The organism is Mycolicibacterium parafortuitum (assembly GCF_010725485.1).
Classification (GTDB): domain Bacteria; phylum Actinomycetota; class Actinomycetes; order Mycobacteriales; family Mycobacteriaceae; genus Mycobacterium.
Genome location: NZ_AP022598.1, coordinates 1,892,466 through 2,003,849 on the forward strand (window position 1 = coordinate 1,892,466; position 111,384 = coordinate 2,003,849).

Sequence of the window (111,384 nt, forward strand, 5' to 3'; positions counted from 1 at the left end):
GCCGGTGCCACCGCGTCGATGGAGGCGATGAAGGGCAAGAAGTCCAGCGTCTCGTCGGCTCTGGTGGGCGCGGGAGCCGGCCACAGTGGGCCGATCAGGAACATCGTGTTCGCCTGCGACGCCGGCATGGGGTCCTCGGCGATGGGAGCGTCGGTGCTGCGCAGGAAGATTCAGCAGGCCGGCTTCGGCGACGTCAAGGTGACCAACTCGGCCATCTCGAACCTGACCGACAGCTACGACCTGGTGGTGTCGCACCGGGATCTGACGGCGCGGGCGTCGCAGAAGACGGGTTCGGCGATCCACGTGTCGGTCGACGATTTCATGAGCAGCCCCCGCTACGACGAGATCGTCGAACAGCTCAAGCAGGCCAACGGAGCAGGCGCGCAGACCGCGCCGGAGGCCGCACCGCAGGCCGAGCCGGAGGACGAACCCGCCGCCGACGTCGACGTGTTGCCGCTGTCGTCCATCGTGCTCGCCGGTTCGGCGTCCTCGGCGGCCGACGCGATCGACGAGGCGGGCCGTCTGCTGGTCGACGCGGGCGCGGTGGACCCGGCCTACGTCGCTGCGATGCACGACCGGGAGAACTCGATCTCGACCTATATGGGCAACGGGCTCGCGATCCCGCACGGCACCAACGAGGCCAAGGACGCGATCCGGCGCACCGGCTTGTCGTTCGTGCGCTATCCCGAGCCGATCGACTGGAACGGCAAGCCCGCCGAGTTCGTCGTCGGGATCGCGGGTGCGGGGAAGGACCACATGGCGCTGCTGACCAAGATCGCCCAGATCTTCCTCAACGCCGACGAGGTGGCCCGGCTGCGGCAGGCGACCACAGCTGAGGAAGTCAGGTCGATCTTGATGGGTGCGCAAAAGTAGCCTGTGTTGGTGGATTCCGACACCCGGCAGAGCAGGATCGTCGAATTCGCCCGCACCCGCGGGCGGGTGGAGGTCGCCGCGCTCGCGACGGAGCTCGACGTCGCGAGCGAGACGATCCGGCGTGACCTGAAGGTGCTGGCCGGCCGCCGCCTGCTCAAGCGGGTGCACGGCGGTGCGGTGCCGCTGGAGACCGCGGCGTTCGAGTCCGGCGTCGAGTACCGCAGCCGGGTCGACCTGGCGCAGAAACACCGGATCGCGAGTGCGGCAGCCGAATTGCTGCACGGGGCCGAGACGGTGTACCTCGACGAGGGCTTCACGCCGCGGCTGATCGCCGAACGCCTGGCCGACGAGGAGTTGACGGTGGTGACGTCGTCGCTGCTGGCGGCCGAGGCGCTGGCCCACAGTCGCACGGTGACCGTGCTGCTGCTCGGCGGGCGGATGCGCGGGCGCACGCTGGCCACCGTCGACCACTGGGCCACCGACATGCTGCGCAGCCTGGTGATCGACGTCGCTTTCCTTGGTACCAACGGGATCTCACTCGAACACGGGCTGACGACCCCCGACCCCGCGGTGGCGGCCGTCAAGAGCACGGCGGTGACGGTGGCGCGCCGGGCCGTGATGGTCGCCGCCCACTCGAAGTTCGGAGAGAGCAGCTTCTGCCGCTTCGCCGACGTGTCCGATTTCGAGGCGATCGTCACCGGCACCGAACTCGGCGCCGCCGAAGCGCTGCGCTACGAAGCCCAAGGGCCCGCCGTCGTGCGCGTTTAGTCGTGCGCGTCTAGTCGCCCGACGGCGCCGCGCCCAGGACCCCGCGGATCTGGTCGGCCATCGCCCGGCCGAGCTCGGCGTTGTTCTGCTCGGTGAAGTGGATCCCGTCGACACCGTCGGTCGAGATCACCGAGCCCGCGTCGAAGAACGGCACTTTCACGAACGACGCCATCGCGGAGTACACCTCGGCCAGCTTGGCGCTCTTGTCCTGGCTGCCGTCGAAGATCAACTGGAACCACGGGTGCGGTGTCGCCGCGACCGGCGGCGGCGAGACCACCAGCACCTGCGGGGCCGGGTAGGAGGTCCCGACGCCGCCGCCGCTGGTGAGTACCTGCGTCACCAGCACCGACATCCCCAAGGCGATCTCCAGCGGGGTGCGGCCGAAATACGCCTTGGTGTCGTTGGTGCCGAGCATCAGAACCACGAGGTCCAGCGGCAGGTGGCCGGCCAGGCAGGACGGCAGGTACGCCGAACCGTTGAGCCGCGGGTCGGTCGGATCGTCGAGGTTGGTGGTCCGCGCCGAGAGTCCTTCTTCGATGACCTCGTAGTCGGGCCCCAGTTCGGACGCCAGCACGCCCGTCCAGCGGACGTCCGGAGCGTAGCGTTCGGTCGGCATCCCGTCGGCCACCGGCACCCAACCCCAGGTCAGCGAATCACCAAAGCAGAGAATCCTTTTCGTGGACATGAGGTCACGCTAGTCCTCGATGATGGCGTCCGCCTCGTCATCGCCCGGAACGGCTTGGTGCTCGTCGTCGTCGACCACGGTGAAGAACGAGTCCCCGTCTTCGGGGGTGCCGTCGATCTGACCGCCCGTGTGACGGGTGGGCCGTTCATCGGGCGGGCTGCCCGCCGGCGCCATGTCGGGGACCTCGGCGGCGAGTTGCTCGTCGAGCGTCTCGTGCACTTCGGGCTCGATCCACTTGTCGGGCGGATCGACGACGATGTCGCCGTCGTCGTTGCGCACCTCGTCGGAGTCGAGTGATTCACTCGGGCTCAGCGTGTCGTCAGGTCCGCCTTCGTCGTAATCTCCGTCCATGCCCGTGAGTGTGCCCGCTCGGCGGGCCGGTCAATCGAGCCGGGCACGTGTGTCCTCGAACACTGCCATGATGCCGCCCCACGTCTGCCGGACGATGTCCGCGACGGGTGCCAGCCCGGTGATGCGCGACGACACCTGGCCGGTGTTCGCGACGCTGGCGTCCAGATCGCCGCCGAAGTACAGGTCGGTGATGCGGCCCAGCAGTTGCGCGGCCGGATCGTGTTCGCCGATCCGCGCGGCCAGGCCGGTGCGCAGCACCCGCATCGTCGGGTTGCCGGGCACGTCGAGCAGGATCGTCCCGGCGTCGTCGGCGGCGACGATCGCGTCCTTGAAGTTCGCGTGCACAAGGGCCTCGGCGCTGGCCAGCATCCGGGTGCCCATCTGGATGCCCTCGGCGCCGAGCACGACCGCCGCGGCGGCAGAGCGGGCATCGCAGATGCCGCCCGCGCAGATCAGCGGCGGGTCGACACGTTCGGCGACCAGCGGCAGCAGCACCATCGTCGACGCACCCAGCGCGGATTTGAAGCCGCCGCCCTCGACACCCTCGACGACGAGTGCGTCGACGCCGGCGTCGGCCGCCTTCAACGCACCCTTGAGCGAGCCGACCACATGCACCACCGTCATCCCGGCGTCGTGCAGCCGCTCGGTGAACAGCGCCGGATCCCCGGCGGAGGTGAACACGTGCCGCACCCCGGCTGAGGCGAGGACGTCGACGATGGACGGATCCCGCTTCCAGCCCTGGATCATCAGGTTCGCCGCGACCGGGCGATCGGTGAGGTCCCGCACCCGCAGCAGGTCGGCGCGTCCCTCCTCGGTCAGCGTCTCGATCATCCCGAGCCCGCCACCCTCGGACACCGCCGCGGCGAGTTCGGCGCGGGCGATGTAGGTCATCGGCGCCTGCACCACGGGGAACTCGACACCCAGCAGGTCCTGAACACGATTGGTCACGGGCGTAACCGTAATACTGCTACCGTCCGGCTGTGTATCGGGTGATTCAGTGGGGCACAGGCGCTGTCGGCTCGGAGATGATGACCGCGATCCTCGACGGTCGCCCCGAGCTGAAGCTCGTCGGTGCGAAGGTCTACTCCGATGCCAAAGACGGTGCGGACCTGGGGGAGCTGCTCGGCCGGGCGCCGATCGGGGTGCGGGCCACCACCGACGTCGAGGAGATCCTCGCGGCCGATGCCGACTGCGTGCTCTACACGCCACGCACCGCGTGCCTCGACGACGTCTGCGCGGTGCTCGCGAGCGGCAAGAACGTCGCCACCACCGCGTTTCTGTTCCATCCCCGCCGGATGAACCCGGCCGACCGCGAGCGGGTGCTTGAGGCGTGCGAGACGGGCGGCAGCTCGGTGCACGGCAGCGGGCTGAACCCCGGAAACCTGTCCGGCGTGCTGCCGCTGGCGCTGTCGGGGATGAGCCGGCGCATCGACAAGGTCACGCTGCAGGAGCGCGCCGACTGGTCGGTGTACGAGAGCACCGGGATCACGTTCGACAACATGGCTTTCGGCGCGCCGGTGGAGTCGATCAGCCCGACCGCGACGGACTTCCTGGCGTTCAACAGCTCGATCTTCACCGAGCAGGTGTGGTTTCTCGGCGACGCGCTGGGCGCCGACCTCGACGAGGTCACCGCGGCCGTCGAAGCCGTTGCCGCCCAACACGATCACCAGATCTTCGACCATCTGCTGGCGGCCGGCACGACCGCCGGTCAGCACTGGCGCTGGACCGGGCTGCGCGACGGTGAGCCGCTCGTCGAAATCGAGACGCTCTGGACGGTCGGCAACGAGTATCCGGGGCACTGGCCCAAACCCCGGCACGGCTGGACGCTGACGATCGAGGGTGATCCGTCGATGCAGACCCACTTCTTCTCGATGGCCAGCTTCACCCGCGCGGCGACGATGGAGGAACACGTGCGGTCGGCGAACGTCGCGACCGCGATGCAGGTGCTCAACGCCGTGGCGGCGGTGTGCGAAGCCGCGCCGGGGTTCGCGACGTCGGCGACGCTGCCGCTGATCTACAACCCCGGCGCGTTCTCCCGGTAGTACGGCAGCCCTAGAACGTCAGCCGTAGAACATCGTCCAGTAGTCGGCCGACCATGCGCCGTCCTTGCAGACGAGCGGGACGCCGTCGGGGCTCTGGGCCACACCGGTGGAGTCGCACGCCGAACGCAGGGTGCGCACCCCGATCAGCGGCGGCGATGAGATCCAGGTGCTCTTCGAGTTGCAGGCCAGCGTGTTGCCCGAACCGTCGAATCCGTAGTTGTAGCGGGTGTTCTGCTTGCAGAACTCACCGAGCTGCGCGTCGGTGCTGACGTACGGCACGCAGCCCGCGCCGTCGCAGACGTTCGGGATCGCCGACGCAGTGCCCGCGCCGACCATCGGCGCGGCAACGAGACCACCGGCGATCGCCGCCGCTGCCATCAACTTCATGCGCCCACCCTAAATCCCGCGGCCGCGCCACGGGTGCGCTTGCCCGCATTGCCACCGCACCCCGGCGCGCAGCGTAGATTCATCACCCATGAAGTCGCTGGTGAAGGTGCTGCTTTCGAGCGCGATCCCGGTGGCGGCGCTGCTCGCCGCGCCGTCCGCGCACGCCGACACGGTCGCGTATCTGGTCAACGTCCACGTCCGGCCCGGCTACAACTTCCCGAACGCCGAGGCCGCGATCGGCTACGGAAACACCGTCTGCGAGCGGGTGGCGGCGCAGATGAGCTATGCCGAACTGGTCGACCAGGTGAAGGCCGACTTCCACACCACCGACTACTACCAGGCGGGATACCTGATCAATCAGGCCGTCAACGAGCTCTGCCCCGCGCAGATCTGGCAGCTGCGGCAGTCGGCCGCCGGCTATACGGGGGCCTGACCGGCTGGGTCCGACAGCTAAGGGCAGGTCACCTCGATCTCGAACGGCTTGGTCACCGGCGCCATCGGGTTGGCCATGTCGACACCGGTGGCGGTGCCGGAGATCTTGTAGGTCTTGTCGTCCTTATCGACTTTGGCCTCGCCCTGGCCGGAGCCGCTGGCGTAGCCGAGGGTGACGCCGTTGACGTTGCCGAGACCGACCGACACCACGGTCGGCTCGTCGCCGGTGGTCACGACGGCTCCGATGCCTGCGGTGGCGTCGCCGATCGCGATGTTGGTGTTGCCGCCCATGTCGGAGCAGACGACGGTGCCTTTCACCTCCTGGTCGGCGCCGTCGATGGTGACGGTGCTCTTGCCCTCGGCGGCTGCCGCCGACGAGGTCTCTCCGGTGGTCTCGGATTTGTCTGAGCCGCCGCAGCCCGACAGGCCGGCGATGAGGAGGGCTGCGCCGCTGACTGCGACGACGAGTTGACGGTTCATCACGGAGCTCCTTTGCATCGTGTGATTCGCCGAGGTCGGCGGACCATCGAGTGCAGTATTACCGCTGAAACCGCCTCAGCAGGCGATCTTGATCTGAAAGGTTCCTGTTGTTCGAAAGCTCGGGTTGTCGGTCTCGAAGCCGTCGGCGGTGCCCTGGATGTCGTAGGTGCGGTCGGTCATCGTCACGGTCGCCTCGCCGCCGAGACCCTGGTTGTAGCTGCCCGTGAACCCGCCCAGGTCGCGGATACCGACCTGCCGGACCACGAGTTCGTCCTCGCTGGCGATCGTCGCCGAGATGCCGGGAGCTTCGGGATCCTCGGGATCGCGCGTCGTCATCATCAGCAGCGTCCCGGCCGGGTCGCACTGCACGGTGTCGGTGAGCCCCAGGTCGGTGCCGTTGACGCTCACCTGCGCGCTGCCGGCGACCAGCGCGCCGGGCGGCGGGTCGTAGTCGGGCGGCGGAGACGAGCACCCGGCGAGGGCCAGCGCGGTGGCTGCGGCGGCCAGAGTCCAGCGTGTGTGCACAGGGCAGAATCTACGGCGTGCCCGCCCCCTTTTTCACCGTGAACAGTCAACTGCCCGGACAACTCGGCCGCACCGGAACGATCCGAACCCCGCACGGCGACATCCAGACTCCGGCGTTCATCGCGGTGGGCACCCAGGCCACGGTCAAGGCCGTGCTGCCGGAGACGATGAAAGAGATTGGCGCGCAAGCGGTGCTGGCCAACGCCTATCACCTCTATCTGCAGCCCGGCCCGGACATCGTCGACGCGGCGGGCGGTCTCGGGGCGTTCATGAACTGGGACGGGCCGACGTTCACCGACAGCGGTGGGTTCCAGGTGATGTCGCTCGGCGTCGGGTTCAAGAAGGTCCTCGCGATGGACACCAAACGGGTGCAGGCCGACGACATCATCGCCGAGGGTAAGCAGCGCCTGGCCCATGTCGACGACGACGGGGTCACGTTCCGCTCCCACCTGGACGGGTCCAGCCACCGGTTCACCCCGGAGGTGTCGATCGGCATCCAGCACCAACTCGGCGCCGACATCATCTTCGCGTTCGACGAGTTGACCACCCTGGTCAACACTCGCGCCTACCAGGAGCAGTCCGTGCAGCGCACCCACGAGTGGGCGGTCCGGTGCCTGGCCGAGCACCGCCGGCTGTCGGTGGAGCGCTCGCACAAACCGCCGCAGGCGCTGTTCGGGGTGGTGCAGGGCGCCCAGTACGAGGATCTGCGCCGGCGGGCCGCGCGCGGCCTGACCGAGATCGTCGATGCGGACGGCCGGGGCTTCGACGGGTACGGCATCGGCGGGGCGCTGGAAAAGCAGAACCTGGCCACCATCGTCGGGTGGGTGAGCAGCGAACTGCCCGAGGACAAGCCGCGCCACCTGCTCGGGATCAGCGAACCCGACGACCTGTTCGCGGCCGTCGCCGCGGGCGCCGACACGTTCGACTGCGTCTCGCCGTCGCGGGTGGCCCGCAACGCGGCGGTGTATTCGCCGGACGGCCGCTTCAACATCACCGGGTCGCGGTATCGCCGCGACTTCACCCCCATCGACGCCGAATGTGACTGCTACACCTGCGCCAACTACACCCGCGCCTATGTGCATCACCTGTTCAAGGCCAAGGAGATCCTGTCCAAGACGCTGTGCACGATCCACAACGAGCGCTTCATCATCCGGCTGGTCGATCAGATCCGCGAGTCCATCCCGGCGGGCCGGTTCGACGAGCTGCGGGAGTACGTGTTGGGGCGGTACTACGCGAAGAAGTTCTGACGACTGTGGGCCTTGTGTACGCGAACCGGCCGATCCGCGTACACAAGGCCCACAATGGTGACCAGGCACTCTTTAGACGTGTGCACAATAAGAACATGACGACCGCCGCCGACCCGCAGTCGCTGCTGTTGACGATGCTCGACCCCGCCGTCCGCGCGGATCCGTACCCGCTGTACGCGCAGATCCGTGGGCAGGGTCCGCTACAGCTGCCGTCCAACAACCTGACGGTGTTCTCCACCTACGCCGCGTGCGACGAGGTGCTGCGTCACCCGGACGCGGCGAGCGACCGGCTCAAGTCCACCATCGCCCAGCGGGCGATCGCCGAGGGGGCGGAACCCCGGCCGTTCGGCCCGCCGGGATTCCTGTTCCTCGACCCGCCCGACCACACCCGGCTGCGCCGGCTGGTCAGCAAGGCGTTCGTGCCGAAGGTGGTCAAGGCGCTCGAACCGGAGATCGTCGCGCTGGTCGACGGTCTGCTGCGCGACGCCGACGGGACGTTCGACGCGATCGCCGGGCTGGCGTATCCGCTTCCGGTCGCGGTGATCTGCCGGCTGCTCGGGGTCCCGCTCGAGGACGAACCCGAGTTCAGCGCAGCCTCGGCGCTGCTCGCGCAGTCGCTGGACCCGTTCGCGACGGTGACCGGTTCGGCCGGGGACGGTTTCGAGGAGCGGATGCGGGCCGGCCGGTGGCTGCGCGGCTACCTGCGCGACCTGATCGCCCGGCGCCGTCGCGAGCCGGGGGAGGACCTGATGTCCGGGTTGATCCATGTCGAGGAGTCCGGCGACCAGCTCACCGAGGACGAGATCGTCGCGACCTGCAACCTGCTGCTGGTCGCCGGGCACGAGACGACGGTGAACCTGATCGCGAACGCGATCCTGGCCCTGCTGCGCCACGACGGGCAGTGGGCGGCGCTGGCCGCCGACCCGGACCGCGCCGCGCCGGTGATCGAGGAGACGTTGCGCTACGACCCACCCGTGCAGTTGGTGGGCCGGATCGCCGCCGAGGACATGACCATCACGGGGGTCACGGTTCCCAAGGGCGACAACATGATGCTGCTGACCGCGGCCGCACATCGTGACCCCGGCACCGTGCAGCGGCCCGACGAGTTCGACCCGGACCGGGAGACGATCCGCCACCTCGGGTTCGGGAAGGGCCCGCACTTCTGCATCGGCGCACCGCTGGCCCTGCTGGAGGCCGCCGTCGCGCTGACCGCGCTGACGTCGCGCTTCCCGAAGGCCGAGCTGGCCGGTGAACCCGGCTACAAGCCCAACGTCACGCTGCGCGGGATGACGGAGCTTCCGGTCACCCTGGCGTAGCAGCTGCGGTCAGGACGGCGGCCCGCACCGTCGAGCGCAGCCAGCGGTGCCGGCGGTCGTTGTCGTAGGCCGGATGCCACACCATGCGGTAGGTCAGGCGCCGGATCTCCGCGGGGGCATCCAGGACGCGCACGCGGTGGTCGCCCGGCCAGGTCCGGGCGAGGCTCCCGGGAATCGTCGCGACGAGATCGGTCCCGGCCAGGATCGGCGGAACGGCAGAGTGATAGGGCACGGTGACCGCCGCCGACCGGCGATAGCCGCGGCCGTGCAGCGGCAGATCGACGTCGGGCTGCAGACCGTCCGTCACATCGATGACGAGGTGCCGGCACTCGCAATACTCGGCCAGGGTCAGCGCCGGACCGGTCGACGGGTGATCGGCGTCGACCACACAGACGAACTGTTCGGTCACCACGTCGGCCATCGACAGGTCGCTGGGTGCGTACACGCCGAAGAGACCGAGTTCGACGCTGCCCCGGTGCATCTGTTCGGCCATCGAGTCGTAGCGCCAGCTGTGGAAACGCACACTCGACGCCGGGGAGTCGCGCATCAGCGCGGCGCAGATCGCCGGGCCGTAGCTCTGTACGACGAAGTCGGTGCCGGCGAGATGTATCGGCATCGTCGATGTGGACGGGTCGAAATCGTCTGGGGCGACCAGCGCTTCGAGGGCCGGTAGCACGAGGTCGAGTTGTTCGCGCAGCACCTGCGCGCGGGCGGTCAGTCGGTAGCCGTCACGCTCGCGGATGAGCAGGGGGTCGCCGAGCAGTGCCCGAAGTCGTTGCAGCGCACGGCTCGTCGCCGGCTGGCTGAGACCGAGCCGGGCCGCCGCGCGTGAGATGTGGCGCTCCTCGAGGATTACGGCCAACGCTGGGACGAGGTTGAGGTCTGCGCGCAGAGTATGCATCACATGCATACTCGCTAGCATAGGAATGCATGAGCTTTATGGACGGCATTATGCGACCGTCGTGTTGTGGAGCGTGAGGACACCGCCACAACAGGAGGGACGACCACGATGAACATCAGCGGCAACACCATCTTCATCCCGGGATCCACGAGTGGAATCGGTCTGGCGCTGGCCCATGCGCTCGCCGACAAAGGCAACACCGTCATCGTCGGAGGCCGCCGTGCCGAGCTCCTCGACCAGATCGCCGCGCAGCGGCCGGAATTCGGCGCCGTGGTGATCGACACCAGCAATCCGGACAGCATCCGCCGGGCTGCCGACGAAGTCCTCGCGAAGTACCCCGAACTCGACACCGTTGTCGCCATGGCCGGGATCATGAAGATCGAGGACTGGCACCACCCCGGGGGATTTCTCGAATCGGCCGAGTCGGTGGTCACCACCAATGTGCTGGGCCCGATCCGGTTGATCGGGGCGTTCATCGAACATCTGCAGAGCCGTCCGTCGGCCACTGTCATCACGGTGTCCTCGGGACTGGCGTTCGCGCCGCTGAAGGCCACGCCGAGCTACAACGCGTCCAAAGCCGCGATCCACATGCTCACCGAATCGGTCCGCATGCAGCTCGCCGACACCGGTGTGCAGTTCATCGAACTCGAACCGCCCTCGGTGGCCACGGATCTGCTTCCCGGTCAGCGCGAGAGCAGCTTCGCGATGCCGCTCCCCGATTTCGTCGCTGAGGTCATGCAGATCCTGGAATCGCAACCGGAGGCCAAGGAGATCCAGGTGGAGCGGGTGAAGTTCCTACGCTATGCCGAGGCGCGCGGAGAATACGACAAGGTCGTGGCCACGGTCAATTCCGCTGACCCACACGGGAATTGAGGGCAGCACCGTGCACGGATCGATCATCCTCGTCACCGGTGCGTCCAGCGGATTCGGCCGGCTCTGCGCTCAGGCGCTGGCCGCGGCCGGTCACACTGTCTACGCATCGATGCGGGGCACCACCGGGCACAATGCCGCACAGGTCGATTCGATGGCAGAGTACGCCGCCTCGAATAGGGTCGACCTGCGCGCGCTCGAACTCGACGTGCAGTCGGGCGAGTCCGTCGCCACCGCAGTAGGCCGGATCGTCGACGAGCACGGTCACCTCGACGTGGTGCTGCACAACGCCGGCCACATGGTGTACGGCCCGTCGGAGGCGTTCACCGCCGAGCAGCTCGCCGAGCTCTACGACGTCAACGTCCTCGGCGCGCAGCGGGTGAACCGCGCGGTGCTGCCGCACCTGCGCAGGCAGCGGCAGGGCCTGGTGGTGTGGATGTCGAGCAGCAGTGCCGCCGGTGGCACACCGCCGTACCTGGGACCGTACTTCGCCGCCAAGGCGGCGATGGACGCGCTGGCCGTGACCTACGCCCGCGAACTCGCGTTGTGGGGGATCGAGACGTCGATCGTCGTGCCGGGGGCCTTCACCTCGGGGACCAACCACTTCGCCCACGCTGGTCGCCCCGGCGACGCCGAGGTGGCCGACGCCTACGAGAACGGGCCATACTCCGGTTTCACGACCCGGGTGCAGGAGGCGTTCGACGCGATCGTGCCTGCGGACGCCGATCCGGCCACCGTCGCGCAGGCGGTGGTGTCGGTGGTCGACGCCCCCTACGGCGCGCGCCCGTTCCGGGTGCACGTCGACCCGGCACAGGACGGCGCCGACGTCGGGTTCGCGGTCACCGACCGGCTGCGCGCGGAGATGCTGCACCGGACCGGACTGGCGGAGCTGCTGACCGTGTCCCGGCCGGACTAGCGGGTCAGCGCCTCGATGACCTCACGCGCGGCCCGCTCACCGGCCTCGACCGCGCCCTCCATGTAGGCGCTCCACTCGACCGCGGTGTCGGTGGAGGCCCAGTGGATGACGCCGATCGGCTCGGCCAGCGCGTCGCCGTAGGTGGTCCACACCAGCGGGCCACAGTTGGCGTTGTAGCAGCCGCGAGTCCACTGCCGGTCGGCCCACTCGCCGTCGATGTAGTGCAGCGGACGGGCGGCCTTTTCGCCGAAATGGCGGACCAGCTCCGCGGTCAGCGCGGCCCGGCGGTCGGACTCGGTCCAGCGGCCGTGCGTGCGGGCCTGTTCACCTTCGAGGAACAGCAGGATCACGCCGTGGTCGTCGCCCAGGATGCAGGTGTCGTTGGACATCCGGGCCGGGCCGATGTCGGAGATCAGCTGGCCGTTGAGTCCGTCGGCGCGCCAGAACGGTTCGTCGTAGACGAAGAACGCCTTCATCGCCGCCGCGTTCGGCATCCGCTGGGTGAGCTGGTCGCGATGGCCAGGCAGCGGAGGGTCGTACATGATGCGACCGGCCAGGGTCGGCGAGACCGCGACGATCACCCGGCGCCCGCGGGCGGTCAGCCCGCCGCGGCAGTGGACCGTGACGCTGTCGGCGGTGTGCTCGATGAACTGGACGGGGGAGTCGAGCACGATGTGCTCGGACACCAACGCCGCCAACCGTTTCGGGATCTCGGCGGTGCCGCCGACGAACCGGGTGGTCTGTGCGCCACCCTCGGACTCGGCGAACAGCTCGGAGGTGACCCCGCACGTCTGGATCGTGAACAGCAGGTGCAGGAACGACACCTCGACGGTCGGCACGGCCAGGATCCCGACGGTGCAGATCTCCAGCAGGGTGCGCGCCACCGGCGAGAGCCCCTGGGCGTCGTACCAGGCGCCGGCGGTGACCGCGTCCCACTCGGCCGCGTGCGGCGCGCTCCACGGGGTGGCCGGGGGTACCTCGGCGGCCAGTTCGTCGAGGCGGCGCAGCACCTTCTCCAGCTCGACGAGCTCGTCGGCGAAGCGTTCGTGAAACTCGTTGCCGCGCAACACCCCGGTCCCAGCGATCTCGTAGCTGGTCTCGCCGTCGTCGAACTGCGGGTAGGTCTCGACGCCGAGTTCGTCGGCGAGTGCGAACATCCGGTGGTGGGTGTCCCCGATCCACTGCGCGCCGAGCTCCAGCGGCAGTCCGGCGACCTCCTCGGTCAGCACCCGGCCACCCACGCGGGTGTCGGCCTCGAGGAGCAGCGGCGTCAACCCGGCCGCCAGCACCGTACGGGCCGCGATCAGCCCGGAGATACCCGCACCGACGATCAGGACGTCCGCTTCACGAGTTGCCATGACCGACACCCTCTCACGGGTCCGTTACAGCGGGTTGAGGATGCGCTGCAAGAACTGCCGCGTCCGCTCTTCTTTCGGGTCGCCGATGACCTCGGCCGGGGAGCCCTGCTCCAGGATCACGCCGCGGTCGGTGAACAGCACCTGCTCGGAAACCTGTCTCGCGAACTGGATCTCGTGGGTCACCACCACGAGCGTCCAGCCCTGTACGGCCAGGTCCCTGATCACGCCGAGTACCTCGCCGACGAGTTCGGGGTCCAGCGCCGAGGTCGGCTCGTCGAACAGCACCACCTTGGGCTTCAGCGCGAGCGCGCGGGCGATGCCGACGCGCTGCTGCTGGCCCCCCGAGAGCTCGAACGGGTACCGGTCCCGTTTGTCCTTCAGCCCGACCTGGTCGAGCAGTTCGACAGCCTCGGCTTCGGCCTCGGCGCGGGGCCGCTTCTGCGCGACGATCGGCCCCTCGGTCACGTTCTGCAGCACGGTCTTGTGCGGGAACAGGTTGTGCGACTGGAACACGAACCCGCTTTGCGTGCGGTAGCGCTTCAGCTGGTCCTTGGCGACCGGTTGGGAGAAGTCGATCTCGGTGTCGCCGACCTTGATCACGCCGGAGTCGGCGACGTCGAGCGCGTTGAGGGTGCGCAGTAGGGTGGTCTTACCGGAGCCCGATGGCCCGATGATCGCGGTCGCGGTGCCGCGCGGCACGGTGAACGACACGCCCTTGAGAACCTCCAGCGGCCCGAACGATTTTCGGACGTCGGTGGCAACGACGCGGTTCTCGGGCTGGTCGGGAGAGCTCGTCATTTCGCCACATACCTTTCCAGTCGGCGTTCGAATCTCGCCTGCCCGAAGGACAGCACCAGGCAGATCACCCAGTAGTAGACGGCGGCGGTGCCGTACAGCGCGAAGAACTCGAACGTCGGCGCCGCGATGATCTGGGCCTGCCGCAGTAGTTCGGTGACGAGGATCGTCGAGGCCAGCGACGTGTCTTTGACCAGCGAGATCAAGGTGTTCGACAGCGGCGGCACCGCGACGCGGGTGGCCTGCGGCAGGATGATGCGCCGCAGCGTGCCGACGTAGTCAAGCCCTATCGTCTCGGCCGCCTCCCACTGGCCCTTCGGGATGCTCTGGATCGCCGAGCGGATGATCTCGGCCGCGTAGCCACCGACGTTGAGGCTGAACGCGATGACGGCCGCCGGGAACGGGTCGATCTTGACGCCGAACTCGGGCAGCGCGAAGAACACGATGAACAGCTGCACGAGCAGTGGGGTGCCGCGGATCAGCGAGATGTAGAACCGGGCCAGGTTGCTGGCCACGGGGTTCGACGACAGCCGCGCCAGGGCGACGCCGAGCGCGATGACCAGACCGATGACGAAGCTGATGACGGTCAGCGGGATCGTCATCGTCAGCGCCGCCTTGGCCAGCGGCCACAGGTTGTCGAGTACGAGCTTCAGCGCGGAGCGGGGCTGCGCCTGCGGGGTGTCCTGGCCTCCGGATGCGTTGGTCTTGAGGTATTTCTGCGAGATCTCCGCGAGCGTGCCGTCGGCCTTGAGTTCCTCGACGGCCGTGTTCAGGTCAGGCAGCAGACCGGAATCCTTCCGGGCGGCGAAACCCTGTTCGCTCTTCTCGCCGGTGGTGCCGGAGATCTTCACCGCGGTGTCGTTGGTCTCGGCGAGGTAGGCATAGATCGACAGGCTGTCGTTGACCACGACGTCGACGCGGCCCTGGCTCAGCAGCGCCATCGCCTGCGTCAGTCCTTCCACCGCCTCGATCTGTGCACCGGCGTCGCGGGCCACCTGCGCCCAGTTGCTGGTGGTGCTCTGGGCCGCCCGCTTGCCTTTCAGGTCGGCCAGCGAGGTGATCGAGTCGTCGTCGGCACGCGTGACGATGACGCCCTCACCGATCGAGTACGGCTCGGAGAGGTCGTATTTCTGTTGGCGTTCACCGGTGATGGTCACCTGGTTGGCGACGACGTCGAACCGGTTGGCCTCCAGCGCGGCGAAGATCGAATCCCACGGGGTTTCGACGAATTCGACGTTCACGCCCAGCTTCTCGCCGACCGCGCGGGCGACGTCGACGTCGTATCCGGTGAGCGCACCGGTGGCCGGGTCGTGGTAGCTGAACGGGGCGTAGACGCCCTCGGTGCCGACGCGCAGCACGCCGCTGTCCTTCACCGAGTTTCCGGACTCTGACGAGCCGCACGAGGTCAGCAGCACGGCGAGTGCGAGGAGCACCGCCGGCAGGAGTCTTCGGAAGTGGTGCATCGCCGGACGGTAACAAGCTCAGCGGTCCGGCCCAAGGGTTCTGCTCAACCCGGTTGGTAGATCCATGGGGTCCGGGGCAGCCGCGCCGGGTCGAACTCGGCGAGCATGCCCTCGACGGTGTGGGCCGCATATCCCAACGAATCGGCAATCTGGGCCAGCGCCTCGGGCACGCCGATCTCGGCGAGCGTGACCGCACCGTCGCGTTTGGCCAGCCGGACACCGTCGGCGTTGAGCACCAGCGGCACGTGCGCGTACACCGGCTCGGGGTGGCCCAGCAGGCGTGCCAGGTAGGCCTGGCGCGGCGACGACGACAGCAGGTCGTCGCCGCGCACCACCTGATCGACTCCCGAGGCGGCGTCGTCGACGACGACGGCCAGGTTGTACGCGGGCACCCCGTCCCCGCGCCGGACCACGAAGTCGTCGACCAGACCGGTGTAGTCGCCGTGCAGCACGTCGTGCACGGTGTAGGCGGTGACGTCGGTGCGCAGCCGCAGCGCCGGCGGGCGGCCGGTCTCCTCGCGGCGCCGGTCACGCTCGGCGTCGGTCAGGTTCCGGCACGTCCCCGGGTAGGCGCCCTCGGGTGCGTGTGGCGCCCGCGGAGCCTGTGCGATATCCCTTCTGGTGCAGAAGCATTCGAACAGCAGGCCGCGCTCGTTGAGGGTGTCGACGACGGCGTCGTAACGGTGCGGATGATCGGTCTGGCGGGTGGCGTCCTCGTCCCAGGTGAGGCCCAGCGCGGCCAGGTCGGCGAGCTGGCGCTCGGCGATGTCGGGGAATGTGCGGTCGTCGAGGTCCTCGACGCGCATCAGGAACCGCCTGCCCGTGGACCGGGCGAACAACCAGGCCAGCACGGCGGTGCGCAGATTGCCGATATGCAGATCCGCCGACGGGCTGGGCGCGAACCTGCCTGCGCCGGATGAGCTCGTCACGGGTTCTCCTGTGTCAGATCGCAGCCGTCACACGGCCTGGCTCTGCAGCGCGACCGATGCGGCGGCCACCGATGGCGCGACCCCGACACCGTGGCCCTGGGCGGTGACAGCCAGCCGTGTCCGGTCACCGCGGAACAGATCGCGGGAGAACTCGCAGGGCCGGTCGTGTTGGTCGAACGCGACCCGGGTGATCAGCAGCAGCGCCGAGTTCGGTTTGATACCGAGCAGATTGGCTTCTTCGGGCGTCGCGTTCACCGCCTCGATCCGCTCGTCGGCGCGCGAGGTGACCAGACCGTACTCGCTCTCCAGGATCTCGTAGAGCGAGCCACCGAGCTGTTGTTCGAGCAGATTGGGGAACGCGTCGGCCGGAAACTGCGCGAGCTCCAACGAGATCGGTGAGCCGTCGGCGAGGCGCAGCCGCTGGATCTCGATGACGAGGTCGTCCGCGGTGATCGACAGCGCCTGTTGGGTGGTGGCGTCGGGTGCGCAGATCTTGGTCGACAGCACCCGGGTGCCCGCGACGTAACCCTGGCTGGCCAGGAACGCCGGCACCCCGACGACGTCGGTCAGGCTGCGCTGCACCTGCGTGTGGCTGATGAAGATCCCGCCGGAGCGGCCGATCACCCGGTCGACGAGGCCGGCCTCCTCCAGTGCGGCGAGCACCTGGCGCAGGCTCGACCGGCTGGTCCGGTAGCGTTCCGCCAGCTCGCGCTCGCTGCCGAGCTTGGTGCCGGGTTTACCCGCGTTGATGTCGGCCACGATCCGGCGCCGCAGATCCTCGGTCTGTGTGGCCACCGGACCTCTCCTCGCCTGCAGAATTGGTTAGACCAAATCTAGGATACGGCCCGTCACAGGTCGGCCAGCGCATCCGGCGATTCGGGCAGGATCTGGCCGCCGTCGACCACCAGGGACTGTCCGGTGATGTAGGCGGCCTCGTCGGTGGCGAAGAACAGCGCGGCGTTGCCGATGTCGGCGACCTCGCCGAGCTTGCCCGCAGGAACCGACGCGGCCATCTGATCCATGTAGGTCTGGCCCATCTCGATCAGACCCTCGGTGACGATGTTGCCGGGCAGCACCGCGTTGACGGTGATCTTCTTCGGGGCCAGTTCGATCGCGGCCGTGCGCAGGAATCCGAGCTGGGCGGCCTTGCTCGCGCCGTAATGCGACCATCCGGGGAAACCGGTGACGGGTCCGGTGATCGACGACGTGATGATGACCCGGCCGTGGCCGCTCGCGGTCAGCGCATCCAGCGCCGCCTGCACGATGTAGACGGTGCCCTTGAAGTTCACGCCGAGGACCTGCTCGATGTCCTCGGGGGTCAGGTCGGCGAGCCGGCCGGACGGGAAGATCCCGGCGTTGGGGCACACGATGTCGAGACCGCCGTTGCGTTCCACCGCGGTGGCGACCACGCGACGGCAGTCCTCCGGGCTGGTCACGTCGGCGGCCACCCCGGTGACGGTGCCGGCGAGTCCGCCCAGATCCGCGACGGTGGCGTCGATGTCGGCCTGGGTGCGTGCGGTGATGACGACATTCACGCCGGCCTTGGCGAAGGTCTCGGCGATGCCGCGACCGATGCCCTTGCTTCCGCCGGTGACGATGGCCGAGCGGCCCTGCAACGAGTTGAACATAGCCATAAGCCCTTTCGGTACGGGATCAGAACAGCCGGTGGCCGTCGGAGGACAGGTACTGCTCGGCGAGCTTGCAGCTGCCCGCGGCATAGGTCACGGAGATCGCCTGGGATTCCTTGGAGTGGCTGTGTGTCCCCATCCAGGCCAGCAGCAGCAGGCGCCGCAGCAGGATGAACGAGGCCAGCATGTCCTCGTCGGAGCTGCTGATCGTGCGGCGGGTGCGGTATCCGGTGACCCAGGCGTCCTGCCACTCCGGCACCGACGGGTGGTCTTCGAAGAACGACACGGCGGTACCGAAATCGTAGAAGTACCAACCCAACCCGCAGTCGTCGAAGTCGATCACGGTGATCGTGTCGTCGTCCACCAGCAGGTTGGCCAGCCGCAGATCCGCATGCACCAGGCCGAAAGTGTCGGGCCCGGTACCGTATTCGGTCAGGCGGCGGTGCAGCAGCGCCTCGGCGCGCGAGAGGACCGCGGCCTCGTGTTCGCCGACCCCGACGGCGTCACGCCAGCGACCCCATCGCGGGTTGTCACCCAGGCTGTGCTCCCAGTCCCAGGCGAAGCGGCTGAACCCTGCCGGTCGCTGCCAGCTGCGGGCATGGTCGTGCAGCGCGGCGGTGATGCACCCCAGGGTGTGGAAATCGGTGGAGGTGACGGTGTCCTCGTCCGGTTCGGCACCGGGCACCATCTCGAAGTGCACGACGTAGCGTTCATCGCCGCCGTGCTGCACCGTGACCACGCGGCGCCCGTCGTGGGCGGGGATCACGGTCGGCACGGTGACGTCGCTGTCCCGGCGCAGCGCGTCGAGCCACATCAGCTCGGACTCGATCTGGTCGACGCGGTGGTAGTCCTTGCGGTGCACCCGCAGGATGGAGCGGTGCCCGCAGCCGGGTTCCTCGACGGCGTAGGTCGCGTTCTCCGACAGGTTGAGCAGCCGCAGCGCCGAGCCCTGCGGCAGATCGAACGCCGCCAGGGCCTTCTCGGCGACGATCTCGTCGTCAGTGAAGTCTGCCGTCAATGCTCCCGTCCTTCGATCGCACCGAGTACCTCGGTGATGCGGTCCCGCGCCACCACCACGTCCTTGGTGCTGCCGCTGATGTAGAGCCTGCCTGCCGCGCCGATCATCTGCACGTCGACGAGTGTCAGGCCCGGCGCGGCGCGCTCGGCCTCGTTGGCCGCCACCGCGGCGAACAGGGCGGGGGTCATCTCGTACACCAGCAGGGACTGGCCGGGCAGCACCATCGACGCCTGCCGGTTGCGGTTGAGGATCACCGCGTGCTGATCGGTGATGTCCTCGATGACGTCGTGGTAGAGCACCCGGGGCCGCAGCTGGTCGGACGCCGAGTTCTGGGTGCCTGCCAGGATCGCCTCGCCGGCACGCCGCACGTCGGCGAGGTTTCCGGAGTGGATTTCCAGCACACCGAACTGCCGTTCCACGTAGAGGATTCCGGGCTGGATGCCGGGAACCTCCCGCAGCGCGAGGTCGATGACCCGTTCGATCGCCAGCGCGGGCGACACCTCGACGATGAGCGCGTGCTCACCGGCGTAGGGCGGGTAACCGCGCGCTCGGGTCGGCGTGCCCAGGTAGGCGGCGAACTGCTGCTGGAGGTCCTCGACGAGCAGGTAGACACGGATGTCGGTCCTGGTCGGTGCGGAGGACCTGGCCTCGGATACAGCCACTGTCGGCAGACTACTGGGCGGCGACGGAGAAGTGCGCGCCGAGCTCGCTGTGCGGCCGCGGGATCACGTGCACGCTGACGAGTTCGCCGACCTGGGAGGCGGATTCGGCGCCGGCCTCGGTGGCGGCCTTGACGGCGCCGACCTCGCCGGTCACGATCACGGCCACCAGGCCGTCGCCGACCTGCTGACGGTCGGTGATCGTCACGTTGGCGGCCTTGACCATCGCGTCGGCGGCTGCGAGCGCGGCGACGTAGCCCTTGGTCTCGATCATTCCGATCGCGTTGCTGGCCATGGTGTTTCTCCTTTGTGTCGGATTATCTGACGTTGTCAGCCGGTAGCCGGGGCGGCTAGCCGGTGGGATCGATGGAACCGATGATCAGCGCGTCGACCGGGGGCGGTGTGCCGGTGAACCAGCTCGCCGCCACCGAGCCCTGGGTGACGAGCACATGCTCGCCGACGCCGCTGCCCAGTACGTCGAAGGCGACCAGCCGGGAGCCGGACCCGTCGACCTCGACTTCGAGGAAGGCGCCGGCCGGGATGCCGTCGATGCGGCGGGTCGACCAGACCTGACCGATGACCGTGCCACGAATCATATTCGCTCCTTGTGGATCGTCACGCCCAGCGCGCGGGCGCGCTCACGGGCCAGCGGGGTGAGCACAGCGCGGGGGCCGAGCACCAGGGATGCGCCGGAGGCGGCGATGTCGGTGATCTGCCGTTCGGTGACCGCGCCGCGCTCGATGCGTTTGGTGGCGCCCGGGCCGCTGCGCTCGGTTCCGGCGAGCCGGAACGACAGCCGGCCGTGCCGCAGATCGGCGCGTGTCTTCGGATTCTCGAACAGCCGCAGCAGGTTCCGCACGAACACGTCGAGGTCACGATCGTTGGTGATGCGCACGGTGTCGGTGCGGGACCGCTCGTCGGCGGCCAGCGGACCGGTGGCGACCGGGCCGTCGGGTGCAGATGGTGCTGGTGCTGGTGCCGGGGCACGGGTGGGCCGCGGTGCCGGAGCCGTCTGCGGCGACCTCGACGCCAGATCGCCCACGGCTTCGCGGACCACCTCGCGGACGAGCTGGCGTAGTACCTCGCGGTCGAGGCTCACCGCACGCTCCGGGCGAGGGCTTCTTCGGCCGCCGCGGCGGCCTGGCGGATATCGGATTCGCTGCCGGACAGATACACCCGGCCGGTGGCGCCGATCATCCGGAAGTCCACGACCTTCACGTCGGCGGCCTTCTCGGCTTCGTTGGTGGCCAGGATCGCGTACGACGCCGGGGACACCTCCAGCACGTAGAGGGTCTCGCCGGCCAGCACCATCGAGCCGATCTTGTTGCGGTTGATCAGGAATGCGTGCTGCTGGTCGATGCTGGAGATGATGCGTGACGCCAGGATCTTCGGCGGGGTCGCCGCGCCCGCGTCGCTGCCCAGTTCGGCGAGCGCGGCGTCGGCGGCGGCCTCCACATTGGCGGTGTCGCCGTGGAACTCCAGGTAGCCGAACTGCCGCTCGACGACGAGCACCCCGGCCTGCACCTCGGCGTGCTTGAGCGCGACGTCGGTGACGCCCTCGATGTCGAGGCCGGGAGCGACCTCGATGATCTGCGCGGCGACGCCGGCGCGCGGCAGGGCACCCTTGATCCAGGTACCCAGATACGACATCGTCTGCGGCTGGAGCCGATCGATGAAGATGAACGAACGCAGTTCAGCCACGGGTCACCTCTTGATCAGTTGTGCGAGTTCTTCGGCCACCAGGGCGCGCAGTTCGGCGCGCAGGGCCTCGATACCGGGATCGGCGCCGCGCCGGGCGGCGGGCCTGCGTACGGGTGCGGGTGCCGCGGCCGCCGCCGACGGGTCGTTGGAGGCCCGGGGATAGGCGGGCACGGGACCGGCGGGGGAGCGCCACGGCGAGAGTCCGGCGAAGTTCGGCATCGTCACCGCCGAGTCGGCGTTGTAGGCGATCCTGGCCCAGTTCAGCAGGTTCTCCGGCTGCAGGTTCTCACCGATGGAGCTGCGGCCGACGAATCCCGTGCCGATCGTCATCGACGGCGCGAGGTTGGTGTCCAGCCCGGAGCTGCCGGTGCTGTTGCCGACGTTCACCGATACCCGCAGCACCGGCACCTGGGCCGCGAATTCGGTGATGACAGCGGCATCTTCGCTGTGGATCGCGGCCGAATGCCCGGCGCCGGCGATACGTATCACGGCCCGGGCCGCGCGGATCCCGCGCTGGGCGTCGGCGACGGTCGTCATCCCCAGGACCGGGCACAACTTCTCGTGGGTGAGCACCTCTTCACCGATGACGTCGGTGAACGGCGCGATCAAGGCCCGGGTCTTCGGCGTGACCCGGACGCCGATGCGCTCGGCAATCCACGCCGCGTCGCGCCCGACCACCTCGGTGTTCAGCGCACCGCCGGGGAACATGTACTCGCGCAACCGGTTCGTGGCATCGGCGTCGAGGATGTGCGCGCCGTGGCGGGTCAGCGCCGCGCCGAGCTTGGCGGCCACGGCGTCCTCGACGATCAGTACCGACTCGTTGGTGCACAACACCGAGTTGTCGAAGGCCTTGCTGTCGACGATGCGGCGCGCGGCCGCGTCGATGTCGGCGGTCGCGTCGACGAACACCGGGACGTTGCCCGGCCCGACCCCGAGGGCCGGGTTTCCCGACGAGTACGCGGCGCGCACGACGCCGGTTCCACCGGTCGCGACGATGACGTCGGTGCGCTCGTCGGACATCAGCGCCTCCACCAGCGGCAGCGTCGGCTCGTCGATGACCTGCACGATGCCGTCCGGGGCGCCGGCCGCCTCGGCGGCCTCGGCCAGCAGACGGGCCGCGTCCGCCGAGCACTGCTTGGCGCGGGGATGCGGGGCGACGACCACCGCGTTGCGGGTCATCAACGCCAGGATCACCTTGAAGTACACGGTCGCAACGGGATTGGTGGTGGGCGTCAATGCCAGCACCACACCCGCCGGACGCGGGATCTCGACGATCTTGCGCGCACTGTCGATGCGCGGCGTCACGTAGTCCTGGCCGTGGTAGTACTCGACGATGCCGCGGGAGCAGGCGCGGTTCTTGGTCACCTTGTCGGCGACGACGCCCATCTGGGTCTCGGCGACGGCGGCGGCGGCGAAACGCTCGGCGTCGCGGTGGCCGGCCTCGGCGACCGCGTCGACGATCCGCGCCACCGCGGCCTGGTCGTACTCGGCGTAGGCGGCCGCGGCGAAGCGGGCGCGTTCGAGCAGTTGACCTGCGTGGGGTGCCAGGTTGTCACCGGTCACGGCTTCCTCCGTCCGGTCGCGGCCAGCTTCGCCCGTCCGACGGCGACCTCGACGCGGTCGAGCACGTCCTCGCAGAGGTCACGGTTGAGCAGCAGGCCCGGTTTGAATTGCAGGACACGGGGATCCAGCGTCGAGAAGATCGCCCACACCCCGTTCTGGTAGAGCTCGCGCATCACGTACTTCGCGCCCTCGGGATGGTCGAACTCCAGACCGATCACCACACCGTTCTGCCGGATACCGACGAACCAGTCCGGGTAGTCGGCCTGGATGCGGGCCAGGCCCGTCGCGAAGAGGTCGGCGATGTAGTGCACCGAGGAGCGCACCTCGGGCCGGCCGGTGATCTCCAGGGTCTTGATGGCGGCCACGCATCCGAGTTCGGCGCCGCCGAACGTCGAGATGTGCCCGAAGCCGTCCTGTTCGAGCCACTGTGCCGCCCGGTCACTGAGCAGCGCCGCGGTGATCGGGTACATGCCGCCCGAGAGCCCCTTGCCGGTGACCATGATGTCCGGGTCGATGCCGTGCTTGGTGATGCCCCACATCTCGCCGGTGCGCATCAGCCCGGTCTGGACCTCGTCGGCGATGTAGAGCGCGTCGTAGCGCACGCACAGGTCCTTGACCGCCTCCAGATATCCGATGGGCGGCAACGGGAATCCGTAGGTGGCCGGAATGGTCTCCATGATCACCGCCGCGACGTCGCGGCCCTTGAGCGCCTGCTCCATCGCGTCGGTGTCGCCGAACGGAACCTGGACGAACTCGTCGGGCCGGTCGGCGAGGAACAGTTTGGCGAAGCGGTCGTCGCCGGTGGCGACGGCAAGGCCGGTGTGTCCGTGGTAGGCCTTCACGATCGAGACGATCTTGCGGCGCTGGGTGGCGTGCCGGGCGCTCTTGAGGGCGATGTCGATGGCCTCGCCGCCACCTGATCCGAACGCCACCTTGCTCAGCGATGCGGGCGCGGACTCGATCAGCTTCTGGGCCAACGCGGTTCGGGCCACCGACGGGAAGTGGTGGTTGCCGACGTCGAAGTGCTCCATGCCCTCGGTGATCGCGGCCATCACCTCCGGGTTGCGGTGCCCGAGGTTGTAGGTGCCGCCGTTGAGGTGCATGTCGATCAGCCGACGACCGCTCATGTCCCACAGGAAGTAGTCCTGCCTGCGGTCGATCACGAGGTCGACACCGGAATCGGTCCAGAATTGCGTCTTGTCCGGGTTCCAGAACTCCTTGGCACGTTCCAGCACCTGGGCTTTGGAATCGAACGAGAACGTGCCGTAGTCGAACACGGGACTCCCTGTCGTGAGGTCAGCCGGGGATGTGACCAAAAACCTAAATGGGCCGACCATTTATGTCAATCCCTAGCTCACAGGGCTTGCACAGTTCAATTGGTAGTGCCAATATGTCTTCGGTTCACACTGTGGTCTGGACCACACTCGTGGGGCTCCCGCGGGTTGAACCTCTTCTATCCTTCGCCTCTGGAAGGTCTCTGTAGATGACAGAAGACGTCGTTTCCCCTGAAACACACAGCAAGGACTCGGTCCAACGCCTGAAACGAAACGCCGTGGGCACGTTCGGCGTGATCTTCATGGCGGTGGCCACCGCGGCGCCGATCACCGCGATGGTCGGCAACGTCCCGATCGCGGTGGGCTTCGGAAATGGTTCGCACGCTCCGGCCGGCTATCTGGTCGCCACCATCGTTCTCGGCCTGTTCGCGATCGGCTACGCCACGATGGCCAAGCACATCACCGCGACCGGCGCGTTCTACGGCTACATCTCGCACGGGCTCGGACGCGTGATGGGCATGGCCAGCGGCTTGATCATCACGCTGGCCTACATCGTGTTCGAAGCCTCGCTGATCGGCATCTTCGCGTTCTTCTTCCAGAACTTCCTGTCCTCTCAGCTCGGGATCACGATCCACTGGCTGGTCCCCGCGCTGCTGATGCTCGTGCTGAACAGCGTGCTGACCTATTTCGACGTGAACCTGACGGCCAAGGTGCTCGGCGTCTTCCTGATCACCGAGATCGTCATGCTCGGCCTTGGTGCGATCGCGGTGGCCGTCAAGGGCGGCGGACCCGACGGGTTCGCCGTCGGCGAGATCCTCAACCCGGTCGGCGCGTTCCAGCCCGCCGCGATCGCCGGTGCCAGCGCAGGCCTCGGCCTGTTCTTCGCATTCTGGTCGTGGGTGGGTTTCGAGTCCACCGCGATGTACGGCGAGGAGTCCAAGGACCCCAAGCGGATCATCCCGCGCGCCACCATGATCGCGGTCCTCGGCGTCGGCATCTTCTACATCTTCGTGTCGTGGATGGCGATCGCAGGCACGGGTCCGCAACAGGCCATCGAGTTGGCGCAGAACGCCGACACGTCGTCGGAGATCTTCTTCGCCCCGGTGCGCGACACCTACGGCGAATGGGCCATCACGCTGTTCAACATCCTGCTGGTGACCGGCTCGTTCGCGTGCGGCATGGCGTTCCACAACTGCGCCTCGCGGTACCTGTACGCGCTGGGACGCGAAGGTCTGTCCAGCGGGCTGCAGAAGACGCTGGGCGCCACCCACAAGACGCACGGCTCGCCCTACATCGCGTCCTTCGTGCAGAGCGGCATCGCCCTGGTGCTGGTGCTGGCGTTCTTCTTCGCGGGCATGGATCCGTACATCCACATGTACACACTGTTGGCGATCCTCGGCACGATGGCGATCCTGATCGTGCAGTCGCTGTGCGCGTTCTCGGTGGTGGCCTACTTCCACTTCCACAAGAACCACCCGTCGAGTGCGCACTGGTTCAAGACGTTCCTGGCGCCGCTGACCGGTGGCATCGGCATGCTCTACGTGGTCTACCTGCTCTGGGAACACAAGGAATCCGCCGCGGGCGCGGCGTCGGGCACCTTGCTGTTCAAGCTGACACCATGGATCGTGATCGGAGTCTTCGTGTTCGGCGCGGCGATGGCGTTGTACTTCAAGTTCAACGACAAGCGGCGCTATGAACTGATCGGCCGGATCGTCTACGACGACAGCGAAGTTCGCGACTAGAAGGGGCGCCTCAGTGGCTGACGAGTTGGGCAGGTTTCGGGTCCTGAACTCGAAACCTGTCAACCTCGACGGGTTCAGCGTCCCCGACGCCGCACTCGGGCTGATCGCGATGAGCAGCCCACACGACCCCGCCCCGTCGCTGGTCGTCCGCGGCGGGGAGGTGAAAGAACTCGACGGCAAGGAGGTCGCCGAGTTCGACGTCATCGACGAGTTCATCGCCCGGTACGGCATCGATCTGGCCGTCGCCGAGGAGGCGATGGCACTCGGCGACGAGGCGTTGGCGCGCATGGTGGTCGACATCAACGTGCCGCGGGCGGAGGTGGTGCGGCTGATCGGCGGCACCACCCCCGCCAAGCTCGCCCGTGTCGTCGCGCTGCTGTCGCCGGTCGAGATGCAGATGGCGATGGCCAAGATGCGTGCCCGCCGCACGCCGAGCAACCAGGCGCACGTCACCAACCAGCTCGACGATCCGCTGCTGATCGCCGCCGATGCGGCCAGCGCGGTCGCCTACGGCTTCCGTGAGGTGGAGACGACGGTGCCGGTGCTCGGCGATGCGCCGTCGAATGCGGTGGCGCTGCTGATCGGTTCGCAGGTCGGAGCACCCGGCGCGATGGCGCAGTGCTCGATCGAAGAGGCGCTCGAGCTGCGGCTCGGCTTGCGTGGGCTGACCAGCTACGCCGAGACCATCTCGATCTACGGCACCGAGCAGGTCTTCACCGACGGTGACGACACCCCGTTCAGCAAGGCGATCCTGACCTCGGCGTACGCGTCCCGCGGGCTGAAGATGCGGGTGACCAGCGGCGGCGGGGCCGAAGTCCTGATGGGTGCGGCCGAGAAGTGCTCCATCCTGTATCTGGAGTCCCGCTGCGTCTCGCTGGCGCGGGCGCTGGGATCCCAGGGGGTGCAGAACGGCGGCATCGACGGGGTGGGTGTGGTCGCGTCGGTGCCCGACGGCATGAAGGAACTGCTCGCGGAGAACCTGATGGTGATGCTGCGCGATCTGGAGTCGTGTGCGGGCAATGACAACCTGATCTCCGAGTCCGACGTTCGCCGCAGCGCTCACACACTGCCGGTGCTGCTCGCGGGCGCGGACTTCATCTTCTCCGGGTTCGGGTCGATCCCGCGCTACGACAACGCGTTCGCGCTGTCGAACTTCAACTCCGACGACATGGACGACTTCCTGGTGCTGCAACGGGACTGGGGTGCCGACGGCGGTCTGCGCACCGTGTCGCCAGAGCACCTGGAGAAGGTGCGGCGGCGGGCGGCCACCGCGGTTCAGGCCGTCTACCGCGATCTGGGCCTGGCCGATTACGACGATGCGCGTGTCGAGCAGGTGGTGGCCGCCAACGGTTCCCGCGACCTTCCCGCCGGCCATCCCAAGATGGTGGCGGAAGCGGCGGCGTCGATCGAGGCCAGGCAGCTGACGGTGTTCGACGTGATCGCCTCGCTGCACCGCACCGGCTTCACCGAGGAGGCCGAGGCGATCACCACGCTGACCCGGGAACGTCTACGCGGTGATCAGCTGCAGACCTCGGCGATCTTCGACGAGCAGTTCCGGGTGCTGTCCAAGATCACGGACCCGAACGACTACTGCGGCCCGGCAACGGGTTACGCCATAACCGATCAGCGGCGCGCCGAGATCGACGGGATCCGGCAGGCCCGCAGCGGGGCTGAACTGACCGTCGACCAGGAACAGCACCGCGGGCACGTGGTCGTCACCGAGGTCGAACCTGCGCAGCAGGGCAGCGATCCGCGGGAGGTCTGCGTCGGACTGTCGCCGGCCTGGGGCCGCAGCGTATGGCTCACGCTGTGCGGGCTGACCGTGGGTGAGGTGCTGCGGCAGATCTCGGCGGGGCTGGAAGAGGAGGGCTGTATCGCCCGCCCGGTGCGGATCCGATCCACCATCGACACCGGCCTGATCGGGTTGACCGCCGCACGGTTGTCGGGGTCCGGCATCGGAATCGGGTTGCAGGGCAAAGGGACTGCGCTGATCCATCGCCGCGATCTGGCGCCGCTGGCGAATCTGGAGCTGTTCAGCGTCGCGCCGCTGCTCACCGCGAAGATGTATCGCGAACTCGGTAAGAACGCCGCGCGCCACGCCAAGGGGATGGCCCCGGTGCCGATCTTGACCGGCGGCACCGACGAGTCCATCTCGGCGCGCTATCACGCCAGGGCGGTGGCGCTCGTCGCGCTGGAGCGGCAGGCGTGCGAGCCGGGCCGAGCACCGGTGACGGTGAAGGTGGGGTATCCATGAACGAGATAACCGTCCAGAATGCCGTCGACGGCAAGCTCGGTCTCGGGGATCTGCGGATGGATCCGGCCGTGCTGAAGCATCAGGCGGATGTCGCGCGTACGGGTGGGAACCCGCAACTCGCCGAGAACTTCTTGCGCGCAGCGGAATTGGCCACCATCGACGACGAACAGGTGATGGCGCTCTATGAGGCGCTGCGTCCCCATCGGTCGACCGCAGCCGAGCTCGCGCAGCTGCAGGAGTCGCTGAAAAGCCTGGGCGCATCGCGATGCGCCGCTCTCGTCGAGCAGGCCGCCGCCGTCTACGCGCGGCGGGGATTGCTGCGTTGACCGCTGCGCGTACGGTCGCCGGCATCGACATCGGCAATCACACGACCGAGATCGTGCTGGCCCGGGTGCGCGACGGGGCCGTGAGCACCATGGCGCACGGACAGGCCCCGACCCGGGGCCGCAAGGGAAGCGCCGAGTCCCTGCAGGGGGCGGCCGCGTTGCTGCACAAGGTGGAGGTCGACACCGGGTGCCGCGCCGACGAATTGCTGTTGTCGGCGTTACGGCCCGTCGACACCGCCACGGCGCCGATACCGCCCGCCTACTCACCATCGGCCCCCGTGCGCAGCCTGCGGCGTCCCGACGCGTCCACGCCGGCAGGAGCCGGACACGGGGTCGGAGCCCATGTTCGGCTCGCCGATCTGCTTTCCGATGTCTTCGACGGACCGGTGGTCGTCTCGGTGGACGACAGCACCGACTTCGAGGTGGCCGCGCGGGAGATCAACGCCGCCGTCGCGCGTGGCTGGCGGGTCTGCGGTGTGCTGGCCGCCCAGGACGACGCGGTTCTGATCAGCAACCGGATCACGGTGGACGTCCCCGTCGTCGACGAGGTGGACCTGACGGGGCTGGAACCGGGTGTGCTCGTCGCCGTCGAGGTGGTCGAGCAGGGCCGGTCCTACCGGGCGATGGCGGATCCGATCGCGCTGTCCTCGGCGCTTCGGCTACCGCCGGACAGGCTGGGAGACGTCGCCGAATTCTGTCGCGAGCTCGCCGATTCCGCGGCGATCGCGGTGACCCCGCGCACGGGTGCGCCCCCACCACCGGAACCCGACGACGACTATGTCGACGTCCATGTGGACGGGGTCGCGATGCGCTACACCCCCGCCGACGCGCACCCGGTGCTGCGCCGCTCGATCCCGGGGTGTGTGACCGGCCTCCGGTTGCGGGCGGTGCCCAGCGCAGCCGACGGCCTGGCCGTCCACGACGCGTTCTTCACCGACCTCTCGTCGATCGACAACGGGGCGTGGCTGCGCCGCGGCGTCGCGGATACCCAGGGGACCGTGGTGGCGCTGCTGGCAGCCGAGGAGGCCGCGGACGCAGCCCACACGCTCGGCGCGCTGACCGGTCGTCCGGCGCGCACGTTGAGCTCCGAACCCGAGGCGGCCGCCTGGGGCGCGCGCACCACGCCCGGCATTCCCGCGGATTCGGCAGTCTGCGATATCGGCGGCGGCACAGTCGATGTGATCGGCGCCGACGGCACGGTGGTCGCTGCCGGAGCGGGGGAGTCCATCACGGTCGCGGTCGCGCGGGTACTGGGCATCCCGCTCGCGCTGGCCGAGACCGTCAAGCGGAGCCCGGCGATCCGGGTGGAGGGGCCGCACGTCGCGCACGAGGAGGACGGGCGGCGCGTCTTCCTCGATGCCCCGGCGTCGTCGGATGCGATCGGCAGGCTGTGCACGCGCGGGAGCGCTGGGTTGGTGCCCTTCTCGAATCGGCTGGCGGCCGAGGAGTGGCGCAGCCTGCGGTTGGCGATCAAACAGGAGACGGTCGCGGCGAACATCGCCCGCTGCCTCGCCGCGTTCGAAACACCGCCCACGGCAATGGTTTTGGCCGGCGGAGGTGCGCTCGACGACGAGCTGATGCGGACCGTCGGCGAAGCGCTGCGCGGCATCCCGATCGTGGTGGGACGCGCCGATATCGACGGGGTGCACGGACCGCGGTTCGCGGTGGCGCGCGGGTTGGTCGCTATGTACGCACAGCGGTGAGCAGACCGTCGACCGCGTGCGCGATGTGTCCGCGCCAGGTGCCCGCGTCGATCCGGTGTACCGCCGAATCGCCCTGGAACGCACTGGAGATCACGTAGTCGGGGGTCAGCTCGGCGAGGGTGCGCAGACTTTCGGCGATCGTTTCGGCGTCGGCAGGCTGGTGGAATCCTGCGATGTAGCCGCCATGCCAGTGGCCGTTGGTGCCGCAGAACAGGGTGTCGCCGGTGAACAGGTACCGGCCGTCGGCGCCGTCGACCAGGTAGCAGACGCTGCCGGGGGAGTGGCCGGGTGTCGGGACGATCTCCACGCCGTTGTAGTCGACGTAGCGGCCGGTCACCGGCACGTCGACGCGCGCGTGCTTGCTGATGTCGGTCAGGTCGCCTTTGGGGGCGTGCAGTGTGGCGCCGAACCGCTCGGCGATCCGGGCCAGCATCGGACCCGCCTCGTCGCGGTGCGACAGGTACTGGTCGGCGACGCCGCCGAGGTCCGCGAGGTCGTCGAACTCCGCGTCGGTGGCGGGCGAGTAGAAGAGCACGTTCGACGGCCGCCACAGGTACGCGTGCGTCGTCAGGCCCGGAAACGGTGAGTCGGTGCGGGTTTCCCAGAGATCGGTGAGTACTTGTTTCATGGATCCAGGCTGCAACCTCAACAAATGTTCAGGTCAAGGCCTTCCGGCGAGCAGACACAAACTCGGGCGTGTCGGGTGGGACACGCCGGAGGTTGTGACTGCTCGCGGGAGAGGCTCGCGGAGGGAACTCAGGACAGACGGTGCCGCCGCTATGGCAAGGCTAGGTTTGCTGGCGGAGCACACCCATCCTCGTTACGGTGATGCCGTGGCAAGCCAGTCCCATCCTGCCGAGCCGCATCTGGGTTCAGTGGCATCCAAGCTGAACTGGTTGCGCGCCGGTGTACTCGGGGCGAACGACGGCATTGTGTCCACGGCGGGCATCGTCGTCGGCGTGGCCGCCGCGACCGCCGAGCGCGGCCCGATCCTGACTGCCGGAATTGCCGGCCTGGCTGCCGGAGCAGTTTCGATGGCCCTCGGAGAGTATGTGTCGGTCAGCACCCAGCGCGATACCGAGAAGGCGCTGCTCGGCAAGGAGCGGCAGGAGTTGCGTGACGACCCCGTCGCCGAACTGGAGGAACTGGTGGCGCTCTACGAGGCAAAGGGAATCTCCGCGGCCACCGCACGCACGGTCGCCGAAGAGCTTACCGAACACGACGCGTTCGCCGCGCACGCCGAGATCGAACTCGGTATCACCCCAGGCGAATTGACGAACCCTTGGCAGGCCGCGCTGTCTTCGGCGTTGTCCTTCACGGTGGGTGCGCTGCTGCCGCTAATCGCCATCCTCTTACCGCCGACGACCTGGCGCATCCCGGTGACCGTCGTCTCCGTGCTGATCGCCCTCGTCCTCACCGGTGCCGTGTCGGCCGGGCTGGGCGGGGCGCCGAAGCAACGCGCGGTCCTGCGCAATCTCATCGGTGGTGGACTCGCGTTGATGATCACCTACGGAATCGGACACGTCGTCGGCGCGGCGGTGGCCTGACGACTCAGCCCAGTTCGGCCAGCTGCTTCACGGCCGGGGCGGCGCTGTCGATCCACTTCGCCGGCGACCCGTCGTCGGGCATCACGATCGCGGTGTCGACGCCCAGCGCCGCGTAATCCGCCATGCTCCGGACGAAGTCGTCGCGGGTGGCCGGCACCGGCGACGGGCCGTGCACGGCGACGGTCTTGCGGATGGCGTCGTAGTCGCGCCCGAGCGCGTCACAGTGGCCCCGCAGCACGTCGAGCTTGTGGGCGACCTCGTCGGGCGTGGTCGCGAACAGATTGCACGCGTCGCCGTACTGCGCGACCAGTCGCAGTGTCTTGCGCTCTCCGCCGCCACCGATCAGCACCTTCGGTTTGTTGATCGGCTGGGGTGCGCACAGCGTCTCCCTGAGTTGGTAGTGCTTGCCGGTGAACGGTCCGTTGTTCGCCGGGTCCCACATCTGCTCACAGATCTGCAGCGCTTCCTCCAGGCGCTCGAAGCGTTCGGCGATCGGCGGGTAGGGCACGCCGAGACCGAGGTGCTCACGCTCGAACCACGCCGCGCCGATCCCCAGCGCCGCCCGTCCCTGCGAGAGCACGTCAAGTGTCGTCACGATCTTGGCCAACAGGCCCGGGTGGCGATACGTCACGCCGGTCACGAGCAGCCCGAGTTGCACGGTCGAGGTGTGTGCGGCCAGAAAGCCGAGGGTGGTGTAGCCCTCCAGCATGTTCGATTCCGCGGGACGGCCCGTCGGCTCGATCTGGAAGAAGTGGTCCATGAAGGACAGCCAGGTCACCCCCGCGTTCTCCGCGGCGGCGCCGACCCGGGCGAGTTCGGGCGCGATCGCGCCGGTGCCGCCGTCGATGTCGAAGATGGGCACGTGAATTCCGAGTTCCATGCCGGCTACAAGCCGCTCCCAGATGGCCGCAATTCCGGGTTGGCAGCAATTCAGACGTGCGGCGAAGAACCGCCAAGGCCGGCGACGATGTCGTCCAGGCTGAACCGCACGGGCTGATCAAGCTGCTCGTAGGTGCACGAGCGCGGATCCCGATCGGGCCGCCAGCGATTGAATTGCGCTGTGTGACGGAACCTTCGGCCTTCCATGTGGTCGTAGCGCACCTCGACGACCCGCTCGGGTCGCAACGGGACGAACGACAGATCCTTGCCGGCGTTCCACCTCGACCCGCCGCCGTAGCGGCGCACCACGTCCGGATCGACATGGGCGGCCCAGTTCCACGGATGGTCGTCGAACGTCGTCACCAGAGGCTGAAGCTCGGCGAACAGTTCCCGGCGGCGCGCCATCGGGAACGCCCCGATCACCCCGACCGACGCCAGCGAGCCGTCGGCGTCGTAGAGCCCCAGCAGCAGCGAACCGACCGCGTCGGCGCCGGATTTGTGCAGCCGGTAGCCCGCCACCACGCAGTCGGCCGTCCGCTGGTGCTTGATCTTGAACATCGTCCGCTTGTCCGGCAGATACAGTCCCTCGAGCGGCTTCGCGATCACGCCGTCGAGACCCGCGCCCTCGAACTCGTCGAACCACACCTCGGCGGTGCCGCGGTCCAGCGTCGCCGGCGTGACGTGGAACGTCGGTCCGGCGCCGGCCAGCGCGTCGACGAGTGCCGCGCGCCGCTGCGCGAACGGACGGGCGGTGAAATCGGAATCGCCGAGTGCCAGCAGATCGAAGGCGATGAACGACGCCGGTGTCCTGTCCGCCAGCATCGCGACCCGCGACGCAGCCGGGTGCAGCCGCAGCTGCAGGGCCTCGAAATCGAGCCGGCCGTCGGTGGCGATGACGATCTCGCCGTCGATGACGCAGCGCGGCGGCAGTTCTGCCCGTGCCGCGGCGACGAGTTCGGGGAAGTACCGGGTCATCGGCCGTTCGTTGCGGCTGCCGAGTTCCACCTCGTCGCCGTCGCGGAACACGATCGAACGGAACCCGTCCCACTTCGGCTCATAGGACGCACCCGTCGGAATCTCTCCCACCAATTTCGACAGCATCGGCGACACCGGCGGCATCACGGGCAGCTTCACCGCTTCATTGTGGACACACAGGTGGTGTCCGGGGTCACCCGCCGCGCGATCCGACGGTCACCTGCAACGTGACGCGTTGTCCGCCGCGCATCACCACCAGCGACTGCGGTGTCCCGGGTCGGCTGCGACGGAGCGCCCCGAGCAGATCCTCGACCGACTTCACCTGATCGTCGCCGAGGCCGACGATGACGTCGCCGGGGCGCACCCCCGCTGTAGACGCCGGGCTGTTGGGCTCGACTCCGCGCACGAGCGCGCCGCTGTCGACCGGGACGCCGAGTTCGCGCCGGATCGCCGGGGTCAGCCGGCTCGTCGAGACGCCGAGGAACGGATGTGTCGCGCGGCCGGTGCGCAGCAGCTGTTCGGTGACGTCGAGGACCGTCGAGGTCGGGATCGCGAAGCCGAGCGACACCGCGCCGGCTGTCGGCGGAATGTAGGCCTCGTTGACCCCGACGACCCGTCCGTCCGCGTCGAGCAGCGCGCCGCCGGAGTTGCCGGGTGAGATGGACGCGTCGGTCTGGATGAGGTCCACCAGGGACGCGCTCTCCAGGGCCGAGTCCGGAATGTTGCGGTTGAGCCCGGAGATGATGCCCAGCGTCGCGGTGTTCTCGAACCCGAGTGGGCTCCCGATGGCGATGGCGATGTCTCCCGGGCGAGGCAACTCGCTGCGGTACTCGGGCACTGGCAGGTTGCCACGCTCGGAGCGAACCACGGCCAGATCGGTCACCTCGTCGGTGGCCAGCACCTGCCCGGTGACGCTGGCGCCATCGGCGAACCCGATCGTGACCTGCCGGGAGCTCCCGACGACGTGGGCGTTGGTGACGATGATGTCGGGACGGAGCACCACCCCGCTGCCGACGCCGCCATCGATCTGGATGGTGACCACGCTGGGGCTGACCTGCTCCACCACGTCGGCGAAGCCGGGTGCGATCGGGTTGTCAGGCGGTGCCGCACCCGGAGGCGGGGCACTCGTGGGTGCGGCCTCCGTGGACGACGCGCCCTCCGGTTTCGCCGCCGACGTCTGAGCATCCTGGGGGGCGGGTGCGCCGCACGACGTCAACAACAGCACTGCCGCTCCCATTGCGGCCATCGGTGCCCGAGTCACCCAGACAAATTACCCGGCACCGGGGCGCGCCAAGCGTGTCGGCCGATCTGACTATCACAGCGCCCAATACCGCGTACTATACACTCGTACAGCGCCCGGGCACGGAGAAACGTGAGGTGGCAGTGACGCGCTACGACTACATCATCGCCGGGGCCGGCTCGGCCGGATGTGTGCTGGCCAACCGCCTGTCCGCGGACCCCAGGAACAGCGTGCTGCTGCTGGAGGCCGGCGGCGGCGACCGCAACCTGTGGCTGCACATTCCCAAGGGGGCCGGGAAGCTGTTCGAGAGCGAACGGCACATGTGGCACTACGAGACCACACCGTTCGGCCCGAAGCCCCATGTCGAACAGTGGATGCGCGGCAAGGTCCTCGGCGGGTCCAGCGCGATCAACGGCATGATCTACAACCGCGGCCAGCGCGCGGACTACGACGGCCTGGAGCAGCTGGGCAACAAGGGCTGGGGCTGGGACGACATCCTGCCGATCTTCAAGGCCTTCGAGAACCACGAGTTCGGCGCGTCGGCCACCCGCGGGTCCGGTGGTCCGTTGCACATCTCGGTGCCGCGCGACCCCGACCCGCTGTGCGAGGAGATGATCGACGCCGCGGCGGCCGCCGGCATCTCGCGGGTGCGTGACATCAACGAGTCCGATGACGAGCGAATCGGATACGCGACGTCGACGATCCGCGGCGGCCTGCGCGTCAGCGCGGCGACGGCGTTCCTGAAGCCCGCGCTGAACCGGCCGAACCTGACGGTGCGCACGGGTGCGTTGGTCCGGCGCGTGCTGTTCGAGGGTGGAAGAGCCGTCGGTGTCGAGGTCGGCGCCGGAAGCGGCGTCGAGCAGCTGCACGCTCGGGAGGTGGTGCTGTCGCTGGGCAGCCTGAACACCCCGAAAGTGTTGCAGCTCTCCGGTATCGGACCGCGCGACGTGCTGACCGCTGCCGGGGTCCCGGTGTTCGCCGACCGCGACAACGTCGGCAGGCGGATGCGGGAGCACCGCTGTGCCACTCTGCGCTTCCGGCTCAAGGAGGACCTGGGTTACAACAAACTGCTCGCGACCAGCCTCGGTCAGGCGATCACCGGCGTGAAGTATCTGGCCACCCGCAAGGGTCCGCTGGCCGCACCGTCGTTCGACATCGTGGGCTTCGTCAAGGACCGCCCCGACGACGAGCGGCCCTATGGCCAGGTGATGATGGGTCCGTGGACACTGCCGCCGTACAACACCGGCGAGCCGGTGGTCATCGAGCGTGAGCCCGGAATCTCCTGCCTCGGAATGGTTCTGCGCCCCACCTCGCAGGGATCGGTCGAGATCACGTCGGCCGATCCCGCGGGTGCGTTGCGGATCGACGCGAACTATCTGACCTCCGAGCACGACCGCACCGCGACGGCGAACCTGTTGCGCCGGATGCGGTCGATCTTCGAGCAGTCCCCGATCGCCGAGCGGATCCGCCACGAGACGTATCCCGGCCCCCGGGTGGACAGCGACGAGGAGCTGGTCGATGCCGCCCTCGACGGCGGGTACTGCGGCTATCACGCGGTGGGTACCTGCGCGATGGGGCCGAACGACGACGACGTGGTGGACAGCCAACTGCGGGTGCGGGGTGTCGAGCGGTTGCGGGTGGTGGACTGCTCGGTGCTTCCGACGATGGTGGCCGGGAATCTGAACGGCCCGATCATGGCGATGTCCTGGCGCGCTGCGGATTTCATGCTGAACGGACGCTGAAGCTACATCACGGCGAAGCCGGCGTCGACGGGTAGCGCGGTGCCGGTGATGTATCGGGCGCCGTCACTGACCAGATATAGCACCGCGGCGCTCACATCGCTGGGTTCGACGAACGGCACCGGCAGAAGGTTGCCCGACATCGCGCTACCCTCGGGGTTCGCCGCGAAAACCTCGGCCATGTGCTCGTTGAAGATCATCGGCGTCGCCACTCCGGTCGGATGGATCGAGTTGACCCGGATATTGTGCGGGGCATACGCGTTGGCGGCCGACCGCATCAAGCCGACGACACCGTGTTTGGCGGCGGCATAGGCGAAGGTCGCCGCGCTGCCGTCGCCGCCGCGGCCGACCAGGCCCTGCATCGAACTGATCAGCACCATGGACCCTCCGGTGCCGCGCCGGATCATCGACGGCGCCGTTGCGGCGATGGTGTGCCAGACCCCGAGCAGGTTCACATCGACGATGTCGCGGTACAGCTGATCGTCGGTGGGGTCCGGGCGTCCGATCGCCACCACTCCGGCGTTGGCGATGACGATGTCCACGTCACCGAATCGGGCGATGCCGCGATCGATCCCGGCCTGCAGAGCGTTCAGGTCACGCACGTCGGCGACCACGGTCTCGACGTCGGCGCCGGCCTCATGCACGAGTTTCGCGGTTTCGTCGAGATCCGCGGTGGTCGCCAGCGGGTACGGAACCGACTCGATATCGGCGCACCGGTCCACGGCGATGATGTCGATGCCCTGTTCGGCCAGTGTCACCGCGTGGCTACGGCCCTGCCCCCTTGCGGCGCCGGTGATCACCGCGACCCTGCGTTGTGCGTTCATCTCAACCCTTCGGATCTGTTGGTCCGAGCATAGAGCGTGTGCTATACATTCGTACAGCGGGCGTGAGGAGATGCGGTGAGTCGTGTAGCGGTGGTGACCGGCGGGGCGTCGGGACTGGGCGAGGCGATCTGCGCCGGCCTGGCCGCGCAAGGCCACCGGATCGCCGTCCTGGACCTCGACGCGGGCGCAGCGGACAAGGTCGCCGCCGACCTGCGAGGCCACGGTGCGCAGGCCATCGGAGTCGCGGTGGACGTCGCCGACGAGGCCGCGGTCGATCGCGCATTCAGCATGGTGCGAACCGAATTCGGGCCGACCGAGATCCTCGTGACCAGCGCCGCGATGGGTGGGTTCACCCGACTCGACAAGATCACCCTCGACGAGTGGAACCGCTATCTCGCGGTCAATCTCACCGGGACCTTCCTGACCCTGCGCGCCGCCCTGTCGGACATGGTCGCGGCGGGATGGGGCCGGATCGTGACGATCTCTTCGGCGGCGGGCCAGCAAGGCGGACCGCGGCAGGCGCACTATTCGGCCACCAAGGGCGGGGTGATCGCCCTGACGAAGACCGTCGCGCGGGATCATGCGAAGTACGGCATCACCGCGAACTCGGTGCCGCCGTTCGCGATCGAGACGCCGATGCTGCGCCGGCAGCAGGCTGAGGGCAAACTCCCGCCGGACGAGTATCTGACCCAGGCGATCCCGGCCGGCCGGGTCGGCGCACCCGAGGACGTCGCCGCCGTGTGTGCGTTCCTGTGCTCGGAGGCGGCCGGATATGTGACGGGTCAAGTCATCGGCGTCAACGGCGGCGCGGTCGTCTGACCGGCGATCACCGAACGACAGAACCAGGAAGGCAGTGCCGATGCGGGTCGAGGTCGAGTCCTCCCGGTGCCAGGGTCACACCCTGTGCGCCATGATCGCGCCGGAGTCGTTCGTGCTCGACGACGTCGACGGTCATGCACACGCCGTACCCGGGCGGGTCCCGGACGGCCACCACGCTTCGGTGGCCGAGGCTGCCCGCTCCTGCCCCGAGCAGGCGATCCTGCTGACCGACGGGGGCTCGCGATGACGAACTACCACTTCGACCGGCACGCCCCCGACTATCGCGACAAGTTTCTCGACATCACCCACGAGATGCACCAGAAGTGCCCGCTGGCCTGGACCGACACCTACGACGGGCACTGGGTGGCTGCGGGCAGCGACGCGGTGTTCGAACTGGCGCGTTGCCCGCACGTGTCCAACGACCACGACGTCAACAACGAACGCCGCGGCTATAAGGGCATCTCGATCCCGCGGATGGTCGAGGCCGAGGGCTTCCGCGGCGGCATGCTCGAGATGGACGACCCGGAGCACCGCTTCTACCGCACCGCGCTGAACCCGTATCTGTCACCGGCGGCGGTGAAGCGCTGGGAGCCGTTCGTCGACGAGATCGTCCGGGCCTGCCTCGACGACCACATCGAGACGGGCCGCATCGACTTCGTCGACGACCTGGCCAACGTGGTGCCTGCGGTGCTCACGCTCGCGATGCTCGGTGTGCCGCTGGCGAAGTGGGAGCTCTACAACGAACCTGCGCACGCGTCGGTGTACACACCGCCGGATTCCCCGGACGCCGACCGGGTGCGCGAGATGTACCTGGCGATGGGTGTGGACCTGTTCACCAACCTGATGGAGATCCGGGAGAACCCACGCCCTGGCATCATCGACGCGCTGGCGAAGTTGCGCATCGACGGCGAGGCGCCGCCGGACATCGAGCTGATCGGCATGCTGAACCTGTTGATCGGCGGTGGGTTCGACACCACCACGGCATTGACGGCACACGCCCTGGAATGGCTGTCCGACCATCCCGATGAGCGCACCCGGCTCAGCGCCGAACGCGACACGCTGCTCAACCCCGCCACCGAGGAGTTCCTGCGGTACTTCACGCCGGCACCCGGCGATGCCCGCACGGTCGCCGAGGACATGTCACTCGGCGACATCGAACTGCGCGAAGGCCAGCGACTGTGGCTGTCCTGGGCGATGGCCAACCGCGATCCCGCCGTGTTCGGCGACCCAGACCAGGTGATCCTGGACCGGAGGGGGAACCGGCACTTCAGCTTCGGCCTCGGCGTGCACCGCTGCATCGGATCGAACGTGGCCCGCACGGTCTTCAAGTCCATGCTCACCGCGGTGCTGGACCGGATGCCGGACTACCGCTGCCTGGCCGAGGGGACCGTGCACTACGACAGCATCGGCGTGATCCAGGGCATGCGGCACCTGCCCGCCGAGTTCACGCCGGGCCCTCGGCTGGGTGCGGGCGTCGCCGAAACGGTGGCCAAACTCCAGAAGATCTGCGATGAGCAAGGTTTGGCGCGTCCGATCACCGAACTCAAGGACGCCGCGCGCATCGAGGAGACGGTATGAGCCGTCCCGTCGCGGTGGTGACCGGAGCCAGTCGCGGCGCCGGTGCTGGGATCGCGCACGCGCTCGGGCGGCACGGCTGCACCGTCTACGTGACGGGCCGCACCGTCGACCCGGGTGGTTGCGCGACGGGGACCATCGGGGAGACGGCCGCCAAGGTCACCGCCGCGGGCGGCGAGGGTATCGCCGTACAGGTCGACCACGGCGACGACGAACAGGTCGCGGCCCTGTTCGCTCAGGTCGCCCGCGACCACGGCCGTATCGACATCCTGGTCAACAACGCGGCCGTCATCCGCGACGAGATGATGGGGCGCACCAAGTTCTGGGAAGAACCGATCAACGTCATCGACACCCTCGACGTCGGCCTGCGCAGCAGCTATGTCGCGACGGTGTACGCCGCCCCGCTGATGGTGCCCAACGGCAAGGGGCTGGTCGTGTTCACGTCGTCCTCGGGCGCGGTGCACTACGCGTTCGGACCCGCCTATGGCGTCCCGAAGGCCGGCACCGACAAGATGGCGGCCGATATGGCCTTCGACTTCCGTGACGTCGGCATCGCCGCGGTGTCGATCTGGATGGGATCGCTGCTCACCGACCGGGTGCGCGGCATCATCGCGAGCAACCCCGCGAAGTTCGGCCACATCCTCGACACCGCCGAAACCCCGGAGCTGACCGGACATGTGATCTGGGCGCTGCACACCGATCCGAATGTGATGTCAGTCAGTGGCCAGACCCTGATCGGGGCCGAACTGGCCGTCAAGTACGGGATCACCGACGAAGACGGTCGCCAACCTCCGTCGTACCGTGACCTTTTCGACGTGCACCCGCCCACGCAGTGCGCACATGTAATGCGATGAGGACATGCGGATCGGACTGACCGGAGGCGCTTCCTCCGTCGACAAGATCGTCGTGCAGGCCCAGCAGGCAGAATCCGAAGGATTCCGCGCGCTGTGGTACGCCAGCGCGGTCGCCGGCGATCCGCTGGTTGCGATGGCGATCGCCGGCCGGGCCACCACGTCGATCGAACTGGGTACCGCGGTGTTGCAGACCTATCCGTGTCATCCACTGCTGCAGGCGAACCGGGTTGCGGCGGCCGCCAATGCGATGGGGCGCCCCGGCCTGACGCTGGGTATCGGGCCGTCGCACGAACCGATCGTCCGTGACGTGCTCGGCCTGTCCTACGACCACCCGGTCCGCAACACCCGCGAGTACCTGCAGATCATCACCGCGTTGCTGGCCGGCGACGACGTGGACCTCGACGGCACGGACTGGAGCGTGCACAGCGCCGGGCGGATGGCGGAGCTCGACCATCCGGTGCCGGTGCTGCTGTCGGCGCTGTCGCCGCGGATGTTGGATGTCGCCGCCGAGTTCGCCGACGGCGTGGTGCTGTGGCTGGCGTCGGCGGCGGTGATCGCCGAGCGGATCGCCCCGGCCGTCGCCGGCGGCCGCATCGTCGCGGGCCTGCCTGTCGCGGTGCACGACGACGTCCGGGACGCGCGCGAGGCGATCGCCGCGACAGCCGGTGGGTACGAGCGGATGGCCAACTATCAGAGCATCATCCGCGCCGGAGGCGGCGCATCAGCCGCTGACGTCGGGATCGTCGGCGACGAAGCGGCGGTGACGCGCCAGCTCGACGAGCTCGTCGCCGCGGGTGCCACCGACGTCTGGGCACAGCCCGTGGCGGTGGGCTCCGATCGGGCGCAGCGCTCGGCGTCCGTGAAACGCACCAGGGCACTGCTCGCGGAGCTGGCCCGGGCGGGTTAGGTCACTTTCCGCGGGGCCGGGCGCCGCGCCCGTAGGTGATGTCGGCGCGTTCGGGGTCCCAGCGGTTGCGGAACACCACGTCCTCCAAGGGTCTACGCCGCACCGGGCCGTGCTTACCTCGCGGCCAACCCACCACCACATGGCCCGCCAGGAACCATTCGTCGGGCACTCCGGAAGCGTCCCGGAGTGCCTTCTCGCCGCCGTACGACGCCCAGCTGGTGATGCACGCGCCGAGCCCCTGCGCGCGAGCCGCGAGGTAGAAGTTCTGCAGCGCCGGGTAGATCGAACCGCCCTGCAGGAACTCCGACGAGAACTCGTTCTTGAACGCGACGAACAGCACCGACGTGAACTCGCCTGCCCGGTCGTGCAACTCGTAGGTGGCCCGGTTGTTGCGGGCTGCCCTGCTGTCGTCCTCCGCAGCGGGCCGGGTCATCCCGTAGATGGATTCGATGGACTCCAAAGCGATCTTGGCCGCCTGCGTGACCGCGGCGCGTTGTTCGGGTCCGTCGAGCACGATGAACCGCCACAGTTGGGCGTTGGCGCCGTTCGGCGCCCAGGTGGCCGCCTGCAGGCAACGATTCAGTGTTTCGTCGTCGACGGGTTCGTCGGTGAACCGCCGGATCGACCGTGCGGTGGACAGCACTTCCCAGACGTCGTCGGTCGGATGCGGCATGTCCATTGGTGTACTCGACTCGAGCCGGGGTGTCCAGCACCACACATGCTGTACAGTCGTACTGCACGATCGGCGGACGATGGGAGTGATGCTGTGAGCGGCAGGTTTTCGATGGAAGGCAAGGTTGCGGTCATCACCGGCGGCGGCACCGGCATCGGGCGCGCCTCGGCCTTGGTGCTCGCCGAGCACGGCGCCGACGTGGTGCTGGCCGGACGGCGCGCCGAGCCGCTGAAGGACACCGCAGCCGAGATCGAGGCACTGGGGCGGCGCGCGCTCGCGGTGCCGACCGATGTCACCGACGCCGACGCGTGCCAGGCGTTGGTCGACGCGACGCTGGCCGAGTTCGGCCGGCTCGACGTGCTGCTCAACAACGCAGGCGGCGGTGAGACCAAGTCGCTGATGAAGTGGACCGACGACGAGTGGCATCAGGTCCTCGACCTGAATCTGTCCAGCGCTTGGTACCTGTCGCGAGCCGCGGCCAAGCCGATGATCGATCAGAAGAAGGGCGCGATCATCAACATCTCGTCCGGTGCCGGCCTGCTGGCGATGCCGCAGGCGCCGATCTACGGTGCCGCCAAGGCCGGTCTGCAGAACCTGACTGGCTCGATGGCCGCGGCCTGGACGCGAAAAGGTGTGCGGGTCAACTGCATCGCGTGCGGAGCGGTCCGCACCCCCGGATTGGAGGCCGACGCGAAGCGTCAGGGCTTCGACATCGACATGATCGGTCAGACCAACGGGTCCGGCCGGATCGCCGAACCGGACGAGATCGGTTACGGCGTGCTGTTCTTCGCCTCGGACGCCTCGAGCTACTGCTCCGGTCAGACGCTGTACATGCACGGCGGCCCCGGACCGGCGGGGGTCTGAGCATGGACGTCAGCCACATCGGTGTCCGGGTGCGCGATCTGGACGCGTCCCTGGAGTTCTACAGCGCACTCGGTTTCGCCGAAGTGAAACGTCTGACCGTCCCCGATCAGATGGCCGAAGGTCTGCTGGGGCTGGCGCCACCGATCGGATTCGAGGCGGTGTACCTGCGCAACGGCGGTGTCGTCCTGCAACTGCTGACTTTCTCCGGGTATCCGGCCCCCGACGAGGCCGAGCGCGGCCTGGTTCAGGCCGGGCTGACCCATCTGTCCATCGCGGTCGCCGATCTCGCCGCGGCGCAGGGCGCGGTGACGGCGGCCGGGGGAGCCGTCGTCGCCGACCCAGGTGGCGGATTCGCGTGCATGGTCCGCGATCCCGACGGTCAGCTGATCGAACTGGTCAACGAGAAGGTGCGTCCGGTCACTTGAGTTCGGTGACCATCGCCGCGTAGCGGTCGAGGAACTCCCATGTGGTCGAGGGGTCGTCGCCGTCCCGTCGGCCACCGCCGACCACCACCCGGGTGAAACCGAGGTCGCGGTACCGAGCGAGACGTTTCTCCGACGGGTCGCCCCACGCCATCACGGTCAGGTCCAGCGTGGCCGGGTCCCGGCCGACGTCCTCGGCCCGTCTCCTGAAGTCCTGCGCCGCCGCGGGGAGATCGCGGTATGCGGCATCACCCGGCAGCCACCCGTCGGCCCACGGCAGGCACTCTCCGATCGCCTTCGGCCCGGTGGCGGCAGCCAGCAGCGGAGGGCCCGGCCGCTGGTGCGGCTTGGGATGGCACCATACCGGCTCGAAGTCGTAGAACTCGCCGTGATGCGACGCCTCATCCTGCGTCCACAACGTCCGCAACGCGGCGACCATGTCCGCCAGCGCCCGGTAGCGGTCCGCCCACGAGATCTCACTCGACACCGCGAGCTCGGCACGCACCCCCACGCCGATGCCGAGCAGTACCCGGCCGACACTGAACTGGTCCAGTGTCGCCACTTGCTTGGCGAACGTGAACAATTCGTGCTCCAGCGGCAGCGCGACCGCGGTGCCGAGCCGCAGCGTGGACGTGGTCTGCGCGGCGGCAAATAGGGACAGCAGGGGATCCCAGATCCGCTGCTGGGCGTGCAGCAGAGCCGGCGGCATGGATCCCGCGGCGGACACCGGGATCTGCGGGTGTTCGCCGACCCACAGCGATTCGAAGCCGCGCTGTTCGAGTTCGCGGGCCAGCAGGTCGGGGGCCATATCGGCCGGGGTGTTCATGCTGACGAATCCGATGTGCATCGACTCTCCCTCGATCGCTTCGCGGTGCTGTACGATCGTACAAGTGAGTGGCGTGTATTACGACCCCTACAACGTCGAGATCGACGTCGATCCGTACCCGGTGTACAGGCGGCTGCGCGACGAGGCGCCGTTGTACTACAACGACAAGTTCGACTTCTGGGCGCTGAGCCGGTTCGCCGAGGTCGACGCCGCGCTCAAGGACGTCGACAACCTCAGCAACGCCAAGGGGGACATCCTCGAGGTCGTCAAGGCCGAACCGGTGATGCCCGACGGGGTGTTCATCAACGAGGACCCGCCGCTGCACACCGTGCACCGGCTGCTGGTGTCGCGGGCGTTCACGCCGCGCAAGATGAACGTCATCGAGGAGCGGGTGAGGGCGTTCTGCCAGGCCTGCCTCGACCCGCTTGAGGGCGGTGATCGCTTCGACTTCACGCTCGACCTCGGCTCCGAGATGCCGATGCGGGTGATCGGCATGCTGGTCGGGATGCCAGACTCGCTGCAGCGCAGCGTCCGCAAGGTCGCCGGGGCGCGACTGCGCAACAAGCCCGGTGAGCCGCTCCCGGTGAAGAAGGACAACTATTTCAACGGCAACATGTTTCGCGATTACGTCGCATGGCGTAAGAGCAATCCGTCCGACGACCTCGTCACCGAACTGCTCAATGTCGAGTTCGAGGACGTCGACGGAAGCCGCCGGAAGCTGGGTGAGGAAGAGCTCTTGGTGTTCCTCGGCGTCATCGCGAATGCCGGCACCGAGACCGTGGGCCGACTGTTCGGCTGGCTGGGCAAGATGCTTGCTGATCATCCGGACGCCCGCCGCGAACTGGCGGCCGACCCTTCGCTGATCCCGTCGGCCATCGAAGAGATCCTGCGGATGGAGCCGCCGGTGCACAACATCGCCCGGTTTGTGGCCAAAGATGTGGAATACCAGGGGCAAACAGTGCCGGCAGGCAGTGCGCTGCTGCTGATGGCCGGCGCGGCGAACCGGGACGAACGCCGGTTCGCCGACCCCGACGTCTTCGACATCCGGCGCAACCCCAACCACCTGACGTTCGGGCGTGGGGCGCACTTCTGCCTCGGTACGTCGTTGGCCCGCATTGAGGGCCGGATCGCGTTGGAGGAGATCCTGAAGCGCTGGCCGGACTGGACGATCGACGAGGAGAAGGCCGTGCGCGCCCCGACAGCGACGGTGCGCGGCTGGGATTCGATGCCCGCGATCGTCGGCTAGCGGAGGCGCACCGGCACGTTGAGCCGGCTGTCGGGACCCGGCACGGGGGCGAACTCCATGGCCCACGCCGGTTTTCCGTGCTGAGCCACCCAGCACGTGCCGGTCGCCTCCGGGGGTGCGGCCAACGCGACCATCACCGCGTCGGCGATGGCCTGCGGTTCCATCACAGGAATCCCGATGCGTTCGACGAGCGGGCGCCGGTCACCGAGCACTCCGGTCTCGGTGATCCCTGGGCAGATCGTGTGTACCGCAATGCCTTCGGCGGCGAGGTTCGGGGCTATCGACCGCATCAACCCGACGACGCCGTGCTTGCCCAACGAGTAGACCGGGTCTGGGTGCCAGGGCATCAACCCCGCCAGAGACGCGGTGGCCAGAATCGCCCGATCCCCGCCGCCCAGCGAACGCATGGTGCGCACCGCCGCCCGGGCTCCGAATACCACGCCGTCGAGATTCACCCCGACCGAGCGTCGGTACTGGGCCAGGTCGAGGGAGCCGATGTCGCCCGACCACTCTATGGTGATGCCGGCATTCAGGAAGGCGAGATGCAGCCCGCCCAACCCTGCCACACACGACGCGAACGTCGCGTCGACCTGGTCGGGATCGGTGACGTCGCAGCGTAACCCGATTCCGCCGACTGGTTCGGCGACCGCCTCGGCTGCCGCGCCGTCGATATCGACGACACACACCCGCATGCCCTCGTCGGCCAGTCGCACGGCTGTCGCGCGGCCGATGCCCGACGCGCCGCCGGTCACCAGCGCGACACGTCCCGCGAGGTTCACACCATCACCACCGGTCGACGGGATCGTCCAGCTTCAGCGGGCGCAGGTAGGAGGCGTCGGTCTTGTCCCACTTGCCCTTGATGAACCCCTGCACCGCGCCCTTTCCGAGGATCGAGGAGTCGCCGCTGATCATCCATTCGATGGTGCAGCGGCGCAGCGCGATCTTCCAGACACCGTCGCGGCGTTCCAGTCGGTCGATATAGCGGCCGCCCATCAGCGACACGATCTTGCCGCCCTTGACCCGCATCGCGCCCATCACGTAGCTCTCGGCATGTGCGACGTCGCCGTCGATCTCGCAGGTGTGGGTGGTGACGTTGTGCAGGTGGTCCTCGAACACCGCGGTGTGCGCCGCATTGGCCCAATCGCCGTATTCGGGACCCGTTTTGACGGTCGGACCGTGCTCGTCGATGCCGTCGTCGAAGTACACGCTGCCCATCAGCTCGGCATCGTGGCGGTCGTGTCCACGGGCCTGGTTCATCACACAGTCGAGGATCGCGGTGCGATCCTCCAGGTACTGCACGCGCTTGCGCAGCTCCTCGAGCTCGTCGGTGTTCGTCAACGTCGTCCCTTCGCCGCAGTGCCCATGTTTGTACACTTGTATAGCACATGGTGGTATGCGCCTGCCCGGCTCGGCGAGCGTGCGTGTCCGCGGGCAACACGCCGTCGAGATCCCGACAACAGCGCACGCTCGCGCCGGTTGGTTAGGGCGAGATCTACCGGGACCGCTTGCGCGCGGGCGGTTTCCGCTTGGCGGCAGGCTCGATCGAGTCGAGATAACCCTCGAAGGCCTCGATCAGCTCGGCGTGTGCCATCTCGACACCGACGCCCTTCTCCAGGTTCAGGAACTTCGGCAGGCTCGACAGCAGCAGCTGCAGTGCGGGCAGCGACAGGTTGCCCCACGGCCGGGCGTCTTCGCCGAACTTCGCGGTAAGCGCGTCCAACTGGAGTTTGCGCACACTCTCGGTCACCGCCGCGATCTCGGTGCGGATGGACTTGCGGTGGTTACCCAGCGCCATGAACTCCGTCATCAGGGTTCCGGTGGCCTCGTCCCAGCTGTACTCCCACAGCGCGCGCAGCGGGTCCTCGACGCGCTTCTCCAGCACCTTGTTCAGGTGGGCCAGGTTGCGCTCGGAGTACCGCCGGATCGCGGCGATGAAGACGTCATCAAGGGTGGGGAAGTAGTACTGCACCAGGGAGGGGGTGACGCCGGCCTTGGCGGCCAGGGCGCGGTAGGTCACGCTTGCATAGCCCTCCTCGAGCATCATCGTCTCCACGCAGTCGAGCAGCGTGTCCCGGGTCTTGGAGGTTTCAGCGCCGACGCGCCGCGACGAGGTCGCCATGGTCGTATTCTGTCATTCCGTCGAGCCTCGGCTCACCGGTTGAGTGGCTTGTAGAACACCAATCCGTTGCCTTTGTTGTCGAAGACCACCGCACGGCGCTCGTGCGCGTCGTCATAGGGGCCCTTCACGATGCCCCCGCCGCTGGCCTCGATCGCCTTGGCCGCAGCATCCACATCGGAGGTCTTGATCCCGACCACCACCTGGCCCGGAATCGGATGGTCCACCGATGTCGCCAGCGCGAGCGTCACCGGCCCGCCGTCGAGGGCGGCGAAGTGGGCTCCGTCGCGGAACTTCAGCGACATCCCCAGCGTCTCGGTGTAGAAGTCGATCGATTCGTCCAGGTTGTCCGTGGACAGGATGATCATCTTGACTTCGTGGTCGCTCATGCGGGATCTCCTCGATGTCGAGCGTGCTTGTAGGCGGCTCATAGAATGTCACGTGAGTTCTTCTTGTATCTAGGGACTTTCGTCTCTTTACCCCGTCACCACCCGCAACGTGTCCAGCGTCGGATCGGCGGCGTAGGCGATACGGATACCCGCCGACCGGGCGCTGTGCAGCGCCTCGAGGACGGCGGCGGTGACCTGTTCGCCCGGGGAGAGCACCGGGATCCCCGGGGGATACGGCGCGACGAGCTCCGCGCTGACCCGGCCGATTGCGTCGCGCAGCGGGACCGTCTCGCGGGGTGCGAAAAACGCGGTCCGCGGCGCCATCTCGGTGACCGGGGTGACCGCGTAGGCCGCCCCGGTGACCACCGGGCGTGGCGACCCGCGGTGCCGCGCGATCGAGGTGACGAGCGTATCGACCAGCTGCGTCAGCGACTCCGCTGTATCCGCCAACGACACCTGCGCGACGATCGTGTCCCGCTCGGCGGCCTCCACCGGCAGACCCGCGGCCAACAGATCATGTTCGACGGCGATGCCGTCGGCGCCGGTGCCCGGCAGCACCAGCGTCAGCTTCAGTGGATCGACACCGGGACCGTCGAGAACCATCAGCCCGTCGACGTCGGACAACCTCTCCCGGGCCCCTCGCACCGCCGAGATCGCTTCGCCCAGCAGCGTTTCCCCGTCGCGTTCCAACAGCGCCCGGGCCGCGTCGATACTTGCCAGGATCGCACCCGCCGGGCTGGTCGTGTGCGTCGCGTCCACGCCCGCGTCCAGCCGCGCCGGATCAATTCGCTCACCGATGGCGAGCACCATCGCCGCCTGACTCCACGCGGGCAGGGTCTTGTGCGCACTGACGACCATCGCGTCGGCACCGAGTTGCAGAGCATGCCGGGGCAGTTCGGGATGGAATCCGAAGTGGGCGGCCCACGCCGCATCGACGACCAGCGGGACCCCGTGGGTGTGTGCGGTGTCCGCGAGCGCGGCGACGTCACCGACGGTCCCGACGTACGACGGGTCGCCGACGAGCACGGCCGTCGCCTCCGGGTGGGCACGCAACACGGCGTCGACGGACGCCGCGGCCACCCCCAGCGGGAGACCGGTCGCCGGGTCGATCTCGGGGTGCACCCACAGCGGCGTCAGCCCGGCCAGCACCAGTCCGAGCAGCATCGACCTGTGCAGGGTGCGACTGACCACCACCGAACCGCCGGAGGCGGAACCGAGCGTCAACGCCAGCGCCTGGTTCGCGTGCGTCGCGCCGCCGACGGAGAAGCGGCACACGTCGGCACCCCACAACCGTGCCGCACGCGCCTCGGCGTCGGCCAGCACGCCGGCGGTGAGCTTCATCGTGTCGAGTCCGGCGTAGAGCGGAACATCGCCGGCCACCACGTCACCGACCAGATCGTGGCGCTGTTTGTGGCCGGGGATCGTGAACGGTGTCGACGGGTTCTCGTGGAACCGCAGCCACGCGTCGAGCAGCGGCGCCTCGGCGCGCAGGCCACGGGGATCGGTGGGCACGCGGCCACGTTAGTGCCGATGACATTGTCCGGGTACCCGGGTCTACGTGAGTATGGATGCTATGGGTCTGCCCGTGTCACCCCCGCTGGAGCCTATGCTGGCCAAGGCGCAGGCCAAGGTACCCGACGAGCCCGGCGTGTGGTCCTACGAACCGAAATGGGACGGCTTCCGCGCGCTGGTGTTCCGGGACGACGATGACGTCGTGCTGCTGTCGCGCAGCGGGAAGGACCTGGCCCGCTACTTCCCCGAGGTGCTCGACGCGGTGCGCGACGAACTCGCCCGGCGCTGCGTCCTCGACGGAGAGATCGTCGTGCCCCGCGAGATCGGTTCGCGCACCCGGCTGGACTGGGAATCGCTGAGCCAGCGCATCCATCCCGCCGAGTCCCGTGTCCGGATGCTGGCCGAACAGACACCCGCGCATTTCATCGGTTTCGACGCGCTGGCCCTCGGGGACAGGTCGCTGATGAAGGAGGCGTTCCGCACCCGCCGTGGGGCGCTGATCGACGCGGTCCACGGCAAGACGTGGTGCCACGTCACCAGCACCACCGAAGACCCCGCGCTCGGTACGCAATGGCTCGACGAGTTCGAAGGCGCGGGTCTGGACGGGATCATCGCCAAACGACTCGACGGGCCCTACCTGCCCGGTAAACGGGAGATGGTCAAGGTCAAACACCACCGCGACGCCGACTGCGTGGCCATCGGTTACCGGATCCACAAGAGCGGTGAGGGTATCGGATCGATCCTGCTCGGTCTCTACCGCGACGACGGGGAGCTCCAGATGGTCGGCGGGGCAGCGTCGTTCACCGCCAAGGCCCGGCTGACACTGCTGGCCGACCTCGAACCGCTGCGCATCGGAGACGATATGCGCGACGGCGAACCGAGCCGCTGGAACTCCGCCGCCGACAAACGCTGGATCCCGGTGCGCCCGGAAAAGGTGTGCGAGGTGGCCTATGACCAGATGGAGGGCAACACCGCCGACGGCAGAAGGTTCCGCCACGCGGTGAAGTTCCTGCGCTGGCGTCCCGACCGCGATCCGGCCAGCTGCACCTTCGACCAGCTCGACGTGCCGCTGAACTACGACCTCAACGATGTTCTGGAGAGCTCCTGATGCCAAGCCCCGCAACCGAAATCGACGTCGACGGAGTGATGGTCCGGCTGACCAACCCGGACAAGCCCTACTTCCCGAAGCTCGGCAAGGACGGCACCAAGGGCAAGCTCGTCGACTACTACCTGTCGGTGGCCGACCGGATGGTGACACTGCTACGGGACCGGCCCGTGCACCTGCAGCGGTTCCCCGACGGCATCGACGGCGAGGAGATCTACCAGAAGCGGGTGCCGCAGAAGCACCCCGGCTACCTCGAAACCTGCACCGTCACCTTCCCGTCCGGGCGCACCGCCGACGCGCTGAAGATCACCCACCCGTCGGCGATCGCGTGGGCAGCCCAGATGGGCACCGTGACGCTGCATCCATGGCAGGTGCGCTGCCCCGACACCGAGCACCCCGACGAACTGCGCATCGACCTCGACCCGCAGCCCGGCACCGGCTTCACCGAGGCGGCGGGCGTCGCGGTCGACGTGCTCAAGCCGCTGCTCGACGAACTCGGCCTGGTCGGCTACCCGAAGACCTCCGGCGGCCGCGGCGTGCACGTGTTCCTGCGGATCGCGACCGACTGGGACTTCGTCGAGGTGCGCCGCGCGGGCATCGCGCTGGCCCGCGAAGTGGAACGCCGCGCCCCGGATGCGGTCACCACGTCCTGGTGGAAGGAGGAACGTGGGAAACGGCTGTTCATCGACTACAACCAGAACGCACGCGACCGCACGTTCGCGTCGCCGTACTCGGCGCGCAAGACCCCGATCGCGACCGTGTCGACACCGCTGACCTGGGACGAACTGCGCGACGCGGACCCCGACGACTACACCATCCTGACCGTGCCGGACTTTGTCGCCGGCCGCCCGGACCCGTGGGCGGGCATCGACGAGAAAGCCCAGTCGATCGAGAAACTGCTGGACATGGCCAAGGCTGACGAGGAACGCGGCGAGGGTGACCTGCCGTATCCGCCGAGTTATCCCAAGATGCCGGGCGAACCGCCGCGGGTGCAGCCGAGTAAGAAGGTCGCCGCGCACTGGGATCAGGACGGCAATCGCATCGCCGACTGACAACGCCCGTTACCCTGCTGTGCATGTCGTTGCCGATCAACACCCTGCGCAAGCTGCTCGCGGCCCTGGCGATCGTCGGGATGCTGGCCAGCGGTATCGGCATCGCGGGATTCATGATCTTCGGCAACCGCGACCTGCAGGAGTCGGCAGCCCCCCGGTACACCCCGCCGGCGCCGCCTCCGCCGTCGGTGCCGACGCCCAAAGAGTTCATGATCGGGGTCGGGGTCACCGCGCAGAACTGCGACCCGGCCGGGGCCTGCCTGTACACCTACACCATCGATCCGAAATATGTTGGGCTGCACCCGTTCCCGGAGACGCCGTTCACCGTCGAATACGAGGTGCTCGGCGGGCACGCACCCCAGCCGGGCAAGTTCACCGTCAGTGGTGACCAGGCGGAGATCCTCAAGGACGTGACCGTCGAGGGCCCGCCCGGGGCGACGTTGTCGGCCAACGTCGTGCGCGTCTTCGAGGCGCCCCCGCCCGAACCACCGGCCGAACCGCCACCGCCGCCTCCCGCCGGTGAACCCGTGCCCGCGCCCGGACCCGATTCGGCGCCCGCGCCGTGACGACGACTCAGCCGCCGCGCAGCCGCTGGCTCCGCAACTTCCACCCCGCACCGAACGCCCGGATCCGGTTGATCTGTTTCCCGCACGCGGGGGGATCGGCCAGCTACTACTTCCCGATGTCGGCCGCGCTCGCCCCCGAGTTCAACGTCTACGGCGTGCAGTACCCCGGCCGGCAGGACCGGCACAGCGAGCCGTTCGTCGAGACCATCGACGACCTCGCCGACCAGGTGTTCACCGCGCTCACCGCGCTCCCTGAGCAGCCCACCGCGTTCTTCGGGCACAGCATGGGCGCGGTGCTCGCGTTCGAGGTGACCCGCCGCTACGAATCGCTGTCCGGCCGTCGCCCGGTGGTCGTCTTCGCGTCGGGCTCGCGCGCACCGAGCCGCTACGGCGACGAATGGGAACGCAAGAGCGACAGCGACCTGATCGACGTGATGCGGGACCTGGGCGGCACCGATCCGCGGGTACTCAACGACCCCGACCTGTTGTCGACGTTCCTGCCCGCGTTCCGCAACGACTACCGCGCCCTGCAGGCGTATCACCGCGGCACCGACGTCGCCGTGCACGCGCCGGTCGTGGTGATGAGCGCCACCGACGACCCGAAGACCAGCGAGGACGACGCCAGGGCGTGGTTACAACACACCTCCGGCGGCGGCCAGGTGCATCTGTTCACCGGCGGGCACTTCTACCTGGAGAAGCAGCCGCAGAAGGTCATCGAGGTGGTCACCCAGACGCTGCGCGACGTCGGCTAGACCTCCAGGAACTCCCGGACCCGGTCCAGCCCGGTCGTCTCGATATCGTTGCGGCACACGGTTTCCCACGCCTGGCGGTCCATCGAGAACGACAGCATCGTGTCGAGCCGGTCGCGGCGCGGCTCCTGGCCGGAGCCGTCCTGTCGATACGGCAGTGACTGCGTGACGCGCAGCGATGCGGCGTTGTTTTCGCTACCGGCCCGCGACGACGCCCCGCGGCTGCGGCAGCGGCAGGTCGTTGTACGTCGCGATACCCGGCGCCGCGGCCACCACCGCCGGGATCGCGTGGATCGGCGGCATCGCGGTCATGATGTGCCCGAGCACGAAGAAGTCCTCGAGCGTCTTGGCGTTCTCGATCATGTCCTGCGGCGGCAGGAAGCCGACCTGCATGTTGACCGTCGGGCGGCCGTCGATGGTGATCTTCCATCCGTCCCCGTCGAGTTGCCAGTCCGGTTCCAGGGTCTGGCCCTTCTTCCACCGCACGTTGATGTCGATCACGGTCCTGCCGTCGACGATTCCCTGCCAGCTCGCGTACACCCCGGCGACGTGACCGGCCGGGATCGTCCACGACGCCATCGCCAGATCCTCTGTGGTCTGGGCGTATTCGGACACACACGTGATCTCGTCGAGCTCGATGCCCAGCGAGTCGGCGACCAACCGCACGGCTTCGGCGAACACCGCCGTGCCCTGCGACGCCATCGGCGCCAGGTCGGGATCGTCGATCGCGGTGCCGAATCCGACCGGGCGCTCGGTGTCGGGGGAGTCGTAGAGCGTGGTGTCGGCGGACTCGGCGATGGTGATCTTGTCGATGCGGTCGCAGGCGGTGCCGGCCACGATGGCCAACAACTCGGCGAAGCCGGGACTGACTCCGGAGCCGAACAGCGTCGAGCCGCCCCGCTGACATGCCTGTGCCAGCTTGTCGCGCCCGTCGCCGAGGTTGTGTCCGGTGATGAACGACGCCGAGGCCACCACGTTGACCCCGGCCTCCAGGATGCGCACCAGCTCGTCGACGTCGATCCACATCGGGTTGTAGACCACGACGTCGGGTTTGAGCGACAACAGCGCATCGATGTCGGCGGTGGCGGTCACCCCGAGCGGTTCGATGCCGACGAGCTCGCCGACGTCGCGGCCGGCCTTGTCCTCTGACCATGCGTAGCAGCCGACCAGTTCCAGGAGTGGATTGGCGGCTATCGCCGCCACCGAAGACTTACCGACATTTCCTGTCGTCCACTGGACGACCCGATATGACGCATTGTTGGGCACTCGCTCAGCATAGGGTCGACGGCTAGCCCGGTTAACGGCTTTGCCGGAAATCAGACGCCGGGCGTCAACAACACCGTGCCGGTGCGTTGTTGGCCGGCCCGGTCGATCCAGGCGAGCTCGAGCGTCTCGCCGGGGTAGTGCCGGTCGAGCACCAGGGTCAGCGTGGTGGTCGAGTCCAGCGGTGTGCCGTCGACGGAGGTCAGGATGTCCCCCGGCTGCAGCCCGGCCTGCTCGGCCGGTCCTCCGATCATCACGTCCCGGATCAGCACCCCGGGCCCGCCCCGCGGTGTGGTCTGGACACCGACCCCGAGCAGGGTGGGCGGACCGATGTGGACCGAGTCGGACCGGACCCCGGCGCGGATCTGGTCGACGACGCCCATCGCGTCGTTGATCGGGATCGCGAATCCTTTACCGCCAGGGCCCATCCGGAAGTTCACCGACGCGGCCGTGGTGATCCCGACGACCCTGCCCGACGAGTCGACAACCGGTCCGCCGGAATCCCCGGCGCGCACCGGGGCCGCGAACTCGAACAGCCCGGTCAGTTCGTCGGCCGATCCGGTCAGGGTGTCCTCGGCCTTCACCGTGCGGCCGAACCCGGTCAGGGTGCCGACCTCCTGGGTCAGCGGTGCGTTGGACCCCATCGCGTTGCCGAGCGCGACGACGGGCTCACCGGGGGCCAGCAGGTTCGCATCGCCGATCGGGGCCGTGGGCAGACCGCCGGCACCCAGTAACTGGAGGACCGCGACGTCGCGCCTGCGGTCGTAGCCGACGAGCTGGGCGGGATACGGACGCCCGTTGACGGTGCCCACGATGCGGTCGGCGCCCTGCACGACGTGGAAGTTCGTCAGGACCTGCCCGCTCTGATCGATCACCACACCGGTGCCGAGACCGACGACGCCCTGATAGTCGACCGTGGTGTCGATACGTACGACGGCGGGTTCGACCTGTGCGGCGGCCGCGACGGGATCACCGGGAGCGGCCGCGGCCGGGGCGGCGGGGGAGACCAGCGCGAGGATTGCGATCAGCGCAATCAGCAGCGCGCGGTGGCGGCGAAGGAGGCCCATAACCATCAATACTGGCTGCGACGTCGGCGGCTGTCGACGTGGGGCCGTCGCGTCAGTCCTCGACGGCGACGCCGCCGCGGGTTCTGCGGCGCCGGCCCAGGACCGTTCCCTTGCCGGTGGGACGCTGGTTACGCAGCTTGCCGTCATCGGGCTCGGTCGGGTCGGGATCGGACTCATCCTCGGCTTTTACCCCGTTCTGACCGGAGCCCACCTCGTCACCGGCGTCGGCTGCCTCGGCTTCGGCGCTCTCCGTCGACTCCACGGACGTCTCGGTGGAATCCTCGTCGGCGGTGTCCTCGTCGGCGTTGTCGTCGGTCTTGTTGCGGCCGCGTCGGCTGGTGCGTTCCTTGACCTTGACCGGTTTCGGGGGCGGCGGCGGCAGCTCGGCGACGAACGCCAGGTAGAACGCGAACATCCCGAGCAGTGCGATCGCGGCGGCGGCGCCGTAGATGCCGAACAACCACTGACCGGCCGAATCCAGCGACAGCCAGATCTCGCTGATGGCGGTGGCGACGATCAGCACGCCGGCCACCACGTGCATCACGATCGAAGTGGTGCGCAGGTTCAGCGCCATCTGCGGCGTGCCGAACTCGGGCTTGCGGGTGCGCACCAGGGTGAACATGACAGGCAGCGCGGCCAGACCGATCAGCGCGCCGGTGACGATGCGCAGCGCGGTGCCGAGTCCCTGCGGTGTCTCACCGAGCAGCTCGGGGGTGCGCGGAAGCACGAAGAAGAAGTAGAGGACCCCGGCGGCGACTGAGAACGATGCGTGCCAGATCACCGCAGCGGTGCGGCCCATACTCCTCCTTGATGGTGTTGCCCGGGGTGCGACCACAAGGCCGTGACCAGGTCGCACCCCGGGCGAGTGCGGAGGATAGGGGATTTGAACCCCTGAGGGCTATTAACCCAACCCGCGTTCCAGGCGAGCGCCATAGGCCACTAGGCGAATCCTCCGCCGGTCATGGTAGCCGACGGCAACGGTGTCTCCCCAAATCCCGCCGTTGAGCTGCTCGCTGATGGCTCTGGAGCGCCGGGGTATTACACTCGCCGTGGACCCCGCGCGGCGTCCATCCTGTGAACTCCCCCAGGGCCGGAAGGCAGCAAGGGTCAACGGGCTCTGGCGGGTGCGCGGGGTCCCCTTGATTTTCCGGCCGGAGTTACCCACCACGGTGAAAGGCGAGCGGTGTCTTTTCATTCGCTGGGCCGCGACGAACTGCGCGCACAGCACGAACTGCAGCAACGCGACTACGCCGAGTTGCAGGCCAAGCGCCTCCGTCTCGACCTGACCCGCGGCAAGCCCTGCAGCGAGCAGTTGGACCTGTCCAACGCCCTGCTCGCGCTTCCCGGCACCGGAACCGACTCGTACCTGGACCGCGACGGCACCGACACCCGCAACTACGGCGGACTGCACGGCCTGCACGAACTGCGTGCGATCTTCGGCGACCTGCTCGGCATCGCGGTGCCGAACCTGATCGCGGGCAACAACGCCAGCCTGGAGTTCATGCACGACGTGATCGTGTACTCGTTGCTGCACGGAGGCGTCGACTCGCCGCGGCCGTGGAGCCAGGAGCCTGTCGTCAAGTTCCTGTGCCCGTCCCCGGGCTACGACCGGCATTTCGCGATCACCGAGAGCCTCGGCATCGAGATGATCGCGGTACCGCTGCGCGACGACGGACCCGACATCGACCTGATCGAAGAACTCGTCGCCGCCGACCCGGCGATCAAGGGCATCTGGTGCGTGCCGGTGTACTCCAACCCGACCGGCACCACCTACTCGTGGGAGACGGCCCGGCGCCTGGTCCAGATGCAGACCGCGGCAAACGATTTCCGCATCATGTGGGACAACGCATACGCGGTGCACACCTTGACCCACGACTTCCCCAAGCAGGTCGACATCCTCGGGCTGGCCGAGGCGGCGAACCATCCCAACCGGCCGCTGGTGTTCGCCTCGACGTCGAAGATCACCTTCGCCGGTGGCGGCGTGAGCTTCCTGGGCGCCTCGTTGGGCAACATCGCGTGGTACCTGCAGCACGCCGGGAAACGGTCGATCGGTCCGGACAAGGTCAACCAGTTGCGCCACGCCCGGTTCTTCGGCGACGCCGACGGGGTGCGGTTGCACATGCAGCGTCACCAACAGTTGATCGCGCCGAAGTTCGCACTCGCGCTGGAGATCCTGGAAGACCGGCTGGCGGACTCGAAGATCGCGTCCTGGACCGAGCCCAAGGGCGGCTACTTCATCAGCCTCGATGTGCTGCCCGGCACCGCCAGGCGCACGGTCGCGCTGGCCAAGGATGCCGGCATCGCCGTGACCGAGGCCGGGTCGGCTTTCCCGTACCGAAAAGACCCGGACGACAAGAACATTCGGATCGCCCCGACCTTCCCCGCCACGTCCGACCTCCGCGACGCGATCGACGGGCTCTCCACGTGTGCGCTGCTGGCGGCCGTCGAGCACCTGCTCGCCGCCGAGTAGTCGGACCGACTGTTCACATGGTCGGCCTCCTCCTCGTCCGCTGGGGCGTCCGCATCGTCGGACCGACTGGGTAGCCTGCTTCCGTGGCTCTCTACCGTAAGTACCGGCCGGCGACATTCGCCGAAGTCGTGGGCCAGGAACATGTCACCGAGCCGCTGTCGACGGCGCTGAACTCGGGCCGCATCAACCACGCCTACCTGTTCTCCGGGCCACGTGGCTGCGGCAAGACCTCGTCGGCGCGCATCCTGGCCCGCTCGCTGAACTGCGCGCAGGGCCCGACGGCCACGCCGTGCGGGGTGTGCGACTCGTGCGTCGCGCTGGCCCCGAACGGGCCCGGCAACATGGATGTCACCGAACTCGACGCGGCCAGCCACGGCGGTGTGGACGACACCCGTGAACTGCGGGACCGCGCGTTCTACGCGCCGGCCCAGTCGCGCTACCGGATCTTCATCGTCGACGAGGCGCACATGGTCACCACGGCCGGCTTCAACGCGCTGCTCAAGATCGTCGAGGAGCCACCCGAGCACCTGATCTTCGTGTTCGCGACCACCGAACCCGAGAAGGTGCTGCCGACCATCCGGTCGCGCACCCACCACTACCCGTTCCGGCTGCTGGCGCCGAAGACGATGCGCACGCTGATCGAGAAGATCGTCGCGTCCGAGAACGTGACCGTCGACGACGCGGTCTATCCGCTGGTGATTCGTGCCGGCGGCGGTTCACCCCGCGACACCCTCAGCGTGCTCGACCAGCTGCTGGCGGGCGCCCAGGGCAATCATGTCGCCTACCAGCGCGCGCTGTCCCTGCTGGGGGCCACCGACCTGGCGCTGATCGACGAGGCCATCGACGCGCTCGCGGCCAACGACTCCGCGGCGCTGTTCGGCGCCGTGGAGGGGGTCATCGACGCCGGGCACGACCCGCGCCGCTTCGCCACCGATCTGCTGGAACGGTTCCGCGACCTGATCGTGTTGCAGGCCGTGCCCGACGCTGTCGCGCGCGGCGTGGTGGACGGACCCGAGGACGTGCTGGAGCGGATGCGTGAACAGGCCTCGCAGCTGGGCACCGCGACGCTGACCCGCTTCGCCGAGGTGGTGCACGCCGGGCTCGGCGAGATGCGCGGCGCGACCGCGCCCCGGCTGCTGCTCGAGGTGATGTGCGCGCGGCTGCTGCTGCCGTCGGCCAGCGATACCGAGGCGGCGCTGCTGCAGCGCGTCGAACGCATCGAGACCCGGCTGGACCTGTCGATCCCGGCCAGCGACGAGATCGCCACGAGCACCCAGGCGCCCCCCCGCAAGCAGTTCGTCCGCAGGAGCGAAGCCGCGTCGGCGTCCACCCCCGCGCCCGCGCCCGAGCCGGAACCCGTGCCGCCGGCCGCGCCCGTCCCGCCGCGCCGGCCCGAGCCCGAACCGGCGCCGAGAGTCGCCGCGCCCGAGCAGGTTCCGGCACCACCACAGCCGGCCGCACCGTCACCTGAGCCAACGCCACCTGCGCCAGCTCAGCCGCCCCGGCAGGCACCAGCTGCTCAGGCTGCACCCGCTGCGCCACCCCCACCGGTGCGCCAGCCCGCCGCCCCGGCCGTCGAGGCGCCGCCGGCGACCCCGGCCGCCGCCGTCGCGGCAGGCGAACCCAATGCGGCCGCGGTGCGCAGCATGTGGCCGACGGTGCGGGAGAAGGTGCGCGAGCGTAGCCGCACCACCGAGGTGATGCTCGCGGGCGCGATCGTGCGTGCGGTCGAGGGAGACACCCTGATGCTGACCCACGAATCGGCGCCGCTGGCCCGGCGGTTGTGCGAACAGCGCAACGCCGACGTGATCAGGGAAGCGCTCAAAGACGCCCTCGGCGTGAACTGGAAGGTGGTGTGCGAGCCGGGAACCGCGGCCGCACCCGCGCCGGCGCGCCCCGAGCCGACCCGCGCGCCCGCCGAGCCTCCGCCATCCCCGGACGGCGACGACGAGGAGAGCATGCTGGCCGAGGCCAGCACGATCGATCCGGCTGCTCCGCGCCGCGATCCCGAGGAAGCGGCGCTGGAGTTGCTGCAGAACGAACTGGGCGCGCGCCGAATCGACGGCTGACCGCGAAGCCGGGTAGCCGGGCTGGGCAGTCGAGCTACGCGGCCTTCTTCTCCTTGAGCACCAGCGCCGGTAGGACCACCGTCGCCAGGGCCGTGACCAACCAGACCACCACGGTCGCGGCGATCCACGATCCGACCCCGCGGATGCTCAGCCCGTTGGAGAACAGCGAGGCGAGCAGCAGCGCGGCGAACGTGGACACCAAACCGATGCCGCCGAGGAACGCCGAAGCGTAGCGGCTGGCCATCTTCAGGAAGAACGGTGACAGGATCGCCTGTGCCACCGTGAAGATCACCACCGCGGTGACGAAACCCCATACCGACAGCGATACCCCGGGTACCAGCCACCCGGCGACGAGCAGCCCGATCGCCGACGACCCCAGGAACACCGCGACACGCAGCAGAAACCGGACCATCCGCGCAGCATAGCCGTCAGGCGTTCCACCAAGGCCGCAAAGGCAGCCCGCCGTCGCGGCCGCGCTCGTCGAGCTTGACGGCCAGCACCTGGTGCAGCTGGATGGCGTTCTGTTCGAAGCCCACCCGCGACGCGGCCATGTAGAGCCCCCACACCTTCGCGGTGGGCAGACCGACCTCGGCGACAGCTTCGTCCCAGTGCTCCACCAGGTTCCGGTTCCAATCGCGCAACGTCATCGCGTAGTGGTGCCGCAGGTTCTCCTCGTGCACGACCTCGAGGCCGACGTCCTGGGCCTCGGTGATGATGCGGCCCGAGCCGGTCAGCTCCCCGTCAGGGAATACGTAGCGGTCGATGAAACCGCCCGCGCTGGCGGTGGAATGGTTGTCGTGGCGGGTGATGCAGTGGTTGAGCAGGAGCCCACCGACGCGCAGCTTCGACTTCAGGAAACGGAAGTACGCGGGATAGTTGGCCACCCCGATGTGCTCGGTCAGGCCGATGGAAGACACTGCGTCGAACTGCGATTCGCGCACATCCCGGTAGTCACCGTGGCGCACCTCGGCGAGCTCGCCGAGGCCCTCCCGCTCGATCGCGGCCGTGGCCCACTCCGCCTGCTCCCTCGACAGGGTCACCCCGACGGCGTGAACGCCGTGGCGCGCGGCGTAGCGCACCATGCCGCCCCAGCCGCATCCGACGTCGAGGAGCCGGTCACCCGGCTTGAGGCGCAGCTTCTCGAACACCAGTCGGTACTTGTTCTCCTGCGCCTCTTCCAGCGTGGCGTCCTGGTGGGGGTAGCACGCGCAGGTGTAGGTCATCGACGGCCCGAGCACCCACCCGTAGAAGGTGTTCGACACGTCATAGTGGTGGTGGATGGCCTCGGCGTCGCGGGTTTTACTGTGCCGCAACCCTTCTGCGATGCGCCGCCAGCGGGGGAGATGCTCCTGGGGTGGCGGCGGGATGATCTTGAGGTGCTCGACCCCGATCGACCTGACCACCTGGGCCAGCACCCGGGCCGGGGGCCGCTTGTATTCGAGCTTGTCGGTCAGCGAGTTGAGCAGGTCGTATGGATCTCCCGGGTGTACCCCGCGAAGCTCGAGGTCACCGGCGATGTAGGCGCGCGCGAGACCGAGATCGCCGGGGGCGGTGGCGAGATAGGTCGTCCCGCGCGGGGTCAGCAGGTCGATCCCGATCTCCGCATCCTCGGGGCCGGTGCTGCTTCCGTCGTAGGCGGTGAACTTCAACGGGAACCGTCCCGCGGCGAAGATCTCCAGCACCTCCGCCAATGTCAGCCGCCGCTCCGGGTTCGGGGTCGGATCGTTGGTCCGCTCACGAAAAGTGGTCATTTCCGCTGTACCGCCTTCGCATAGAGGTCGAGAAAACGGGAGTCCGGGTCGTAGGTCTTCTTGACGGTCTTGTACACCTCTCCGCCGTAGAGCGCATCGAACTCGTCGGCCGAGTAGTACGAATCCGAGTACAGCGACTTGTGGCCGTCGAGTTCACCGACCTTGTGCTCGATCAGCTTGTTGGTGTAACCCTCCTCGGGGCCGACCGGCACCGAGGACCAGAACCCGACATTGACGTAGGTGTGCTGCGGGCGCAGCGGATACAGCGACCAGGACCGGTCGTCGCGCAGGCGCAACGGGCACAACCAGATCGGCTCGATCGGGACGGTGTCGAGGAACCACCGCACGAACTCGGCGGTCCGCTCGATCGGCACCTCGATGTCCTGGACGACGCGCTCGCGCGGAGGCCTGCCGTTGCGCATCTCGATGCGGTCGGCGATGTCGAAGCGCTGGTCGTAACCGATCAGCTTCCAGTAGAAGCTGCTTCGCCGAAGCCGGCGTGGCCAGAACCGCCGGATCCTGGGGTTCTGCGCGCCGAAAGCCCGTGAACACCAGAACCAGTCGGTGTCCCACCGCCACAGGTAGTCGTGGATGGTGAGCCGGTCGTGCTTCTCGCCGTCCGGATGCTGGATCGAGCGGTAGTAGATCTGCGCTCCGGTGTAATCGCTGACCGGACCCGGTGTCGCGGACTGGATTCCGATGCACAGATAGCTCTCGTCGGCGCTGAACACCACGCCGTCGAGGTAGTCGATACGCTCGCCGTCCAGGCCACCGGTCTCGACGATCCGGTCCATCGTCTCGACGAGCTCCGTCAGCGAGTGGAATCGCAGATGGCGAAGCTCGACGAACGGCTTGACCGGCTCCAACTCGATCTTCAACCGGACCGAATAGCCCAGCGTGCCATAAGAGTTCGGGAAGGCGCGGAACAGCTCGGCGTTCTCGTCGGCCGAGGCGCGCACGATGTCGCCTGTTCCGGTGAGGATGTCCATCTCGAGTACGGATTCGTGCGGCAGGCCGTTGCGGAACGACGCCGACTCGATGCCGAGCCCGGTGACGGCTCCGCCGAGGGTGATCGTCTTGAGCTGCGGGACCACCAGCGGTGAAAGTCCGTATGGCAGTGTCGCGGCCACCAGGTCCTCGTAGGTGCACATACCGGCGACGTCGGCGGTGCGGGTTTCGGGATCGACCCCGATGACTCCGCCCAGACCGGAGACGTCCAGGCCCTTGGTGGTGTTCTTGGCCCTGGCGCGGAACAGATTGGACGTGGGTTTGGCCAGCCGGACGGCGGCGTCGGCCGGGATGGCGCGGTAGCTCGCCAACAAACGCTGGACGCCCGCGGTGTATGAAGCTCGTGCGTCGGTCGGGGAAACAGACACACATATACGCTAGTCCGCAGTGGAAGCTGATGCGACCGCACTCGCCAGGCTCACAGACACTGCAAAGACAACTGTGACCCCCGCTTGACAAGGAGTTTGCACTGATGGGACAGGTCAGCGCGTCCAGTACGGTCCTGATCGACGCCGACCCGGAGACGGTGCTCGGTGCCGTCGCGGACTATCAGGCCATGCGCCCGAAGATCCTTTCCGCGCACTACAGCGGCTACCGGGTGCTCGAAGGCGGCCAGGGTGCGGGCACCGTGGCCGAATGGAAGCTGCAGGCGACCAAGTCGCGGTCCCGCGACGTCAAGGCCTCCGTCGACGTCGCCGGCCGGACCGTCATCGAGAAGGACGCGAACTCGTCGATGGTGACCAACTGGACCGTCGCACCGGCGGGTCCGGGCTCGTCGGTGACGGTCAAGACGTCGTGGCAGGGTGCCGGCGGCATCGGCGGCTTCTTCGAGAAGACCTTCGCCCCGCTGGGTCTGCGCAAGATCCAGGCCGAGGTGCTGGGCAACCTCAAGCGTGAGGTCGAGGGCGCCAAGCCCTGACACTTCGCGAGGCGGCTAGGCCTGGCTCAGGAACGCGACGATTCCGCGCACGACCGCGTCGGCGTAGCGCTGCCTGCCCTCGGCGGTCTTCATCAGCGCCGAGTCCACCGGGTTCTTCATGTTGCCGAGCTCGACGAGGATCGACGGGTACTGGGCCAGGTTGAGGCCCGCGATGTCCGTGCGGGGGTTGAGGCCCTGCTGGCCGATGTAGGTGGCCGGTGGAATGCCCGAACCGGCGAGCGCATCGCGCATCACCTTCGCGAACTGCACCGAGGGCCCGGCCTGCGCGGCGTTCAGCGGCGGCGACGAGTAGAGCACGTGGAAGCCGCGTCCGGTGGGCGGGCCGCCGTCGGCGTGTATCGACACGACGGCGTTGGGCCGGACCGAGTTGGCCAGTGCGGCGCGCTCGTCGACGCACGGCCCCGGACCGGTGTCGTCGCCGCGCGACATCGCGGTGCGCACCCCCAGCGCGGTCAGGGCCTGGCGGATGCGCAGTGTGGTGTCCCACGCGAAGGTGTGCTCGGCGAGACCGTCCTCGGTGGAGGTGCCGCTGGCCTGACAGTCCTTGGTGCCGCCGCGGCCGGTCGGCACCTGGCGGCTGAGCCCCTCCATCGAGGCCTGATGGCCGGGGTCGAGGAAGACGATCTTTCCCGCGATGTTGGTGGGCGCCGCTTGCGCCGGTCCGGCGAGGATCGACGATGCAGTGAAAGTCGATGCGGCGAGCATGCCGGCGGCCACCGCGGCCCCGACACGCAGTCTGGCTGGCATGGGCACGGCGACACGGTAGCCCCGCTGCGGACTAGGCTGGAACCCCAAAGTGCCGCTTCACGACGAGCGCAACCAAGTCGAGACCGTGACGCAACCAAACCCGTACAGAGGATCAGCCATGCAGCCCGGTGGACAACCCGATATGTCAGCCCTCCTCGCCCAGGCCCAGCAGGTGCAGCAGCAGCTGATGGAAGCCCAGGAGGCGCTGGCCAACTCCGAGGTGCACGGACAGGCCGGTGGCGGTCTGGTCCAGGTGACGATGAAGGGCAGCGGCGAGGTGACCGGGGTGGCGATCGATCCGAAGGTCGTTGACCCGGAGGACATCGAGACTCTGCAGGATCTCGTGGTCGGGGCGATCGCCGACGCCGCCAAGCAGGTCACCATCCTGGCGCACGACCGGCTGGGGCCGCTCGCGGGCGGCATGGGCGGGCTCGGCCTGCCGGGGATGTGACTTTTTGTTCGAAGGACCTGTCCAGGATCTGATCGACGAGCTCGGCAAGCTGCCCGGGATCGGGCCCAAGAGTGCCCAGCGGATCGCATTCCATCTGCTGTCGGTCGAGCCGCCCGACATCGACCGGCTGACCGCGGTGCTCAACCGGGTGCGCGACGGTGTCACGTTCTGCGCGGTGTGCGGCAACGTCAGCGACGAGGAGCGGTGCCGCATCTGCGGTGATCCGCGCCGGGACGCGTCGTTGATCTGCGTCGTCGAGGAACCCAAGGACGTGCAGGCCGTCGAGCGCACGCGGGAGTTCCGTGGCCGCTACCACGTGCTCGGCGGCGCATTGGATCCGCTGTCCGGGGTCGGGCCGGACCAGCTGCGGATTCGCGAGCTGCTGAACAGGATCGGTGAACGCGTCGACGGCGTGGACGTCGCCGAGGTCATCATCGCGACCGACCCGAACACCGAGGGGGAGGCGACCGCGACCTATCTGGTGCGGATGCTGCGCGACATCCCGGGGCTCACGGTGACGCGCATCGCGTCCGGGCTGCCGATGGGTGGGGATCTGGAGTTCGCCGACGAGCTCACGCTGGGCCGCGCGCTGGCGGGCCGCCGCGCGATGGCCTGACGAACTGCGCGACGAAGTACGCCGAAATCCACCTTTTGCAGGCGGTTACTCGCACTTTCGCTGCAAAACGTGGATTTCGGGACATGTCGGTGGGCGTCGGCATCATGACAGCCATGGACCGGGTGATTCTGGGTGGTGAAGCGGTCAGAGCCGGCGTCGCGACGCGCCACGAACTCGCGTGCGACTACACGCGGCTCTACCGCGGGGTGTTCGTACGCAACGGCATCGAGGTCACCCTGCGGGACCGGGCCATCGGCGCGTGGCTGGCCACGGGACGGAAGGGAGTGATCTCGGGCCGTACCGCGGCGGCGTTGCACGGTGCACCCTGGGTGGATCTCACGATCCCGATCGAGCTGACCGGGGCGAAGGGCAGACCCCAGGAAGGCCTGACTCTGCGCACCGAGACGCTCGCCGCGGACGAGGTGACACGTCGATCGGGCCTGCCCGTCACCACGCGCGTCAGGACCGCGTTCGACCTGGGGCGCCTTCTCGACAGAGCCGAGGCGTTGGTGCGGCTGGACGCTCTGATGTGGAACCAGCGCTACGAGATCGACGACGTTCTCACCCTCGCCGAACGACACCCGCGCGCCCGGGGAGTGATCCAGCTGCGTGAATTGCTTCCGCTGATCGACGGCGGTGCTGCGTCCCCACGGGAGACTCTCATTCGGCTGATGTTGCACGACAACGGATTTCCGAAACCGGAGACCCAGATCCCGGTGTGTGCCGGCGCGAGGCCCGTCGCTTTCCTCGACATGGGGTGGGACGAGTTCGGCGTGGCCGTCGAGTACGACGGTGACCATCACCGCAAGAACCGCGCTCAGTACGTCAAGGACATCGCCCGGCTGCGGATGCTCGAGGAGCAAGGCTGGATCGTCGTCCGCGTCATCGCCGAGGACAAGCCGGCGGCCTGGCTGAAGCGCGTCGAGATCGCCTTGCGAAGCAGAGGATGCCCGCTCACCCTGCGCGCGTCCACACCAGCTGGGATCGTTGCCGCCTAGCTCACACCCGCCGCGGAGCCGCCAATCGCTCGCGACGCAACTGGTCGACCTCCAGAAGGTGCAGCGGCGCAAGGGGGCCCACCACTCGCGTGAGCAGATGATCGGCGAGTTCCGGGTTGCGCGCCAGGCAGCAGCCGTGCAGATACGTCGCGACGACGCTGCCCTGAACCGCACCGTCGATTCCTCCGCCGGCCCGGTTGCCGTCACCCTTGGTCACCGACGCCAGCGGCCGGGCGTCGGCCCCGAGAACCGTTCCACCGCGGTGGTTCTCGAACCCGGTCAGTGGTTGCGTCAGGCCGTCGATCAACGGCGCCGCGGCGACCTCGCCGATCGAGCGTTCCGGCTGCGGTGAGGTCGTCACGTCCAGCACCCCGACACCGTCGACCCGCTCGCCCGCCGACGTCTCGTACCAGTGGCCGAGCACCTGGATCGCGGCGCAGATCGCCAGTACCGGTGCGCCCCGCGAAATCGCCTGCTGCAGTCCGGGGTAACGGATCAGGTGCTTGGTGGCCAGCCGTTGCGCGTAGTCCTCGGCGCCGCCGAGGGTGTACAGGTCCAGTTCGGCGGGCACCGGATCGTCGAGAGTGATCTCGGTGACCTCGGCGTCGATGCCGCGCAGCCGCAACCGCTGCCGCAACACCAACGCGTTGCCGCCGTCGCCGTAGGTGCCCATCACGTCGGGCAGGACCAGCCCGATCCGCACCGTCGATTCGCTCACGAGATACGCCTGTTCAGCTGAAGGAACGCGGTGTAGTTGGCCAGCACCTCGACATGCCCCGGTGGGCAGGACGCGATCGCCGCGACCGTGTCGTGTACCAGCGTGTGCTCGACCCCCGCATAACCGAGCCGCACCGCGAGGTCGGTGCCGCGTTCACCGGCCGCCACGACGGGCACCGATTCGAAATGCTCGAACCGGACGTCCCACAGCCACGACAGGTCCTCCCCGTCGGGCACCCGGCCGTTCACCGCGATCACCACCCCGGCGGCGTCCCGGTCGAGCATCGACAGCGCCTCCTGCCATCCCGCGGGATTCTTGGCCAGCAGCAGCCGCGCGGTGTGCGCGCCGATCTGCACCGTCCGGTACCGGCCCGCGACCTCGTCCACGCTCGACACCGCGGCCACCGCGGCCGCCGGATCGGCACCCAGCGTCACCGCCGCGGCCACCGCCTGGGCCGCGTTGCCCCGGTTCACGGTGCCGGGCAGCCGCAGCGTCATCGGCAGCGTGAACCCGTCCGGTCCATGGATGTGGGTGTCGTCGTACCACCAGGCCGGGTCGGGACGCTTGAACTCGCAGCCCGTCGAATACCAGTGCGCACCGTCGCGCACGATCGTCTCCCCGGACCGGGGGCAGCTCACCGAATCGCTGGCCCAGCCGCCGCCCGCGGCCACCCACACCACGTGCGGATGGTCGTAGGCCGCCGACGTCATCAGCACGTCGTCACAGTTGGCCACCACCACCGCCGACGGGTGGCGTGCCAGCCCCGCCCGCAGTGTGCGCTCGATGTGGTTGATCTCGCCGACGCGGTCGAGCTGGTCGCGGGACAGGTTCAGCAAGGTGATGACCGAGGGCGACACCGCGTCGCTGACATGCGGGACGTGCATCTCGTCGACCTCGAGGGCGGCCAGACGCGCCTCCGGGGCCGCGGCGAGGGCGGCGACCAGTCCGGCGTCCATGTTGGCGCCCTCGGAGTTCGTGGCGACCGGGCCCAGCGTCGCGAGCGCCGCCGCGGTCATCCGCGTGGTCGTGGACTTCCCGTTGGTGCCGGTGATCACGACCGTGCGCCGGCCTTGGGCAAGCTGGCCCAGGATCGACTTGTCCAGCGTCATCGCGACGAGGCCGCCGATCATCGCGCCGGCTCCTCGGCCCGTGACGCGGGACGCCCACCGTGCGCCCGCGCCTGCGGCAAGTGCGAGCCGTCCGCGTCCAGTCACCATTCCCGGCAGTTTAGAAGAGCCGCCGACACGCGGGGCGATGGAGCGGGGCATGTCAGCGCCCCGTGCCATCCTCGGATCATGAGCTCAACCGCTGCCGCTCGCTGGGGCAGGCCCGCCCACGAGGACGGTGCGGGCTGGGCGGTCGTCGACGTCGAGACCTCGGGCTTCCGCCCGGGTCAGGCCCGCGTCGTCAGCGTCGCGGCGTTGGCGCTCTCCGACGACGGCAACGTCGAGAAGAGTCTGTACAGCCTGCTGAACCCGGGCGTCGATCCCGGGCCCACCCACGTGCACGGTCTGACCGCCGAGATGTTGGAGGGGCAGCCGACGTTCGCCGACGTCGTCACCGACCTGAGCGAGGTGCTGCGGGGCCGCACCCTGGTCGCCCACAACGTCGGCTTCGACTACGCGTTCCTGACCGCGGAGGCCGAACTGGTCGGCGCCGCGCTGCCGATCGACTCGGTGATGTGCACCGTCGAGTTGGCGCGCCGCCTCGATCTCGGTCTGGAGAATCTGCGGCTGGAGACGCTGGCCGCGCACTGGGGCGTGACGCAGATGAAGCCGCACGATGCGCTCGACGACGCGATGGTGCTGGCACAGATCCTCAAGCCGGTGCTGGTGCGCGCTCAGGAGCGCCGCAAGTGGCTGCCGGTGCATCCGGTGACGCGCCGCACCTGGCCCAACGGCCGGGTCACCCACGACGAGTTCCGGCCACTGAAGGCGATGGCCGCCAGGATGCCGTGCCCGTACGCCCACCCGGGCCGGTTCGTGCCGGGCAGGCCGCTGGTGCAGGGCATGCGGGTCGCGCTGTCCGCGGAGGTCGGACACACCCACGAGGAGCTCGTCGAGCGCATCCTGCACGCAGGGCTCGCGTTCACCGAGGCGGTGGACGACTTCACCTCGCTGGTGGTGTGCGACGTCGCTGCACCGGAACAGGGCAAGGGGTATCTGGCGAACGAACTCGGGGTGCCGACGCTTTCCAGCACCGAGTTCGTCCGCCAATTGGACACGGTGATCGGTGGGTCGGCCGTCGAGGAGTTCACCGAGCCGTCCCCGTCGGGGGATCAGTTCGCACTGTTCTGATCCCGCCACACCCGCGGCGACGCGCCGTGGACGCGACGGAACTGCCGGGTGAAGTAGCCCTGATCGGCCATGCCGACCCGGCGGGCCACCTCACCGATGCTCAGGTCGGTGCCGCGCAGCAGTGCCCGGGCCTCGGCCATCCGGCGCTCGGCTATCCACGCGCCGACGGTGCGTCCGGTGCGCCGCCGCACCAGCGTCGTGAGATGGCCTGCGGTGAGACCGCATTCGTCGGCGACGTCTCGCAGCGACAGGGGTTCGCCGAGGCGGCGCTCGATGACGTCGAACACCTGGGCCAGCACCGGCTCGTTGCTGCGCCGAAGATCGCCGGGCAGATCGTCGGAGATACGCGCCAGATCGATCAACAGCACGGTCAGATGCGCCAGCGCCGCCTGTTCGTAGCCGTCTCGGCGCTCGGTGAGCTCGGTACGCAGTGCGTCGATCCCGCTGCGCCACAACCGACGCCGGGACGGCGGGACCCGCAGCCGCAGCACTCCGTCGTAGCGGTCGTGCAGGAACGGCGCCAGCAGCGGATGAACCCGCCACGTCGGCCACGGCGAGCGCGGGCCGTCGCCGAGCGCGGCCGGATCGAAGAACACCGCCACCGCCCCCGCGCGGGCGTCGGCGGCCGCCGGATCGACGGGCCTGCCCGCGGCCACCACGTCGACCAGTCCCGCGCCGGGCCGGCAGATCAGCACCGGGAACTCGTGAATGTGCTTGGTGTGCACAGGGAGTGCATCAGGCCCGAGTTTCAGGACCGAGACCGGCGGGCGGGAATGATCGTGCGGGTAGGCGTAGACCGCGATCCCCTGACGGCGGCCGGCGAAGCGGGCGAGCTCGGCCATGAGTCGAAGATAGTCCCAATATCACCGAACAGCGGTCCACATCGGTTGCCGGGCAGCGAACAGCATGGACCACATGACGCAGAATCGTCCGAACCACCACGACTACCTACCCGCCGCCGGACACGACGCCTTCCTGCCCGCCTACGACCTACTGGTCCGCGCACTCGGCGCGCACCGCGTCTACGACGAGCTGATCGAACAGGCCGACCTGGCCGGAGAGGTATTGGAAATCGGCTGTGGCACAGGGAATGTGACACTGCGTGCGGTGCGTGCCGCGCCCGCGGCGCGGATCACCGTCGTCGATCCCGATCCGCGCGCACTCGGACGCGCCCGCCGCAAGGTCGGCGCCGGGCGCGTCCGGTTCGAGGCCGGCTACGCGCAGCGGCTGCCGTTCCCCGACGCGTCGTTCGACCGGGTGGTGTCCTCGCTGATGCTGCACCACCTCGACGAGGACGTGAAGGCCGGCGCGCTGGCCGAGGCCCGGCGCGTCCTGAAACCCGGCGGGATACTGCACATCGCCGACGTCAGAGGCGCCGACCTGCCGAGGGCCGTGACCGCCGCCGGATTCGAGACCGCGGTGCTGGGGCACCGGCGGCTTCGGGTGTTCGGCGCGGTGACGTTCCTGCGAGCCGTGCGGACCGACTCGGCGGTCAGACTACGCCCTGGCGGGCGGCCCGGTTGACCGCCGAGACGACCGCGCGCAGCGAGGCCGTCGTGATCGACGTCGCGATCCCGACACCCCATACGGTCTTGCCGCCGATCTCGGCCTCCACGTAGGCCGCGGCCTGGGCTTCCTCACCGGCGGACATCGCGTGCTCGGAGTAGTCCAGCACGTTGACCGTGAACCCGACCGCACCCAACGCGTCGACGAACGCCGCCAGCGGCCCGTTACCCGCCCCGACGATCTCGCGCTCCTCGCCGGCGATCTTCACGACCGCGGTGATGGTGTCGGTGCCGCCGTCGACCTCGGCGGCATCCACCTTCTGCCGGATCCGCTCCAGCGGCGTGATCGGCGCCAGGTACTCGTCGTAGAACGCGTCCCACATCTCCTTCGGGGAGACCTCGCCGCCCTCGCCGTCGGTGATCTTCTGGATGGCCTGGCTGAACTCGATCTGCAGCCGGCGCGGCAGGGCCAGGCCGTGGTCGGCCTTCATGATGTAGGCGACGCCGCCCTTGCCGGACTGCGAGTTCACCCGGATCACGGCCTCGTAGGTGCGCCCGACGTCCTTCGGGTCGATCGGCAGGTAGGGCACCTGCCACAGCAGATCGTCGACGTCCTTGTCGGCCGCGTCGGCGTCGAACTTCATCGCGTCCAGGCCCTTGTTGATCGCGTCCTGGTGGCTGCCGGAGAACGCGGTGTAGACCAGATCGCCGCCGTACGGGTGCCGCTCGGGTACCGCCAGCTGGTTGCAGTACTCGACGGTGCGGCGGATCTCGTCGATGTTGGAGAAGTCGATCTGCGGGTCGACGCCGCGCGAGAACAGGTTCAGCCCCAGCGTCACCAGGCATACGTTGCCGGTGCGCTCGCCGTTGCCGAACAGGCAGCCCTCGATCCGGTCGGCACCCGCGGCGTAACCCAGTTCGGCTGCGGCGACGGCCGTTCCGCGGTCGTTGTGCGGGTGCAGGCTCAAGATGATGGAGTCCCGCGGGGTCAGGTGCCGGTTCATCCACTCGATCGAGTCCGCGTACACGTTCGGCGTGGCCATCTCGACGGTCGCGGGCAGGTTCACGATCAGCGGCCACTCGGGCGTCGGCTGGATCACCTCGGCGACCGCGTTGCACACGTCGACGGCGTACTCCAGCTCGGTTCCGGTGTAGGACTCGGGGGAGTACTCGTAGCGCCACAACGTGCCCGGGTACTTCTTGGCCTCCTCGACGCACATCCGCGCACCGTCGGTGGCGATCTTCTTGACCGCCTCGCGGTCGGCGCGGAACACCACGCGCCGTTGCAGGATCGACGTCGAGTTGTAGAAGTGCACGATCGCGCGCGGAGCACCCTGGCAGGCCTGGAACGTCTTCTCGATCAGCTCGGGGCGGCACTGTGTCAGCACCTGGATGGTGACGTCGTCCGGGATCGCCCCGTCTTCGATGATCTCGCGGACGAAGTCGTAGTCGGTCTGGCTCGCCGACGGGAAACCGACCTCGATCTCCTTGTAACCCATCCGGACCAGCAGGTCGAACATCCGGCGCTTGCGCTGCGGGCTCATCGGGTCGATCAGCGCCTGGTTGCCGTCGCGCAAATCCACCGCGCACCACATCGGCGCGGTGTCGATGATCTTGTCCGGCCAGGTCCGGTCAGGCAGCCGGATCGGCTCGACCTCCTCGTCGAAGCTGCGGTACCGGTGAACCGGCATCTGCGAACCACGCTGGGTGTTCCACGCGGGCTGGCCGGGATGCGCCGGCCCCGCAGGCGTGGAGATGGTGCGTACCGACGAGAAGGCATCGGCAGAAGGGTGGTAATTCTCAGTCATTTTGGTGCTCCGGTTTGGTCTTGGGGGACTTCAGACCGGCGCATCGCGAACACCCGCGACGGGAGGCCGGTCTGGATCAGACCCCGTCGCGGCGTCCGAGAAGGAGCACACGCTGCACGCGAGACACTGTACTCCGCGGCCCTCGGAACCCCAAAACAGCGTCGGACTCAGACGGAGATGGCCAGGAAATCACGCAGCCGCCGAAAGCAGCTCAGCGCGTCGATGTAGTGATCGACGTGGTCACGCGGCACCGGTTCGGGTTCGAACTCCGCCCCGAGCGCCTTCTGGGTGAGCAGCTCGACGCTGGTTGTGCCGCAGGGGGATTCGCGGGTCTCGAAGTGGTGGAACCGGTACCGCAGGTGGGGGTCGCTGATGACCCGCATGATGGTCAGCCTGGCGGGCAGACCGTCGGTGGCTGCGCGGACGCTGTACTTGCGGTCCTCGTCGATCAGGTCATGGTCGTAGGTCGCGCACCGGTTGACCACCAGCGGGTGAAGCAACACCGCGTCCATCGACTCCGGGGAGACCTCGGCGCGGAAGCGGTCATGTAGTTCGGTCCCCGAGCAGCCGAGCAACTCGGGTTCGGGGACGAACAGGTCCTCGGCGGGATCGCAGATCGGATCGGCGAACGGGTCCTGGCCGCCGGTGACGGCATCGAGGACTTCGATCGGCTCGACCCAGTCGACGACGCCGTTCGGCGGCAGCGTGTCGTCGTGGACGTTCTCGTCGGCGACGTATTTGTCGGTGATCACACAGCTGGCATGTGCCCTGGGCAGGAAGTCGGTGGCGTCGCGGAACAGGAACGCGGTGTTGCTGACACCGTGGCGGCGCCGGATCCGTTCATCGTCGACGCGGTAGCCGTCGGCGATCAGCGCGGGCGCGGAGATCGGTCCCCGGACCATCAGGTTCCCGGCCTCGCCGACCCCCCACCAGGCCCGGCGCAGCCGCAGCGCCCCTCCGACGAAGGTCTCCTGGTCGAACGTGATCAGGTAGTCGGCCTCCAGATCGCCGACCACGACGAGGTGGGTGCCCCCGTCGAAGTCGCTGTTGACGATCGCGCGGGCGCGCACCGATCCGCGGATCAGCAGCAGGAACGGCAGGGGCTGGTCGAAGTCGTTCGGATACAGGTTGTCCAGGTTCAGGTCGAGGTCGCCGGCGTCGAGGTCGCCGTCGAGCACGACGGCGCGCGCCGCGGCGAAAGCAGGGTTCCCGACGGCGAGGTCACTGAGCTCGGATTCCCACGGCAGCCACGAGGTGATGGCGCCGAGTGTGGTCTCCTGGAGCACGAACCGGGACAGGTCGACGCTCGACACGCGGTAATTATTACCTGTGTCAAACCTGTGAGTCTGGGAAAGCGATAACCGAGAGAAACCGGATCGGGACCTCGACCAGATCGACCGGGCCGTGGGCCCCCTCGCCGTCGATCTGCAGCGAATCTCCCGGATGGAGCCGATACACCGACCGGCTGTGGCTGTAGTCCATCACTCCTTCGAGCATGTAGATGAACTCGGTGCCCGGGTGCTGGAACAACGGGTAGGTCTGGCTCTTCTCCGACAGCGTGACCTCCAGGCACTCCAGCCGCTTGTGCTCGCCTCGCAGCGAACCCAGCAACTGGTACTCGTGGCCTTCTCGGGTGCCCTCCCGCACGATCCGTGCTCCGGTCCCGGATTTGACGAATGCGGCGGGCCGCTCGACGTCGGCGCCGCGGAACAGGCTTGTGACCGGGACATCGAAGCCCTTCGCGAGCAGCGACAGCGTCGACAGGCTGCACGAGGTCTGGGCATTCTCGATCTTGCTCATCATGGCCTTCGAGATGCCGACCTTGGCGGCCGTCTCGGCGACGGTCAGTCCCTGCTGCTGGCGCAGCAGACGCACGTTGCGGCCGATCGCCGCCTCGATCTCCAGCTCCTCGACCGGGGCAGCGGGGTCGCGTTCGCGAGCGGTGCCCGAGGTGTTCCGGAGCAGCGGGACGTCATCGTCAGTGGAGGCCACAATGCTCCTGTCTAGCGCATCTGTCCCGCTCCGACGTACGGGTAGGGGGTCTTGAGCGGATCACCCTCGGCGAAGCGGGAGAACCGGAAGTCCGATGCCGGGATGCGCGGGTCGCTGCTGTGCCCGTCGACGACGAGGTCGGCGACCAGGCGCCCGACCGCGGGCGCGATCTTGAAGCCGTGACCGCTGAACCCCGCCGCGAGCACCAGCCCGTCCAGCGGTCCTCGGGAGATCACCGGGTTGTAGTCGGGGGTGACGTCGTAGCAGCCGGCGTAGCTGCTGGAGATCGACGCGTCGGGCAGGCCGGGGAAGCGGGTGCCGACCTTGTCGACGGTCAGGTCGACGAAGTCGTCGGTGGCGCGGTTGGAGTAGGTGTCGGGGTCGGCAGGATCGATCTCGTCATAGCCGGGCAGGTCGCTGTTGCCGAACAGGATCTCCCCGCCGACCTCCGGGCGCACGTACTGCAGTGACACCAGATCGGAGAAGACCGGCACCTTCCCCACCTCGACACCGGGGTTGATCATCACGATCTGTTCGCGGATAACCTTGATCGGGATGTCGATGCCGTGCGGGGCCAGGAACGGCCGGGTCCACACGCCGGTGGCGACGACGGTCGTGCCCGCCGAGATCTCGCTGCCGTCGGCCAGGCGCACTCCGGTGACGCGGTCCCCGTCGACCAGCAGGCCGGCCACGGCGGTGCCCTGGCGGACCCGCACACCCGCCGCACGCGCCGAGGCCGAGAAGGCCTGCGCGGTCTGGTAGGCGTCCCCGTAGCCGCCGCGGGCCTCCCACCCGAACGCGGCGAACGGGCTCAGGTCGGCGAACGGCCACAGCCCGGCCACCTCGGACTTGTCGATCTCCTCGGTCTCGACGCCGACGGAGCGTTGTGCGGCAAGGCTTTTCCGCAGCGCATCGACGTTCTGTTCGCCCACGCCGACGACGTAACCGGTCTGGCGGAACCCGATGTCCGTGCCGAAGATGTCCTCGGCTTGTTCGAACACCTCCAGCCCGGTGGCGGCCATCGCGGCCAGCGAGCTGACACCGTAATGGCAGCGCACGATCCCGCTGGACTTACCGGTCATCCCGGATGCGACCGTGCTGCGTTCGGCGACGACCACATCGGTGACGCCGCGTTGGCTCAACGCCCAGGCCGCGGCGGTGCCCTCCAGACCGCCGCCGACGATGACGACGTCCGCGGTCTCGCTCATCGGGACCCCGGGATCCAGTCCGTTCCCGCCAGCGGGACGCGCGCCATCGCGGCCGCCTCGATGCTGACCGCGACGAGGTCGTCGGGTTCGAGGTGGCACACGTGCGACTTGCCGCACGCGCGCGCGATGGTCTGGGCCTCCATGGTCAGCACCCGCAGGTAGTTCGCCAACCGGTGCCCACCCGCGATCGGGTCGAACCGGGCGGCGAGTTCTGGGTCCTGTGTGCTGATCCCGGCCGGGTCCCGGCCGTCCTGGTAGTCGTCGTAGAAACCCGCTGCGCTGCCGAGCTTCTCGTAGTCGGCGGCATACCGCGGGTGGTTGTCGCCGAGGGCGATCAGCGCGGCGGTGCCGATCGCGACCGCGTCGGCGCCCAGGGCCAGTGCCTTGGCGACATCCGCGCCGTTGCGGATGCCGCCCGACACGATCAACTGGACTTTGCGATGCACGCCCAGTTCCTGCAGCGCCTGCACGGCCTGCGGGATCGCCGCGAGCGTCGGGATGCCGACGTGTTCGATGAAGACCTCCTGGGTGGCGGCGGTGCCGCCCTGCATCCCGTCGACCACCACGACGTCGGCGCCGGCGTGCACGGCGAGCTTCACGTCGTAGTAGGTGCGGGTGGCGCCGACCTTGACGTAGATCGGCTTCTCCCAGTCGGTGATCTCCCGGAGCTCGTTGATCTTGATGGTCAGGTCGTCGGGACCGGTCCAGTCCGGGTGCCGGCAGGCCGACCGCTGATCGATACCCTCGGGTAGGGTCCGCATCCCGGCGACCCGCTCGGAGATCTTCTGGCCCAGCAGCATTCCGCCGCCGCCCGGTTTGGCGCCCTGGCCGAGCACGACCTCGATCGCGTCCGCCTTGCGCAGATCGTCGGGGTTCATCCCGTACCGCGACGGCAAATACTGGTAGACGAGGTACTTGCTCTGGCCGCGTTCCTCCGGTGTCATCCCGCCGTCGCCGGTGGTGGTCGACGTGCCGACCTCGCTGGCGCCACGGCCGAGGGCCTCCTTGGCCGGGCCGGACAGCGCGCCGAAGCTCATCCCGGCGATGGTGACCGGGATCTCCAGGTGCAGAGGATGTTTGGCGAACCGGTCACCGAGCACCACGTCGGTGGCGCAGCGCTCGCGGTAGCCCTCGAGCGGGTAGCGCGACATCGACGCCCCGAGGAACAGCAGATCGTCGAAGTGGGGGAGCGGACGCTTGGCGCCCCAGCCGCGGATGTCGTAGATGCCGGTGTCGGCGGCACGCTGGATCGCCGCGATGGTGGCGCGGTCGAAGGTCGCCGACTCCCGCAGCCCGAGGCGTGCGCGATCGTCACTGGTGTAGGTCATCAGAAGTCCTAATACGAGGAGCTGTTGTCGACGTGGAAGTGGTACAGCGAGCGCGCCGACCCGTAGCGGGTGTAGTCGCTGGTGCTGTCTCCTTCGAAACCGGCGGTCTTGAGCAGGTATTCGAGTTCACGGTGATGTTCTTCGCGCATCGGTTTGGCGATGCAGTCGGCGCCCAGCGACGCGACGTCGCCGCGTACGTACAGCCGGGCCTCGTAGATCGAGTCGCCGAGCGCCTCCCCGGCATCCCCGCGGATCACCAGCCGCCCGGCCTGGGCCATGAACGCACTCATGTGACCGACGTTGCCGCCCACCACGATGTCGACGCCCTTCATCGAGATGCCGCAGCGGGCCGCCGCGTCGCCGTCGACGACCAGCAGACCGCCGTGTGCGGTCGCCCCCGCCGACTGTGATGCGTTGCCTTTCACCCACACCGAGCCGCTCATCATGTTCTCGCCGACCCCGGTGCCCGCGTTGCCGTCGATGATCACCTCGGCCTGCTGGTTCATCCCCGCCGCGTAGTAGCCGACGTGGCCCTTCACGGTGACCTTCACGGGTGCGTTCAGGCCGACCGCGACGTTGTGGGCGCCCGCGGGATGCTCGATGACGAACTCGCCGTCGAGATCCGGTGCGTGCAGCGCGGTGTTGACCTCGCGCAGCGACGTGGACCCAAGGTCGAAGACTAACGGCTCCATGCGTACACCACCTCCGGTTCCGGTTCCCAGATCTTGGCGCTCTCCACTCCGGGAAGCCCTGCCAGGGCGCGATATTCGCTGCCCATCGCGACCCAGTCGGCCGTCTCGGCGATCACGGCCGGCTTGCACGCGATCGCGTCACGCACCACCGCGAACGAGTCGCGGTTGGACACCAGCAGCGTGTAGAAGCCGTCGAACGTGGCGCACAGCTCCTTGAGTGCACTCTCGATGTCACGGCCCTCGGCCAGCTGTTTGGCGATGAACCGCGCCCCGACCTCGGTGTCGTTCTCGCTGTCGAACACCACACCCTCGGCGCGCAGCTCGCGCCGGATCGTCGCGTGGTTGGCGAACGATCCGTTGTGCACCATGCACTGCCCCGGGCCGACGGCGTACGGGTGACAGCCGGCCGGCGTCACTGCCGACTCGGTGGCCATCCGGGTGTGACCCACACCCTGCCAGCCCTGCGCCCCGGCCAGCCCCCAGCCGTCGGTGAGGGCGCGGGGGTGCCCGACGCCCTTGAGAACCGCGATGTCGGAACCGAACCCGGCGATGATCGCCTGGGGATAGGCGGCGCGAACCGCGGCCAACAGCACCTCGGAGTCGACGTCGGCGGACAGGACGAAGCTGACGCCGACCGCGACACCGTCGACGTCCCCGCCCAGTTCGGCGCCGACCGCGGCGGCCACCTGTGTCGCGTCCTCGAGCACCCCGGTGCCGAGGTCGGCGAGCGACACGCATCCGCGCCCGGGGGGTGACCAGCTCGGGTCGCCGTAGACGGCGACGCCGGCGGAGTCGCTGCCGCGGTCACCCATCTCGCACAGCATGCCGGTCAGCAGTTCGCCGAGCCGGGGGTAGAGATCGGGTGTCCGCAGATGCAGTCCGACGATCCCGCACATGGATGAATTCCTCTCGTATCGACCGTGATCGGTGTCAGAACGCGGTGAGGTAGTTGTCGATCTCCCACGGCGTGACCGAGCTGTGGTAGGCGAAGAACTCGTCGCGTTTGACGTTGGCGAAGTAGGCCGCGACGCCTTCACCCGCGGCATCGAGCACACCGGTGACCACCGGATCGGTCTCGAAGGCCTCGACCGCGTGAAGCAGCGTGGCGGGCAGTGGGGTGGTGCTGATGCCCTGACCGACCCCGCCGGGATCGGTGCTGCGTTTGATGCCGTCGAGACCGGCGCCCAACGCCGCGGCGATCGCCAGGTACGGGTTGGCGGAGCCGTCGCCACCGCGCATCTCGATGCGGTCGGAATCCGGCACCCGGATGTAGTGGGTGCGGTCGTTGCCGCCGTAGGTCGGAAGGCGCGGCGCCCAGGACGCGCCTGAGGACGTCGCGACGGCGCCGGTGCGCTTGTAGGAGTTGACCGTCGGTCCGACGACGGCCTGCAATGCGCAGGCGTGCTCGAGGATTCCACCGATGAATCCGTATGCGGTGTCGGATAATCCGAGCCCTCGGTCGTCGTCCTCGGAGGGGAAGACGGGGGTGCCGGCGCTGGTCAGCGACAGATGGAAGTGCAGTCCGTTGCCGGTCTTGTCGCCGAACGGTTTCGGCATGAACGTCGCGATCATCCCGCGCTCGGCGGCGATCATCGACAGCAGGTAGCGCAGCGTGATGACTCGGTCGGCGGTGACCAAGGCCTCGGCGAACTTGAAGTTCTGCTCGAACTGGCCGTTGCCGTCCTCGTGGTCGTTGGCGTAGTTGGACCAGCCGAGCTGATTCATCGCGGTGGAGACGGCGGTGAGGTGGTCGTACATGCGGGTGACGCCGCGCGCGTCGTAGCACGGTTGTGACGCCGTGTCGGCGGTGTCGGCGACCGAGACGCTGCCGTCGTCGTTGCGGGACAACAGGAAGTACTCGACCTCGGCGCCGACCCACGGTTCGAAACCGGCATCGGCGCACTTCTGGATCAGCGACTTCAGGATGACCCGTGGTGCGTAAGGCCACGGCTGCCCGTTGACGTGCGGATCGCAGTGCACGATCGCCAGGCCCTCTTTGATGAACGGGATCGGGGTGAACGACTCCGGATCGGGGATCGCCATCAGGTCGGGGTCCTTGGGTTCCTGACCCATCGCGCCGACCGCGTACCCGGCGAATCCGACGCCCTCGGTGGCGAGCAGGTCGACGGCCTCGACGGGAACGAGCTTGGCGCAGGGTTTTCCGCGCAGATCGACGAACAGGGCGAGGATGAACTTGGTGCCCGACTGTTCGGCCAGGGCGGCGAGGTCTTGAGGCATGTGCGTCACCTTTGTCTCTTGTTGTGAATCAAAGTATCACTGAGGGAAACACTCCGCATGTCGAACGGCCGGTACGGTCCCTGAGGGTCCGCACCGGCCGCCGCGTGCTGGTCAGATGGTCTGGAGTTCGTACGCCGCGTCCCGGTGGAACTTGGCATCGATGCCGCTCTCCTCGTCCTCGGGGGAAATGCGGATGCCCATCGTCTTCTTGATCACGAATGCGATGGCGAAGGCCACGAGGAACGAGTAGGCCATCACTGCGAACGCGGCGACGGCCTGCTTCCACAGCTGCTCGACGCCGCCGCCGTACAGCAACCCGTTGGTGGCGTTCGGCATGCCCTCGCTGGCGAACAGGCCGATCAGCAGGGTGCCGATGACACCGCCGACGAGGTGAACCCCGACGACGTCGAGGGAGTCGTCGTAGCCGAACTTCGACTTCAGGCCGACGGCGTACACGCAGATCGCTCCGGCGATGCCGCCGACGAAGATCGCCCCGATCGGGGTGACCGCACCGCAGGCCGGGGTGATCGCGACCAGGCCGGTGATCGCGCCGGAAGCGGCGCCGACGCCCGTCACGTGGCCGTCCTTGATCTTCTCGACGGCCAGCCAGGCCAGGGTCGCAGCGCACGTCGCCACGAAGGTGGTGACCATGACGATGGCCGCGGAATTACCTGCGGCCAGTGCGGATCCGCCGTTGAACGCGTACCAGCCGGCCCACAGCAGACCGGCACCGAGAAGAGTCAGCGGCACGTTGTGCGGCTTGCGCGCCTGCCCGAACATCGCGGACTTTCCGAGCACGATCGCGACGGCCAGCGCGGCGGCACCGGCGTTGATGTGCACCGCCGTGCCGCCGGCGAAGTCGATGGCTTTGAGCTGGTTGGCGATCCAGCCGCCGACCGAGTTCTCGGTGACGACGCCGTCGAAGGCGAAAACCCAGTGCGCGACCGGGAAGTAGACCAGCACGGCCCACGCCGCGGCGAACAACATCCAGGCGCCGAACTTCATCCGGTCGGCGACCGCGCCCGAGATCAGCGCGACCGTGATCGCCGCGAACAGCGCCTGAAACAGCGCGAACAAGCTCACCGGCAGCCCGGCGATCGTCGTCTGGGACTCCAAAAGATCTGTCATCCCGGCGAACTCGGTGAAGCTGCCGACGAAGCCGCCGTAGGTCGTGCCGAAGACCATCGAGAAGCCGAACAGCACCCAGAGGACGCCGACGAGCGCCACCGCGCCGAAGGTCATCATCATCATGTTGGTCGAGCTCTTCACCGACACCATGCCGCCGTAGAACAGCGCAAGGCCGGGGATCATCAGTGTGAGGCCGATGATGCAACACAGAATGAACGCTGTGGTCCCTGTATCCATTGGTGGTTCCTCCTGCAGGTGCGGCCCCGACGCGGAGCCGTTCACCGGACAGTTACCGCCGCCTCTGTTACGTGGGGCGTCGTCATTCGTTGCCGGGGGGTAACGAGCTTCTGTCAGAAACCTGTGTGCTGGCACTACGGTGATCGCCATGTGCACACGCGTGGTTTACCTGGGCGCCGGGGAGCGGATCGTGACCGGACGCTCGATGGACTGGAAGGTCGAGATCGGGACGAACCTGTGGGCGCTGCCCCGCGGCGTGAAGCGCACCGGGCAGGCCGGACCGGATTCGGTCGAGTGGACCGCCAAGTACGGCAGCGTCGTCGCGACCGGCTACGACATCTCCACCACCGACGGTCTCAACGAGGCCGGCCTGGCGGCGAACCTGCTCTGGCTCGCCGAATCCCAGTACCCGGACAACACCGGGGACCGGCCGGCGCTGGCCATCTCGTTGTGGGCGCAGTACGTGCTCGACAACTTCGCCACGGTCGCCGAGGCCGTGGCCGCGCTGACCGCGACGCCGCTTCGGGTGGTCACCGCCGAGGTGCCCGGGCAGGAGCGGATGGCGACCGTGCACCTGGCGATGTCGGATGCCACCGGAGACAGCGCCATCGTCGAGTACATCGACGGTGAGCAGGTGATCCACCACGGCCGCGACTATCAGGTGATGACGAACTCGCCGATCTTCGACAAGCAGCTCGCGATCACCGAGTACTGGAACGAGATCGGCGGCACCGTGATGCTGCCCGGCACCAACCGCGCCGCCGACCGGTTCGTGCGCGCGTCGTTCTACATCAACGCGGTGCCCAAGACCGACGATCCGCTGCTGGCCGCGGCGACCGTGTTCAGCGTCGTGCGCAACGCGTCGGTGCCGTACGGGATCGCGACCGCCGAGGAGCCGAACATCTCCAGCACGCGGTGGCGCACCGTCATCGACCACAAGTCGTTGCGCTACTTCTTCGAGTCGGCGCTCTCGCCGAACACGTTCTGGGTCGAGCTGAAGAACCTGGATTTCAGCGAAGGCGCGCCGGCGCTGCAGCTGCCGCTGGGCGAAGGGGAGAAGACCGTCTACGCCGGCGACGCGAGCGGCAGCTTCGCGCCCACCGAGCCGTTCACGTTCCTCGGGCTCGGGTAGGTCCGCGCAGCACCACCGCGTCGAGCGGCAGCCGTTCCCGGGGCCGGGCGTCGCGCTCGGCGATCTCCGCGTCGACGTCCGCGGAGTCCGCGAGCCGGCCGAGCGCGACCATCACCAGCGGGTGCAACGTGTCGGGCAGCCCGAAGGCGGCGGCGGCGCCCGCGACGTCGAACCCCGCCATCGGGTGCGCGATCAACCCGCGCGAGACCGCCTCGATGATCAGGTTGGTCATCGCGGCACCGGCGTCGACGCTCGAGTACAGCTTGGTGCGCTCGTCCTCGCCCTCGTCGGAACACAGCAGGACCAGCGCGTTCGCGGCCTTGGCGTAGCTGTTCCCGCGCCGGAGCAGCCCGGCCAGCGTCGCGAACGTCTCGTCCCCGCGCACCCCGACGACGAACCGCACCGGCTGGCGCGCACCCCAGGTCGGGGCCCAGCGGGCGGCCTCGAGCACCGCGGTCAGATCGTCCCCACCCAGCTCGCCGGCGGGGTCGAACGCCCGCGGACTCCAGCGGCCGGCGATCGGCGGATGCAGTGGGACGGAGGTCACGGCCGAGCGGTCGGACATGTGGTGCAGGTTACCGCCGATCACCGCCGAGCCACCGGCCGGGAAAACCAGGTGCGCGCAGCCCTTATCCTTTATGGGATCTCCCCGGCTTCGGAAAGGTTCTTCAGTGGCGCTCGTCGTACAGAAATACGGCGGATCCTCGGTGTCGGACGCCGAGCGGATCCGGCGTGTGGCCGAGCGCATCGTCGAGACCAAGAAGGCGGGTAACGACGTCGTCGTCGTCGTGTCGGCGATGGGTGACACCACCGACGAGCTGCTCGACCTGGCCAAGCAGGTCTCCCCGGCGCCGCCCGCGCGCGAGCTCGACATGCTGTTGACCGCCGGTGAGCGCATCTCGAACGCGCTGGTCGCGATGGCGATCGAGTCGCTCGGTGCGCAGGCCCGGTCGTTCACCGGATCGCAGGCCGGCGTCGTCACCACCGGTACGCACGGCAACGCGAAGATCATCGACGTCACACCGACGCGGCTGCGCTCCGCGCTCGACGAGGGCCAGATCGTGCTCGTCGCCGGGTTTCAGGGCGTCAGCCAGGACACCAAGGACGTCACCACGCTGGGCCGCGGCGGCTCGGACACCACCGCGGTCGCGGTGGCCGCGGCGCTCAACGCGGACGTCTGCGAGATCTACACCGACGTCGACGGCATCTTCAGCGCCGACCCGCGCATCGTCGCGAACGCGCACAAGCTCGACACCGTCACCTTCGAGGAGATGCTCGAGATGGCCGCGGCCGGCGCGAAGGTGCTGATGCTGCGCTGCGTCGAGTACGCCCGCCGCTTCGACCTGCCCATCCACGTCCGGTCGTCCTATTCGGACAAGCCAGGCACCATCGTCAAAGGATCGATCGAGGACATCCCCATGGAAGACGCCATTCTGACCGGAGTCGCCCACGACCGAGGCGAGGCCAAGGTCACCGTCGTCGGCCTGCCCGACGTGCCCGGCTACGCCGCGCGGGTGTTCCGCGCCTGCGCCGAGGTCGACATCAACATCGACATGGTGTTGCAGAACATCTCCAAGGTCGAGGACGGCAAGACCGACATCACTTTCACCTGCTCGCGGGAGAGTGGACCGGTCGCGGTGGAGAAGCTCACCTCGCTGCAGGACGAGATCGGGTTCACCCGGGTGCTCTACGACGACCACATCGGCAAGGTGTCGCTGATCGGGGCCGGGATGCGCTCGCACCCCGGTGTGACGGCGACGTTCTGCGAGGCGCTGGCGGACGCGGGCATCAACATCGATCTGATCTCCACCTCGGAGATCCGGATCTCGGTGCTCATCAAGGACACCGAGCTCGACCGTGCGGTCGCCGCGCTGCACGAGGCGTTCGGCCTCGGCGGTGACGAGGAAGCGGTCGTGTACGCGGGAACAGGACGATAGTTATGGTGCGCATTGGTGTCGTGGGCGCGACCGGTCAGGTCGGCCAGGTCATGCGAGCCCTGTTGGCCGAACGCGACTTTCCCGTCACCGAGGTGCGGTTCTTCGCATCGTCGCGCTCGGCGGGCAAGAAGCTGGAGTTCCGCGGACAGGAGATCGAGGTCGAGGACTCCGAGACCGCCGACCCGTCCGGGCTGGACATCGCGCTGTTCTCGGCGGGCGCGACGATGTCGCGGGTGCAGGCTCCGCGCTTCGCGGCCGCGGGCGCCATCGTCGTCGACAACTCCTCGGCGTGGCGCAAGGACCCCGACGTTCCGCTGGTCGTCTCCGAGGTGAACTTCGAAAGGGACGTGGCCAACCGCGCTCGGTCGCTTCCTAAAGGCATCATCGCGAACCCGAACTGCACCACCATGGCCGCGATGCCGGTGCTCAAGCCGCTGCACGACGAGGCCGGTCTGACCCGGCTGATCGTGTCGAGCTATCAGGCCGTGTCGGGTAGTGGCCTGGCCGGCGTGGAAGAGCTCGCGACGCAGGCGCGCGCCGTCATCGACGGCGCCGAGGCGCTGGTGCACGACGGTTCCGCGCTGGAGTTCCCGGCGCCGAACAAGTACGTCGCCCCGATCGCGTTCAACGTGATCCCGCTGGCCGGTTCGCTGGTCGACGACGGCTCCGGTGAGACCGACGAGGACCAGAAGCTGCGCAACGAGAGCCGCAAGATCCTGGGCATCCCGGACCTGCTGGTGTCGGGCACCTGCGTGCGTGTCCCGGTGTTCACCGGACATTCACTGTCGATCAACGCCGAGTTCGACCGGCCGCTGTCGGTGCAGCGCGCGACCGAGATCCTGCGCGGCGCACCGGGTGTGACATTGGCGGAGGTGCCGACGCCGCTGGCCGCAGCCGGTGCCGACGACTCACTGGTCGGGCGGATCCGGCAGGATCCCGGCGTTCCGGACGGACGCGGGCTCGCGTTGTTCGTCTCGGGCGACAACCTGCGAAAAGGCGCGGCGCTCAACACCATCCAGATCGCCGAACTGCTGGCCGCGCAGTTGTAAAGTCTCTTGCGCCGAAATTGCATTCCCGCAGGCCTCTTCTCGGTTTTCCTCTGCTGGAATGCAATTTCGCCGGCCGCCGCGACTCCGGTCGCGCTGCCGCCGCTGATGCCGGGGCAGGTGCTGCGGATCGCCGCGGCCGCCGGAACCGGAACAGCCACAGCCGATTACGGTGTCGGGGCGACCGACCTGTGCGAATTCATGGAGTTCCCGAGCGGGATCCTGCAGGTCTGCGGTGACAGTTTCGCCGGGCAGGCGGTCGGCTTCGGCGGCTGGTATTCGCCGATCGCGCTGCACGTCGTGGACGGCTCGCTGGAGGACCCCGCGGGTATCCGCTACGACGGCGTGACGGGCGTCGGCACCCGACTGCTGGCCGACCCGACCCCGCCCGGCGAATCGCAGCTGCCCGCCGGGATCATCGAGATCAACCGCGAGAACTGGATGCTCGTGACCACCACCCGCGAGCTGGTGCCGCAGCGCTCACGACTGGTGAAAGCCGAAGCCGGACAGGGTAACTGGAAGACCGTGCCCGGCTCGGAGCGCCCCGCTGAGCACGCCGGGGGCAGGCAGACGCAGATCAGCGGCTACTACGACCCGATCCCGACCGCGGAGTCCGAACGCGGCTGGGTGTACATAGTCGCCAACAGCTTCGACCGCAGCGGCCCCGTCGCGCTGTACCGGGCCACGCCGCAGAGCTTCACCGACCGGGCGGCGTGGCAGGGCTGGACCGGATCCGGGTGGGGTGGCGAACCGGTGCCGCTGTGGGACGAGCGGGTCGGGGAGATCAGCGTCCGCCAGATCGACGGTATGGCGATGCTGTCGTACTTCAATGCGACCACCGGCAACATGGAGATCCGGGTGGCCGCCGACCCGACGCAGCTCGGAACGGCGCCGGTGACGACGGTCGTGGTGGCCGCGCCGTGGCCGGACCCCGCCGACGTGCTGCCCCCCGCCCATGACAATCGACTCGCCCAGCCCTACGGCGGTTACATCTCGCCGGGCTCGACGCCGGATGCGGTGCGGGTGTTCGTCAGCCAGTGGAACACCACCCCGCGCGGCGGCACGCCCTACCGCGTCATCCAGTACGCGGTGAACCCGTACAAGCCTTGGTGAGAGGGCGTTTTTGCGGCTCCCGTCCGCAGTGCGTCCGCAGCAGGTGCAAGAGCCTGCTCGACGAGGCCAGCGGCGGCCTTGCGGGTTCGGTCATTCGTGTCGGGCCAGAGGTGGCTGTAGGTGTCGAGCGTGACCGAGGCGGACGAGTGTCCGAGGGCGCGCTGAACGGTGACGACATCGCAGCCGGCCCTTTCACCCCAGTTGATCCGCGGAGCGTTCCAGGGCTGGACGCTGGCCGAACTGTTCGTCCTCAACCGGTACCGGAAACGGGCGATGTAGAACTTGGTGGCTCTGGCGTTCAGACCGCGGTGATTGTCCTTTCGGGCGGTAAAGGATCCACCACGACGGCTACAGAGTGAGCAAGAGCGGCACCCTGCGCCGGACCGCCCCTCCGCTCTTTTCTTATTTCCGACGGCGACCCAGCGTCGGGAGGCCGCCCGACACTGCGCGGACGTTGTCCGTCCCTGGCTCGCGGGGAGCCCCTTGACCGGGGGGTGGTTGGCTGAAGTCGAGCGACGAACCCGTTCCCTCTCGGCGGGACTGCTCCCGTAAACTGCGCTCTTCCGCCCGTTGGTTCAGATCCTTCTCGCGGCGTGCTCGTTGCCTTGCACGGCCTTCCACAGAACGTCCCACTTGTACCGCCCTCCCGGCAACGCCTAGTCGTAGGTTGGCCATTCCGTCCGCAGCGCGTCCGCAGTAGGTTCACCGACTGCCGTTGGCCGCCAACAGTATCAACAGGGCCTGCCTGCATCGATCCTCACGCGCAGCATTCATCAGCGTTGCTAAACGCCCAGAAACGGATTCGCGGTGAACCCGTACAAGCCGTGGTGACAGGCGCCGAGTCTGAAGTTGTGCGCGAACTTCGCACCGGAAATGAGCATCAACTTCAGATTCGGCGGAGGCGGGCGAAGCGCTCATAGCTGATTCACAGCGCTCACCTAACGTCCGCCGGAAATCGCGGCGCACCATCGACGTCATGAGCGATGTGACACCTGAGCGGCCCGACCAGTCCGAACCGGTGACGGGCCCCGTCATGACAGCGCCGCCGGCGGCGGCGGTCCCCCCTTGGCCGCCGGCGGCGCCCCCGGGCTACGTGCAGTCTCAGCCGAGCAAGTTGAACAAGGCGGCGGCCTGGGTCGGCATCGTGGCCGGTTCGTTGTTCGTCGTGGCGGTGATCTTCGGGGCGGGGGTGCTGGTCGGCAAGGGCCTCGACGGTGGCGGGCCGGGCCCCCACCGCGGACCCATGATGGTCCACGGCGGACCGGCCGGATTCCCGATGGGACCGCCGCGGGGCGGCTTTGACCGTGGCCCCGATTTCGCCGGCCCGTTCGGACCGGGCGGACCGATGATCGACGCGCCGCGTTCTCCGAACCAGCCGGCGCCCACGGCGCAGCCGCGCCCCTGAGCGTCAGACGTGGATCTCGCCGGCGTGCGATGACAGCCAGTCGCGGAAGGACTGCAACTCGGGGTTGAGCTCACGCACCGACGCCAGATCACGGGCGCCGGCGAACGCGCAACGGGTCCGCGAGTTCTTCGTCGACGTGCTCGGCCCGCAGCGGCTGGCGGCCATGGGTGCGGCGTCCCGCGACGTCGTCGCCGCACTCCGAGACCACATGGACCGCGACTGCGCGTTGGACCAGGACGCGTCGCCGGTGACCTGAGCGGTTCGCATCGTGGATGGCCGACGCCACTTTCGGGTACCCCGTCGTCGAAGACGGCGGCCTTCAGCCCACCGGTGCTGCCCTTCGTGAGGAGAGAAATGCCCGAGAAGTACACGACGACCGACGCCGGCGCCCCCGCCCCCAGCGTGGAACATTCGCTGACCGTGGGACCCGACGGGCCGATCCTGCTGCAGGACCACTACCTGATCGAGCAGATGGCCAACTTCAACCGTGAACGCATCCCCGAGCGGCAGCCCCACGCCAAGGGCGGTGGCGCTTTCGGCCAGTTCGAGGTGACCCAGGACGTCAGTGCCTACACCAAGGCGGCATTCCTGCAGCCGGGTGTGAAAACCGAGATGCTGGCCCGGTTCTCGACGGTGGCCGGTGAGCGGGGCAGCCCGGACACCTGGCGTGACCCGCGCGGCTTCGCGCTGAAGTTCTACACCTCCGAGGGCAACTTCGACATGGTCGGCAACAACACCCCGGTGTTCTTCCTGCGCGACCCGATGAAGTTCCAGAATTTCATCCGCAGCCAGAAGCGCATGCAGGCCACCAACCTTCGTGATCACCACATGCAGTGGGATTTCTGGACGCTCTCACCCGAATCGGCGCACCAGGTCACGTGGTTGATGGGGGATCGTGGCATCCCGAAGACGTGGCGCAACATGAACGGCTATTCCAGCCACACCTACAGCTGGCTCAACGACAGCGGTGAGTTGTTCTGGGTGAAGTACCACTTCAAGACCGACCAGGGCATCGACTTCTTGACCCAGGAGGACGCCGACCGGCTGGCGGGCGAGGACGGTGACTACCACCAACGTGATCTGTACACCGCGATCGAGGACGGCAACTTCCCAAGCTGGACGCTGCACGTGCAGATCATGCCGTTCGAGGACGCCAAGACGTACCGCTTAAACCCGTTCGACCTGACCAAGGTGTGGCCGCACGGTGACTACCCGCTGCACGAGGTCGGCAGGATGACGTTGAACCGCAACGTCGTCGACTACCACGCCCAGATCGAGCAGGCGGCGTTCGAGCCGAACAACATCGTGCCGGGCACCGGTCTGAGCCCGGACAAGATGCTGTTGGCGCGGGGATTCTCCTACTCCGACGCCCACCGTGCCCGCCTCGGGGTGAATTACAAGCAGATCCCGGTCAACGAGCCGCACGTCGAGGTGAACGCGTACTCGAAGGACGGTGCGATGCGGATCCGCAACGTCACCGACCCGGTGTACACACCCAATTCGATGGGCGGCCCGGAAGTCGACACTCGCCGCGCATCGGAGGTGCACTGGGCTTCTGACGGGGACATGGTGCGCTCGGCCTATGCGCTGCGGTCCGACGACTCCGACTGGGGCCAGGCAGGCACCCTGGTCCGGGATGTCCTCGACGACGCCCAACGGGAACGCTTGGCGCACAACATCATCGGCCATGTGTCGAAGGGCGTGCGGGAGCCGGTGTTGTCGCGGGTGTTCGAGTACTGGCGCAACGTGGACCCCGACCTCGGTAAGAAGGTCGAGGAGGGCGTGCGCGGCGGCTGACCGGCTACCCCTGACCCGGATACGGCAGCAGCGCCATCTCGCGGGCGTTCTTGACGGCGATCGTGACCTGGCGCTGCTGCTGGACGGTGAGACCCGTGACCGTGCGGGAGCGGATCTTGCCGCGCTCGGAGAGGAACTGCCGCAGCGTGGATGTGTCCTTGTAGTCGACGCGCTCGATGCCGAGTTGGGCGAACAAGTTTCGGCGCTTCTTCGGCAGCGGCGCCGCCAGCCTGGCGCGCTTCACCAGCTCGACTTCCGGACGCCGGGCAATTGACCGCGATGGGCGAGTTCGCGGACCCGCACCCGTGACAGGCCGAACTTTCGCAGGTGCCCGCGGGGCCGGCCGTCGACCGCATCCCGGTTGCGCACGCGCACCGGGCTCGCGTCGCGGGGCTGACGGTTCAGCTCGGACTGGGCGGCCGCCCGGGCGTCCGCCGCGGTCGAGGGCGAGGAGATGATCGCCTTGAGCTCGGCGCGACGTTCGGCGTGGCGGGCCACGAGTAGGCGGCGACGCTCGTTCTTCACGATCTTCGACTTCTTGGCCATCAGCGGTCCTCGCGGAAGTCGACATGCCGGCGCACGACCGGGTCGTACTTGCGCAGCACGATGCGATCCGGGTCGTTGCGGCGGTTCTTGCGGGTGACGTAGGTGTAGCCGGTGCCCGCGGTGGAGCGCAGTTTCACGAGCGGCCGGATCTCGTTGCGTGCCATCAGAGTTTGTGTCCTTCCCGGCGGAGGCGGGCCACCACCGATTCGATGCCGTCGCGGTCGATGATCTTGATGCCTTTCGTGCTGAGGCGCAGCGTGATCCTGCGGCCCTCCGACGGTAGGTAGTACGTCTTGCGCTGGATGTTGGGATTCCAGCGACGACGGGTGCGGCGGTGCGAATGCGACACCGCGTTGCCGAACCCGGGCCTGCGGCCGGTCACCTGGCAGTGGGCGGACAAGGAACACCTCTCTCGATCAGTCTTAATGAAAATGATTTTCGACAAGCTGCGGTCGCGACTGTAGCGTGAACCTCCGGTTATTGAAAATCATTCCCATTAGAGGAGGGTTCATGCGCACCCCAGTAGTTGTCGTGACCGGGCAGAGCGACACCGGCGACATCGGTGACCTGCTTCTCGCCGACGGCGCAACGGCGTTGGTGGAGTACCACGTCGAGGACCACGTCGTGCACCGCACCACGACGGTGCTGCGGCGCGGTGTGCTGGTCAAAGCCGTGTCGGTGGTCGAGATGAGCAACGGGTGTCCGTCCTGCGCGGTGCGCGAGGATCTGGTTGACCATCTCTGTCGACTGCACCTGAGGCCGGACCTCGCTCGGATCGCGGTCCTGCTCAGTCCGTGGATGGAGCCCGAGCCGGTGTGCGTCGCACTCTCCCGTTCGCCGGCAGCGCGCCACGTCGCCGTGTCGGCCGTCGTCGCCACCGTAAACACCTCTGTCTGGCTGGACCAGGCGCTCGGCGACGACGAACTCGACGACGGACGTACCGTCGCGCAGGTGGTGGTCGGGCAGGTCGAGTTCGCGGACGTGGTCGTGCTCACCGAACCGCATCGGGACACCCTCGCGGTGGTGCGCAGGCTGGCTCCGTCGGCGCGGATCACGGTCGGCGCAGGCTGTTTCACGCTCGCGCTGGCGAACCTCGACGCCGATGCCCGCCGCGGCCGGGGCAATGATCCGTACGGTTCACTGCTGGCCGGACAGCCGCCGCTGGAGCCGGCCGGTCGGGTCCGCCTGGTCGAGTTCGCGGCACGACGCCCGTTCCACCCGAACCGTCTGCATGCCGCGGTCGACCTCCTTCTCGAAGGGGTGGTCCGCAGCCGGGGCCGGCTGTGGCTGGCACACCTGCCCGACACGGCGGTGGGGCTGGACTCCGCGGGCGGCGGACTGCTCGTCACGCGGGCGGGAAAATGGTTGGCCGCCATGACATCCCGCGAGCTCGTCTACGTCGGTGCGGAACGGCGCGCGATGGCCGACATGATGTGGGATGACCGGTACGGCGACCGGCACACGTCGATGACGGTCCTGGTGTGCGGCGCCGACCCTGCCGAGATCGTCTCGGCACTGCGCGGCGCCCTGCTCACCGACGCGGAGATGGGCCGCCCCCAGGACTGGCCCCGCTTCGATGACCCGTTCGGTGACTGGCAGCCGCAGGAGGCGCGGCTGGCATGATCGGGTGAATGAGCATCGGAGGAGACCCGCGCCCTGGTCGATGTCGAGTCCTGCTCGTCGCGCTGGCGGCTGTCGTCGCAGGGTTGACGTCGGCCGCGCCGGCGTCGGCCCGCCCGTCGGATCCCGGGGTCGTGAACTACGCGGTGTTGAACAAGGGCTCGGTCGGCAACATCGTCGGCGCCCGGATGGGTTTCGAGACCACGTTCGCGGCGCCGTTCCAGGCGTTCTACGTCGACACCCCGGCGTGCAACAACTGGGCCGACATCGGGCTACCCGAGGTGTACAACGACCCCGACCTGGCATCGTTCAGCGGCGCCGTCGCGCAGGAGTCGGCGACGGACGCGACGCACCTGGTGAAACAGGCGGTCGGGGTGTTCGCGACCACCGACGCGGCGAACCGCGCGTTCCACCGGCAGGTGGATCGGACCGTCGGCTGCGCCGGCCAGACCACCGCGATGCACCTGGACAACTTCACCACGCAGGTGTGGACGTTCACGGGCGGGCCGACCAGCGCGACCGAGGCCAACTGGGTCAAGCAGGAGGCGGGCACCGACCGGCGCTGCTTCGTGACGTCCCGGGTGCGGGAGAACGTGCTGCTGCAGGCCAAGGTGTGCCAGTCGGGCAACGGCGGCCCGGCGGTCAACGTGCTCGCCGGCGCGATGCAGAACACGCTCGGCCAATAGGACGTCACCGACAAGTCACTGAGTAAATCAGCAGACTTTGTCGGTCGGCTCTGGAAGATGGGTAGAGACGCAGCGATCGTTCCGCACCCGGAGGGGGTGGCTATGGCCCGGACGATGGCATCCGACGGTGTCGTCGAGCATGGCATGAACCCGCTGACCAGCGCTGAAGATGCCGCGCGCCACATCGCCGACACGTGTTTGACCGACGCGCCGGTCGGGCCGGTGGGCCTGGAGATCGAGGCGCACTGCTTCGACCTTGCCGATCCGCGACGCAGACCGGGGTGGGACGAGCTGTCCGCCGTGATCGCCGGGCTGCCGACACTGCCCGGCGGCAGCCGGGTCACCGTGGAGCCCGGCGGCGCGGTCGAGCTGTCCGGCCCACCGCTGGCCGACACCCCCGCCGCGGCCGCGGCGATGACCGCGGACCGGTCGGTGCTGCGGACGGGCTTCGCGCAGGCCGGGCTGGGGCTGGTGCTGCTCGGTGCGGACCCACTGCGCTCGGCGAAGCGGGTGAACCCCGGCGCGCGTTATGCGGCGATGGAACGGTTCTTCCACGACAGCGGAACCCCCGAGGCGGGCGCGGCGATGATGACGTCGACGGCGTCGGTGCAGGTGAACCTGGAAGCCGGGCCCAAGGCGGACTGGGCGCGGCGGGTCCGGCTGGCGCACGCGCTCGGGCCGACGATGATCGCGATCGCCTCGAATTCGCCGGTGTTGGGCGGCAAGTTCACGGGTTGGCGCTCCACCCGCCAACTCGTCTGGAGCGAACTCGACGACGCGCGGTGCGGACCGATCCTGGGCGCCGACGGCGACGATCCGGCCAGCGATTGGGCGCGCTACGCGCTGCGCGCGCCGGTGATGCTGGTGCACACCCCCGAAGCGGTTCCGGTCAGCCAATGGGTGCCGTTCGCCGACTGGGCCGATGGCCGGGTGCTGCTCGACGACCGCAGACCCACGATGGCCGATCTGGACTACCACCTGACGACCCTGTTTCCGCCCGTGCGCCCGCGCGGCTTCCTGGAGGTGCGCTACCTCGACAGCGTGCCCGAGGACACCTGGCCCGCGGTGGTGTTCATGCTGGCCACCCTGCTCGACGACCCAGTCGCAGCCGATGCCGCCGCCGAGGCCACCGAGCCGGTCGCCACCGCGTGGGACCGCGCCGCACAACTCGGCCTCGAGGACCGCAGGCTGCACACCGCCGCGATGCGGTGCGTGCAGGAGGCCGCCGAACGCGTTCCGGCCCCGCTGGAGGAATCGATGTCGCTGCTCGCGCGTTCGGTCGAACAGGGACGCAGCCCGGCCGACGATTTCGCCGACCGCGCGGTGCGTTACGGGATCGCGCGCGCGGTCACCCAACTGGCACAAGGAGAGATGTGACGACGCGGCAGACGCTCGCCGACGAACTGACCAGGGCCAGGAACCGCACGCTGCGTCTGGTCGACTTCGACGACGCCGAGCTGCGCCGTCAGTACGACCCGCTGATGAGCCCGCTGGTCTGGGACCTCGCCCACATCGGGCAACAGGAAGAGCTGTGGCTGCTGCGCGGCGGGGACCCGCACCGCGCCGGCCTGCTGACCCCTGAGATCAACGACCTCTACGACGCGTTCGTGCACTCCCGCGCCGCGCGGGTGAACCTTCCGCTGCTCCCGCCGACGGACGCGCGCAACTACTGCGCGACGGTGCGGGGGAAGGCGCTCGACCGGCTGGACGCGCTGCCCGACGGCCATCCCGACGCGTTCAACTACGCGTTGGTGATCAGCCACGAGAACCAGCACGACGAGACGATGCTGCAGGCGCTGAACCTGCGCACCGGGGCGCCCCTGCTCGACTCCGGCGCCGCGCTGCCTGCCGGTCGCGCCGACGTGGCGGGCACATCCGTGCTGGTGCCCGGTGGCGAGTTCGTCCTCGGGGTCGACGCGGCCGACGAACCGTTCTCGCTGGACAACGAACGCCCGTCGAACCGCGTCGACGTGCCGGCCTTCCGGATCGGCCGGGTCCCGGTCACCAACGCCGAGTGGCGGCAGTTCGTCGGCGACGGCGGATACGGGCAGCGGCGGTGGTGGTCGGAGGCGGGCTGGGCGCACCGGCAACAGGCCGGGCTGACCGCACCGCTGTTCTGGAACTCCGACGGGACCCGCACCCGGTTCGGCCACGTCGAGGACATCCCCGGGGACGAACCTGTCCAGCACATCACCTTCTACGAGGCCGAGGCCTACGCCGCGTGGGCGGGCGCGCGGTTGCCGACCGAGATCGAGTGGGAGAAGGCCTGCGCGTGGGATCCGGACATCGGTGCCCGTCGCCGGTTCCCCTGGGGTGCAACCGAACCCAATGCCGCGCTGGCGAACCTCGGCGGCGACGCGCTGCGCCCCGCGCCGGTCGGCGCCTACCCGGCATCGGCGTCGGCCTACGGCGCCGAACAGATGCTCGGCGACGTCTGGGAGTGGACGAGTTCGTCGCTGCGACCGTGGCCGGGGTTCACCCCGATGGTCTACCGGCAGTACTCGGAGCCGTTCTTCGACGGCACCGCCTCCGGCGAGTACCGCGTGCTGCGCGGCGGATCGTGGGCCGTCGCCGCGGGCATCCTGCGGCCCAGCTTCCGTAACTGGGACCATCCGATCCGGCGGCAGATCTTCTCCGGCGTCCGATTGGCGTGGGATGTGTAGGCATCTGGCGTGGCTCGGGGCCCCGGTGTCGGTGGCCGCGCTGGTCCTCGACCCGCCATCGGGTCTGCTGGTGCAGTCGTACGCGCCGCGGCGACAGAAGCACGGCCTGATGAACGCCGACGGTTGGGGCGTCGGCTTTTTCGACGACGGTGTGCCGCGGCGGTGGCGCAGCGCGGCCCCGCTGTGGGGCGATGCGTCGTTCGCGTCGGTCGCGCCCGCACTGTCGAGCACCTGTGTGGTGGCCGCGGTGCGCTCAGCCAGCACCGGCATGCCGATCGAGGCGTCCGCGTCCGCGCCGTTCACCGACGGGACATGGCTGCTGTCGCACAACGGGCTGGTCGACCGTGCCGTGTTACCGACCTCCCGGACCGCGGAATCCACCAACGACAGCGCACTGCTGGCCGCGCTGATCTTCGATCGCGGCATGGACGACCTCGGCGGCACCGTCGCCTCGGTCGCCGCCGACGACCCGAACGCGCGTCTGAACATCCTGGCCGCCAACGGGTCCCGGCTGGTCGCGACGACGTGGGGGGACACCTTGTCGGTGCTGCGCCGCGACGACGGTGTGGTGCTGGCCAGCGAGCCCTACGACGACGACCCCGGCTGGCGGGAGGTCCCGGACCGGCACCTGGTCGAGGTCGCGGACGACCGCGTGCGCATGACACCGCTGACATGACATCGCTGAAAGGATCGTGATGACGTTCTCCCTGGCGAACTACCTCGCCGCCGACGCCGCCGACGAGGCGCTGCGTCGCGACGTCTGCCACGGACTGAGCCAACAGCCGAAGACGCTGCCGCCCAAATGGTTCTACGACGCCACCGGCAGCGAGTTGTTCGACCAGATCACCCGGCTGCCGGAGTACTACCCGACCCGTGCGGAGGCGCAGATCCTGCAAGCGCGGGCCGCTGAGATCGCCGAGGCCTCGGGTGCCGACACACTCGTCGAACTGGGCAGCGGCACCTCGGAGAAGACGAGGATGCTGCTCGACGCCCTGAGTGAGCGTGGATCGTTGCGCCGCTTCGTGCCGTTCGACGTCGACTCCAGCGTGCTGCAGGCCGCGGGCGCGGCGATCGAGCAGGAATACCCGGGCATCGAGATCGACGCCGTGTGCGGCGATTTCGAGGAACACCTGGGCAAGATCCCGCGGACGGGACGGCGTCTGGTGGCGTTCCTGGGCTCGACGATCGGGAATCTGACACCTGGCCCGCGGGCGGAGTTCCTGGCGTCGGTGGCCGAGATGATGCAACCCGGCGACACGCTGCTGCTGGGCACCGACCTGGTCAAGGACACCGGCCGTCTGGTGCGGGCATACGACGACAGCGCCGGCGTCACCGCGCGATTCAACCGCAATGTGCTCACCGTGGTGAACCGGGAGCTCGGCGCGGACTTCGACGTCGACGCGTTCGCCCACGTCGCGGTCTGGAACCCCGACGAGGAGCGCATCGAGATGTGGCTGCGGGCTGAGCGCGCGCAACGGGTGCACATCGCCGCGCTGGCGCTCGACGTCGATTTCGCCGACGGGGAGGAGATGCTGACCGAGGTGTCGTGCAAATTCCGGCCGTCCGGTGTCGAGGCGGAGCTCGCCGCGGTCGGGCTGCGCCGAACCCATTGGTGGACAGACGATGCGGGAGACTTCGGGCTGTCCTTGGCGGCGAAATGAGCCGGCCCGACACGACGACGTTGGCCGAGACCTGGCGTGTGGCGCGGCCGGTGCCGGCCGGGGTGCATGTGGACAGCGCGGCGTGCTCGCGGCAGAGCTACGCGACGATCGACGCCTGCGCGCAGCACGCCCGCCACGAAGCCGAGGTCGGCGGCTACGTCGCCGCGGAAGCCGCCGCCCCGGTGCTCGACGCCGGTCGCGCGGCAGTGCGCGCCCTTACCGGAATGCCCGACGCCGGAGTCACATTCACCACCGGGTCCAACCACGCGCTCGATATCCTGCTCGGGGACTGGACGGGGGAGCGCACGCTGGCGTGTCTGCCCGGTGAGTTCGGGCCCAATCTGGCGATCATGGCCCGGCATGGGTTCGACATCCGCGTCCTGCCCGTCGACGAGTACGGCCGGTTGGACGTCAACGCGATCGGCGCCGCGCTGGCACACCATCCGCCCGCGCTGGTGCACTTCACCGTGCTGGGCAGCCACAGCGGGGTCGTCCAGCCCGTCCATGACATGGCGCTGGCCTGCCGCGGCCACGACATTGCGCTGTTCGTCGACGCCGCACAGGGATTCGCCCACGTCGACGTCGCGAACACCGGCGCCGACGCCATCTACACCTCATCGCGGAAATGGACCGCGGGTCCGCGCGGGGTCGGTGTGCTGGTCACCCGAGCCGGGGTGTTGTCGGATGCGACCCGGGAACGGCTCGGCCATGTCGAGACCAATGTCGGCCTGCACGTGGGGCTCTCGGTCGCGCTCGGCGAACACATGGCGGTCGGCCCGGCGGCGATGCAGGCGAGGCTGCGGGAGGTCGGGGCCGCCACCCGGACGGCGCTGGCCGACGTGCCGGGCTGGCGTGTGCGGGAACACCACGACGAACCCAGCGCGATCACCACGCTCTATCCGCCGCCGGGGGTGGACCCGCAGGTGGTGCGGGCCCGGCTGATCGCCGAGCACGCGATCGTGACGACCTACCTCGGGGTGGAGCGCGCGCCGCGGGAGCTGACCCGCCCCGCGCTCCGGGTGTCGCCGCACGTCGACGTCACCGACGCCGATCTCGCCGCGGTCGCCGAGGCGCTGTCGGCGGTCACGCCCGGTTGAGCAGGCTGCGCGCTGCCGCGGCCACCCGGTCCCGGTCGAACGTGATGACCGCGGCGAATCTGCGGTCGTTCTCGACGCCCTGACCGGGCGGTTCCAGTTCGCGGGCCACCAGTGCCGCGGCGGTGTCGGGGCCGAGCACCACGATGGTCCATTCCAGTGCCATCCGGTCGCCCGCGTCGATGTCCACCCACTGCACGCGGTGGGCGGCGTCCTGCGGCGCGTTCACGGCGAAGGCCAAGACCAGCGGCGACCGCTGCGCCAACATGGTGATGTTGTTCCGGGTCTCGCCGCGGAAGTTGTCCTGGCTCTGCAGGGTGAACAGCACGATCGGCGCGCTGTCGGCGGCGGCGGCGAGCCTTTCGATATGGCGCGACATCTCGATCAGGGTTCGTTTGCGCACAGTGCGCGCGGTGTGTGCGGTGGTGGCGATCTCGAACGGTGTTTTCGTGGTGTCGAGGCGTTCGGCCGATCGCGCGAACCGCGGCAGAATGGCCGGATTCGGGGCGGTGTCGAGGGGGCCGGGCCGGCCGAAGCGGTAGCCCTGACCGAGCGTCGCGCCGTAGGCCAGGGCCTGCTCCAGATGCTCGTCGGTCTCGATGCCCTCCGCCAGGATCACCGCGCCGGTGCGTTCGTGGTGCGCGATGACCGCCGCGATGGTGCGGGTCTGCAGCTGATCGGGTTGGCGCTGGACCAGTCCGAGATCGATCTTCATCACGTCCGGGGCGATGATGTCGAGCAGTGCCAGTGAGTCGGGATGTGCGCCGATGTCGTCGAGGGCGATGCGCACCCCGCATGAGCGCAGGGCCGCGACCTTGTGCAGCAGCGCCGGCGGATTCTCCAGCAGCCCGCGCTCGGTCAGCTCGAACATCAGCGTGAAGGTGCGGGCGGCCTCCGCAAGCGCCGATTCCGGCGGTACCTCGATGCCCGCGGCGACGGGTTCGGAGTTGAGTAGCAGCAGCATCCCTGCCGCAGAGGGTGATTCGAGTGCCGCGTGCGCGGCCGACCGGATGCACGCGTGGTCGAGCATGTCGAGCCGTCCGGTGGTGGCGGCATGGGCGAACACGTCGGCCGGGGACGGGTGGTGCAGTGACGGCCAGCGCGCCAGCGCCTCGTAGCCGACCACCGTCTCGTCCGGCAGGGACACCACGGGTTGGAACACGGGGACCAGACCCTCTCCGCGGACCGCGGCATCGAGCAGGTGCGTCGCGTCGCTCGGACGTGGGGTATGGATGACGTCTTCTCTCGTGTCGTGCGGGCGGGAGCGTGCCACAAGGTCACGTCATTCTCCCGCGTCGTTGCCGCTACACGGTAGCGGGGGCGCGGTTGAGGTGGGGCCGTTGCGGTTATCCAGGCTGCACCGAAGGTGGAGGGGATCACGATGACTACCGGCGCCGGCAGCGACGAAGCTCAGACCAAAGATCAGCCCGAGAAGAAGCGCGACCGTACGCACTGGCTGTACATCCTGGTGATCATCGCCGTGATCGCCGGCATCGTGGTGGGGCTCGTCGCGCCGGAGACCGCGGCGTCGCTCGGCATCCTCGGTGAACTGTTCGTCAAACTGATCAAGATGATGATCGTCCCGGTCATCTTCTGCACCGTGGTCCTCGGCATCGGCAAGGTGCGCGCGGCCGCCGCGGTCGGCAAGGTCGGCGGCCTGGCGATCAGCTACTTCCTGATCATGTCGACGATCGCGCTGGGCATCGGGTTGGTCGTCGGCAACCTGATCAGCCCCGGTACCGGCCTGAACGTCCCCAACGATCCCGGCAAGGGCGCCCAGCTGGCCGGCCAGGCCGAATCGGCGGGCGGCACCATGGAATTCATCGCCGACATCATTCCGGCGACGTTGTTCTCCGCGGTCACCGAGGGCAACGTACTGCAGGCGCTGTTCGTGGCGTTGCTGGTCGGATTCGGTATCCAGAGCATGGGCCGGACCGGCGAAGGGCTGCTCCGAGGCATCGAAGCGTTGCAGAAGCTGGTGTTCCGCATCCTCATCGGAGTGCTGTGGCTCGCTCCGATCGGTGCGTTCGGCGCGATCGCGGAGGTGGTCGGCGACACCGGCTTCGAGGCCGTCATCCAGCTCGGCGTGCTGATGCTGGCGTTCTACGTGACGTGCCTGATCTTCATCTTCGGTGTGCTCGGAGCCCTGCTGTACATGGTGGCCCGGGTCTCGATCTTCAAGCTGGCCCGCTACCTGGCGCGCGAGTACCTGCTGATCGTCGCGACGTCGTCGTCGGAGTCCGCGCTACCGCGGCTGATCGCGAAGATGGAGCACGCCGGTGTCGAACCCGCGACCGTCGGCATCGTGGTGCCGACCGGATACTCGTTCAACCTCGACGGCACGGCGATCTACCTGACGATGGCATCGCTGTTCATCGCCGATGCGCTCGGCGATCCGCTGTCGATCCCCGAACAGCTCGGCCTGCTCGCGTTCATGATCATCGCGTCCAAGGGTGCGGCGGGCGTCAGCGGCGCCGGGCTGGCCACATTGGCGGCGGGGCTGCAGAGCCACCGCCCAGAACTTCTCGACGGCGTCGGCATCATCGTCGGTGTGGACCGCTTCATGTCCGAGGCCCGCGCGCTGACCAACTTCTCCGGCAACGCGGTGGCGACCGTGCTCGTCGGCTCGTGGACCGGCACACTGGACAGTGAGCGGCTCAACCAGGTCCTCGACGGGGATAGGCCGTTCGACGAGGCCACGATGATCGACGACGAGGACGACGACAACGAGCGCGAACGGGCCTCGACGGCAAGCCCTTCGGCCTGACCTGCCTAGCCCTCCTTGTGCGCCTCCAGCAGGAACGCGTGCATGCACATCCTGCCCTTGTCGTCGAGCAGGTCCAGCGGTGGCGGCGGCATGCCGGGGATCTTGGGCACGTTCGAGTGGATCAGCGCCGGCCGGATGTCGTCGATCACCCAGTAGCGTGAAACCGCTTCGCGCAGTTCGAGTTCGGTGACCTCATTCGGTCCCTCCTGCATCTCGGGAGGGAACGCGCCCTTGGCGAACACGAGCACGAAGAACCCGGCCCCCGGTGCGGCCGCGCGGTGCATCGACTGCAGATACGGATCGCGGGCCTGGACCGGGATCGAGTGGAACAGCGTGCTGTCGACGATCGTCGGGAACCGGCCGTCGAAACCGGTCAGCGCGGTGATGTCGGCCGCGACAAAGGTGGCCCGCTCGGACAGGCCGCGTTCGGCGGCAGCGGTGGTCGCCGCGTGCACCGCGGTCGGGCTGATGTCGACCCCGGTCACCGTGTAGCCGTCTGCGGCCAAGGCCAGCGAGAGTTCGGCGTGGCCGCACCCGGCGTCGAGCACCTCGCTGCGGAACTTGCCCGCCTGCCACAGCGCCGCCAGTTCCGGCTGCGGCTCGCCGATGTTCCACGGCGGAGGCCCGTCGAATTGGCTCTCACCTCGATACGCGCTGTCCCAGTCCATCACGTCGGCCATGGACGCCAAGGTACTCGCCGCGCGGTGTGTCAGGGGTGAGGGTTCAGACCGGCAGGTCCCAGGTGTGCACCGGTTCGTTGGAGTGCATGCGCTCGCAGTACAGCCGCAGCATCTCCGCCAGCGCCTCGGGCCGGCTCATGCCGCGATCCTGTAGCGCGGTAACCGTCGCGGACTGCCAGCTCGCGCCGTTGCGGCCGGTCTTGGCGCGGCCCTCGATCACCCCGAGGTAGCGGTCGCGCACCTCGGCGGACACCTCCCACCGGCGCAGCCCCTCCTCGGCCAGCGGCAGCAGCTGCCGCAGCACCAGCTCGTCGGGCGTGACCTCACCGACGCCGGGCCAGTACAGCCGCGCGTCCATGCCGTGATGCGCGGCGGCGACGAAGTTCGCCTCGGCCGCGGCGAAGCTCATCTTGGTCCACAGCGGACGATCCTCCTCGGACAGCGTCCGCAGTACGCCGTAGTAGAAGGCGGCGTTGGCCATCATGTCCAGCACCGTCGGCCCGGCGGGCAGCACCCGGTTCTCCACCCGCAGGTGTGGTCGCCCGTTGACGATGTCGTACACCGGCCGGTTCCAGCGGTAGATGGTGCCGTTGTGCAGCCGCAGCTCCGAGAGCTCCGGGGTGCGCCCGGCCGCCAGCTCCGCAGCCGGATCCTCGTCGGACAGCTCCGGGAGCAACGACGGGAAGTAGCGCACGTTCTCCTCGAACAGGTCGAAGATCGACGTGATCCAGCGTTCGCCGAACCACACCCGGGGCCGCACTCCCTGCGTCTTCAGTTCGTCGGGGCGGGTGTCGGTGGCCTGGGTGAACAGCTCGATGCGGGTCTCGGCCCACAGGTGATGGCCGAAGAAGTACGGCGAGTTGGCGCCGACCGCCAGCTGCGGACCCGCCAGCACCTGGGCGGCGTTCCAGTTGTTCGCGAAATCCGCCGGCGACACCTGCAGATGCAATTGCATGCTGGTGCAAGCGGATTCAGGAGCGATGGAGGCGGTCTGCAGGCTCAGGCGCTCCGGTCCGGCGATGTCGATCATGATGTCCTCGCCGCGCGCGGTGAAGATCGAGTCGTTGAGCGCCTGATACCGGCTGGATTCGCTCATCCACTCACCCGTCAGGTGCTCGGGCATCAGTGTGGGCAGGATCCCGATCATCACGATGTGCGAGCCGTCGGCGCCGGCCTTCTCCTCGGCAGCGTTGAGGCTGGCGCGGACATCGGCCTCGAGGTCGAGCGCCGCTCGGCCCGGCAACCGGCGCGGCGGCACGTTGAACTCGATGTTGTAGGCGCCCAACTCGGTCTGATACGCCGGGTCGGCGATCGACGCGAGCACCTCGGAGTTGTTCATCGCGGGTTGGTAGGCGGAGTCGACGAGGTTGCACTCGATCTCCATGCCCGTCAGCGGCTTCTCGAAGTCGAAGCTCGCCTGGGCCAGCATCGTCTCGAACACGTCGAGGCACAGCTGCACCTTGCGCCGGTACTCGCGGCGGTGCGCGCGACTGAACTCGGTCTGCTTCAGCGCGGGATCGATGTCCTTGCCCACGGGACCGAGCCTATCGGCGCGACGCGATTGCGACCTGCGGACTGAACAACCCGCCGCGCAGTTCGATGGCGGCACCGGCGGACTCGGCCAGCGCGCGTAGCGCCGCGGGGCTGTAGGCCCGCAGCGAGCTGATCACCCCGTCGTGGACGAACGGCACCAGCGGGGCCCACGGCAGCATCGCGGCGAGCCGCAGCATGTGCAACGGGGCCGGTGGGCGGGGCAGGTCGATGATCACCAGCCGCTCGGCGGCGCGGATGCCCTCAGCGATCACCCGGGCCGCCTCTGGCGGCGGCAGGTGGTGAAACGACAGCGCGAACACCGCCAGGTCGAACTCGCCGTCCTCGGCGTCGAGGGCCGTCGCGTCCATCCGGCGCACCGTGGCCCGACGGTGCCGGCCCAGGTCGCCCGCGGCGATCGCGGCCACCGATTCCGGGGCGACGTCGGTGACGGTGAGCCGGGCGGTCGGGTGCCAGTCCAGCAGCTTGCGCGACAGCGCGCCGTGCCCGGCCCCGAGCTCCAGGATCTTCGGATCAGGCACCTCGGCGACCTCGTCGAGGACGATCTGGGCGAACCGTTCGTGGTTGCCGAACGTCTCGCCGGTCCAGTCCAGCGCCCGGATCACGCTGCGCTTGCGGGCGACGTCGGCCGGGCGGTCGGAGGCGCGGTCGAGGTACTCCAGCCGGTCGGTCTCCAGCAGCCGGTCCAGGCACGAGGCCCGCGGTCCGCCGCGCGGCATCGTCGAGATGTCGGTCTGGGCTGTCGGCATGTAGTCCATCATGGACGAATGGCCGACTTCGTCGCTGCAATCGACCAGGGCACCACCAGCACCCGCTGCATGATCTTCGACCACGACGGCGCCGAAGTGGGCCGTCATCAGCTCGAACGCGAGCAGATCCTGCCCAGGGCCGGCTGGGTCGAGCACAACCCCGTCGAGATCTGGGAGCGCGCCGCCTCGGTGGTCGCGACCGCGCTGAACAAGACCAAGCTCGCGGCCTCGGACCTCGCGGCGCTGGGAATCACGAATCAGCGCGAGACGTCGCTGGTGTGGAACCGCCACACCGGGCGGCCCTACTACAACGCGATCGTCTGGCAGGACACCCGGACCGACCGGATCGCCTCGGCGCTCGACCGCGACGGCCGCGGCGAGGTGATCCGGCGCAAGGCCGGCCTGCCGCCGGCCACCTACTTTTCCGGCGGCAAGCTGCAGTGGCTACTGGAGAACGTCGACGGGCTGCGTGAGGACGCCGAGAAGGGTGACGCGATCTTCGGCACCACCGACACCTGGGTGCTGTGGAACCTGACCGGCGGGTCGCGCGGCGGGGTGCACGTCACCGACGTCACCAACGCCAGCCGCACGATGCTGATGAACCTGGAAACCCTGGACTGGGACGACGAGCTGTTGGGGTTCTTCGGTGTTCCGCGGCAGATGCTTCCCAGGATCTGTCCGTCGTCGTCGCCGGAGCCCTACGGCGTCACCGTCTACGGGGACCTGCCGATCACCGGGATCCTCGGTGACCAGCAGGCCGCGATGGTCGGCCAGGTCTGCCTGTCCGAAGGCGAGGCCAAAAACACCTACGGCACAGGCAATTTCCTGCTGCTCAACACCGGCGAGACGATCGTGCGGTCCGGCAACGGCCTGCTCACCACCGTCTGCTACCAGTTCGCGTCGAGAGACGGAGGCCCGGCGAAACCCGTTTACGCCCTTGAGGGTTCGATCGCGGTGACCGGTTCTGCGGTGCAGTGGCTGCGTGACCAGCTCGGCATCATCAGTGGTGCGGCCCAGAGCGAGTCGCTGGCCCGGCAGGTCGAGGACAACGGCGGGGTGTACTTCGTGCCGGCGTTCTCCGGACTGTTCGCGCCGTACTGGCGTTCGGATGCCCGCGGGGCGATCGTCGGGCTGTCCCGGTTCAACACCAACGCCCATCTGGCTCGTGCGACGCTGGAGGCGATCTGTTACCAGAGCCGCGACGTCGTGGATGCGATGGCCGCGGATTCCGGTGTGCACCTTGAGGTTCTGAAGGTCGACGGCGGGATCACCGCCAACGACCTGTGTATGCAGATCCAGGCCGACGTGCTCGGTGTCGACGTGGTCAGGCCGGTGGTCGCCGAGACGACGGCGCTCGGCGCCGCGTACGCGGCGGGCCTGGCCGTCGGATTCTGGGACGGACCCGACGACCTGCGCGCGAACTGGCAGGAGGACGAGCGCTGGACCCCGAACTGGTCGGAAGAGCAGCGTGCCAACGGATATGCCGGCTGGCGCAAGGCCGTCGAGCGCACCCTGGACTGGGTCGACGTCGACTGATCCGTCACGCGTGGTCGGCCTTCCCGTCGACGCGGGGGATCACTGACCGGCGGCGACGAGTTCGCGCAGTTCGATCTCGGGGTTGTCCCGCTGCACCGTCTCCAGCCGCCACTTCGTCGAGAACACCGCCAGCATCACGCCGTCGGTACGGGTGAAGACCTCCACCGCGGCCATCTTCTGCAGCGCCTCGGCGTCGGCGGGGTCGCAGATCCGCGCCACCGTGTACGGCAGCCCCTCCAGCTCGATCGGCGCGCTGAACTCGGTGGCCATCCGGTGACTGGCCACCTCGAACTGCATCGGGCCGACCGCGGCCAGCACCGGGGCCTGGTCGCCGCGCCGGTCCGAGCGCAGCACCTGGACCACGCCTTCCTGGTCGAGCTGCTCGATGCCCTTACGGAACTGTTTGTGCTTGCTGGGATCGGTGCCGCGCGCGACGGAGAAATGTTCGGGGGAGAAGCTCGGGATCGGCGGGAATTCCACCGCGACGTCCTGGTAGAGGGTGTCGCCGGGACGCAGCGCGTTGGCGTTGGCCAACCCGATTACGTCACCCGGCCACGCGGTGTCCAGCGTCGAGCGTTCCCGGCCGAACACCGACTGCGCGTACTTGGTCACGAACGGCTTCCCGGTCGCGGCGTGGGTCAGCACATCACCGCGCTCGAACGTGCCCGAGCACACCCGCGCGTACGCGATGCGGTCGCGGTGCGCGGAATCCATACCGGCCTGCACCTTGAACACGAACGCGCTGAACGGCGCGGTCGCGTCGCGGCGGTTGCCCTCGACGTCGAGCTGGCCGCTCGGTGCCGGCGCCAGCTGCGCGAGCACGTCGAGCAACTGGTTCACGCCGAAGTTCAGCGCCGCGGAGGTGAACAGCACCGGGGTGGAGGTGCAGTCGAGGAAGCTCTCCGGGTCGAAGTCGGCGCCGTCGGCCTCCAGCAGCTCGCATTCCTCGACGGCGTTGTCCCAGTCCACACCGGCGGCGTCGTGCGCCTTGTCCGGGGCGATGTGCTCCTCGGGCGCGGCGGTGGCTCCGCCCGCGGTGCGGGTGAAGCGGATGAACTTGCCGGTGCGCCGGTCCAGCACACCCTTGAAGTCGCCCGCGATGCCGACCGGCCACGTCAGCGGGGTCGGGCGAAGTCCGATGCGCTCCTGGATCTCGTCCATCAGCTCGAGTGCGTGCCTGCCGGGCCGGTCCCACTTGTTGACCACCGTGATGATCGGGATGCGGCGGTGGCGACACACCTGGAACAGCTTCAGCGTCTGCGGCTCCAGGCCCTTGGCCGCGTCGATGAGCATCACCGCGGAGTCGACGGCGGTCAGCACGCGGTAGGTGTCCTCGGAGAAGTCCGCGTGGCCCGGGGTGTCGAGCAGGTTGACGATGCAGGTGCCGCCCGCCTGCGTCTTGTACGGGAACTGCAGCGCCGTCGACGTGATGGAGATGCCGCGGGCCTTCTCCATCTCCATCCAGTCCGAGACGGTGGCGCGGCGGCCCTGCTTGCCGTGGATGGCGCCGGCCTCGGTGATCGCCTTGGCATGCAGGACCAGGGCTTCGGTCAGGGTGGACTTACCCGCGTCGGGGTGGCTGATGACGGCGAACGTTCTGCGGCGCTGTGCTTCGGACGAGACGCGATCTGATCGCTTGGCCGCCGCGGTCGACGCATCGGCGGTGGTATTGCTCATGGTGACCCCGAGTTTATTGGCCGAGGTCACCAAACCGATAATCGCGACGGGGTCAGGCCGCGGCGTCCAGTTCGTTCTTGGTCTCGTCGTCGAGAGTGATGTCGCGCACCGCGGTGTTCTCCTCCAGGTGCGCCACCGACGAAGTCCCCGGAATCAGAAGCACATTCGGGGCCACCGACAGCGTCCACGCCAGCGCGATCTGTGCCGGTGTGCGGCCCAGCTTCTGGGCCTCCCGGACCACCGCCGGGTGGTTGAGCACCGGGTTGTCCGCCACGAAGCCCGAGCCCAGCGGAAAGAACGGCACGAACGCGATCTCGTGTTCGCGGCACAGGTCCAGCACCGGCTGTGATGTGCGGTCCACCAGGTTGTAGGCGTTCTGCACACAGACGATCTCGGTGTGGGTCAACGCGATTCGCAGGTGCTCGACACCGACGTTACTCAGCCCGATGCCGCCGATCAGGCCCTCGTCGCGGGCGGCGATCATCGCCGGGAGCTGACGGTCGAACAACTCGCGGTCGACGGGTCCGACGGCGCTGGGGTCTCCGGAGTGGATCCGCAGATTGACCGCGGCGAGCCGGTCGACACCGAGGGTCCGCAGGTTCTCCTCGATGTCGGCGCGCAGCTCGTCGGGTTCCTGAGCGGCGTTCCAGTTGCCCTGGTCGTCGCGCCGCGCACCCACCTTGCTGACCAGCGCCAGATCCTCGGGGTATGGGTACAGCGCCTCGCGGATCAGTTCATTGGCGACATTCGGCCCGTAGAACTGGGAGGTGTCGATGTGGTTGATGCCCAGCTCGACCGCGCGTTTGAGGACCGCGATGGCCTGGTCGTGATCGCGCGGCGGACCGAAGACCCCGGGACCGGGAAGCTGCATGGCGCCGTAGCCGACGCGACCGACGGTGTACGAGCCGAGTGGGAACGTGTCCATAACTCCTCCTTACACGGATTCGGCGCGGTTTCTTCCCCTGTGGGCGAAGAAACCGCGCCGAATCGGCTTCGGTCTACTCCTCTCCGAGGATGCTGTAAATCTCGCGTCGGGCGTTGTTGACCACATCGAGGATGCGTTGCTGCTGCTCAGCCGAGGCCGCATGTGCGGACTGGGCGACCGCGCCCATCAGCTGGCCGGCCGCGTTGCGCAGCCCGACCGCGGTGGGATCGGCGCCCTCGGTGATCTCGTCCCACGGCGCGGTGGCGATCTCGCCGGCAGCGGCGCGGCCCTGGTCGGTCAGCTCGAAGAGCTTCTTGCTGCCGTCGGATTCGGTCGAGACGAGCAGGCCTTCGTCGACGAGCAGTTGCAGGGTCGGGTACACCGAGCCGGGGCTGGGCTTCCACAGCTGCTGGCTGCGTTCGTGGATCTCCTGGATCATCTCGTAGCCGTGCATCGGCCGCTCGGTCAGCAGCTTCAGGATCGCGGCCCGCACGTCGCCGCGCCTGCCGCGACCGCCGCCGCGGGGACCGCCTCGCCGGCCGCCCGGGCCGAACCCGAATCCGGGGCCGAACCCGGGGCCGAAGCTTCGGCCGCCGGGGCCGCCGAAGTCGGGACCGAAGCCCGCGAATCCGGCGTCGCCACGGTGTTCGCGGACGTGATCACGGAACTCGCGGCGGGCCTGGCGGCGCTGTTCGTGCAGGGCGCGCCGGTCGGCGGGGCCGAAGCCGAAGCCGCCGGGCTGGAAAGGGTGCTGCGGGGGAGGGAAGAACGTCATGTCTGTCGTCTTTCGTCAGGGAAGCACGAAATCAGCTTCCGATACGTTGACGATATATCGGAAGATATCGCGATGCAACGATCTATTGCGACCGCTTTTCGATCCGGGCAGCCACCCAGCGTGCCCACTCGGCCGTCATCGCCGCCTCTCGGAGTCCGTATTCCAACGCCGCCCGGCCGTAGAAGTCGGTGTCGCTGGTGTCGTTCCAGGGCACCGTGTCGCACAGGTCCTCGTAGCGGGCAAGCGCGGATTCCGCGCGCGCGGCGACCGACCTGAGGTAGTCGCCGGCCTGCTCGGGCGTGACCTCGCCGAGCAGGAACACCCGCAGCAGGGCTGCGCTGCGCAGGGGCGGATCGTGCTGGAAATCCAGCACCCAGTCCCGCAGTGCGTCGCGGCCGGCGGCGGTGATGCCGTACTCCTTGCGCCCGCGCGCCCCGACGGCGGTGACCTCGATCAGGCCTTCGGCGGCGAGCTTGTTGAGCTCCGAGTACAACTGGCTCTGCGTCGCCGGCCACACATTGGCCATCGACACCTCGAACTTCTTCAACAGGTCGTAGCCGCTGGCGGGACGCCGGGCCAGCAGTCCGAGCGCAGCCATCCGAAGGCTCATGGCGGCATAGTACGGCCCCGATATTCCAGTTCTGGAACATCGGGGCCGTCTGCGGCGTGGATCAGCCCTCGACGAGCTCGGCGCCCTGGGGCAGGCGCAGCGCGGTCAGCTTCCACGGTCCGCGGGTGGCGAACACGTGATAGAGGCCGAACGCGACGCCGCAGCCGATGAACCAGCTGTACTGCGCCGCGGTCGTCATGCCGGTCACGTATCCGCCGAGCAGCACCGGGATCACGGCCAGCAGCGCGCCGACGATCGTCGCCGCGACGGCTGCGGGGTTGTAGCCCTTGCGGTACCAGTAGTTGCCCGTCTCGGTCATCCGGAACAGGTCGTCGACGACGATCTTCTGCTTGCGGACCAGGTAGAAGTCGCAGATCAGCACGCCGAACAGCGGACCGATGAAAGCGCCGAGCGTCTCCAGCGTGTAGTGGATGACCTCGGGGTTGCTGTAGAGGTTCCACGGCGTCAGCAGCACCGATCCGACCGCGGCGATCATGCCGCCCATCCGCCAGCTGATCTTCTGCGGGCTGACGTTGGAGAAGTCGAACGCCGGGCTGATGAAGTTGGCGACGATGTTGATGCCGATCGTCGCGATGGTGAACGTCAGCGCGCCCAGCACGATCGCGGTGGTGCTGTCGATGCGTGCGACGGTCTCCACCGGGTCGGTCAGCAACTCGCCGAACACCGGCACCGTCGCGGCCGCGGTGACGACCACGAGCAGCGAGAAGACCAGGAAGTTCACCGGCAGCCCGAGGAAGTTGCCCCTCTTGACCGCCTCGAAACTGCGGCCGTAGCGGGCGAAGTCGCCGAAGTTCAGCATCGGGCCGGAGAAGTACGACACCACCAGCGCGATCGCGCCGAGCATGACAGCCAGCGTGTTGCCCTGCTTCTCGCCGCCCAGGGTGAGGCTGACGTGCCAGCCCGACTTCCACAGCAGGTAGCCGCACAGGATGAACATCACGACATAGACCGCGGGACCGCAGAAGTCGATGAACTTGCGGATCGATTCCATCCCGCGCCAGAACACGCAGGCCTGCAGCACCCACAACAGCATGAAGCTGCACCAGCCCAGCAGCGACAGCCCGGTGAATCCGTACTGGTCGACGTCGGCGTACGGCGCCAGCCCGGGAAACAGCTTGAGCAGCACCACATCCAGGGCCGCGGAGGCGAGGTAGGTCTGGATGCCGTACCAGGCCACCGCGATCAGGCCGCGGATGATCGCGGGGATGTTGGCGCCGAGCACACCGAACGAACTGCGGCACACCACCGGGTACGGCACCCCAGCCTGCTGGCTCGGCTTGGCGACCAGGTTGCAGAAGACGTTGACGATGACGATGCCGACCAGCAGGGCGATCAGCACCTGCCAGCTGGCCAGGCCGAGCGCGAACAGGCTGCCCGCGGTCACGTACCCGCCGACGCTGTGCACGTCGGACATCCAGAACGCGAAGATGTTGTACGAACTCCAGGACTGCTTGCCCAGTGGAGCGAGGTCCTCGTTGGTCAACCGCGGGTCGTAGTCGTCTTTGATGACACCCCCGCCGACCGGGTGTCCTGCGGCTTCGACGATGTCGTTGGCGCCGACGACGGCGCTGGGAGGCAGATCTCGGATGTCTGACATTGCGCTTCCTGCCTGTGAACGGAGGGTTCGTTTGCAGGGAAGCTAGTTACGGCGTGTTTCCTGACCGTTGCGCCGAGAATATATTTCTGGGTTACCGGTCGCCGAGTACCAGGCCGGTGTCGGTCGGCAGTGACTCGACGACGACGTTGAGGCGCCTGTTGTGGACCGCGGCGGCGGCGA

Annotated in this window: 117 protein-coding genes, 1 tRNA gene and 1 other RNA gene (2 of these 119 running past the window's edge); 51 read left to right on the forward strand and 68 right to left on the reverse strand. The window is 68.5% G+C overall.

The features are described from left to right. Both NTM_RS08935 and NTM_RS08940 read left to right on the forward strand, forming a co-directional pair. Positions 1 to 873 carry the 3' portion of a PTS mannitol transporter subunit IICBA gene (locus NTM_RS08935; RefSeq protein WP_163766077.1) on the forward strand. It extends 1,125 nt beyond the left edge of the window, so 873 of the gene's 1,998 nt are visible here — the last part of the coding sequence; its start codon lies beyond the left edge, outside the window; its stop codon occupies positions 871 to 873. Positions 874 to 882: 9 nt separating this feature from the next. Next, positions 883 to 1,641 (forward strand): DeoR/GlpR family DNA-binding transcription regulator, encoded by a 759-nt coding sequence (locus NTM_RS08940; protein ID WP_163766078.1) that lies wholly within the window; start codon positions 883 to 885, stop codon positions 1,639 to 1,641. A 10-nt stretch (positions 1,642 to 1,651) separates the two neighbouring features. Here NTM_RS08940 and NTM_RS08945 read toward each other — a convergent pair whose 3' ends face one another. Genes NTM_RS08945 through NTM_RS08955 form a run of 3 tightly spaced genes read right to left on the reverse strand, consistent with a single transcriptional unit; the run spans position 1,652 to position 3,625 of the window. Continuing rightward, complete coding sequence (locus tag NTM_RS08945) at positions 1,652 to 2,326, reverse strand: SGNH/GDSL hydrolase family protein (protein WP_104862760.1); 675 nt, start codon at positions 2,324 to 2,326, stop codon at positions 1,652 to 1,654. 9 nt (positions 2,327 to 2,335) lie between these two features. Next, positions 2,336 to 2,677 carry a hypothetical protein gene (locus tag NTM_RS08950; protein WP_163766079.1) on the reverse strand — a complete coding sequence of 114 codons (342 nt, stop codon included), beginning with the start codon at positions 2,675 to 2,677 and terminating at the stop codon, positions 2,336 to 2,338. Positions 2,678 to 2,707: 30 nt separating this feature from the next. Next, positions 2,708 to 3,625, reverse strand: a complete 918-nt coding sequence (locus NTM_RS08955; protein WP_163766080.1) for an NAD(P)H-dependent flavin oxidoreductase — start codon at positions 3,623 to 3,625, stop codon at positions 2,708 to 2,710. 77 nt (positions 3,626 to 3,702) lie between these two features. On the opposite strand from NTM_RS08955, the gene NTM_RS08960 reads away from it, so the two are divergent. Next, positions 3,703 to 4,719, forward strand: a complete 1,017-nt coding sequence (locus NTM_RS08960; protein WP_232079908.1) for an NAD(P)H-dependent amine dehydrogenase family protein — start codon at positions 3,703 to 3,705, stop codon at positions 4,717 to 4,719. Between the two features lie 18 nt (positions 4,720 to 4,737). On the opposite strand, the gene NTM_RS08965 is transcribed toward NTM_RS08960, so the two are convergent. Beyond that, positions 4,738 to 5,106 carry a hypothetical protein gene (locus tag NTM_RS08965; RefSeq protein ID WP_104862757.1) on the reverse strand — a complete coding sequence of 123 codons (369 nt, stop codon included), beginning with the start codon at positions 5,104 to 5,106 and terminating at the stop codon, positions 4,738 to 4,740. Between the two features lie 88 nt (positions 5,107 to 5,194). Between NTM_RS08965 and NTM_RS08970 the strand changes: the two genes are divergently transcribed. Next, positions 5,195 to 5,539, forward strand: coding sequence for a DUF732 domain-containing protein (locus tag NTM_RS08970; RefSeq protein ID WP_104862756.1), 345 nt, complete (start codon positions 5,195 to 5,197; stop codon positions 5,537 to 5,539). A gap of 17 nt (positions 5,540 to 5,556) precedes the next feature. Here NTM_RS08970 and NTM_RS08975 read toward each other — a convergent pair whose 3' ends face one another. Further along, positions 5,557 to 6,018 carry a lipoprotein LpqH gene (locus NTM_RS08975; RefSeq protein WP_104862755.1) on the reverse strand — a complete coding sequence of 154 codons (462 nt, stop codon included), beginning with the start codon at positions 6,016 to 6,018 and terminating at the stop codon, positions 5,557 to 5,559. Positions 6,019 to 6,093: 75 nt separating this feature from the next. Beyond that, a complete protein-coding gene (locus tag NTM_RS08980; RefSeq protein ID WP_163766082.1) occupies positions 6,094 to 6,543 on the reverse strand; it encodes a lipoprotein LpqH in 450 nt (149 codons plus the stop codon). Between the two features lie 17 nt (positions 6,544 to 6,560). Here NTM_RS08980 and tgt point away from each other — a divergent pair, with 17 nt between their 5' ends. After that, positions 6,561 to 7,790, forward strand: coding sequence for a tRNA guanosine(34) transglycosylase Tgt (gene tgt / locus NTM_RS08985; RefSeq protein WP_179963907.1), 1,230 nt, complete (start codon positions 6,561 to 6,563; stop codon positions 7,788 to 7,790). Positions 7,791 to 7,885: 95 nt separating this feature from the next. Beyond that, complete coding sequence (locus tag NTM_RS08990; RefSeq protein ID WP_163766083.1) at positions 7,886 to 9,106, forward strand: cytochrome P450; 1,221 nt, start codon at positions 7,886 to 7,888, stop codon at positions 9,104 to 9,106. On the opposite strand, the gene NTM_RS08995 is transcribed toward NTM_RS08990, so the two are convergent. Further along, positions 9,093 to 10,016, reverse strand: coding sequence for a LysR family transcriptional regulator (locus NTM_RS08995; RefSeq protein WP_163766084.1), 924 nt, complete (start codon positions 10,014 to 10,016; stop codon positions 9,093 to 9,095). The two genes, NTM_RS08990 and NTM_RS08995, sit on opposite strands and share 14 nt — an antisense overlap. 99 nt (positions 10,017 to 10,115) lie before the next feature. Between NTM_RS08995 and NTM_RS09000 the strand changes: the two genes are divergently transcribed. Further along, positions 10,116 to 10,880, forward strand: coding sequence for an SDR family oxidoreductase (locus NTM_RS09000; RefSeq protein ID WP_104862750.1), 765 nt, complete (start codon positions 10,116 to 10,118; stop codon positions 10,878 to 10,880). A gap of 10 nt (positions 10,881 to 10,890) precedes the next feature. Beyond that, on the forward strand, positions 10,891 to 11,793 hold the full coding sequence (locus NTM_RS09005; RefSeq protein WP_197746359.1) for an SDR family oxidoreductase: 903 nt from the start codon (positions 10,891 to 10,893) through the stop codon (positions 11,791 to 11,793). Here the strand turns inward: NTM_RS09005 and NTM_RS09010 are convergent. Genes NTM_RS09010 through NTM_RS09075 form a run of 14 tightly spaced genes read right to left on the reverse strand, consistent with a single transcriptional unit; the run spans position 11,790 to position 24,184 of the window. Beyond that, on the reverse strand, positions 11,790 to 13,151 hold the full coding sequence (locus NTM_RS09010; RefSeq protein WP_163766086.1) for a flavin monoamine oxidase family protein: 1,362 nt from the start codon (positions 13,149 to 13,151) through the stop codon (positions 11,790 to 11,792). The genes NTM_RS09005 and NTM_RS09010 overlap by 4 nt on opposite strands. A gap of 24 nt (positions 13,152 to 13,175) precedes the next feature. After that, positions 13,176 to 13,949, reverse strand: coding sequence for an amino acid ABC transporter ATP-binding protein (locus NTM_RS09015; protein ID WP_163766087.1), 774 nt, complete (start codon positions 13,947 to 13,949; stop codon positions 13,176 to 13,178). Continuing rightward, positions 13,946 to 15,409: an ABC transporter permease subunit gene (locus tag NTM_RS09020; RefSeq protein ID WP_163766088.1), complete on the reverse strand. Its 1,464-nt coding sequence runs from the start codon at positions 15,407 to 15,409 to the stop codon at positions 13,946 to 13,948. Before NTM_RS09020 ends, NTM_RS09015 begins: the two co-directional genes overlap by 4 nt. A 44-nt stretch (positions 15,410 to 15,453) precedes the next feature. Continuing rightward, the gene (gluQRS, locus tag NTM_RS09025; RefSeq protein WP_163766089.1) at positions 15,454 to 16,338 is read right to left on the reverse strand and encodes a tRNA glutamyl-Q(34) synthetase GluQRS; all 885 of its coding nucleotides are present in this window, start codon (positions 16,336 to 16,338) and stop codon (positions 15,454 to 15,456) included. A gap of 27 nt (positions 16,339 to 16,365) precedes the next feature. After that, complete coding sequence (locus NTM_RS09030) at positions 16,366 to 17,133, reverse strand: GntR family transcriptional regulator (protein ID WP_163766090.1); 768 nt, start codon at positions 17,131 to 17,133, stop codon at positions 16,366 to 16,368. A 53-nt stretch (positions 17,134 to 17,186) separates the two neighbouring features. Next, positions 17,187 to 17,966 carry a 3-oxoacyl-ACP reductase FabG gene (gene fabG, locus NTM_RS09035; protein WP_104862743.1) on the reverse strand — a complete coding sequence of 260 codons (780 nt, stop codon included), beginning with the start codon at positions 17,964 to 17,966 and terminating at the stop codon, positions 17,187 to 17,189. A gap of 25 nt (positions 17,967 to 17,991) precedes the next feature. Then, positions 17,992 to 18,984, reverse strand: coding sequence for a phosphotransferase enzyme family protein (locus NTM_RS09040; RefSeq protein ID WP_163766091.1), 993 nt, complete (start codon positions 18,982 to 18,984; stop codon positions 17,992 to 17,994). Further along, positions 18,981 to 19,646 (reverse strand): microcompartment protein, encoded by a 666-nt coding sequence (locus NTM_RS09045; RefSeq protein WP_083142863.1) that lies wholly within the window; start codon positions 19,644 to 19,646, stop codon positions 18,981 to 18,983. The genes NTM_RS09040 and NTM_RS09045 overlap by 4 nt, the downstream gene beginning before the upstream one ends. Before the next feature lie 10 nt (positions 19,647 to 19,656). Continuing rightward, complete coding sequence (locus NTM_RS09050) at positions 19,657 to 19,938, reverse strand: BMC domain-containing protein (protein WP_011782687.1); 282 nt, start codon at positions 19,936 to 19,938, stop codon at positions 19,657 to 19,659. A 55-nt stretch (positions 19,939 to 19,993) separates the two neighbouring features. Then, positions 19,994 to 20,239 carry a EutN/CcmL family microcompartment protein gene (locus NTM_RS09055; RefSeq protein ID WP_083142864.1) on the reverse strand — a complete coding sequence of 82 codons (246 nt, stop codon included), beginning with the start codon at positions 20,237 to 20,239 and terminating at the stop codon, positions 19,994 to 19,996. After that, positions 20,236 to 20,742 (reverse strand): hypothetical protein, encoded by a 507-nt coding sequence (locus NTM_RS09060; RefSeq protein WP_163766092.1) that lies wholly within the window; start codon positions 20,740 to 20,742, stop codon positions 20,236 to 20,238. Before NTM_RS09060 ends, NTM_RS09055 begins: the two co-directional genes overlap by 4 nt. Next, complete coding sequence (locus NTM_RS09065) at positions 20,739 to 21,344, reverse strand: BMC domain-containing protein (RefSeq protein WP_104862740.1); 606 nt, start codon at positions 21,342 to 21,344, stop codon at positions 20,739 to 20,741. Before NTM_RS09065 ends, NTM_RS09060 begins: the two co-directional genes overlap by 4 nt. Before the next feature lie 3 nt (positions 21,345 to 21,347). Then, positions 21,348 to 22,907, reverse strand: a complete 1,560-nt coding sequence (locus tag NTM_RS09070) for an aldehyde dehydrogenase family protein (protein WP_163766093.1) — start codon at positions 22,905 to 22,907, stop codon at positions 21,348 to 21,350. Further along, positions 22,904 to 24,184: a class-III pyridoxal-phosphate-dependent aminotransferase gene (locus tag NTM_RS09075; protein WP_163766094.1), complete on the reverse strand. Its 1,281-nt coding sequence runs from the start codon at positions 24,182 to 24,184 to the stop codon at positions 22,904 to 22,906. The genes NTM_RS09070 and NTM_RS09075 overlap by 4 nt, the downstream gene beginning before the upstream one ends. Before the next feature lie 206 nt (positions 24,185 to 24,390). Between NTM_RS09075 and NTM_RS09080 the strand changes: the two genes are divergently transcribed. The 4 genes from NTM_RS09080 to NTM_RS09095 are packed head-to-tail and all read left to right on the forward strand — an operon-like array spanning position 24,391 to position 30,206. Further along, positions 24,391 to 25,923 (forward strand): APC family permease, encoded by a 1,533-nt coding sequence (locus tag NTM_RS09080; protein WP_083142869.1) that lies wholly within the window; start codon positions 24,391 to 24,393, stop codon positions 25,921 to 25,923. Positions 25,924 to 25,936: 13 nt separating this feature from the next. Beyond that, on the forward strand, positions 25,937 to 28,177 hold the full coding sequence (locus NTM_RS09085; protein ID WP_163766095.1) for a propanediol/glycerol family dehydratase large subunit: 2,241 nt from the start codon (positions 25,937 to 25,939) through the stop codon (positions 28,175 to 28,177). Beyond that, positions 28,174 to 28,503 (forward strand): diol dehydratase small subunit, encoded by a 330-nt coding sequence (locus NTM_RS09090; protein WP_163766096.1) that lies wholly within the window; start codon positions 28,174 to 28,176, stop codon positions 28,501 to 28,503. The genes NTM_RS09085 and NTM_RS09090 overlap by 4 nt, the downstream gene beginning before the upstream one ends. After that, positions 28,500 to 30,206 carry a diol dehydratase reactivase ATPase-like domain-containing protein gene (locus tag NTM_RS09095; RefSeq protein ID WP_232079666.1) on the forward strand — a complete coding sequence of 569 codons (1,707 nt, stop codon included), beginning with the start codon at positions 28,500 to 28,502 and terminating at the stop codon, positions 30,204 to 30,206. The genes NTM_RS09090 and NTM_RS09095 overlap by 4 nt, the downstream gene beginning before the upstream one ends. Here the strand turns inward: NTM_RS09095 and NTM_RS09100 are convergent. After that, positions 30,187 to 30,834, reverse strand: a complete 648-nt coding sequence (locus NTM_RS09100) for an MBL fold metallo-hydrolase (protein ID WP_104862735.1) — start codon at positions 30,832 to 30,834, stop codon at positions 30,187 to 30,189. The two genes, NTM_RS09095 and NTM_RS09100, sit on opposite strands and share 20 nt — an antisense overlap. A 205-nt stretch (positions 30,835 to 31,039) precedes the next feature. Between NTM_RS09100 and NTM_RS09105 the strand changes: the two genes are divergently transcribed. Further along, a complete protein-coding gene (locus tag NTM_RS09105) occupies positions 31,040 to 31,753 on the forward strand; it encodes a VIT1/CCC1 transporter family protein (protein ID WP_163766098.1) in 714 nt (237 codons plus the stop codon). 4 nt (positions 31,754 to 31,757) lie between these two features. Here the strand turns inward: NTM_RS09105 and NTM_RS09110 are convergent, their stop codons facing one another. Genes NTM_RS09110 through NTM_RS09120 form a run of 3 tightly spaced genes read right to left on the reverse strand, consistent with a single transcriptional unit; the run spans position 31,758 to position 34,868 of the window. Then, entirely contained in the window at positions 31,758 to 32,633 is an 876-nt protein-coding gene (locus NTM_RS09110; protein WP_163766099.1) for an LLM class F420-dependent oxidoreductase, read from the reverse strand. A 50-nt stretch (positions 32,634 to 32,683) separates the two neighbouring features. Then, positions 32,684 to 33,766, reverse strand: a complete 1,083-nt coding sequence (locus tag NTM_RS09115) for an ATP-dependent DNA ligase (protein WP_179963908.1) — start codon at positions 33,764 to 33,766, stop codon at positions 32,684 to 32,686. 34 nt (positions 33,767 to 33,800) lie between these two features. After that, complete coding sequence (locus tag NTM_RS09120) at positions 33,801 to 34,868, reverse strand: S1C family serine protease (protein ID WP_232079667.1); 1,068 nt, start codon at positions 34,866 to 34,868, stop codon at positions 33,801 to 33,803. A gap of 122 nt (positions 34,869 to 34,990) precedes the next feature. Between NTM_RS09120 and NTM_RS09125 the strand changes: the two genes are divergently transcribed. Next, entirely contained in the window at positions 34,991 to 36,589 is a 1,599-nt protein-coding gene (locus NTM_RS09125) for a GMC family oxidoreductase (protein WP_163769428.1), read from the forward strand. A 2-nt stretch (positions 36,590 to 36,591) separates the two neighbouring features. Here NTM_RS09125 and NTM_RS09130 read toward each other — a convergent pair whose 3' ends face one another. Further along, positions 36,592 to 37,410: a mycofactocin-coupled SDR family oxidoreductase gene (locus NTM_RS09130; RefSeq protein WP_163766100.1), complete on the reverse strand. Its 819-nt coding sequence runs from the start codon at positions 37,408 to 37,410 to the stop codon at positions 36,592 to 36,594. A gap of 75 nt (positions 37,411 to 37,485) precedes the next feature. Between NTM_RS09130 and NTM_RS09135 the strand changes: the two genes are divergently transcribed. From NTM_RS09135 to NTM_RS09155, 5 genes are read left to right on the forward strand one after another with little or no spacing between them, the layout of a single operon-like run. After that, positions 37,486 to 38,229 carry an SDR family NAD(P)-dependent oxidoreductase gene (locus NTM_RS09135; RefSeq protein ID WP_163766101.1) on the forward strand — a complete coding sequence of 248 codons (744 nt, stop codon included), beginning with the start codon at positions 37,486 to 37,488 and terminating at the stop codon, positions 38,227 to 38,229. A gap of 40 nt (positions 38,230 to 38,269) precedes the next feature. Beyond that, positions 38,270 to 38,476, forward strand: a complete 207-nt coding sequence (locus NTM_RS09140; protein ID WP_163766102.1) for a ferredoxin — start codon at positions 38,270 to 38,272, stop codon at positions 38,474 to 38,476. Then, positions 38,473 to 39,807, forward strand: a complete 1,335-nt coding sequence (locus NTM_RS09145) for a cytochrome P450 (protein ID WP_163766103.1) — start codon at positions 38,473 to 38,475, stop codon at positions 39,805 to 39,807. Before NTM_RS09140 ends, NTM_RS09145 begins: the two co-directional genes overlap by 4 nt. Then, positions 39,804 to 40,658 (forward strand): SDR family NAD(P)-dependent oxidoreductase, encoded by an 855-nt coding sequence (locus NTM_RS09150; protein WP_163766104.1) that lies wholly within the window; start codon positions 39,804 to 39,806, stop codon positions 40,656 to 40,658. The genes NTM_RS09145 and NTM_RS09150 overlap by 4 nt, the downstream gene beginning before the upstream one ends. Positions 40,659 to 40,662: 4 nt before the next feature. Then, positions 40,663 to 41,565 carry a TIGR03564 family F420-dependent LLM class oxidoreductase gene (locus NTM_RS09155; RefSeq protein WP_163766105.1) on the forward strand — a complete coding sequence of 301 codons (903 nt, stop codon included), beginning with the start codon at positions 40,663 to 40,665 and terminating at the stop codon, positions 41,563 to 41,565. Position 41,566: 1 nt separating this feature from the next. Here the strand turns inward: NTM_RS09155 and NTM_RS09160 are convergent, their stop codons facing one another. Next, positions 41,567 to 42,238 (reverse strand): nitroreductase family protein, encoded by a 672-nt coding sequence (locus NTM_RS09160; RefSeq protein WP_179963909.1) that lies wholly within the window; start codon positions 42,236 to 42,238, stop codon positions 41,567 to 41,569. A 93-nt stretch (positions 42,239 to 42,331) separates the two neighbouring features. Between NTM_RS09160 and NTM_RS09165 the strand changes: the two genes are divergently transcribed. Both NTM_RS09165 and NTM_RS09170 read left to right on the forward strand, forming a co-directional pair. After that, positions 42,332 to 43,102, forward strand: a complete 771-nt coding sequence (locus NTM_RS09165) for an SDR family NAD(P)-dependent oxidoreductase (RefSeq protein WP_163766107.1) — start codon at positions 42,332 to 42,334, stop codon at positions 43,100 to 43,102. A 2-nt stretch (positions 43,103 to 43,104) separates the two neighbouring features. Beyond that, positions 43,105 to 43,527: a VOC family protein gene (locus NTM_RS09170; protein WP_163766108.1), complete on the forward strand. Its 423-nt coding sequence runs from the start codon at positions 43,105 to 43,107 to the stop codon at positions 43,525 to 43,527. On the opposite strand, the gene NTM_RS09175 is transcribed toward NTM_RS09170, so the two are convergent. After that, entirely contained in the window at positions 43,520 to 44,371 is an 852-nt protein-coding gene (locus NTM_RS09175) for a TIGR03619 family F420-dependent LLM class oxidoreductase (protein WP_163766109.1), read from the reverse strand. The two genes, NTM_RS09170 and NTM_RS09175, sit on opposite strands and share 8 nt — an antisense overlap. Positions 44,372 to 44,414: 43 nt before the next feature. Here NTM_RS09175 and NTM_RS09180 point away from each other — a divergent pair, with 43 nt between their 5' ends. Beyond that, on the forward strand, positions 44,415 to 45,596 hold the full coding sequence (locus NTM_RS09180) for a cytochrome P450 (protein WP_163766110.1): 1,182 nt from the start codon (positions 44,415 to 44,417) through the stop codon (positions 45,594 to 45,596). On the opposite strand, the gene NTM_RS09185 is transcribed toward NTM_RS09180, so the two are convergent. The 5 genes from NTM_RS09185 to NTM_RS09205 form a co-directional block, all read right to left on the reverse strand. After that, complete coding sequence (locus NTM_RS09185) at positions 45,593 to 46,375, reverse strand: SDR family oxidoreductase (RefSeq protein ID WP_163766111.1); 783 nt, start codon at positions 46,373 to 46,375, stop codon at positions 45,593 to 45,595. The genes NTM_RS09180 and NTM_RS09185 overlap by 4 nt on opposite strands. 4 nt (positions 46,376 to 46,379) lie before the next feature. Next, positions 46,380 to 46,934: a nuclear transport factor 2 family protein gene (locus NTM_RS09190; protein ID WP_163766112.1), complete on the reverse strand. Its 555-nt coding sequence runs from the start codon at positions 46,932 to 46,934 to the stop codon at positions 46,380 to 46,382. 154 nt (positions 46,935 to 47,088) lie between these two features. Beyond that, the gene (locus tag NTM_RS09195) at positions 47,089 to 47,715 is read right to left on the reverse strand and encodes a TetR/AcrR family transcriptional regulator (RefSeq protein ID WP_163766113.1); all 627 of its coding nucleotides are present in this window, start codon (positions 47,713 to 47,715) and stop codon (positions 47,089 to 47,091) included. Between the two features lie 32 nt (positions 47,716 to 47,747). Next, positions 47,748 to 48,101 (reverse strand): VOC family protein, encoded by a 354-nt coding sequence (locus NTM_RS09200; protein ID WP_104862721.1) that lies wholly within the window; start codon positions 48,099 to 48,101, stop codon positions 47,748 to 47,750. 87 nt (positions 48,102 to 48,188) lie between these two features. After that, complete coding sequence (locus tag NTM_RS09205) at positions 48,189 to 49,613, reverse strand: aminotransferase class I/II-fold pyridoxal phosphate-dependent enzyme (RefSeq protein ID WP_163766114.1); 1,425 nt, start codon at positions 49,611 to 49,613, stop codon at positions 48,189 to 48,191. Between the two features lie 52 nt (positions 49,614 to 49,665). On the opposite strand from NTM_RS09205, the gene NTM_RS09210 reads away from it, so the two are divergent. The 4 genes from NTM_RS09210 to NTM_RS09225 are packed head-to-tail and all read left to right on the forward strand — an operon-like array spanning position 49,666 to position 53,088. Next, on the forward strand, positions 49,666 to 50,721 hold the full coding sequence (locus tag NTM_RS09210; protein WP_163769429.1) for an ATP-dependent DNA ligase: 1,056 nt from the start codon (positions 49,666 to 49,668) through the stop codon (positions 50,719 to 50,721). Further along, positions 50,721 to 51,770 (forward strand): non-homologous end-joining DNA ligase, encoded by a 1,050-nt coding sequence (ligD, locus tag NTM_RS09215; protein WP_163766115.1) that lies wholly within the window; start codon positions 50,721 to 50,723, stop codon positions 51,768 to 51,770. The genes NTM_RS09210 and ligD overlap by 1 nt, the downstream gene beginning before the upstream one ends. Before the next feature lie 23 nt (positions 51,771 to 51,793). After that, positions 51,794 to 52,336 carry a hypothetical protein gene (locus NTM_RS09220; protein WP_232079668.1) on the forward strand — a complete coding sequence of 181 codons (543 nt, stop codon included), beginning with the start codon at positions 51,794 to 51,796 and terminating at the stop codon, positions 52,334 to 52,336. After that, positions 52,333 to 53,088 carry a thioesterase II family protein gene (locus NTM_RS09225; protein WP_163766116.1) on the forward strand — a complete coding sequence of 252 codons (756 nt, stop codon included), beginning with the start codon at positions 52,333 to 52,335 and terminating at the stop codon, positions 53,086 to 53,088. Before NTM_RS09220 ends, NTM_RS09225 begins: the two co-directional genes overlap by 4 nt. A 192-nt stretch (positions 53,089 to 53,280) precedes the next feature. On the opposite strand, the gene NTM_RS09230 is transcribed toward NTM_RS09225, so the two are convergent. The 4 genes from NTM_RS09230 to NTM_RS09245 form a co-directional block, all read right to left on the reverse strand. Further along, entirely contained in the window at positions 53,281 to 54,351 is a 1,071-nt protein-coding gene (locus tag NTM_RS09230) for an NAD(P)H-dependent amine dehydrogenase family protein (RefSeq protein WP_163766117.1), read from the reverse strand. 50 nt (positions 54,352 to 54,401) lie between these two features. Further along, on the reverse strand, positions 54,402 to 55,415 hold the full coding sequence (locus NTM_RS09235; RefSeq protein WP_163766118.1) for a S1C family serine protease: 1,014 nt from the start codon (positions 55,413 to 55,415) through the stop codon (positions 54,402 to 54,404). Between the two features lie 52 nt (positions 55,416 to 55,467). Beyond that, a complete protein-coding gene (gene lucA / locus NTM_RS09240) occupies positions 55,468 to 56,214 on the reverse strand; it encodes a lipid uptake coordinator LucA (protein ID WP_163766119.1) in 747 nt (248 codons plus the stop codon). A 69-nt stretch (positions 56,215 to 56,283) separates the two neighbouring features. Then, positions 56,284 to 56,369: transfer RNA gene (locus NTM_RS09245), tRNA-Ser, on the reverse strand. A 94-nt stretch (positions 56,370 to 56,463) separates the two neighbouring features. On the opposite strand from NTM_RS09245, the gene ffs reads away from it, so the two are divergent. The 3 genes from ffs (at position 56,464) to NTM_RS09260 (ending at position 59,954) form a co-directional block, all read left to right on the forward strand. Then, an RNA gene (gene ffs, locus NTM_RS09250) (signal recognition particle sRNA small type) lies at positions 56,464 to 56,558 on the forward strand. Positions 56,559 to 56,598: 40 nt separating this feature from the next. Continuing rightward, the gene (locus NTM_RS09255; RefSeq protein WP_163766120.1) at positions 56,599 to 57,885 is read left to right on the forward strand and encodes an aspartate aminotransferase type Ic; all 1,287 of its coding nucleotides are present in this window, start codon (positions 56,599 to 56,601) and stop codon (positions 57,883 to 57,885) included. An 83-nt stretch (positions 57,886 to 57,968) separates the two neighbouring features. Then, the gene (locus tag NTM_RS09260) at positions 57,969 to 59,954 is read left to right on the forward strand and encodes a DNA polymerase III subunits gamma/tau (protein ID WP_163766121.1); all 1,986 of its coding nucleotides are present in this window, start codon (positions 57,969 to 57,971) and stop codon (positions 59,952 to 59,954) included. A 34-nt stretch (positions 59,955 to 59,988) separates the two neighbouring features. Here NTM_RS09260 and NTM_RS09265 read toward each other — a convergent pair whose 3' ends face one another. Genes NTM_RS09265 through NTM_RS09275 form a run of 3 tightly spaced genes read right to left on the reverse strand, consistent with a single transcriptional unit; the run spans position 59,989 to position 63,081 of the window. Then, on the reverse strand, positions 59,989 to 60,366 hold the full coding sequence (locus tag NTM_RS09265; protein ID WP_104862711.1) for a phage holin family protein: 378 nt from the start codon (positions 60,364 to 60,366) through the stop codon (positions 59,989 to 59,991). Between the two features lie 16 nt (positions 60,367 to 60,382). Further along, positions 60,383 to 61,705 (reverse strand): class I SAM-dependent methyltransferase, encoded by a 1,323-nt coding sequence (locus NTM_RS09270; RefSeq protein ID WP_163766122.1) that lies wholly within the window; start codon positions 61,703 to 61,705, stop codon positions 60,383 to 60,385. Then, positions 61,702 to 63,081 carry an FAD-binding oxidoreductase gene (locus tag NTM_RS09275; RefSeq protein ID WP_163766123.1) on the reverse strand — a complete coding sequence of 460 codons (1,380 nt, stop codon included), beginning with the start codon at positions 63,079 to 63,081 and terminating at the stop codon, positions 61,702 to 61,704. The genes NTM_RS09270 and NTM_RS09275 overlap by 4 nt, the downstream gene beginning before the upstream one ends. Before the next feature lie 104 nt (positions 63,082 to 63,185). On the opposite strand from NTM_RS09275, the gene NTM_RS09280 reads away from it, so the two are divergent. Beyond that, positions 63,186 to 63,632: an SRPBCC family protein gene (locus NTM_RS09280; protein WP_104862708.1), complete on the forward strand. Its 447-nt coding sequence runs from the start codon at positions 63,186 to 63,188 to the stop codon at positions 63,630 to 63,632. Between the two features lie 15 nt (positions 63,633 to 63,647). Here NTM_RS09280 and NTM_RS09285 read toward each other — a convergent pair whose 3' ends face one another. Beyond that, positions 63,648 to 64,400 carry an Rv3717 family N-acetylmuramoyl-L-alanine amidase gene (locus tag NTM_RS09285; protein WP_163769431.1) on the reverse strand — a complete coding sequence of 251 codons (753 nt, stop codon included), beginning with the start codon at positions 64,398 to 64,400 and terminating at the stop codon, positions 63,648 to 63,650. A 118-nt stretch (positions 64,401 to 64,518) separates the two neighbouring features. On the opposite strand from NTM_RS09285, the gene NTM_RS09290 reads away from it, so the two are divergent. The 3 genes from NTM_RS09290 to NTM_RS09300 all read left to right on the forward strand — a co-directional run bounded on the left by NTM_RS09290 (position 64,519) and on the right by NTM_RS09300 (position 66,465). Then, entirely contained in the window at positions 64,519 to 64,851 is a 333-nt protein-coding gene (locus NTM_RS09290; RefSeq protein ID WP_163766124.1) for a YbaB/EbfC family nucleoid-associated protein, read from the forward strand. Positions 64,852 to 64,855: 4 nt separating this feature from the next. Then, positions 64,856 to 65,467, forward strand: coding sequence for a recombination mediator RecR (gene recR / locus NTM_RS09295; RefSeq protein ID WP_104862705.1), 612 nt, complete (start codon positions 64,856 to 64,858; stop codon positions 65,465 to 65,467). A 113-nt stretch (positions 65,468 to 65,580) separates the two neighbouring features. Continuing rightward, complete coding sequence (locus NTM_RS09300) at positions 65,581 to 66,465, forward strand: hypothetical protein (RefSeq protein ID WP_163766125.1); 885 nt, start codon at positions 65,581 to 65,583, stop codon at positions 66,463 to 66,465. Position 66,466: 1 nt separating this feature from the next. Here NTM_RS09300 and NTM_RS09305 read toward each other — a convergent pair whose 3' ends face one another. Further along, positions 66,467 to 67,183 (reverse strand): type 1 glutamine amidotransferase, encoded by a 717-nt coding sequence (locus NTM_RS09305; RefSeq protein WP_104862704.1) that lies wholly within the window; start codon positions 67,181 to 67,183, stop codon positions 66,467 to 66,469. Next, positions 67,180 to 68,400, reverse strand: coding sequence for a Mur ligase family protein (locus NTM_RS09310; protein WP_163766126.1), 1,221 nt, complete (start codon positions 68,398 to 68,400; stop codon positions 67,180 to 67,182). Before NTM_RS09310 ends, NTM_RS09305 begins: the two co-directional genes overlap by 4 nt. Before the next feature lie 78 nt (positions 68,401 to 68,478). Here NTM_RS09310 and NTM_RS09315 point away from each other — a divergent pair, with 78 nt between their 5' ends. Next, complete coding sequence (locus tag NTM_RS09315) at positions 68,479 to 69,480, forward strand: DEDDh family exonuclease (RefSeq protein WP_163766127.1); 1,002 nt, start codon at positions 68,479 to 68,481, stop codon at positions 69,478 to 69,480. Here NTM_RS09315 and NTM_RS09320 read toward each other — a convergent pair. Continuing rightward, positions 69,462 to 70,322 carry a helix-turn-helix transcriptional regulator gene (locus tag NTM_RS09320; RefSeq protein ID WP_163766128.1) on the reverse strand — a complete coding sequence of 287 codons (861 nt, stop codon included), beginning with the start codon at positions 70,320 to 70,322 and terminating at the stop codon, positions 69,462 to 69,464. The genes NTM_RS09315 and NTM_RS09320 overlap by 19 nt on opposite strands. Before the next feature lie 64 nt (positions 70,323 to 70,386). Between NTM_RS09320 and NTM_RS09325 the strand changes: the two genes are divergently transcribed. Next, entirely contained in the window at positions 70,387 to 71,004 is a 618-nt protein-coding gene (locus NTM_RS09325; protein ID WP_163766129.1) for a class I SAM-dependent methyltransferase, read from the forward strand. Here the strand turns inward: NTM_RS09325 and leuA are convergent. The 9 genes from leuA to NTM_RS09370 all read right to left on the reverse strand — a co-directional run bounded on the left by leuA (position 70,973) and on the right by NTM_RS09370 (position 81,616). Next, positions 70,973 to 72,793 (reverse strand): 2-isopropylmalate synthase, encoded by a 1,821-nt coding sequence (leuA, locus tag NTM_RS09330; protein ID WP_163766130.1) that lies wholly within the window; start codon positions 72,791 to 72,793, stop codon positions 70,973 to 70,975. The genes NTM_RS09325 and leuA overlap by 32 nt on opposite strands. Positions 72,794 to 72,960: 167 nt before the next feature. After that, positions 72,961 to 74,106, reverse strand: a complete 1,146-nt coding sequence (locus NTM_RS09335; RefSeq protein ID WP_104862698.1) for a hypothetical protein — start codon at positions 74,104 to 74,106, stop codon at positions 72,961 to 72,963. A 19-nt stretch (positions 74,107 to 74,125) separates the two neighbouring features. Continuing rightward, positions 74,126 to 74,785 carry a helix-turn-helix domain-containing protein gene (locus NTM_RS09340; protein WP_104862697.1) on the reverse strand — a complete coding sequence of 220 codons (660 nt, stop codon included), beginning with the start codon at positions 74,783 to 74,785 and terminating at the stop codon, positions 74,126 to 74,128. 11 nt (positions 74,786 to 74,796) lie between these two features. Further along, positions 74,797 to 75,993 (reverse strand): NAD(P)/FAD-dependent oxidoreductase, encoded by a 1,197-nt coding sequence (locus tag NTM_RS09345; RefSeq protein WP_104862696.1) that lies wholly within the window; start codon positions 75,991 to 75,993, stop codon positions 74,797 to 74,799. Then, on the reverse strand, positions 75,990 to 77,321 hold the full coding sequence (locus tag NTM_RS09350) for an FMN-binding glutamate synthase family protein (protein WP_104862695.1): 1,332 nt from the start codon (positions 77,319 to 77,321) through the stop codon (positions 75,990 to 75,992). The genes NTM_RS09345 and NTM_RS09350 overlap by 4 nt, the downstream gene beginning before the upstream one ends. An 8-nt stretch (positions 77,322 to 77,329) precedes the next feature. Next, the gene (locus tag NTM_RS09355) at positions 77,330 to 78,013 is read right to left on the reverse strand and encodes a GltB/FmdC/FwdC-like GXGXG domain-containing protein (protein ID WP_104862694.1); all 684 of its coding nucleotides are present in this window, start codon (positions 78,011 to 78,013) and stop codon (positions 77,330 to 77,332) included. Further along, positions 78,001 to 78,909 carry a class II glutamine amidotransferase domain-containing protein gene (locus tag NTM_RS09360; RefSeq protein WP_104862693.1) on the reverse strand — a complete coding sequence of 303 codons (909 nt, stop codon included), beginning with the start codon at positions 78,907 to 78,909 and terminating at the stop codon, positions 78,001 to 78,003. Before NTM_RS09360 ends, NTM_RS09355 begins: the two co-directional genes overlap by 13 nt. Before the next feature lie 34 nt (positions 78,910 to 78,943). Beyond that, positions 78,944 to 80,251 (reverse strand): type III glutamate--ammonia ligase, encoded by a 1,308-nt coding sequence (gene glnT, locus NTM_RS09365; RefSeq protein WP_104862692.1) that lies wholly within the window; start codon positions 80,249 to 80,251, stop codon positions 78,944 to 78,946. Positions 80,252 to 80,362: 111 nt separating this feature from the next. Continuing rightward, the gene (locus NTM_RS09370) at positions 80,363 to 81,616 is read right to left on the reverse strand and encodes an ammonium transporter (RefSeq protein WP_104862691.1); all 1,254 of its coding nucleotides are present in this window, start codon (positions 81,614 to 81,616) and stop codon (positions 80,363 to 80,365) included. Between the two features lie 148 nt (positions 81,617 to 81,764). Here NTM_RS09370 and NTM_RS09375 point away from each other — a divergent pair, with 148 nt between their 5' ends. Then, a complete protein-coding gene (locus NTM_RS09375) occupies positions 81,765 to 82,748 on the forward strand; it encodes a bile salt hydrolase (RefSeq protein ID WP_104862857.1) in 984 nt (327 codons plus the stop codon). Here NTM_RS09375 and NTM_RS09380 read toward each other — a convergent pair. Further along, a complete protein-coding gene (locus NTM_RS09380; protein ID WP_163766131.1) occupies positions 82,726 to 83,313 on the reverse strand; it encodes a nitroreductase family protein in 588 nt (195 codons plus the stop codon). The two genes, NTM_RS09375 and NTM_RS09380, sit on opposite strands and share 23 nt — an antisense overlap. A gap of 106 nt (positions 83,314 to 83,419) precedes the next feature. Here NTM_RS09380 and NTM_RS09385 point away from each other — a divergent pair, with 106 nt between their 5' ends. The 6 genes from NTM_RS09385 (at position 83,420) to NTM_RS09410 (ending at position 90,046) form a co-directional block, all read left to right on the forward strand. Further along, entirely contained in the window at positions 83,420 to 84,685 is a 1,266-nt protein-coding gene (locus NTM_RS09385) for an aspartate kinase (protein ID WP_163766132.1), read from the forward strand. 2 nt (positions 84,686 to 84,687) lie between these two features. Continuing rightward, positions 84,688 to 85,734 carry an aspartate-semialdehyde dehydrogenase gene (locus tag NTM_RS09390; protein WP_163766133.1) on the forward strand — a complete coding sequence of 349 codons (1,047 nt, stop codon included), beginning with the start codon at positions 84,688 to 84,690 and terminating at the stop codon, positions 85,732 to 85,734. A gap of 6 nt (positions 85,735 to 85,740) precedes the next feature. After that, positions 85,741 to 86,844, forward strand: coding sequence for a DUF4185 domain-containing protein (locus NTM_RS09395; RefSeq protein ID WP_232079669.1), 1,104 nt, complete (start codon positions 85,741 to 85,743; stop codon positions 86,842 to 86,844). A gap of 976 nt (positions 86,845 to 87,820) precedes the next feature. Further along, positions 87,821 to 88,249, forward strand: coding sequence for a hypothetical protein (locus NTM_RS09400; RefSeq protein ID WP_163766135.1), 429 nt, complete (start codon positions 87,821 to 87,823; stop codon positions 88,247 to 88,249). A gap of 64 nt (positions 88,250 to 88,313) precedes the next feature. Further along, a complete protein-coding gene (locus NTM_RS09405; RefSeq protein ID WP_163766136.1) occupies positions 88,314 to 88,505 on the forward strand; it encodes a hypothetical protein in 192 nt (63 codons plus the stop codon). A gap of 98 nt (positions 88,506 to 88,603) precedes the next feature. Further along, positions 88,604 to 90,046 carry a catalase gene (locus NTM_RS09410; RefSeq protein ID WP_163766137.1) on the forward strand — a complete coding sequence of 481 codons (1,443 nt, stop codon included), beginning with the start codon at positions 88,604 to 88,606 and terminating at the stop codon, positions 90,044 to 90,046. Positions 90,047 to 90,050: 4 nt separating this feature from the next. Here NTM_RS09410 and rpsR read toward each other — a convergent pair whose 3' ends face one another. The 4 genes from rpsR to rpmB are packed head-to-tail and all read right to left on the reverse strand — an operon-like array spanning position 90,051 to position 90,992. After that, complete coding sequence (gene rpsR, locus NTM_RS09415; RefSeq protein WP_163766138.1) at positions 90,051 to 90,290, reverse strand: 30S ribosomal protein S18; 240 nt, start codon at positions 90,288 to 90,290, stop codon at positions 90,051 to 90,053. After that, on the reverse strand, positions 90,287 to 90,592 hold the full coding sequence (gene rpsN / locus NTM_RS09420; RefSeq protein ID WP_163766139.1) for a 30S ribosomal protein S14: 306 nt from the start codon (positions 90,590 to 90,592) through the stop codon (positions 90,287 to 90,289). The genes rpsR and rpsN overlap by 4 nt, the downstream gene beginning before the upstream one ends. Beyond that, a complete protein-coding gene (gene rpmG, locus NTM_RS09425) occupies positions 90,592 to 90,756 on the reverse strand; it encodes a 50S ribosomal protein L33 (protein ID WP_104862682.1) in 165 nt (54 codons plus the stop codon). Before rpmG ends, rpsN begins: the two co-directional genes overlap by 1 nt. Beyond that, positions 90,756 to 90,992 (reverse strand): 50S ribosomal protein L28, encoded by a 237-nt coding sequence (gene rpmB / locus NTM_RS09430; RefSeq protein ID WP_163766140.1) that lies wholly within the window; start codon positions 90,990 to 90,992, stop codon positions 90,756 to 90,758. The genes rpmG and rpmB overlap by 1 nt, the downstream gene beginning before the upstream one ends. A 110-nt stretch (positions 90,993 to 91,102) precedes the next feature. Between rpmB and mrf the strand changes: the two genes are divergently transcribed. From mrf to egtE, 7 genes are all read left to right on the forward strand, one after another. Then, positions 91,103 to 92,215, forward strand: coding sequence for a ribosome hibernation factor-recruiting GTPase MRF (mrf, locus tag NTM_RS09435; RefSeq protein WP_163766141.1), 1,113 nt, complete (start codon positions 91,103 to 91,105; stop codon positions 92,213 to 92,215). A gap of 8 nt (positions 92,216 to 92,223) precedes the next feature. Then, positions 92,224 to 92,898 carry a sensor domain-containing protein gene (locus NTM_RS09440; RefSeq protein WP_163766142.1) on the forward strand — a complete coding sequence of 225 codons (675 nt, stop codon included), beginning with the start codon at positions 92,224 to 92,226 and terminating at the stop codon, positions 92,896 to 92,898. 102 nt (positions 92,899 to 93,000) lie between these two features. Then, positions 93,001 to 94,275 carry an ergothioneine biosynthesis glutamate--cysteine ligase EgtA gene (gene egtA, locus NTM_RS09445; protein WP_163766143.1) on the forward strand — a complete coding sequence of 425 codons (1,275 nt, stop codon included), beginning with the start codon at positions 93,001 to 93,003 and terminating at the stop codon, positions 94,273 to 94,275. Further along, positions 94,272 to 95,561 (forward strand): ergothioneine biosynthesis protein EgtB, encoded by a 1,290-nt coding sequence (gene egtB, locus NTM_RS09450; protein WP_163766144.1) that lies wholly within the window; start codon positions 94,272 to 94,274, stop codon positions 95,559 to 95,561. Before egtA ends, egtB begins: the two co-directional genes overlap by 4 nt. After that, positions 95,554 to 96,237 carry an ergothioneine biosynthesis protein EgtC gene (egtC, locus tag NTM_RS09455; protein ID WP_104862676.1) on the forward strand — a complete coding sequence of 228 codons (684 nt, stop codon included), beginning with the start codon at positions 95,554 to 95,556 and terminating at the stop codon, positions 96,235 to 96,237. Before egtB ends, egtC begins: the two co-directional genes overlap by 8 nt. 19 nt (positions 96,238 to 96,256) lie before the next feature. After that, positions 96,257 to 97,222 carry an L-histidine N(alpha)-methyltransferase gene (egtD, locus tag NTM_RS09460; protein WP_104862675.1) on the forward strand — a complete coding sequence of 322 codons (966 nt, stop codon included), beginning with the start codon at positions 96,257 to 96,259 and terminating at the stop codon, positions 97,220 to 97,222. Further along, entirely contained in the window at positions 97,219 to 98,319 is a 1,101-nt protein-coding gene (gene egtE / locus NTM_RS09465) for an ergothioneine biosynthesis PLP-dependent enzyme EgtE (protein ID WP_104862674.1), read from the forward strand. Before egtD ends, egtE begins: the two co-directional genes overlap by 4 nt. Here the strand turns inward: egtE and NTM_RS09470 are convergent. After that, positions 98,306 to 99,589 (reverse strand): sensor domain-containing phosphodiesterase, encoded by a 1,284-nt coding sequence (locus NTM_RS09470; protein ID WP_163766145.1) that lies wholly within the window; start codon positions 99,587 to 99,589, stop codon positions 98,306 to 98,308. The genes egtE and NTM_RS09470 overlap by 14 nt on opposite strands. A gap of 108 nt (positions 99,590 to 99,697) precedes the next feature. Between NTM_RS09470 and NTM_RS09475 the strand changes: the two genes are divergently transcribed. Continuing rightward, positions 99,698 to 101,083, forward strand: a complete 1,386-nt coding sequence (locus NTM_RS09475) for a cation:dicarboxylate symporter family transporter (protein ID WP_104862855.1) — start codon at positions 99,698 to 99,700, stop codon at positions 101,081 to 101,083. 5 nt (positions 101,084 to 101,088) lie between these two features. Here the strand turns inward: NTM_RS09475 and NTM_RS09480 are convergent, their stop codons facing one another. The 3 genes from NTM_RS09480 to NTM_RS09490 are packed head-to-tail and all read right to left on the reverse strand — an operon-like array spanning position 101,089 to position 104,072. After that, the gene (locus NTM_RS09480; protein ID WP_163766146.1) at positions 101,089 to 101,763 is read right to left on the reverse strand and encodes an SAM-dependent methyltransferase; all 675 of its coding nucleotides are present in this window, start codon (positions 101,761 to 101,763) and stop codon (positions 101,089 to 101,091) included. Between the two features lie 43 nt (positions 101,764 to 101,806). After that, a complete protein-coding gene (locus NTM_RS09485) occupies positions 101,807 to 103,297 on the reverse strand; it encodes a glutamate-cysteine ligase family protein (RefSeq protein WP_104862671.1) in 1,491 nt (496 codons plus the stop codon). A gap of 10 nt (positions 103,298 to 103,307) precedes the next feature. Continuing rightward, positions 103,308 to 104,072 carry a class I SAM-dependent methyltransferase gene (locus NTM_RS09490; protein ID WP_179964056.1) on the reverse strand — a complete coding sequence of 255 codons (765 nt, stop codon included), beginning with the start codon at positions 104,070 to 104,072 and terminating at the stop codon, positions 103,308 to 103,310. A gap of 9 nt (positions 104,073 to 104,081) precedes the next feature. Here NTM_RS09490 and glpK point away from each other — a divergent pair, with 9 nt between their 5' ends. Then, positions 104,082 to 105,599 (forward strand): glycerol kinase GlpK, encoded by a 1,518-nt coding sequence (glpK, locus tag NTM_RS09495; RefSeq protein ID WP_163766147.1) that lies wholly within the window; start codon positions 104,082 to 104,084, stop codon positions 105,597 to 105,599. A 39-nt stretch (positions 105,600 to 105,638) separates the two neighbouring features. Here glpK and NTM_RS09500 read toward each other — a convergent pair whose 3' ends face one another. The 6 genes from NTM_RS09500 to NTM_RS09525 form a co-directional block, all read right to left on the reverse strand. Beyond that, complete coding sequence (locus tag NTM_RS09500; protein ID WP_179963910.1) at positions 105,639 to 107,276, reverse strand: peptide chain release factor 3; 1,638 nt, start codon at positions 107,274 to 107,276, stop codon at positions 105,639 to 105,641. Positions 107,277 to 107,328: 52 nt separating this feature from the next. Continuing rightward, a complete protein-coding gene (locus tag NTM_RS09505) occupies positions 107,329 to 108,201 on the reverse strand; it encodes an oxidoreductase (RefSeq protein ID WP_163766149.1) in 873 nt (290 codons plus the stop codon). Between the two features lie 73 nt (positions 108,202 to 108,274). Next, on the reverse strand, positions 108,275 to 108,976 hold the full coding sequence (locus NTM_RS09510; RefSeq protein WP_163766150.1) for a PadR family transcriptional regulator: 702 nt from the start codon (positions 108,974 to 108,976) through the stop codon (positions 108,275 to 108,277). An 82-nt stretch (positions 108,977 to 109,058) separates the two neighbouring features. Next, positions 109,059 to 109,586: a PadR family transcriptional regulator gene (locus NTM_RS09515; RefSeq protein ID WP_163766151.1), complete on the reverse strand. Its 528-nt coding sequence runs from the start codon at positions 109,584 to 109,586 to the stop codon at positions 109,059 to 109,061. Between the two features lie 61 nt (positions 109,587 to 109,647). Next, a complete protein-coding gene (locus NTM_RS09520; RefSeq protein ID WP_163766152.1) occupies positions 109,648 to 111,204 on the reverse strand; it encodes an NCS1 family nucleobase:cation symporter-1 in 1,557 nt (518 codons plus the stop codon). Positions 111,205 to 111,295: 91 nt separating this feature from the next. Beyond that, positions 111,296 to 111,384 carry the end of a GntR family transcriptional regulator gene (locus tag NTM_RS09525; protein ID WP_104862662.1) on the reverse strand. It continues 613 nt past the right edge of the window, so 89 of the gene's 702 nt are visible here — the last part of the coding sequence; its start codon lies off the right edge, out of view; its stop codon occupies positions 111,296 to 111,298.

What these genes read in the sequence shown, in the direction of transcription:
- NTM_RS08945 (WP_104862760.1), bottom strand. Translation starts at nt 2,326, where the DNA reads ATGTCCACGAAAAGGATTCTCTGCTTTGGTGATTCGCTGACCTGGGGT.
- NTM_RS08950 (WP_163766079.1), bottom strand. Translation starts at nt 2,677, where the DNA reads ATGGACGGAGATTACGACGAAGGCGGACCTGACGACACGCTGAGCCCG.
- NTM_RS08960 (WP_232079908.1), top strand. Translation starts at nt 3,703, where the DNA reads ATGATGACCGCGATCCTCGACGGTCGCCCCGAGCTGAAGCTCGTCGGT.
- NTM_RS08965 (WP_104862757.1), bottom strand. Translation starts at nt 5,106, where the DNA reads ATGAAGTTGATGGCAGCGGCGGCGATCGCCGGTGGTCTCGTTGCCGCG.
- NTM_RS08970 (WP_104862756.1), top strand. Translation starts at nt 5,195, where the DNA reads ATGAAGTCGCTGGTGAAGGTGCTGCTTTCGAGCGCGATCCCGGTGGCG.
- NTM_RS08975 (WP_104862755.1), bottom strand. Translation starts at nt 6,018, where the DNA reads ATGAACCGTCAACTCGTCGTCGCAGTCAGCGGCGCAGCCCTCCTCATC.
- NTM_RS08990 (WP_163766083.1), top strand. Translation starts at nt 7,886, where the DNA reads ATGACGACCGCCGCCGACCCGCAGTCGCTGCTGTTGACGATGCTCGAC.
- NTM_RS08995 (WP_163766084.1), bottom strand. Translation starts at nt 10,016, where the DNA reads ATGCATGTGATGCATACTCTGCGCGCAGACCTCAACCTCGTCCCAGCG.
- NTM_RS09000 (WP_104862750.1), top strand. Translation starts at nt 10,116, where the DNA reads ATGAACATCAGCGGCAACACCATCTTCATCCCGGGATCCACGAGTGGA.
- NTM_RS09010 (WP_163766086.1), bottom strand. Translation starts at nt 13,151, where the DNA reads ATGGCAACTCGTGAAGCGGACGTCCTGATCGTCGGTGCGGGTATCTCC.
- NTM_RS09015 (WP_163766087.1), bottom strand. Translation starts at nt 13,949, where the DNA reads ATGACGAGCTCTCCCGACCAGCCCGAGAACCGCGTCGTTGCCACCGAC.
- NTM_RS09020 (WP_163766088.1), bottom strand. Translation starts at nt 15,409, where the DNA reads ATGCACCACTTCCGAAGACTCCTGCCGGCGGTGCTCCTCGCACTCGCC.
- fabG (WP_104862743.1), bottom strand. Translation starts at nt 17,966, where the DNA reads ATGTTCAACTCGTTGCAGGGCCGCTCGGCCATCGTCACCGGCGGAAGC.
- NTM_RS09050 (WP_011782687.1), bottom strand. Translation starts at nt 19,938, where the DNA reads ATGGCCAGCAACGCGATCGGAATGATCGAGACCAAGGGCTACGTCGCC.
- NTM_RS09055 (WP_083142864.1), bottom strand. Translation starts at nt 20,239, where the DNA reads ATGATTCGTGGCACGGTCATCGGTCAGGTCTGGTCGACCCGCCGCATC.
- NTM_RS09080 (WP_083142869.1), top strand. Translation starts at nt 24,391, where the DNA reads ATGACAGAAGACGTCGTTTCCCCTGAAACACACAGCAAGGACTCGGTC.
- NTM_RS09090 (WP_163766096.1), top strand. Translation starts at nt 28,174, where the DNA reads ATGAACGAGATAACCGTCCAGAATGCCGTCGACGGCAAGCTCGGTCTC.
- NTM_RS09100 (WP_104862735.1), bottom strand. Translation starts at nt 30,834, where the DNA reads ATGAAACAAGTACTCACCGATCTCTGGGAAACCCGCACCGACTCACCG.
- NTM_RS09110 (WP_163766099.1), bottom strand. Translation starts at nt 32,633, where the DNA reads ATGGAACTCGGAATTCACGTGCCCATCTTCGACATCGACGGCGGCACC.
- NTM_RS09130 (WP_163766100.1), bottom strand. Translation starts at nt 37,410, where the DNA reads ATGAACGCACAACGCAGGGTCGCGGTGATCACCGGCGCCGCAAGGGGG.
- NTM_RS09140 (WP_163766102.1), top strand. Translation starts at nt 38,270, where the DNA reads ATGCGGGTCGAGGTCGAGTCCTCCCGGTGCCAGGGTCACACCCTGTGC.
- NTM_RS09145 (WP_163766103.1), top strand. Translation starts at nt 38,473, where the DNA reads ATGACGAACTACCACTTCGACCGGCACGCCCCCGACTATCGCGACAAG.
- NTM_RS09150 (WP_163766104.1), top strand. Translation starts at nt 39,804, where the DNA reads ATGAGCCGTCCCGTCGCGGTGGTGACCGGAGCCAGTCGCGGCGCCGGT.
- NTM_RS09155 (WP_163766105.1), top strand. Translation starts at nt 40,663, where the DNA reads ATGCGGATCGGACTGACCGGAGGCGCTTCCTCCGTCGACAAGATCGTC.
- NTM_RS09160 (WP_179963909.1), bottom strand. Translation starts at nt 42,238, where the DNA reads ATGCCGCATCCGACCGACGACGTCTGGGAAGTGCTGTCCACCGCACGG.
- NTM_RS09170 (WP_163766108.1), top strand. Translation starts at nt 43,105, where the DNA reads ATGGACGTCAGCCACATCGGTGTCCGGGTGCGCGATCTGGACGCGTCC.
- NTM_RS09175 (WP_163766109.1), bottom strand. Translation starts at nt 44,371, where the DNA reads ATGCACATCGGATTCGTCAGCATGAACACCCCGGCCGATATGGCCCCC.
- NTM_RS09195 (WP_163766113.1), bottom strand. Translation starts at nt 47,715, where the DNA reads ATGGCGACCTCGTCGCGGCGCGTCGGCGCTGAAACCTCCAAGACCCGG.
- NTM_RS09200 (WP_104862721.1), bottom strand. Translation starts at nt 48,101, where the DNA reads ATGAGCGACCACGAAGTCAAGATGATCATCCTGTCCACGGACAACCTG.
- NTM_RS09210 (WP_163769429.1), top strand. Translation starts at nt 49,666, where the DNA reads ATGGATGCTATGGGTCTGCCCGTGTCACCCCCGCTGGAGCCTATGCTG.
- ligD (WP_163766115.1), top strand. Translation starts at nt 50,721, where the DNA reads ATGCCAAGCCCCGCAACCGAAATCGACGTCGACGGAGTGATGGTCCGG.
- NTM_RS09220 (WP_232079668.1), top strand. Translation starts at nt 51,794, where the DNA reads ATGTCGTTGCCGATCAACACCCTGCGCAAGCTGCTCGCGGCCCTGGCG.
- NTM_RS09235 (WP_163766118.1), bottom strand. Translation starts at nt 55,415, where the DNA reads ATGGGCCTCCTTCGCCGCCACCGCGCGCTGCTGATTGCGCTGATCGCA.
- lucA (WP_163766119.1), bottom strand. Translation starts at nt 56,214, where the DNA reads ATGGGCCGCACCGCTGCGGTGATCTGGCACGCATCGTTCTCAGTCGCC.
- NTM_RS09265 (WP_104862711.1), bottom strand. Translation starts at nt 60,366, where the DNA reads ATGGTCCGGTTTCTGCTGCGTGTCGCGGTGTTCCTGGGGTCGTCGGCG.
- NTM_RS09270 (WP_163766122.1), bottom strand. Translation starts at nt 61,705, where the DNA reads ATGACCACTTTTCGTGAGCGGACCAACGATCCGACCCCGAACCCGGAG.
- NTM_RS09280 (WP_104862708.1), top strand. Translation starts at nt 63,186, where the DNA reads ATGGGACAGGTCAGCGCGTCCAGTACGGTCCTGATCGACGCCGACCCG.
- NTM_RS09285 (WP_163769431.1), bottom strand. Translation starts at nt 64,400, where the DNA reads ATGCCAGCCAGACTGCGTGTCGGGGCCGCGGTGGCCGCCGGCATGCTC.
- NTM_RS09290 (WP_163766124.1), top strand. Translation starts at nt 64,519, where the DNA reads ATGCAGCCCGGTGGACAACCCGATATGTCAGCCCTCCTCGCCCAGGCC.
- NTM_RS09300 (WP_163766125.1), top strand. Translation starts at nt 65,581, where the DNA reads ATGGACCGGGTGATTCTGGGTGGTGAAGCGGTCAGAGCCGGCGTCGCG.
- NTM_RS09310 (WP_163766126.1), bottom strand. Translation starts at nt 68,400, where the DNA reads ATGGTGACTGGACGCGGACGGCTCGCACTTGCCGCAGGCGCGGGCGCA.
- NTM_RS09315 (WP_163766127.1), top strand. Translation starts at nt 68,479, where the DNA reads ATGAGCTCAACCGCTGCCGCTCGCTGGGGCAGGCCCGCCCACGAGGAC.
- NTM_RS09320 (WP_163766128.1), bottom strand. Translation starts at nt 70,322, where the DNA reads ATGGCCGAGCTCGCCCGCTTCGCCGGCCGCCGTCAGGGGATCGCGGTC.
- NTM_RS09325 (WP_163766129.1), top strand. Translation starts at nt 70,387, where the DNA reads ATGGACCACATGACGCAGAATCGTCCGAACCACCACGACTACCTACCC.
- leuA (WP_163766130.1), bottom strand. Translation starts at nt 72,793, where the DNA reads ATGACTGAGAATTACCACCCTTCTGCCGATGCCTTCTCGTCGGTACGC.
- NTM_RS09345 (WP_104862696.1), bottom strand. Translation starts at nt 75,993, where the DNA reads ATGAGCGAGACCGCGGACGTCGTCATCGTCGGCGGCGGTCTGGAGGGC.
- NTM_RS09350 (WP_104862695.1), bottom strand. Translation starts at nt 77,321, where the DNA reads ATGACCTACACCAGTGACGATCGCGCACGCCTCGGGCTGCGGGAGTCG.
- NTM_RS09355 (WP_104862694.1), bottom strand. Translation starts at nt 78,013, where the DNA reads ATGGAGCCGTTAGTCTTCGACCTTGGGTCCACGTCGCTGCGCGAGGTC.
- NTM_RS09360 (WP_104862693.1), bottom strand. Translation starts at nt 78,909, where the DNA reads ATGTGCGGGATCGTCGGACTGCATCTGCGGACACCCGATCTCTACCCC.
- glnT (WP_104862692.1), bottom strand. Translation starts at nt 80,251, where the DNA reads ATGCCTCAAGACCTCGCCGCCCTGGCCGAACAGTCGGGCACCAAGTTC.
- NTM_RS09370 (WP_104862691.1), bottom strand. Translation starts at nt 81,616, where the DNA reads ATGGATACAGGGACCACAGCGTTCATTCTGTGTTGCATCATCGGCCTC.
- NTM_RS09375 (WP_104862857.1), top strand. Translation starts at nt 81,765, where the DNA reads ATGTGCACACGCGTGGTTTACCTGGGCGCCGGGGAGCGGATCGTGACC.
- NTM_RS09380 (WP_163766131.1), bottom strand. Translation starts at nt 83,313, where the DNA reads ATGTCCGACCGCTCGGCCGTGACCTCCGTCCCACTGCATCCGCCGATC.
- NTM_RS09390 (WP_163766133.1), top strand. Translation starts at nt 84,688, where the DNA reads ATGGTGCGCATTGGTGTCGTGGGCGCGACCGGTCAGGTCGGCCAGGTC.
- NTM_RS09400 (WP_163766135.1), top strand. Translation starts at nt 87,821, where the DNA reads ATGAGCGATGTGACACCTGAGCGGCCCGACCAGTCCGAACCGGTGACG.
- NTM_RS09410 (WP_163766137.1), top strand. Translation starts at nt 88,604, where the DNA reads ATGCCCGAGAAGTACACGACGACCGACGCCGGCGCCCCCGCCCCCAGC.
- rpsN (WP_163766139.1), bottom strand. Translation starts at nt 90,592, where the DNA reads ATGGCCAAGAAGTCGAAGATCGTGAAGAACGAGCGTCGCCGCCTACTC.
- rpmG (WP_104862682.1), bottom strand. Translation starts at nt 90,756, where the DNA reads ATGGCACGCAACGAGATCCGGCCGCTCGTGAAACTGCGCTCCACCGCG.
- mrf (WP_163766141.1), top strand. Translation starts at nt 91,103, where the DNA reads ATGCGCACCCCAGTAGTTGTCGTGACCGGGCAGAGCGACACCGGCGAC.
- NTM_RS09440 (WP_163766142.1), top strand. Translation starts at nt 92,224, where the DNA reads ATGAGCATCGGAGGAGACCCGCGCCCTGGTCGATGTCGAGTCCTGCTC.
- egtA (WP_163766143.1), top strand. Translation starts at nt 93,001, where the DNA reads ATGGCCCGGACGATGGCATCCGACGGTGTCGTCGAGCATGGCATGAAC.
- egtC (WP_104862676.1), top strand. Translation starts at nt 95,554, where the DNA reads ATGTGTAGGCATCTGGCGTGGCTCGGGGCCCCGGTGTCGGTGGCCGCG.
- egtD (WP_104862675.1), top strand. Translation starts at nt 96,257, where the DNA reads ATGACGTTCTCCCTGGCGAACTACCTCGCCGCCGACGCCGCCGACGAG.
- egtE (WP_104862674.1), top strand. Translation starts at nt 97,219, where the DNA reads ATGAGCCGGCCCGACACGACGACGTTGGCCGAGACCTGGCGTGTGGCG.
- NTM_RS09475 (WP_104862855.1), top strand. Translation starts at nt 99,698, where the DNA reads ATGACTACCGGCGCCGGCAGCGACGAAGCTCAGACCAAAGATCAGCCC.
- NTM_RS09480 (WP_163766146.1), bottom strand. Translation starts at nt 101,763, where the DNA reads ATGGCCGACGTGATGGACTGGGACAGCGCGTATCGAGGTGAGAGCCAA.
- NTM_RS09490 (WP_179964056.1), bottom strand. Translation starts at nt 104,072, where the DNA reads ATGGACTACATGCCGACAGCCCAGACCGACATCTCGACGATGCCGCGC.
- glpK (WP_163766147.1), top strand. Translation starts at nt 104,082, where the DNA reads ATGGCCGACTTCGTCGCTGCAATCGACCAGGGCACCACCAGCACCCGC.
- NTM_RS09500 (WP_179963910.1), bottom strand. Translation starts at nt 107,276, where the DNA reads ATGAGCAATACCACCGCCGATGCGTCGACCGCGGCGGCCAAGCGATCA.
- NTM_RS09505 (WP_163766149.1), bottom strand. Translation starts at nt 108,201, where the DNA reads ATGGACACGTTCCCACTCGGCTCGTACACCGTCGGTCGCGTCGGCTAC.
- NTM_RS09510 (WP_163766150.1), bottom strand. Translation starts at nt 108,976, where the DNA reads ATGACGTTCTTCCCTCCCCCGCAGCACCCTTTCCAGCCCGGCGGCTTC.
- NTM_RS09515 (WP_163766151.1), bottom strand. Translation starts at nt 109,586, where the DNA reads ATGAGCCTTCGGATGGCTGCGCTCGGACTGCTGGCCCGGCGTCCCGCC.
- NTM_RS09520 (WP_163766152.1), bottom strand. Translation starts at nt 111,204, where the DNA reads ATGTCAGACATCCGAGATCTGCCTCCCAGCGCCGTCGTCGGCGCCAAC.